We start from the raw sequence: 96,863 nt of genomic DNA on the forward strand, positions 1-96,863 counted from the left end.
ATCGTCCAGCTCAGCTTCCAATCCATTCTCCATGAATTCCGCTATGGTTTCCTTGAATAGATTTTGAATGTCTTCCATGCTGCTAACTCCACTGCTTTGCAGCAATTCACGAATTTTCTCCCTCCGTGCTCGTTCCTCGGGACTGCGTTTTCTTCTGCTGCTCATAATTAAACCTCCAATATGGTGCTTCTATTTTACACCTTATCGGAGGTTTACACAATTTTCGGGACGGCCTCGAAAATCTCAATATTTTTTCAAAATTATTTCAAAAATGATTTAAATATTTTTACACGAAATAGAATTAAAAGACTTATCTTTCTCGCGTTTATTTTGCCCGCTGAAAAGCCTGCTTTTCAGCGGGTTTTCATCTATACGTCAAACACGGCTCTGCCGTATCTCATACGCCCGAACCACCCCAAAAAATCCGCTTGCGCGTATTTTTAGGGGACCCCGGGCGCCGTGTTTGACGCATTCCGCCTTCTTTTTCGAAAGCCTACCAGCATGTCAAAAAACAAGTTTTTCAACACGCTGAAGCGTGGGATATCAAAATATGATACCCCACGCTTTGCTGTTTAAGCCTGTTTTTACGGCTTCGGCGCTTTCATTTAAAAGGCGCGCGCGTCTTTTAAAATATATCGCGCCGTATAATTCTCCCTGCTTTGAAAGAAAACGTGCAAGCTCTCTGTGCGGCTCGCTTAAATGCACGCCCTCAGCCGCGGCGCGAAGAAACCATTTTTGTGCATTCCCCGCATCGCCCTTTTCTTCATAGGCGCGCGCGATACAAAGCATTGAGGCGCAGCGCTCGCCGGGCCAAACGACGCCCGGCATTGAAAGGTGACGGATCATCGTTTTAATACACATATCCCATTTCCCGCAATACATATATTCTCGCCCGAGATAAAAAACTCCCTCGGCGTCGTGCGGGTCTTCCCTCACATAAGCCTCCAAAAGCGATACGAACTCACCGTGCGGCTTTGGCCTTTTTTCACGGCGGTAAAGCGTTACTCCGTCGGCGTAAACTCTCGTCTCGGGCGGCGCGCCTTGTGAAAGCACGAGCTTTTCATAAGCGGGACGCGCCCAAACGAAGCCCTCTCGCGCGTGTATCCTATCAAAAAAAGCCGTCTTATCTTCATTCGCCTCTTTGTCAAAGCCTATGATATATTTACATATGGCTCTCGTTGCGCCGTTTTTCCATGAAGCCTCCAGCTTTTCCCGCCAGCCTGCGTTAAATGTCTCGCAAATATCGGTGCATACGCAGATATCGGCGTCTTTCGGCACCATTTCAAGCGACATGTTCCTCGCTTCATCAAATCTCCACGGTATGACCTTTTCTGTTTTTACAACTGCTCCCGCATTTTTAAGACGCCAAGCGCTTTCGTCCTCCGACCCGACGTCAAGCACATATACGTTATCCGCCTCCGCCATCGAGCTCATCCAATTCTCTACAAAGCGGCTTTCGTTTTTGCAAATTGCATACACATATACTTTCATACGATTTCTCCCAAGATATGCGCGGGGGCGCGCTCTCACACGCCCCCGCAATATCATATGTGCCGCCGCTTTTTGTCGTTACATCAGGCTTTACTCAGATAATATCCTCCCGTCGGTCGATATCACAACTACCTGCCACGGTATGAGCTTGCCGCTCTCGCTCAACGCCTTTTCAAGCGCGTATCTTAAGCCTCCGCAGCAGGGCACCTCCATGCGCACTAGCGTCACGCTTTTTATATCGTTATTTTTAATTATCTCAAAAAGCTTATCGCTGTAATCTACGCCGTCAAGCTTCGGGCACCCTACAAGCGTTATGCGGTTTTTTATAAACTTATCGTGAAAGCCGCCATAGGCGTAAGCCGTGCAATCGGCCGCAATAAGCAGGTCTGCACCGTCAAAATAAGGCGCTTTCACCGGCGCAAGCTTTATCTGCACGGGCCACTGCGAAAGACGACTGACTGCGGGACGAAAAGCTGCCGCCTCATCTTCTTTTGCTTCGCGCGTTATTGATGCTGCGCGTAAGCCCGGACAGCCCGGCAAAGCCGCCGCAAACGGAGCGCCGTTCTTTTTTCGCTCTTTATTTTTTAAAACTGCCGCCTCGTCATATGCAGCCGCTTCCCGCTCAATAAAGCTTATCGCGTTCATCGGGCATGCAGGCAGACAGTCTCCCAGGCCGTCGCAGTAATCGTCGCGCATAAGGTGCGCCTTTCCTCCGGCCATTCCTATCGCGCCCTCATGGCAGGCGTCTGCGCATATACCGCACCCGTTGCACTTTTCTTTATCTATCGAGATTATCTTCCTTACCATATGATGTCCCTCCGTATATTGTTTTCTCTTCGGACTTATCGTATCATTATCGCGCGCTAAAGTCTGTGGTATTTACCACAAAATCAAAATCTTTTGCAAAAAAGGCCGCCCACGTGAGGACGAAAATAAGAAAGTATTCATTCGATTCTAAAAACGGTATGACCTTTCGGGGACATACCGTTTCTTGATTCATAGGATACATAGACTTGTCCAGAGGCTTCTGTCTGAAGACAACTGCAAAACCCATCTAAACTTCTAAAAAAGCACCTATTCACGGCCTTCAACCCTTCTGCTGTCGATATACATCGACAGGTTGTCCTTCTGCATTTTTCCAATCAGTCCAGCCAGTATTGGATTGGTTCATAACAACAGTACCAGCGTGAGAAGGAGAACAATCGCCTAACTCAAAATCCTCCAGCAATGTACCTTTGTTGTCTAATGATAAGGCTGCGCGCACTGCTTTTGCTTTTCGGGGAACTCCTTCATCTTCGGCAATGCCCAATACGCTTCCCTTCAAGAGTACCCAATTGCTATTATTGATGACAGCAGCAGCATGTACGACCTTATCGTCAGATTTTTTCTTTTTCTCAAAGGTGTATGTACCGTTGGGTATGAGTTTGCTTTTGCTGTTATCTGTAGCAGTATCGAAGATTTCGTCTTTGCTTTCCGTTTTCGGAAATACCACTTTCCCGTCAAAAGACGATAGAAGCTGTACAGCAATGTTAACATCCAGCGCAAAAAGCTCGGTATCGGAAACTCGACTTTTTGCAAAAATCGTATGCAGCATAATTTCTTTTTCATCGTAATCCTCTACCTCTATAGCAAATTCACGTTTAAAGCCGGTGACATTCCTATAGCCGTGATGTTCAATATAATTCATGCGCTGTTCGAAATTAGAGGATCCCGTTTTGCCAATCTTGACAAGTCCGGGAACGACGGATGTCATAAGATAGATAATGCCTTTTGCCATTTCACAAAAGCCCCCTCATATTTTATAGCTATTTGATATCTTTCACGTTTTTTACTGTCTCAATTTTATAATACCAAACCCAACAGGTCAACACACAAATCCGTAAGACGATTACATCATGTTATATAATCGTTTCTCGGATGACTTCTGAAGTTGGATTCTATTACCAAGGCGTGATAATGGCTTCTATTATTCGACTACAGTATAAAACAAAAATCGCACAGCCAGCATTTAAGCCAAAGCTGTGCGATTCTTACACTCTCTCGTATCGACAGATATCCTAAAGTGTCGTTTTTAGTAAAAGCTTTTCTTACATCGACCGTCTCCGAAGCGTCTCCCTCTACCTTGCCTGTGCGGCGCGCCTGAGCATATCGAGTGCATAATTCGCCGAAAGCAGGCGAACCATCTCGCGCACGGTGTAGGAAATATTGAGCTGCCTAGTCTTTAGCTCCTTTCCGTCGTAAAGCGCGATATATACAAGGCCTGCGGGCTTGTTTTCACTTTGGCCGGGGCCTGCCACGCCCGTAACGGCAAGGCCGAAGTCGGCGCCCGATATCTTATATATGCCCTTCGCCATAGCTGCGGCGCATTCTTCGCTTACAGCGCCGTGCTCCTTTATAATGCTCTCATCCACGCCCAAAAGCTTTATTTTAACGTCGTTCGAATACGCCACAACGCCCATCTCGAACACCTCGGACGCGCCCGCTATATCGGTTATGCGCTTTGCGATAAGACCGCCGGTGCAGCTTTCGGCAAACGCAGCTTTAAGTCCCTTCTCCTTTAAGAGCTTAACAATCGCGTTCTCTATCGTTCCTATATCCACGCCGTAAATATATTCGCCCACGCGCGCTCTCACTTTTTCTATCGCCTCGTCGATGAGCTTTTCGGCCTCCTCTTTCGTCTTGCACTTCGCCGTAACGCGTAAGATACATTCGCCTTCCTTTGCATAGGGAGCTATCGTCGGATTCGTGGACGTCGTCATCATGTCGTAAAGCTTATCTTCAAGCGTTGACTCGCCTATCCCCGCCGTATATATCGTCTTCGATGCGATAATGGAATCGCAGAACTGCGACAGATAATCGACTACCGAATTTTCAAACATCGTTTTCATCTCTCTGGGGGGGCCGGGCAGCATTATTGCGATCTTCCCGTTGTCGTCCTCCACGGCGCATCCGGGGGCCGTGCCCACTTTATTCTCAAAGATTACCGCGCTCTCGGGCATAAGCGCCTGCTTTAAATTATTAGGCGTCATTTCGCGCTTTATCTTCTTAAAAAATCCCTCTATGCGCGCGCGCGACGGCTCGTGCATAACGAGCTTCTTGCCGAAATCCCGCGCTATCGTCTCTTTTGAAAGGTCGTCGTAAGTGGGGCCCAGTCCTCCCGTCGTTATGATTATGTCGGCGCGCATTTTGCCAGCTCAAGCGCGCGCTCAAGTCTGTCGGGGTTGTCGCCCACAGTCGTCTGATAATATACGTCGATACCCATCTGCGACAGCTTTTCCGAGATATACTTCGCGTTCGTGTTAAGAATATTGCCCAAAAGCAGCTCCGTTCCTATTGAGATAAGCTCCGCGCTCTTTTTCTTGGCCTGTTCCATAACGTCCTCCTCTTTTATTCCTGTTCTTCAAAGTTTATACGTATTTTCTTTATATTATCCATAGCCTCCGCAATAAGCGGCGCAAAGTTGAACGCCGCCTCGGCCGCCTTAACTTCCTCAACGCTAGGCCGCGTCTTAGGATGCTTTGGCGTGAACACCGTGCAGCAGTCCTCGTAAGGCAGAATAGACGTTTCAAACGCGCCTATCTTTCTTGATAGCGCGACTATCTCCGTCTTGTCCATGCCTATAACGGGTCTCAGCACCGGCATCGTCGCCGCCGAATCGGTCGAAGCCAGCGCGTGCATCGTCTGGCTTGCCACCTGGCCTATGCTCTCTCCCGTCACTACGGCGAGCGCGCCCACTTGCTCGGCCTTGGCGCAGGCTATCTCCATCATTATGCGCCGCATAACTAAAGTGGTAAGCTCGTCGGGACAGTATTTCCTTATATGCTCCTGTATCTTCGTGAACGGCACGATGTAAAGGTTCATGCGCCCCGCGTAACGCGAAAGTATATATGCAAGCTCCTTTACCTTATCAAGCGCCTGCATCGACGTATACGGATAGCTGAAATAATGTATGCACGACAACTCCACGCCGCGCTTTGCGGCCATATATCCTGCGACGGGGCTGTCTATGCCGCCCGAAAGCATGAGCATGGCCTTTCCGTTCGTGCCCACGGGCATTCCTCCCGCGCCCTTTATGCGCCCCGCATGAACGTAGGCCATCTCATCGCGTATCTCTATGTTTACCACGACGTCGGGCGAATGAACGTCAACTTTAAGATGCGGGAATTTTTCAAGAAGATAACCTCCCGCCTCGGCCGCGATCTCGGGCGACTTTAGGGGGAAACTTTTATCCGAGCGCTTTGACTCCACCTTGAACGTGCGCGCGCCCATAAGCTCTTTGCTACAGTACTGTGCGGTAAACGGCAGTATCTTATCCATATCCTTTTCACATTCTCCGGCGCGCGAAAGCGTTGCTATACCGAACACGCGGCTAAGCGCATCAACTGCCTCGTCAATATCAGCGTCGCCCTCGGGATAAACATACACCGCCGACTGCGCATGAGTTATCGTAAATTTGCCGTAAGGCTTTATAGCTCGTCTTACGTTGGCTATAAGCTTGTTTTCAAAGCTTTTGCGATTTAAGCCCTTTAAGACAAGCTCGCCCATTTTAAGAAGAATTATCTCTTTCATACGTCCTCCTGTTATGCGTGTATGAGCGTACGCGCGCCCTCTGTCATGCGCGCCGCCAAAATCACGGCTTCTTCTTCGGTATTATTATCGCCTATGCTTATGCGAACGCCCGTTTTATATGTTTTCTCATCAAATCCCGCGCGTGAAAGAATGCTCTTTGATTTATGCTTGGACGAGCAGGCCGACCCGACTGAGATATATATACCGAAGCATTCGAGATAATGGAGCATCGTCTCGCTCATTACGGGCGTCGAAACGTTTAATATAAAAGGGCTCGAATTTTCGGGCGAGTTTATCTTAAAATATTCGGGGTATCTGAAAAGCTCCGAGACAATGCGTTCTTTTATCTTTCGCGCACGCGATTCGCGCGCAGAAAATTCTGCATACCCCTTTTTTGCGGCTTCGGCAAACGCGACGATGGCCGGCAGATTTTCAGTGCCGGAGCGCATTCCCGCCTCCTGACCTCCGCCTAAAATTATTGGATTTATCTTAGTCCCGCGCTTTATGTAAAGCGCGCCTGCGCCCTTCGGCGCATGTATCTTATGCGCGCTGATAGTTATTATATCGGCCAAAATACTCTTAACGGAAAAATCGATCTTTAAAAAGCCCTGCACAGCGTCGCAGTGAAGCGTCGCGCGCGGACATTTCTCGTCCATAAGCTTTCTTATCTGCGCAATGTCGTTTATCGTACCAAGCTCGTTATTAACAAGCATCACGCTCACCAATATAGTCTTGTCGTCGATCGCCCGAAAAAGCGCGTCATGATCGACCTGTCCTCTCGGCGCCGGTACGCTTATCACATCAAAGCCGCGCGCTTTAAGCTCCTTCGCGGGATTTTCCACAGACGCATGCTCAACAGACGATATCACGATGCGTTCTCCCATGCGCCTCTTAGCGTCCGCCGTGCCGAACAGAGCGATATTGTTGCCCTCAGTGCCTCCGCCGGTAAAATAAAGCTCCTCCGGCTTTGCGCCCAGTATACGCGAGATCGCGGCGCGCGCCGCCTTCATTTCGGCTCCGGCTTCCATACCGAACGAATGTATGGCGGACGGATTTGCAAAAACGTCTCGCATTATCCTGTCGGCCGCGTCTATCGCCTGCGTATACGGGCGCGTCGTCGCGGCGTTGTCAAAATATATCATAAAACGAACCCTCAAAATCCACCTTATATTATCCAAAAAAAGACTCTCATGCAGTCTTATTAAAATATTATACACATAAAAGCGCGCCGTTTCAATCGTTTTGATTTAAGAAAGGCGGCGTAATAAAAGCGCGCCGCCTTTCGCGAATCATAAAGAAACTGCCCGTCTTATTTGTCATAAGATGGGCAGAACATAAAAAAACACGCTTCACGCTTCATGCGTATATCCGCGTATGAGCTCGTCGAAAAAGTCGCATATCTCCTCGGCTGCCTCAAGCGTTTCTCCCTGCGCCCGCAGAGTAAGACGCTCCGCGTCTTCCTCGGCCCTTATTGTAATGCTCCCGCGCGGGCGAGTTATCTTAACTCCGTCGCCCAAAGAGGCGTCCTTTCCCGCATACGACACTATGCGTCCCATAAGACGCGCGCGTCCGGACGGTGCGCACGGTATACTGCGCGAAGCTGAGTGCACCTTCGGAAGCTCCCGGGCGAGCTCGTCTGCGCCGATGCCGTTATATATCGTATGACAAGCTATAAAGCAGGTCTGAGCCGCCGCATCGTATAAAAGCGCCGCCGTTTCATTTGACTGTTCGCGTTCTCCTAATGCAAATCTGCCGCCGTATTTTTTCGCTGTGTCATAAAGCGCGTCTCTTACATGAGACGGCGCCGCAAACGGTTTTTGAGAGCCCTCCTTAAAATATGCGAGCGCACAGAGCATAATAATGCGCTCGCCCGCGATAATTTCATTTTTTCGTGTTATTATCTCAAGCTTGCCGTTTGTTATGTCATATACGTCGCACGTGGGCGGGCCGTCCGGATCTACGCCTATCCTCTCAAATATACGCTTAGCCGCTTCATAGTCCGCTCCGCGTCCCGTAAGGCATATTTCTCCCGTATCAGAAAGCCTCAGCGCCCTCGCCGCCGCGTCGATATAGAGCGAAGAAGCATCGGGAAAGCTTAAACGCCGCGCCGATTTAAGACGCGAAAAATCAAAGCTTCTGCGCTGCTTTAAGGCGCGCGAAAGCGCGTCCGTCACCCTGGGCGCTACGGGCAGCCCATCTTCTCCTATAAGAAAAACTCTTATCTCTCTTTCGGCACATTCCGAAAACACGCCCCCCGAGCATCCTGCGCGCGCCGTAATATATGCGCATGCGCCGTAATTTAAGGCTCCAACGTCCAAAACGCTCGTGCCGTCGATCGCCATACCCTGTGCGATGAGAGAGCTTATCAGATCCGCTTCGCGGCGTCCGCAGCTTCCCACAGCTATAAGCTCTCCGCCGAATATGCGTGAAAGCGCCGCCCCCATACCGATCGCCGACTCCGGCGAAAAATCATCGCAAATCTTTATACGCGCTCCGTTCGTCGTTATTTTCACGCTCTCTGCGCCCGAATATATCTCTGCGCCGCATCTTATTAGCATGCTTCGCCCGATATCTGCGTTGCTTCCGACACTTGCGCCCGCGCCTAGTACGCAGCCCTCTGTTATATGCGCCCGTTCTCCTATAACGGCGCCTTCGTCTGCCACAGCCCCGCGAATAAGGGCGTCCCTGTCTATTTTTACTGCGTCAAGCACAACGCTGTCTTCGATTTTTGCGCCCGACGCGATCTCGCAGCCGCTGCCTATAACGGTGTACGGCCCTATTTGCGCGCCCGATGAAATACGCGCTGTGCGTTCTATATATACAGGCGGTATTATGCTCGCTTCGTCGTATTCCTCGTATGAGTTCACGTCCCAAACGCGGCCGAGATCACGACCCAGCAGGCTTTCGCCTATACCTTCGACATTTTCAAAAATATCGCGGTGGCATTTAAGATAAGACTGCGGATCGCCTATATCGCGCCAATATCCGCGCGCGTCAAATCCGAACAGCGCATCTCCGCGTTCAAGCGCCAGCGGAAAGAGATCCTTTGCAAAATCAAAATACGTTCCCTCCGGCACAAGCCTAAAAAGCTCGCCCTTTAAAACATATATGCCTGTATTTATCATATCGGAATAAACGCGCGCCCACGCAGGCTTCTCACAGAATTTGATTATGCGCATATCTTCATCTACAAGCGCGGTGCCGTATTGCGACGGGTCGGACACATGATAAAGCAGTATAGTAGCATCGGAATTCTTCTCCTTGTGAAAGCGCACCGCCGCGCTTATATCGAGATTGAATACCGCGTCTCCGCTTACTATTACGATATCCTCATCATCCGAAAAAAAACGCCGGGCAGCCTTTACTGACCCGGCAGTTCCAAGCGGGCTGTCTTCTTTAAAAAAGGAAAGCGAAACGTCCGCTGCGCTTTGAAGCGCCTGCGTTATTTTTTCGGGCATAACGCCCAGCGTTATACCTATATCGGTGATCCCTGCGCGCTTCAGCGCACGCAAAGCGTGCTCAATTACGGGTACCCCGAACACCTGCACAAGCGGCTTTGGACGCGCAGCCGTTAAAGGCCAAAGCCTAACGCCGCGTCCTCCCGCTAAAATTATGGCTTTCATGCGAATACACACCTCCGCATGATATTATGACCGGACCTGCCGCTTTTAATACGCGCCTTATTCCTCGCTCATCATTCTTATAACTCCCGCTATATCGTCAACAGGCAGCGATATTGCCATACCGCGTCCCTCTTTGTTCAATCCGGCGCCCGCGCTTACGGCGCGCATGATATCTCTCCTTTTCTGGCGCGGCACAAGTATCATTACTATCTCCTTTTCGGGCTGTATCGTTATGCCGAAAAACTTCTTTGTATCCTTGTTTCCGGTGCCGCGCGCCAAAAATACCGTGCCTCCGTTCGCGCCCGCGCTTCGCGCCGAGTCCATAACGTCGTCTGCAAACCCGCGATTTACGATAACTAGTATCAGCTCGTATTTTTCGTTCTTATAAAGCTCCGAACTCAACCTCTTTCGCCCCTTTCAATTATCTTCTCTCCTATCAACATGCCAAGCAGCGTCGTTCCCCCGACGCTTTGAACAGGTATCGTGAACGCCACGCCTCCGCCGGGCCTTTCAAATCCCATTTTATCGGAAAGCGCCGTCAGTATATCATGCGCCTCATTTGCATACACCGCGCATATGAATATATCCTTTTCACTTCCGCCTATACCCAGTATGTCGAGCATCTCGCTCGGCGCAGTGCCGCGTCCCAGCGCAACAATGCCGCCGTGCGCGCCCAGACGGTGCGCCTCCTTCGATACTTTAGGCCCCTGTCCGCGCGAAACTATGGCTATAAGCAACTTTATGGGCCTTACGCCTTTTTGTAATTCTTTTTGCATATGCTCCCCCTTTGCACTCATGCTTAAGCCTTATTCTCGGTCTCGGCTTCATGCCTAGCCTCGACGTCGTCCCAAGCTTCAGCCTCAGCTTCATTTTCAGACTCGGTCTCAAATTCAACGATATCTTCTTCGTCAGACGGCTCCTGTGATACATTCGCGCCGCGTTTTAACTTTATTTTATAGATAAGACCCATTATCTGTATCGTTATAAGCGGCGTCATGGCTACCATTGCCACAATGCCGAAAGCGTCTGTCATCATGTCTCCGCCCGTTCGTAGTACCGTTCCCATCGAAAGCGGCAGTAAAAACGTAGCCGTCATCGGTCCCGAAGCAACGCCGCCCGAGTCGAATGCTATCGCGGTGAACACATCGCTTGTAAAAAATGAAAGTATTATCGCAAGCGCGTATCCCGGCGCAATAAACCACCACAGGGAAAGCCCGTTAAGGCTTTTTATCATAGACAGCGCAAGAGAAACCGCCACGCCTATCGCCATGCACATAAGCATGGAATTTCTCGATATCGAGCCGCCCGACACGCTTTCCACCTGCTCGGTAAGCACATGTACGGCAGGCTCCGCCATCACGACGAAGAAGCCTATAAGCGCTCCGATGGGAATAAGTATCCAGTTGTACGAAAGCCCCGCAATGCTTTGCCCTATGTGATAACCGACGGGCATAAAGCCCACGTTTACGGCATTCAAAAATATCACAAGTCCTATATATGTATAGCCCGCGCCCACAAAGATTTTCGCAAGGCTTCTTTTTGGCAGCTTTAAAAATATAGCCTGAAAAATCAAAAAGAACACGAGTATGGGCATAAGCGCCAGCGCAACGTGCGAAAAATATTTCGGCAAGCTTAAAAACAGCGCTCTAAAAAGCTCTCCTGCGCCGTTTATTTCTGCAAGCTCGGGCAGGCTTTGCGAGCCTGACGGCGAACCGTAAAAAAGGCCCAGCGCCATTACAGCTATTATCGGCCCTACCGAGCAAAGCGCAATATATCCGAAAGAGTCGTCGCGCGAGCTTGCGCCTCCGCGCACGGCCGAAATACCTATGCCAAGCGCCATTATAAACGGCACCGTTATAGGTCCGGTAGTCACGCCGCCCGAATCGAACGCCACGCCCAAAAAACCGTCGGAAACAAAAAGCGCCATTATAAATACAGCCGCATATAAAACAAGCAGCGTTATTTTTAAATTCCACCCGAATATTACTCTGAGCGCCGCAAGCACCAAAAATATGCCTACTCCCAGCGCAACGGTAAAGATCATCGTACTGTCAGGTATCAAAGGCACCTGACCGGCCAGCACCGAAAGGTCGGGCTCTGCCACAGTTACGGCAAAGCCTAAAACAAAGCACACAACTATGAAAAGCCACAGCTTGCGCGATTTTGAAAGCTCGGAGCCTATAAGGTCTCCCATAAGCATCATTGAAACGTCGGCGCCAAGCGTAAAAAGCCCCATGCCTATGATAAGCAAGACCGCGCTTACCAAAAAAAGAGCAAGCGTTCCCCACGGCATCGAAGCTACGGTAAAATTCAGTATGATCACTATCGCAGTTATCGGAAGTATTGCAATTACCGCTTCTTTCAGTTTTTTTACCAAAGTATTGTTCAAACTTTCACCTCCGCTTTTGCGGTTTTTAAAAGATTTGTTCTGTTTTGTCCAGGTATGCAAAAATACCATAAAATAGGCGGACAAGTTTTCATAAGCCGAAAAAAAAGTCCTCTTTCATTGACTTTTCCACATTATCAACAGGGTTTTGAACAGTACAAGCCGCAATTTCACGCGGTTTTTTAAGTTTTTAAATAAATATGAACACGAAAAAAATATCGTCTTTTTAAAACCCATGTTTACATAACGCTGTTTTCTTTCATTATTGACTCGTCCTGAATATTTTTGCTCATTCAATGGATTCGGCCGATTTGCCGTTTAGAGTATAATCTGCCGTGCGCCCGTTTTTGAACTCGTAAAAGGCCTGAGATCCCACCATGGCCGCGTTATCGGTGCAAAGAGATATCGGCGGCATATAAAGGCTCAGAGAGTGCTTCTTTGCCTCGCTTGAAAGCTTTTCACGAAGCACGGAATTTGCGCATACGCCCCCTGCCATAACAACAGTGCGTATATTATAAGAAAGCGCGGCCTTTATCACGTTTTGTGTGAGGATCCCCGTTACGGCTTCCGAAAAGGAAGCTGCCACATCGGCGCGGTCGAGCTCTTCTCCTCTCTGCTTTATCGTGTGCGCGTAGTTTATGACAGAGGTCTTTACTCCGCTGAAGCTGAAATCGTAAGGCGCGTCCTTAAAGTGAACGCGGGGGAATTTTATCGCCTGCGCGTCTCCCTCCCGCGCAAGCCTGTCAATATGCACTCCGCCGGGATACGGAAGCCCCAGCACGCGCGCCGCCTTGTCAAAGGCCTCTCCCGCAGCGTCGTCGCGCGTGCGGCCGAGTATCTTATACTCCGTATAATCATTGACGATCACGATATGGCTGTGCGAGCCCGACGCGATAAGCGCGATAAACGGCGGCTTAAGATCGGGGTGAGCTATGTAATTCGCCGCAACATGCGAACGTATATGATGCACGGGTATGAGCGGCTTTTTATGCGCATACGACACGCCCTTTGCGAAATTTACGCCTACGAGCAGCGCGCCTATAAGTCCCGGCGCATACGTCACGGCGACCGCATCTATATCCTCCATCGTAAGCGACGCATCCGAAAGCGCCGCGCGCGCAACGAATGATATGTTTTCAACGTGGCGCCGCGATGCGATCTCCGGCACTACGCCGCCGTATTTCACATGCTCCGCTATCTGTGTGTTTACTATGTTTGACAAAACTTCACGCCCGTCTTTTACGACTGCCGCCGCAGTCTCGTCGCACGAGCTTTCTATCGCAAGAATTTTCAAGACCGAGTCTCTCCTTTTATCGTTTAAAAAATTTCACGCCTCATTATAAGCGCATCCTCACGCGGCTCTCTGTAATAACCGCGCCGCACCGATATCTCTTCAAATCCGGCCGATTTATAAAGCGAAACAGCTGCATCCGCGCTTCTTCTCACTTCAAGGAAGATCTCACGCGCGCCCTTTTCTTTAAGGCGCGTCTCCATTGAAAGAAGCAGTGTCCGCGCAATACCGCGCCTTCTGAACGCCGGAAGCACGGCCACATTTGTTATATCGGCAGTATCTATAGTAAGCGACGCGCCTATAAAGCCCGCCGCTTCACCGCCCGAAAAGGCAATAAAATAATGCGTATACGGCTTTTCTATATCTTCATATATCATTTCCTCGCTCCACGGATTAAGTATGCACTCGCGCTCGATAAGAGAGACCGCGTGCGCATCGTCCGTCGCGCATTCTCTTATAGTAAAGTTTATTTTAAAGCCCTCCCAATATGTTTAAAAGTCCCTCGTATATCTCATCGGCGCAGGCCTGATATTCGTAAAGATCGCCTCCGAAGGGGTCTGTTATATCGTTTGCGGCAAGCGGGCGCACTTTATGCGAAAACTGCGGGAACATGCGCTTTATCTGCATGCTCTGTGAGCGCGTCATCGTATAAACGGCGTCGGCCGCCTCAAGCATCCCGTCGGTAAGCATTCGCGAGGTGTGCGACGTCAGGTCTATATTCTTTTTCGCCATCGTCATTATTGAATTGTAGCTTGCTCCGCTCGGAAACGAGGCGGCCGTACCAGCAGAGGACACCCAAACGTCTTTTATGCCTTTTTCCTTCAAAAGCTCTATCATCATTACCTCAGCCATCGGGCTTCGGCATGTATTTCCCGTACATACGAACAGTATATTCATACTCTCCTCCTTAACATTATTCTTTTATGTGATCCCAATGCGCAAAAAAGATCTTCTGCGTCGTTTCTCGCGGTAAAGGCGAGGCGGCTTTTTGGGGCCTGTGTCCCGAAACTACTTTGCATCGTACCATGACCTTCCGTGACTTACGCTCACCTTTAAAGGCACTCCTATATCGCACACGTTCTCCATCTCGCGCACAAGTATTTCGCTTGCGCGCGAAAGCTCCTCATCCTTTGCAAGAAGCACTAGCTCGTCGTGTATCTGAAGCACGAGCTTCGTTTCAAGCCCTTCTTTTTTCAGCGCCCTGTCAACATTAACCATCGCAAGCTTGATGATATCGGCCGCCGTGCCCTGTATCGGCGTATTTAACGCCACGCGCTCGCCAAAGGCGCGCACATTCTTATTCGAGCTTTTAAGCTCGTCGATAAAGCGCACGCGTCCGAACTTTGTTTTAACGTATCCGTCCTCTTTCGCGCGCTTTACCACCTCGTCAAGATAACGGCGCACGCCGCCGAACGTCTTAAAATAGCTGTCTATATATTCCTTTGCCTGCTTCACGCTCACGCCTATATTCCCCGCGAGCGTAAAACCCGATATGCCGTATACTATTCCGAAGTTTACGGCCTTTGCGCCCGAACGCATTTCAGGCGTCACATCCTGTGGCTTTACTCCCCAGACCTGAGCTGCCGTGGCCGTATGGATATCGCCGCCCTCAGAGAATATCCGCGTCATCGTCTCATCGCCGGACATTCCCGCCAAAACCCTCAGCTCTATCTGCGAATAATCGGCCGAAAGATACTCGTATCCCTCGCGCTCACATACGAACGCCTTGCGTATCCGCCGTCCTTCGGGCAGGCGGACGGGTATGTTCTGGAGATTAGGCTCCGTTGACGAAAGCCGCCCCGTATGCGTCAGTGCCTGATTAAAGCAGGTGTGAAGATAGCCGTCCGCATCGCGCGCCTTTTTAAGACCTTCTATATAAGTGGAGCTTAGCTTAGTCTTCTGCCGATATTCAAGAATTTTATCGATTATCGGATGATACGGCGCAAGCTTTTCAAGCGTCTCCGCATCTGTAGAATATCCTGTCTTGGTTTTTTTGAGCACGGGAAGCCCGAGCCGCTCAAACAGTATAGTGCCGAGCTGCTTCGGCGAGCCTATGTTGAACTCCTCCCCCGCAATGTCGTATATCTCGCGCGTCGAGCGCTCTATCGCTTCCGAAAGCTCGCGCCCTATCTCGTCAAGCACGTCCGCGTCGATATACATACCCTCGCGCTCCATCTCGAAAAGCACGCCCGCAAGCGGCATCTCGATATCGTAAAACAAACGGTGCTGACCGTTCTTTTCTATATGATCGCACATCTTTTCATAGAGCGCCGGCATATTTACAAGCGCCTCGCAGGCGTCGTCCTCGCTTTCGTATATGTCCCCCATAGGAGATATGCCGCTTTCCAAAAAGCGTCCCGCCGCCCGAAAGAATCCGCCTGCGGGCAGCGCAGGATCGGCAACATAAGCCGCAAGCATAAAGTCGAAGTCGCCGCCCAAATAGCGAAGCTCTTCCGAGCCAAGCTTTGTCATATCGCGCTTTATGTCATATGCGCGTTTTTTTACGGTCTTATCGCAAAACAACGCGCCCAAAGCCTCATTTTTGCATTTATATACTGCTTCGCCGCACAAAACATATGTGTGTTCGCTCTGCATGATGTAGTACATAACGCCTTCATTTTGTATTCTCTTTATTATACTGTCGTCATATGGCAGAGCCTCATATTTTTCCCTTCCCGGCGCATCCGTTTCTTTTTTTTCCGGCTTTAAGCCCAGCCGCGTTATAAAAGCCTTCAGCTCAAGCTCCGACAGTATCGCGTAAAGCCTGTCGGTATCATACGGGCTTATGCGCGCATCCCCTGGCGAAAAGCTTATCGGCGCATCGGTCCTTATCGTGCCGAGCGTGCGGCTTAAATACGCCATATCGCGCCCTGCGATAAGCTTATTTTTAACGCCTGCCTTTTCTTTGTCTATCGCGCCCTCCTTATATATCTCGTCAAGCGTGCCGTATTTCTGTAAAAGGGATGCGGCCGTCTTTTCTCCTATGCCCGCAACTCCCGGAATATTGTCCGACGCATCTCCCCAAAGAGCTTTTAAGTCAATAAGCTGAGAAACCTTAAGGCCGTAGTTTTTTTCGACCTCTTCGGGATTATATCGCGTCGTAAGCGTTTGTCCTCCCTTTGTCGTAATAAGAAGCACATTGGTTTTATCGCTTACAAGCTGCAGATCGTCGCGGTCGCCCGTTACTATATCGCATGAAACGTTCTGCTTTTCACAAAGTCGCGCCACGGTGCCTATTATGTCGTCGGCCTCAAAGCCCGCGCATTCAAGACACGGTACGTTCATGGCGGAAAGTATCTCCTTTACAACGGGAAGCTGAGCGGCCAGCTCATCCGGCATACCCTTTCTTTTTATCTTATATCCCGAATACATCTCGTTTCTGAACGTACCGCCCGGCAGATCGAACGCGGCGCAGACGCAGTCGGGCTTTTCATCCTCGATGAACTTTAAAAAAATGTTTAAAAAACCGTAAACGGCATTCGTCGGCTGCCCCTTTGAATTCGTAAGCAGCCTTATCGCATAAAACGCACGGTTTATAATGCTGTTGCCGTCAAAAATCATCAGCTTCATATTATAAAAGCCTCCGTAAATGTATTTAATAAATAATTATATCATATTTTTATACGATATGTACAGCTTTATAAAGCATATTATCACCGCAAAAAAGCGGCAGCGTTTCGATCTCGCTGCCGCCCAACGGCTCTCCGTTCAAAGAAGAATACGCCTATCGTTTATACCCGTTCCCTGCTTTCGGCGTCCTTTTTTGCATCTGCCTTTTCGTGATACTTTCTCATGACAAATCTTGCAATAGGCTGCGCAATGCATGTTTCCACTCCCAGCGAAACGGCAAAGTTTCTCGGCCATTTGTAAAAGAACATCGTTATCGGCTCCATGCTTATATTGCGTTCTCCTATCCATGATCCGAGTACCGTCAGTATGACCGACATAAGAAGTACCGAAAAAAGAATATTAGCCAACACATGAGCGTTGAAGCTATCCTCTCGGCGTAGAATCATATTTGTAAGCACGCTCGCGGGCTTATACGTTATAAGCACCACGGCTATTACACACAGCCACACAAAGGGTATGACCTCCAGCGTATACCTCCATGTCGTAAGAGAAAATCCCATTTCAAAGCACGTAATTATCGGAGCTATGATGTTTACCGAGATCACCGATATCACGAGCATGAAAAGTGCAAACTCCTTTTTGCTGCGCGGCAGCTTCATATAAAAATCCATTTTCTTCTGCCCTCTTTCATAAAACCTTGCGATAAAAGAAAGCGTGAGACGAAACTTCATCTCACGCTGAACAATTATACGCGCCTTTATTCTTTTACGTTGAATATTTTACCGCTTTTTCATCCTTTTTTCAAAGGAGCTTTTTACTGAAATTCACGGAAAAAAGCGCCCTGTTTTCTTTAATTTCAGACAACAACAATGCCTCAGTCAAATATCGTAAGGTTCTCTCGCCCGAGCGCTTCAAATGAGATCGAATAATAATCTCCCCATTCGGCGTTACGCTCATATGATATCGTAAGCCCCTCCTGATAGAGATTGAACTGACCTTTTTCAATAGCCTCGAGATAATACTCGTCGTCCTTTAATTCATTGTCCCACTGGGACTGCTCTTCTTTTATCTTCTCAACAAGCAGCGCTTTATAATCCACACCGTCCTTAAACAGATCGGAAAGCTCAACTGCGCTCCCCGTCGTCTCGTCGTAAAGAGCCTGGTTGTTATGGACGTCAAATAACTCCTGGTTGCCGTTATAATCGTCGTCATACGTGTATACCTCAACGTATCTTGAGTCATTTTCCAAAAGATACTTGCCGTAGCGCGTCACAGAGTAGCTTACGTTCAACATAACGGTGCTGCCCCGATACTTTGAAAACAGCTCCTCTGCAAGCGTCCTTACCGTTTCATCCGCCGCATCGTACTTTTCGTTTATCATATCGGAAAGCGCGTCGTCAGATATGTCGCACGGTATCGAGGCGTACATATTCACGTTAGTGTACTGATAGTCTTCATCATTAAATCCCAAGTCGTTCGGCGAATAATATGCATCTGTTGACTTCACGGGATAATTTGATACGATGAACTCTTCTGCGCGCGTGTTTTCGTAAATGGAGTCCTGCGTTTCAAAGCGCGAGAATACGCCTATCGCTTCAGACACCTCCGGCTCGCTGTAAGATATGTTGAAATACGCCGGATTGAAGCTCTTATAAGCTTCATAATAATACGAGGTGTCAAATTCGGGCGTGTTGTAATCAAAAATAAGCTCTATGCCATACTCGCTCACCGAAAACTTCATATCGTCGGATATGCCCTTAAAGGGATAAACAAGCGATAGGTTCGAGTCGTATTCGTAGAACTCGCCCTCCCCGGGGCCGTCCCCCGCCGACATATTATTCTTTGCAAGATAATCGGCTATCTGTGCGTTTATTATCTCCTTATAATCCGCATCGTCGGCGAACATATCGGAAAGCGGGAACTGCTCGCCCGTTCGCAGGTCGAAATTGAGAGGGACCGCGTCTCCTATGAAAACGGAATCGTAAACGTCGTCGTCCTCGTAGCTGCCGTAAACGTTCAGCGTAACGAGCAGCGAAAGAATATTTGAGAAATTCGCGCACTCGCGCACGTACACCTCTTTTTCAAACGTATAGCGCGAAAAATCGACGGCGCGTATACCGCGATACGGCGGCAGCTTTGCATTGTAAAGCTCTAAGACCGTGTCGTATATCGTATCGTTTATCTTTGTTTCAACTTCCTTGTCAAGAAGGCCGCTGGCTATGTAATAATGTATGCGGCCTTCCGAAAAAACAAGAGCACCTGTTTCAGATGACGATCCGTCGGCTTTCTGGGCGCTTTCGTCCATTTCAACGTCGGCCTGATTCAACACAAGTCCGTTCGTATATATTATCCGCTCAGGCGTGACGGGGACTGTCACCTTGTTTGCGCCGTCTTTAAGCGAGGCGGGCGCTTTGTAGGGCGCGGCGCTTCTTATTATCGGGCTTTCTATGGAAACGTACTCTCGCTGCTCTTTGCCGTTAGACTGCGCGCAGCCGAAAAGCGCCGCTAATATCAGCGCGCCCGCAAGCGCCGCGGCAAGCGGCTTTATGCTTTTATGCAAGCGGAACATACCCTGCCTCCTTTGCGGCATTCTGTCCGTCCTCGGACAGCGTCCAGTTAAGGAGCGCTCTCGCGGGGCTGTCCTCCGGCTCGTCGGCGCGTATCACGGCATAATAAGCGGTAGTGTAGGGATAGCTTCCGTCGGCTATCGTTTCGGGCGAGGGATATACGCCTTCAACCGAGATAAGCTTAGCCGCGTCGCGCACATACATTTCGTTCACATAGAAGTAATATGAGTATCCGAGCGCCTGGTCGGAGTTGTCGTAACCCGATACAGCCTCAACAAGCTCGCCCATTCCGACTATGCGCTTCTCTGTCGGCGCGTCGGCAGGCTCAACGTCGCCCATTACAAGATCTAAAAAGCCCGTCTGCGAACCCGAGTTCACCTCGCGCTGATACGCGATTATCTCTTTATCCTCGCCGCCCACCTCGGACCAGTTCGTTATCTTATCTGTATAGATATCAACTATCTGTTGGCAGCTCAGATCGTCAACGGGGTTTTTCTCATTCACCATGAAGATAAAGCCCTCGTTTACAACAGGATGCACCTCAAGCTCAACGCCGGCTTCGGCCGCAAGGGCATATTCCTCCTCTGAAGGGCTGGTAACAAAGATGACGTCGCAGTCCTTATTGATAAGGTTCACGTATGCGTTGTGCGTCGTATTGTGCTTGATATACGTCGAAGCGTCGCCGAGAGAAACTCCCGTTGCGTCGGAGAAGAACTGCTCGGACAGCGGTATCGTTGCCGTGGAGCCGTCCACCTTAGGATAATTGTCCGGCGTGAACGGATAAGTCTTTTCCTCCGTCGTCGTCTGCGAACAGCCGAAAAGCGCCGCAAGCATACATACGAGCACGGCGGCTGCAACTAATTTTTTCATTTTTACTTCACTCCTTACTTTTTTGTAAACTGACTTGTTTTTGCTTAAAGCTTTTGTCATTTTGAAAGCTTTCCTTGCTTAAATGCAGGGAAAAACGTTCTTTATATCATTCCAAGGCGCAGACGCGCCGAAGAACCTCATATATAAGCCTTACTGAGGCAGCAAACATGATGTTAAACAGCCATTTTTAAAAAGCGTCTTCATGTCTTCATCTTTAGTATATCATTTTTTATCGGACTTTTACGCAACTTCCGCAAAAATCCCGCATATTATAACGTATATATTCAAAGCACAAAAAGGAGGTGCAGAGTTTGAATAACATGTATAACAGCGCGCCGCGCGGCTCTTCACACAGAGACGTTAAGCGTACCGATAAAGACGCCGACAACAGTGTAAAAAGGCGGGGCGACCTCGACGATTATATTTTCCGCTTCAATTTGGAAAAGCCCGTGAGCGAAAGATAACTCTTTGCCGTTTTTGTATACCTTTAGACGGCCTTTAAGAGTAAAAGGTTGCATAAAAAACAGTTTTTTTGAAAAACTAACCTCGAAAACAAAAATAACGAGGTAGGAATAATGAAAAAAGCCATGTCCAAGAACACCGCGTCCGCCCTTTTAATATCGGCTGTACTGATAGCGGCTCTTCTTCTCTTTGTTTTTTATGCTCAAAGCATAAAACCGGAAACTGCCGAAACCTTTTCGCGCTACGGCTCCAGCGGCGACGAAGTAAAGACCATACAGACAAAGCTCAAAAACTGGGGTTACTATAACGGCGCGATCGACGGAATATACGGCAGTGAAACTCAGGCGGCCGTAAAATACTTTCAACAGAAAAACGGCCTTAAGGGCGACGGCATTGCAGGCGTTCAAACGCTTAATGCCATGGGTATCACAAGCTCGGGCTCGCAGTCGTCTTATACGCAGTCGGAGCGAAGCCTTCTTACGCGCATAATAAGCGCCGAAGCTCGCGGCGAGCCTTACGAAGGACAGGTGGCCGTAGGCGCGGTGATCCTTAACCGCGTCGAACATCCGTCGTTTCCGAATACCATCGCGGGCGTCGTATATCAGCCCGGCGCGTTCTCCGCACTTGACGACGGGCAGTTCAATCAGCCCGTCGATGCGGCCTGCGCGCGCGCCGCAGACGCAGCCATGGCAGGAAGCGACCCTTCGGGCGGCGCGATATATTATTACAATCCCGCAAAATCAACGAACAAATGGATCTTGAGCCGCCCCGTTATAAAAAGGATCGGCAATCACGTCTTTGCCGCATAAAAAACGCGCCCTCTCAATTCTCGGTTGAGAAGGCGCGATTTTTTCTTATTCATTTTATGCTTTTTTGATCATCTGATCGGGGTTCATCGCATAATGGACGGCTGTGTCCTTCGTTATACGCCCCGCTTTGACTAAGGCAAGGATCGAGTTGTCCATGCTTATCATGCCCTCGCCGGAGCCCGTTTGGATAGCTGCGTCGATCTGATGGATGCGGCTGTCTCTTACAAGCGTGCGTATAGCGTTGTTTAAGTGCATTATCTCAAAAGCCGGCGTAAGCCCTCCGTCCACAGTGGGCAGAAGCTGCTGACTTACTACGGTACGCAAAACCTGAGACAGCTGTACGCGTATCTGCTGCTGCTGTCCGGGGGGGAACACGTCTATGATTCGGTCTATAGTGTTTACCGCGCCCACGGTGTGAAGCGTGGATATTACAAGATGTCCTGTTTCGGCTGCGGTCATAGCTGTCTGTATCGTGTCGAGGTCTCTCATTTCTCCGAGCAGGATAACGTCGGGAGCTTGTCTTAAGCTTGCTCTTAACGCCGTAACATAGCTTTCCGTATCGACGTTCAGCTCTCTTTGGCTTACAATGCCTTCTCTGTGAGAATGAAGATACTCTATCGGGTCTTCTATAGTTATTATGTGCGCGTTGCGCGTTTGGTTTATTCTGTCGACTACGCAGGCGAGCGTAGTCGATTTGCCGCTTCCGGCAGGGCCGGTCACCAAAACGAGACCTCTCGTGCGCTCTGATATTTTCATGACCTCATCGGGAATGCTAAGATCCTCCCAGCTCGGTATGCCGAACTTGACTACGCGCATTACGGCCGCAAGCGAGCCGCGCTGTCTGAATATATTAACGCGGAAGCGCGCAAGACCCGGCAAGGAGGTGGAAAAGTCGTCGTCCCACCCGTGCGGGCTTTCGGGCAGCGGCCTTTGTGCCAATTCATATATATCACGCACCAAAGCCTCCACGTCTTTCGGGAGAAGAAATCCGTCGCTTATCGACCTTATCTCTCCCGCGCGTTTTATAGATACCGGCTTGCCGGCTATAAGAAACAGATCGGCCGCGTTTTCATTGACCGCCGTTTCCAAATATGTCCGAATATTCTCCATTGTCAATTACCGTCCCATACTTTGATTGTATTGTCAGTCTCCCAGTCTCCCGTAAAGACAGTCTGCCAGCGAATGATCTTTATATCCCCGCTGCTGTTTTGAAGCTCCACCTGCAATGTCTGCTCTGCGCCCACCGGCAGCTCTATCAGGGCAGAACCGCCTTCAGGCATTCCCCCGCGCTTAAGCTTTGCCACCTGCTCTACGGCCTCAGAATCCGCCGCATAATACTCCTTCGCAGACTGAGCCGTCATCTCGCACATGGCGCGCTCCTTATCTGCAGCCGAGAACGTAAGCACTGCGAACACGCATAAGCATAGGGAGCAAAAAATCATAACAAGCGATACAACGCCCGAGATCTGTCCTCCCCGCTTCATGTCTCTTCCTCCAAGGCGGCTACGTTCCAGTCAATAAGCTCTTCCCCGTCAAACGTGACGTCGAGCTTGCCGGAAACAAACCCGTCTTCCTGTTTTGCGTTAAGATGTAGGACAAGTCCGTCGTCAAGCTCAATAACGAGAGCGTCGTTCTCTACATCGCCGCCCGTAAGCCGCGCCGTTTTATCAATGTCGCCGCCCGAAGCCTTAAAGCACTCCGCCGCCACGCGCGCCTCATTTACGGCTTTATTCAAAATAACGCTGTCGCGGCTTACTACCTCGGCGCGCACAAAGAGCCCGCCGCAGACAGCAACGCAAAAGGCAAAAATGCCGACGGCGATAAGCAGCTCTATAGCAAAAAGACCTGCCCGCGTAGGCCTAACACGGTTCTCCAATTCTATCCCCCGCTTCTTAAATATACATATGACGTCTCACGTCTGCCGTCAGCATCTGTATAATCTATACCGATCATTCTGCCGTCCTGAGTGACAGTCAGATCCTGCGCCTCGATTATCTGTTGTCCGTCGTCAGGCCCAAGTCCGCTGTCCTTCACACAAAACAGCTCCATAAGCCAGCCGTTATGCACATATATGATCGTCTCGCAAACCATTCCGTCAGAAAGCCTTTCCTGAAGAAACACGGCGTCCTCACCGCCAAAGCTGCCGGCCTTTACGGAGTCTGCCATGTCATAGCTGTGGATCTTCGCAGTGATATACGTTATCCCGAGCCTCTCATCGGCAGATCCATTCACCCTGTCCTGTACCTGACGGTAAACTCCCGCCCCCGTCGTAAGCGCCAAAAGCATCGCCACTCCGAACACACAGGCTACTATCAATGATGCGGCTATACCCGAGCCGCTTTTTGTCTTCATGACGGCCGCCGGACAACTGTTATCTCCGGCATTATATTAGATGCAAATATTTCATAGTACACTATATATTTCTCCTCATCAACGGCTATCCCGCTTGCGCTTTTTAAAGCATCATATGTCGCGGGATAAGCGCCTTCTACGGCATAACAGCTCACCGCAGCGCGCCTAACGGCCAACTCCGCCTGCCTAAGTCCGTCACGCTCCGACGCCTCGGCTGCCTGCTGTACGCCCGACATTGCCCAAAGCGCAACAACGACAAACAGCGCCATGCTGAGGGCAAACGGTACCCATGCCCACCGTTTTCGATACTTTCTTTTCATCGCTTATCCAACCCCCGACAGAAGTCCCATCATAGGCAGCATTACGCTTAAGAGTATCACACCGGCCAAAACGCTTGTAATAACGACGATAGCCGGTTCCACCGTGCCTACCGCACGGTCTATGCGTCTTAAGCTTTCCTCCTCCTGACGGGCAGCCAAATTCTCAAGCGTCTCAGGCAGCGAACCCGTGCGCTCGGCAAGCTTTAAAAGGCTGCAATCGCGTTTAGAGAAAAGACCGCTCTTTGCCAGCGCGTCGGCAGGGCTTTCCCCCGCCTCTATACTCTCCCTGCACAGCGCGGTCTTTGCGTCTATCTCACGCGATCCTCCGCAAAGTTTCGCCGACATATCCACCGCTTCTTCCATATTCATACCGCTGGCAGTCGCCATAGCCATAGACGACGCGAATCGGGAAGTCGCCATCTGGCCCATAATGCCGCGCCCGCCGAAACGAAGTGTAAACCATGATGAAAAACCGCTTCTCAGCTTCGGTACAAGCCTTATTACAAGCGCTATGATCACAATGACAACAAGCGCTATGGCAATGCCCGTCCCGGTTTTGGCCAATACTGCGCCCGCATTCATCATGCTCGAAGCCACGGCGCCCATTCTCACGCCGAGCTGTGCGAAAACGCGGTCAAATACCGGCAGCACCTGTGTGATCAAAAGCACGACCACCGCGATCATTACCACAAGCAGCACCACCGGTACGGTGATGGCGCTGCGGATATCCGACTTTAAGCGGATCTTTCTGACATAATGGCGTTCAAGCGCCAAAAGCGTCTCCTCAAGTCTTCCGGTGTTCTCCGCAAGCGCGATCATATCCGTCATATACTGCGGAAATACTTTGGAACTGCGCAGCGCCTCCGCCAACGTCAGACCTTCATTTATATGGTCGATAAGCACGTCAAGCCAGCGCGACACCTGCGGATCATCCTCGTCCTCACGAAGGAGAGCGATGCCGTCGGCGGGAGTTATTCCCGCACGATACAGCTGATAAAGCTCCTGACAGAATACCGGAAGGTACCTCTCCGGAACGGTTTCACTTTTACTCATCTGCTAACCCCTCACTCAGTACAGATACTTTGCCGTATAATTCTCTCCGTTGCCGATATATTCCAATACGCTTTCGCTGTTGTTGCTGCTGGAGGCAAAGGTGGGATCCATAAGCTTCCACTCGGTGCCGTTGAAGTATATCTTGCCCTCTACCCAGCCGTCGGTCTCGCTCCAAACGCTTATCCATGCGTGATATGCGCCGTCCGTATAACCTAAAACGAGCTTAACGGGCACTCCCTGCGAACGGAGCATCGCCGCCATAAGAGACGCATAATCAAAGCAAATGCCCTTTCCCGTTCTCAGCGTTTCGTCAATATCGGGCAGATAGCCGCTCTTTACGCTCTGCGCCTTCGCCTTATCATATGTAACATGTCCTACAACGAAGTTATAAACGCTCTCCACCTTTGCCAGATTGTTGCCGGCTCCGGCGCAAAGCTCTTTCGCTTTCTTTACAGCCTCGCTGTTCTCGGAGTAATATACATACTGATTAGGTCTGATAAAGGGAGCGAACTGATCCTTAAGCGTCGCAGAGAATGTTACTGAAAGTATCGTCACGTATTTCGTTCCCGAAGTGTTCTTATAAACGCCTACCGTATACGATCCGTTTCCGTCCGACAGGGGGAACGCCTCGTATGCTCCGTCGGTGCGCAGATTATACTGGTATGTAGTCCCGCTCGGGCCCGCAACGAGCACCTTTACGCCGCTCGAAGCATCGGCAAGCCATGACGCCATAATATATCCGTCGCTCGTATTTGAATAATCAATAACGGCAGATTCGTTGCTCTTCACATCCGTTCCGGGCGCAGTCGTCGTAAGCACCATGCCTAAATTGGGAGCGTCCGCAAGCGGAACAGCCTCGTCAAGAAGGGCGCCAAGCTCCACCTCCGGTCCTTCCTCGGACATTTCGTCCAAATCTGCCGCGTCGGCGCCGCTTTCGGTCTTAGTGTCGGACGCCTCATTTCCCGAAGCATCCTCTCCCGCGCCGTCAGAGGCGCATCCTGCGAACAGGGCTAAGATAAGCATTGCCGCAAGCAGCATGCAAAGTAGTTTCTTCTTCATAGTATCCCTCCGTATCTACTCTTTTTTATTTATAACTTAAGGGGGAACGTCTTAATAAATCACACTCAAAATGTTATCATCTTTCAGCGGATTTGTAAAGACGTCATATAAGCAAAAGAGTCTGATGCCGTAAACCGGTATGAGACTCAACGCGCGTTTTTTACGTTTGCGCCGATCCTGCAGGGGTCTTATTTGTTATGTCGTATTACGACTACCATTAGTTCCCTTATGCCGCCTTAAAAAGGCGAATTTTATTTATCTTCCGCTTGGCGTATTTTTAGGGACGATCTAAGATCACAAAAGCGGGCGAGGCGTCGTATCTACAGTTATGAAAGCCTTTGTTTTCAAAAAAAATATCGCTTTTAATCAAGAGATAAGGTTACCCCCGTCGGAAAGGCAGCAAAATGTCTTTACGCCTCGCTTCAAAAGTTTACATGCGCTTTTTACCAAAAAAGCGAGTCTTCGCCTACTCGCATAAACGCTCCCGCACAAAGCATACTATAACAATACAACATAAACTAAGGCGGTTTACGAAATATGACTACCCCCAAAGACGAGATATTCCCCTCTGACGTATGTCCCTCCAAAGAAAAAACTCCCCGCGTTCTGAAAAGCGGCGAGCACGATATGCATTCGCGCACGGCTGACCCCAATGATGTTAAAAAAGATTTGAAAAATTCATAAATTGTACATTGATTTTCTTATGATGCGGATGTATCATATAATCTAAAGTCAAGAACAGTCAAAGTCAAAAAAACATTGCGACCGGAGGCGAATATTTTGAAACTGTCCGATATTATCGCGGAATTTATCAGCGAAAGCCTGTCGGAAAGCGGCGAATGCGAGATCGGCCGAAACGAGCTTGCTATGAAATTCGGATGCGCGCCTTCGCAGATAACATACGTCATAACAACGCGCTTCTCGCCCAATCAGGGCTATATAGTAACGAGCAGGCGCGGCGGCGGCGGATACATCCGTATCGCCCGTATGTGCTGTGACAGGCGGCAGACTATAATGCATATAGTAAACTCCATAGAGGGCGATATGGATCAGAATACCGCAAATATTTTTTTAAAAAATATGACGGGATACGACTATATGACTAAAGAAGAGGCAAAAATGATAAGCGCGGCCATATCAGAAAGCTCGCTTAAAAACGTACCTGCCGAAACGCGCGCCTTTGTTCGCGCAGACATATTTAAAAACATGCTTATAAGCTTACTTTAAAATCACAGGAGGTTAGTGTTATGCTTTGCGAATACTGCAATTTGAAACCGGCAACGGTGATACTTAAACAGAATATTGACGGAGAGATGAAAACTGTTCACATCTGCCGCGACTGCGCGCAGGCTTTGGGCGTTACTCTCGATAAAATAAACGTCGGCGAAGTTATGAACGATATGGACAGCTTTTTTGCATCCATGTTCGGAAAAAAGAGCTCCTCGCAGTCAAAGCCGGGAACGATAGCCTGCGACTTCTGCGGAATGACGCTTACGGAACTCCAAAAAACAGGCAAGGCCGGCTGCGCAAACTGCTATAACGTCTTTGCGGACGTTATGGATAACGCGATACGCCGCATACACGCCGCCTCAACACATTGCGGCAAGGTGCCCGCAAGCGTCGACGGACAGATGAGCGTGACAAGAAAGATAGAAGAATTAAAAGCAAAGCTCAACGTAGCCGTACAGAACGAAGAATATGAGCTTGCGGCTACCATACGCGACGAAATAAAAGCGCTGCAGGCGAAAGGAGAGGAAAAAAATGAGCAGAAACTGGTATAAATCAACGGGCGATTGTTCCGATATCGTTATCTCCACGCGCGTCCGCCTTGCCAGAAACCTCTCGCACTATCCCTTCCCCGGCCGTATGGACGACGCCATGCAGGACGCCATGCTCTCCGAAATAAAGGCCGTAATGGAGAAGGAGACTGGCGTATTTGGCAGCGATTATACCTTTATAGATATGACGCAGCTTTCCGACAACGAGCGTCTTGCCATGACGGAGCAGCATCTTATAAGCACAGAATTTGAAACTTCGCCCGCAAAGCGCGCTCTCATAGTAAACGGCGACCAGACGGTAAGCATAATGATAAACGAGGAGGATCATGTGCGCATACAGTGCATAATGAGCGGCCTTGCGATAGCCGAATGCTACGATCTTGCAAGCAAAATAGACGACTGTCTCGACCGCGCGCTCGGCTTTGCCTTCTCCAATCAATACGGATATCTTACAAAATGCCCCACTAACGTGGGCACCGGCATGAGAGTGTCCGTTATGATGAACTTAACGGCCCTGTTTTTAAGCGGCAAGATGTCTTCGACGGTCCAGTCGCTTTCAAAGCTCGGCCTTACCGTACGCGGCATGTACGGCGAGGGCTCTCTCCCCTACGGAAACCTTTATCAGATATCTAATCAGGTGACCTTAGGCCTTTCTGAGCACGAGATACTTGAAAAGCTCTACACGATAGCGCGCCAGATCGTAGAAAACGAGCGCAACACCCGCCGCGAGCGCGTTGGAAGGCGCCGCGACCAGATCGAGGATTACTGCTACCGCAGTCTCGGCATGATGAAGGCGGCAAGAATAATGACCTCGATGGAAACGATAAACCTGTTGAACGGCGTGCGCTACGGCGTATCGACGGGGCTTCTGCCCGACATCGATTTCGCACTTTTGAACGAGATAATGGTGTGCACCCAAAAGGCAAATCTCATGATGCAATACGAAAATGAGAATATGAGCGAGGAGGAGCGCGACGCCGTGCGCGCAGAATATATCCGCGCAAAGCTTGCGGGCGTTGAAATATAAAACCTCGTCTCGGGAGCAACTTATATACAAAAGGAGGAATACTCATGTCCATGTTTGAAAATAAATTTACCCAGCGCGCCGAAAACGCGATAAAGCGCGCGCATGAGGCGGCGGTACGTTTGGGAAACGACTATGTGGGAAGCGAGCATCTTTTGTTGGGGCTGCTTGAGGAAAAGGGCGGCATCGCATCGAGCGTGCTTGCCGCCGAGGGCATAACCGACGCTGAGATAATAGAACTCATAGGCACGGGCACGGCCGTCTCTCAAGACGGCGGCGCCGACCAGAACTCAAGCGAATCCGCTGCGCGCGGCCTTACTCCGCGCACAAAGCGCATAATCGAAGTAAGCTTCAATGAATCGAGAAAGCTCCAGCACAATTACATCGGCACCGAGCATCTTTTAATGGCTCTCCTTCGCGAGACCGACTGCGTAGCATGCCGTCTCCTTATGGAATTCGGCGTAAATCCGCAAAAGATGTACAACGATATAAAGAATCAGATAACGAATACCGCAACGGCCGGGGTATCGGCCTCTTTAGGCGGAGAAAAGAAGGGGCATGCCCATTCTCAAACGCCCACCTTAAATCAATACGGCCGCGATCTTACAGACCTTGCGCGCGACGGCAAGATAGACCCCATCATAGGCCGTGAAACAGAGATAGAGCGCCTTATGCAGATATTGTCGCGCCGCACGAAGAACAACCCCTGCCTCATAGGCGAGCCGGGCGTCGGAAAGACAGCCATAGCCGAAGGGCTTGCGCTTAAAATATTTTCGGGCGATATACCCGAGAATTTAAAGGACAAAAGGCTCATAAGCCTTGACATATCCTCGCTCGTTGCAGGCTCGAAATACCGCGGCGAATTTGAGGAGCGCCTTAAAAACATCGTGTCGGAGATAAAGAAGGCCGGAAACGTTATCCTCTTTATCGACGAGGTGCATACGCTTATCGGCGCAGGCGCTGCCGAGGGCGCGATAGACGCGGCCAACATCTTGAAGCCCTCGCTTGCTAGGGGCGATTTCCAGCTTATAGGCGCAACGACGATAGACGAATACAGAAAGCACATAGAAAAGGACGCCGCTCTTGAGCGACGCTTCCAGCCGATAACTGTAGCGGAACCCACCGTTGACGAAACGATACTCATTTTAAAAGGAATAAGAGACAAATACGAGGCGCACCACAAGGTAACGATAACTGACGAAGCCATAGAAGCGGCGGCTACGCTTTCACACCGCTACATCGGCGACAGATTCCTGCCCGACAAGGCCATAGACCTTATCGACGAGGCGGCCTCTAAGATACGCCTAAAGACCTTCACCGCGCCGCCGGAGTTAAAGGAGCTTGAAAAGCAGATCCAAAGCATCTCGAAGGAGAAGGAATCGGCGATACGTGCGCAGGAATTTGAAAAAGCTGCTGCAATACGCGACGAAGAGGTCGCAATGAAGAAGAAGCTCGACGAAAAGCTGCGCGCATGGAGCAGCGCGTCACATTCGGCGCAGCTTGAAGTAACGCACGACCTTATCGAAGACATCGTAACGCAGTGGACGAATATCCCCGTAAAGAAGCTGGCAAGCCAGGAAGCGGAGCGCCTTTTAAATCTTGAAGAGGAACTTCACAAGCGCGTAGTAGGCCAGGACGAAGCCGTCCACGCGATAGCGAAGGCTATTCGCCGCGGCAGAGTTGGCCTTAAAGACCCCAAGCGTCCCACCGGCTCGTTTATCTTCTTAGGCCCCACGGGCGTAGGCAAGACGGAGCTTTCAAAAGCGCTCTCCGAGATACTCTTCGGCACAGAAAACGCCATGATACGCATAGATATGTCGGAATATATGGAAAAGCATACGGTATCGCGTCTCGTCGGCTCGCCTCCCGGGTACGTAGGCTACGACGAGGGCGGCCAGCTTACCGAGAAGGTGCGCCGCATGCCCTACTGCGTGCTCTTATTCGACGAGATAGAGAAGGCGCATCCCGACGTGTTCAATATCCTTTTACAGATACTTGAGGACGGTATTTTAACGGACGCGCAGGGACGAAGAGTAGACTTTAAGAACGCGATAATCATTATGACCTCTAATGTCGGCGCAAAGAGCATAACCGACAAAAGGCGCCTGGGCTTTGAGCAGAGCGACAACAACGAGGAGGCCGATTATAAGAAGATAAAGTCGGCCGTTATGACGGAATTAAAGCGCACGTTCAGACCTGAGTTCTTAAACCGCGTGGACGACATAATCGTATTCCATCAGCTCTCGCATGACGATATACGCCTCATCGCCTCGAAGATGATCGATAATCTCATATCGCGTCTGTTGACGCTCCAGATAGGGCTCAAAGTCGATGACGACGTTATCTCCTACATCAGCGAAGCGGGCTTTGATAAGGTATACGGCGCAAGGCCGCTAAGACGCGCGATCCAGAATTATATGGAGGACGCGCTGGCCGAAAACCTGCTCTCGGGCGACATTGCCGCGGGCGACAACGTGACGGCAAAGATGAAAGACGGACAGATCATTTTTGCAAAATAAAATAATTTAACGAAGACAACGGGAATGCGGCAAAACAGCCTCTTTTAAAAAACGCATAAAAGAAAGACGCTTTCACGGGAATATACATCCCTTTGAAAGCGTCTTTTCATTTGTTTTTAAGCGAAATGTTTGTGCTGTTTGCCATCGGATCTATATTTTCGCCTCATCCGTCTTTTAATTATATGCTAAGCCTAATCGCCGCGTCCCCTCGCACCCGGGCGCTGCCCCCCGGTAAAAAGGCATGGCATTTTTTATAACTGCGGCGGTGCGCTTTCGCCTTGCATCGGCGTGTTTTCGCCGATTTCTCTCATTTCGTGGCGCGCGTCGCCCTTAGGCGGCGCATTTTCGCCGGCTTCTCCCATTTCGGGGCGCGCGTCGCCCTTAGGCGGCGCGTTTTCGCCGAATTCTCCCATTTCGGGGCGCGCGTCGCCCTTAGGCGGCGCGTTTTCGCTGACTTCTCCCATTTCGGGGCGCGCTTCGCTTTGCGGCGGCGCGCTTTCGCCGCCTTCTCCCATTTCGGGGCGCGCTTCGCTTTGCGGCGGCGCGCTTTCGCCGCCTTCTCCCATTTCGGGACGCGCGTCATTCTGCGGCGGCGCGTTTTCGCCGGCTTCTCCCATTTCGGGGCGTGCGTCATTCTGCGGCGGCGCGCTTTCATAATTTATAATGTTTTCTTCAACGACCGCTTCACTGCGCGCATCTTGTCTGCCTTCCCAAACGTGCGGCTTTTGCTCATTTATGCTCGGTCTTACATTCGAGGCGCTTGCCTCCGACGTGATCTTACCGGACGAGATCTCGCCTTGCGGCGTTACCTCGGAAAATGTCGGTCCGCTTTCGTTTCCCGTCCCTGTATCCGCCAAAGGATCGGCGCCGTGCGGCAAAGCTATGCCCTCACGCTCGAATATATATCGTCCCGGGCTTTTCCTTTCTTCACGCGCAAGTCCGCGTTCTTCACGGCTCATTTCCATCGTATAAAGCGGCACGTCTTCTCTCAATGCGCCTACCGAGCTTTCGACTGCGGCGCTTATGCGCTCGCTCTGCGAAGGCGTATCTGACGCAACGCCCGCTATAATGTAGCTTTCATCCGAGTCAAGATACCCTTTCGTTTCGAGCGTCTTTATCGTTTCATCAAGCGAATCCTCCATTTTCATATTCATTATCTCGTCCGAAATTATTTTCGTAAGCTCCTCGCTGTCCTCGTTAAGAGCGGCAACCGCAATAACGCGCCCCAGCCTGTTTATAGATATTTCTACCGACGTTTCACCCACGTCGAGCGAGACGTACGCCGAGGCGGGAACTGTAAGATAGCCGTAGGAACCGCCCAATATGACTAACGCCATAAAGGCTGCCGCAACTGATTTGAACCACTTTCTCTTCCTTAGGGGCAGCTTTGTAATTTCAGCGTCAAGCTCTATCGTTTCGCCGATCTCGCCGCTTGCCGCCGCAGTCACGACAACGCCGTCCTCACGAAGCAGCGCGCAGAGACCGCCGCGCTTTTCAAGTATTATCGCTTTCATTACAGTCACCCCCTTCGTATGTAGTCGATATACGACGCAAGTATCGGAAACTCGCCGTCCAAAATCTCCGCCGAGGCTATTATGTATCGACGGTGGCGGTCAAGGATCTTTTTCACGACGCCGCTTGCCTCAAAGAGCTCCTTTATCGGAAGCATTCTTTTAAGCCTCATTTTCGCCATAAGCGCGGCGCTCGCTATAAGCGCGCGCACCGCCGTGCGGCAGCTTGCTTTCGTTTTTTGCGATTTCGGCGAGCATTCGGCCAGATCGAAAAAAGAAAAGCCGTATTCTTTAAGTATGGCCTGCATCGCGGCTATCTCTTCTCTCGCACGGCTTGCCTCGTCGTCTTGGGCTGCCGTCTCCATCGAGCTTTTCGCGATCCTTACGCCTACAACATTTTCCAAAGGCCCGCGCTCGCCGCCGTCTTCGCCGAAGGCCTCCGGTGAAACGGAAAGCTCCAAAGCGGCCTTGCCGCTTGCTCGCATTTCATCCGTAAGCCGCCGCTTTATTACGAGCGCGGCAAAAAAATCAAATGTGCCTTTTCCCTCATCATATCCTTTTACGGCCTCCGAAAACGCAAGAAGGGCCGTTGACCATTCGTCGTCGCTTTCCGTAACGTATCTTCCTGTCGTTTTGGATGCAACGGAAAGTATCCACGCCTTTTTCTCGTTTAAAAGCTCCTCAAATGCGCGTTCGTCCGTTTTTGCAGCCATGATCAGTTTATTCGGATCGTTCAAAAGATTTCACCTCTGTGCTGTGCGTTTCAAGGTCAATATGATTTTATCACGCGGCAGGCAGATACATCAATAGAGAAGCCGCAAAGTCACAAAGGACTTTGCGGCTTTTTTGGAAAAATTATGCTATTGCGTTAAATGCGCGGTAAGTTATCGCTATTGCTTCCTCATCCGTCACGGAAGTGTCGGGGTCGAATACGCCGTCCCCACGTCCGTTTATTATGTGATTATGTACGGCCCATCCGAGCTCGCCGTTTACCCAGTGACCGCCTACGTCGCCGAACTCGTGACTATAGCCCTTCGTCTCAATGCCCATTACGTTCGCGGTGCGGTTCAAGATCGCGGTTATCTCCGCGCGCTTAAGCTCGCCGTTCGGGTCGAACGTGCGGTTCCCGCGTCCGTTTATGATGCCGAGCGCATTGGCCGCCAGCACGTTTCGGTCGTTCGTGTCCGAAAATGCGCCTTCGTTTATCTTTACGCCCTTATCTTCAAGGAAGGAGTCGATATCCTCTCCGCTCGCCTTTTCGATAAGCTTTACAAACATCTGTGCTGCCTCGCCGCGCGTAAGCTTGTTCTGATAACCGCGCTGCAGGTCGTTCGGCACGAGTCCCTTTTCGATCGCAGAGTTTATTTCGGGTTTCGCCCAATCGGACGGAGCGTCCGGTTTTCCGGCGTCGGAAGAAACGCCGCTTTTTGCAGACTGACCGCCTGCGGACGAGCCGCCGCCCTGCTGAGGCTGGTTGCCCTGCTGAGGCTGGTTGCCCTGCATGGGCTGACCGCCCATACCGCCGATCGAACCGTTTCCGCTTACGGCCTCAGACGAAGCCGCTTCGCTGTCGTTTACGTAAAGCGTATAAGTTTCACCTTCCGTAAGCTCGTCGGACGCGAATACCACGCTGTTCGCGTTTTTGGGCGCCGTTGCCGTGTAGAGCGTATTGCCGGAGGCGTCCTTTATAACGAGCTTGCTGCCCGCCGTAACTGATACGGCGCTTCCCGACTGGACGTTCGCGCCGCCCGGCATAGACTGACCTTTCATGCCGCCCTGCATGGGCTGGCCGTCGCGCTGATCCATAGCGCCCATATTGCCGCGTGCAAAGAATGCGTCGTTTATTTCGATCGCTTCGCTCGTCTCGTCAATACCGAAAAGCTCGGGAGTCATGCCGCCCTGTTCGGAAGGCATACTGTTCATACCGCCCTGCATCGGCCGGCCGCTCATATCGCCCTGCATCGGCCGGCCGCTCATATCGCCCTGCATCGGCCGGCCGCTCATATCGCCCTGCATCGGCTGGCCGTTCATGCTGCCCTGCATCGGCTGGCCGCTCATACCGCCCTGCATCGGCTGGCCGCTCATATCGCCCTGCATCGGCTGGCCGCTCATATCGCCCTGCATGGGTTGGCCGCTCATATCGCCCTGCATGGGTTGGCCGCTCATATCGCCCTGCATGGGTTGGCCGCTCATATCGCCCTGCATGGGTTGGCCGCTCATATCGCCCTGCATCGGCTGGCCGCTCATATCGCCCTGTCCGGGCTGCATGCCCATGCCCGCGCCGACTGCGCCAAACGATACATAAGTGCCTTTACTTACCGTTTCCGCCATGCCGGACATTCCGACTGCCAAAAGAGTGCCGTCGTTCACTATGATGCCCGTCTGCGAATCAAGCGCGCCGTTGCCGTTGTTGGTCGAGCCGAAGACCTCGGTCGTGCCGCCGTTCACGGTTATTGTGCCGTTCGAGTCAAGGCCGTCGCCGCCTGCATCGATATACCAGTTTCCGCCGTTTATCGTAAGCGCAAAGGCGTAATTCGTAAAGTCGCCGTTCGCGGCGTTCACGCCGTCGTCGGAGGCATTGACCTTGCCTTGTCCGCCGTTTAAATTAACTGTCGCGCCTTCTATGCCCTCGTAGCATTTCTCAACGGTAACGTCGCCGCCGTCGATCGTAAGGTCGTATTCGGCCTTCAGCGCGTCGTCGCCCGCCGAAAGAGCAAGCGTTCCACCGGAAATATAAAGATTTCCGTCGGCGTGTATCGCGTCGTCCGCCGCGTCAACGTCTATCGTGCCGCCGTTTATCGAAATATCGCCCGCCGAATCTGCGTCATCGTCGTCGGGGCTTGCCTTAATGCCTTCGTTTCCTGCCGTTATATCGAGCGAGCCTCCGTTTATAATTACCTTATTGTCGCTTGCAAGGCCGTGATTTTCGGCGCTTATGTTGATATCGCCGCTTTCAACGCTTATCGTTGAAAGCGCAGCGCCCTTTATGCCGTTCTTGCAGTTTCCGTAGACATTCAGCGTACCGTTTCCGTCAAGGGTCAGCGATGCGCCCGACTTTACCTTGATAGCCGCGCCCTCGAAATCGTCGCTTTCCTCGTTTGCTATGTCCTCGCTGTTCGTAAGATTGACGGTGCCCGACGTGTAGATCGTAACGTCGTTTGATTTGCCGCATACTATCGGAGCCGTATCGTCGCTTTCAAGCGTCAGGTCCTTAAGTATGAGCGTAACGTCGCCCGTTTCCTTTTTGACGGTCACATTTCCGTCCGAACATGTGCCCGTCACGGTATATACGCCGCTTTCGTTTATAGTAAGCGACGTTCCGCTTATCTTATAGCCGCTTTGCTGTCCCGACGCCGCAACTCCGCTTTGCGAGAACGTGAACGTAACGTCGCTTGCCCCAGGCGCGCTTGCCGCCATTGCCGACAGAGGGAGCGAGCAGGCCAGCATAGCCGTAGTTACCGCCGCCGCCATTACTCTGTTTTTCATACGTTTGTTTTTCATTTGTTATACCTCCTTAGAATATACGGTCTAACCGCTTGAAAACGCGGTCTTTTTTTCCTTACGCTATATAATTCGTAAGACGCGGCGAAAATTTTGGGGTCGGACGAAAAAATTTTTAGCGTTTTTCAAAATCACACGCGGCTATTGTAAAAAATTCAAAAATATATTAAAATTTAATAAAAAAATATAACGGAGGCGTCACTATGGAATTTGTTTCTTTGAAGAACGGCGTTAAAATGCCGATTTTGGGCTTCGGCGTATATCAGGTGTCCGATCTTGACGAGTGCGAACGCTCGGTGTCGTGGGCTATCTCTGCGGGATACCGGCTCATCGATACGGCGGCTATATATAAAAACGAAGAAGCCGTGGGGCGCGCGATAAAGAAGAGCGGCGTGCCGCGCGACGAGCTTTTTATAACTACGAAGGTATGGATACAGGACGCGGGCGAAAAGGCGGCTGCGGCAGCTTACGATGCCTCCCTTAAAAAGTTGGGGCTCGATTACGTCGATCTTTATCTTATACATCAGCCGTTCGGCGATTATTACGGCTCGTGGCGCGCCATGGAAAAGCTGTACCGCGACGGCCGCGTAAAAGCGATAGGCGTAAGCAACTTCAACGACGCGCGTCTCGTCGATATCGCCATGAATGCCGACACGATCCCCCACGTAAATCAAGTCGAGACTCACCCCTTCTTCCAGCAGAATACGCTTCGCGAGGCGATGGACGAGTTCGGCGTTCGTCACGAGGCGTGGGGCCCGCTTGCGGAGGCGAAGTTCGGCATTTTTGAGAACGAAACGCTTGTGGATATCGCAAAAAAGCATAATAAAACGGTCGCACAGGTCGTGCTTCGATGGAACGTGGACAGGGGCGTCGTTGTGATACCGAAGTCGGTGCATAAGGAGCGTATCGAGGAAAACTTCAGCGTCTGGGACTTTAAGCTCGATGCGGACGATATGGCGGCCATTGCGAAGCTTGACCGGGGACGAAGCGAGCTTGTTGACCACCAGAGCGCGAAGGTCGCAAAATATCTTATAAACTGGAAAGCTCACGATTAAGAGAATAAAAAATTATTATAAAAACGGGCTTTCGCGCCCGTTTTTACTGATTGTTAAAACTATTTATATAATTTAAAGGAGACAATCCCGCATGTCACAATTTATCGGCAGCGCGAACGATGAAAAAAAGGTGGAATATATCGAGCTTATCTTCGACCTCATCTTTGTATACATAGTCGGGCGCAACAACTCTCTGCTCCACAGCGTGGAAAACGGCTTTATAAGCGCAGATATATATCTTACATATATACTTACTACGCTTATCGCGCTTCATATTTGGTATTTTACAACGATCTTCATAAACCGGCACGGGTCCGGCGGCGCAGCAGAATATATAGGCCTGTTCATAACCATGTATCTTCTCTATTATATGGCCGACGGCACGCGCGTAGACTGGCAGGACTACTATGTTCGCTACAATACGGCGTGGGCTCTTATCATGCTGAATCTTGCCGTCCAGTATATGATCAAGTTAAAAAAGAACGGCGGCCTTCGCCCATGGGAGGACGCTCAGATAAAAAAAGACATACGAAATCTGATTATCGAGGCGGCTGTCATATTTGCGTCTATACCGCTGTTTTTTGCGATCAAGATACCGCTTTCTCCCGTGGCCATGATCTTCGGCGTTGCGGCCGCCGCAATGACAAGACGCGCAAACCTGCTGCGTCCCATGGATTTTTCGCACCTTACCGAGCGCGTCATGCTTTATGTTGTATTTTCCTTCGGTGAAATGATAATCGGCATATCGGGATATTTTGAGGGCGGTATAAACTTAAACAACATATATTTTTCAACTATGAGCTTTCTCATCGTTACCGGCCTGTTTTTAAGCTACGGTTTTGTTTACGACCATCTTATTGACCGTGAAAAGAGAACGAGCGGCTCGGGATATATGATAATACATGTTTTTCTTATCACTGCGCTCAACAATCTTACTGTCGCGCTTGAATTTATGCGCGAGCCGCAGATAAGCGCGATGCCTAAGAATATTTTTCTTGTCGCATCATTCCTCGTGTATTTCATGTTTCTCTTCCTTTTGGAGAATTACTCAAAAGAAGAGCTTCGCGCCTCGGGAAAGTTCTACATTAAGCTTATCGTGTCGGCAGCCGCATTTACGGCGCTGATGGCGCTGTTTTATCAAAGCGGCAGAATAAGCATAGCCGTTACCGTGGCGTTCGTATTCTCTGTATATGTTATCTTAAGACTTTTTGAAAAAAACAAAAAAGCTGCCGTTATATAAAAAATGCGCCTAAGGCCTTAAAGCTTTAGGCGCGGCTTTCTTTAGAATATCTATCCCAAAAAACGCTTACGTATATGAATGCTCCGCATGTACTTTTGCCCGGCAGGAGGGGTCCTTTTCACTCACCGCCTCGTCTATTCTCCGTTCAAGCTCTGCGGGCGACGTTTTAAAACCGTATGGCATAACAACGTCGAACACAAGACGCGTGTACGCCGTCGTTCTAACGACACGGAAATCATGTATCGTAAGCCTTTCGTCTATCTGCGAAACTATCCTTTCCGCCTCGTCTTTTTTCTCTTTTGTAAATTTATCGTCAGTAACTATGGGGTCCATGTGTATCGTGGCCTCAAGGCCGTATTTTTCCCTGAGCCTAAGCTCCAGCGCGTCGATCGCCTCGTGAAGCTTTAAAATGTCGCCGTCACACGCCACCTCTGCGTGAAAAGATATCATCACGTTGCCCGGTCCGTAGTTGTGCACAACAAGGTCGTGTATTCCGAGTATTTCGGGAAAAGACTCTGCCTCCGCCTTTATGTCTCTTACGAAGCTTTCGTCGGGCGGCGCGCCTATTATTGAGCTTACGTTCTCGCGCGCCGTGTTGAATCCGGTAAAAAGTATGAACGCCGCAACGGCGATCCCGAGATATCCGTCTACCGGTACGCCCGCATGATATCCTATAGCAGAGCCGATAAGCACCGCAGCCGTTGCCGCGGCGTCGGAGAGAGCATCGGCCGCAGCCGTTTTCATCGCGCCCGAATTTATGCGCGCGCCGAGCTTCTTATTAAATACATACATCCAGAGCTTCAACAGAATAGAAACGGCAAGTATTACTGCAGTCGCCGTGCCAAAATGCACATTTGCGGGATGCATTATCTTTTCCCACGAAGTTTTGATAAACTCCACGCCGAGAAGCATTATCGCAAGCGAGATAATAAACCCGCTTATATATTCTATCCTTCCGTGACCGAACGGATGCGCCTTGTCTGCCGGCGCGGCCGACAGCTTAAAGCCCGCGAGCATTACAACGGACGAGCCCGCGTCGGACAGATTGTTGAAGGCGTCGGCCGTTATGGCCACAGACGCGGATAAGATACCCAAAATGAGCTTTGCCGCAAACAGCAGTACATTTAAGATTATGCCGCTGACGCCCGAGAGCGCGCCGTATTTGCCGCGCACAAAAGGATCGTTTATATCGTTGGCGTTTTTTATGAATCGTTTTATCAAAAATTCAGTCATAACCGCCTCCATATACAAAGCGACGCAGATATTCCGCGTCGCCGGTGTTTATCATATTATATTCCCGTTTTTTCTGCTTTATTCGACTTTTTTGCTTTCAGCCACACGATATGAAAGCGTCATAAGGCTGTCGCTGAGATGCACGTTTTCCACTATCATTCCGGGCACTTCGATATCCTCGTTCGAAAAATTCCAGATAGCCTTTATGCCCAGACTGTCGAGCTTGCTTATCATCGGCGCCGTAACAGATTTCGGCAGCGTAAGTATTGCAATATCGATGTTCATCGAGCTTGCAAAGTCGTCAAGGCTGTCTATGGGAAAAACCTCCACATTGCCTATGGTCTTGCCGATTATCTTTGGATTTATGTCAAAAATGCGCACGAGATTAAAGCCCATGGGCTTCATGTCCATATTCGCGCCCAGAGCGTGTCCCAGATTGCCCGCTCCTATCATGATCGCGTTTTTCTCCACATCCAGCCCCAAAATAGAGCCTATCTTATCATGGAGCAGCACAACATTATAGCCATAGCCCTGCTGACCGAAGCCGCCGAAGCAGTTGAGATCCTGGCGTATCTGAGACGCAGTCGTACCCATGCGGCGACCAAGCTCGGTTGAAGATATTTTCGTAACGCCCTTTTGCATGAGCTCCTCCAGATATCTGTAATATCTGGGAAGGCGCCTGATTACGAGCGTAGATACAGGCTTCTTTTCCATTAACATCACCTCTTTTATTTTAAAAAGGGATCATAACTTGTTTATCGTTTCCATAACGTAATCGGAGAATTCCTCACAGGTCGCGCCTGTGTCGCGTCCCGTCATAACGAGCCTCTTTTCCTCATACATGCATATGTCGAGCGCACGCTCAAGACGTGCCGCCCTGTCGTTGTATCCTATGTGATTTAATAACATCACTGCCGCGCGTAAAACGGAACAGGGGTCGGCGTATTTCTCGCGTCCTTCTTTTACCATACGCGGAGCCGAGCCGTGTATCGCCTCGAACATGGCGTATCTTTTTCCTATATTCGCGCTGCCTGCGGTGCCTACGCCGCCCTGAAATTCCGCCGCCTCGTCGGTTATGATATCGCCGTAGAGGTTAGGCAGTATGAACACCCGAAAGTCGCGGCGGCGCTTTTCGTCGACAAGCTTCGCCGTCATGATGTCTATGTACCAGTCGTCTGTTTCGATCTCGGGATAATCGAGAGCCACTTTTCGGCAAAGATCAAGAAACTTGCCGTCGGTCGTCTTTATTACATTGGCCTTTGTAACTATGGACACGCGCGATTTGTTGTTGTTCTTCGCAAACTCATATGCAAGACGCGCTATCCTCTCTGTACCCTCCGTCGTAGTGACGACAAAGTCTATCGCCAGATCGTCGTTTACATGTACGCCCTTAGAGCCTACGGCATACGCTCCCTCCGTGTTCTCTCTGAAGAACGTCCAGTCTATCCCCTTGTCGGGCACCTTAACGGGACGCACGTTAGCAAACAGGTCAAGCGCCTTCCTCATAGCTACGTTGGCGCTTTCGATATTGGGCCATTCGTCGCCCTTGCGCGGAGTAGTGGTGGGTCCTTTTAATATAACGTGGCATTTTTTAAGCTCCGAGAGCACTTCGTCCGGCAGCGCCTGATTTTTTGCCGCGCGGTTTTCGATGGTGCAGCCCTCTATATCGCGTATCTCCACCTTGCCGGCCGCGATCTCGTTCTTTAAAAGATACTCAAGCACTCTGCGCGCCTGATGCGTTATCGCGGGGCCTATGCCGTCGCCTCCCACAACGCCGATTATGAGCGTGTCCAGCGCCGAATAATCAAGAAAGTCGCCCGCTGCGTTGATCTCGTCAACGCGCTTTAACTGTTCTCTTAAAAGCGCTTCAAATTTTTCGGTGGCAGCCTTGATCTGTTGATTTGTCATTTTATCTCTCCTGATGTATAAATTGCATTTGTTTTTTACTGCTGTTTCGCATAGTTCAGCGCGCCTCCGGCCAAGATCATCGCACGCTGACGCTCCGAAAGCTCGCACTCTGCCGTGAATTCAAACGCCTGAGTCTCGTTTATAACGGTAATAGGTTCGCCGTTTTCTATCTCATAGCGCACATTAGGCATTGAAAGCGCATCGCCTTCTTCGATTTTATCATAAATATCGGGATTTGTAAATGTCAAAGGAAGTATGCCCGAATTTATAAGATTTGCACAATGGATACGCGCAAAGCTTTTTGCGATAACGGCCTTGACGCCGAGATACAGCGGAACGAGCGCCGCATGCTCGCGCGAGGAGCCCTGTCCGTAATTTGCGCCGCCTAAGATAAAGCCGCCGCCCGCCTTTTTCGCCCTTGCGGAGAAGGTGGGGTCGATCACCTCGAAGCAGAAGGTGCTCAGATACGGTATATTAGAGCGGTACGGCAGTATTTTTGCGCCGGCCGGCATGATGTGGTCCGTCGTTATGTTGTCGCCCGTTTTTAAAAGTACGGCGCCGTTGTCTATAGATTCGGGCAGCGCGGTGTTTAAGGGGAACGGCTTAATGTTGGGGCCCAATATAACCTCTACGGAATCGGCCTCTTCTTCGCTTGCGGGCGGGATTATCATATTGTCGTTCACGGCGAACTTATCGGGCATATCCACGCCGCGCACGGATATCGATTTTGAAAGCTCCCTGGGGTCGCAAAGGTAACCCATAAGTGCGGTAGCCGCCGCCGTCTCCGGGCTTACAAGATAGACCTGGGCGTCCTTCGTTCCGCTTCTTCCCTCAAAGTTACGGTTGAACGTGCGCACCGATACGCCGCCGGAATTCGGCGAAAATCCCATGCCTATGCAGGGACCGCAGGCGCATTCGAGCACGCGCGCGCCCGCGTCTATGATGTCTGAGAGCGCGCCGTTTTTTGCAAGCATATTGAGCACCTGCTTCGAGCCGGGCGAAACGGAAAGCGAAATGTTCGGCGCTATCGTGCGTCCCTTCAGCATACGCGCCACAGTCATAAGGTCTGTAAACGATGAGTTTGTACACGAGCCTATGCAAACCTGATCGACGTGTATTTTGCCGATCTCCGAAACCTGCTTAACAGCATCGGGACTGTGGGGCATTGCCGCCTGAGGCGCCAGATCGGAAAGATTTATCTCTATAACTTCGTCATACTCTGCATCGGGGTCGGCAAAGATGGGAACATAGTCCGCCTCGCGGCCCTGCGCCTTTAAGAACTGATGCGTCGATTCGTCGCTCGGGAATATCGACGTCGTAGCGCCCAGCTCCGCGCCCATATTCGTTATCGTTGCTCTCTGGGGCACGGTGAGCGTGCGCGCGCCCGGTCCGCCGTATTCTATGATCCTGCCTACGCCGCCCTTTACGGAAAGAATGCGTAAAACTTCTAAAATAACGTCCTTTGCGCTTACGAATTTTTTAAGCTCTCCCGTGAGCTTTATAAGCGTTATCTTGGGCATCGTGATGTAATATGCGCCGCCTGCCATCGCAACGGCCACGTCGAGGCCGCCCGCGCCCATTGCGAGCATACATATGCCGCCGCCGGTGGGCGTGTGCGAATCGCTGCCCAAAAGCGTTTTGCCGGGCTTTCCAAAGCGCTCAAGATGCACCTGATGGCATATGCCGTTGCCCGGACGAGAAAAGTATATGCCGTGCTTTTTTGTAACGCTCTGCATATAGCGGTGATCGTCTGCATTTTCAAAGCCCGACTGGAGCGTATTGTGGTCGATATACGCCACGGAAAGCTCTGTCTTTACACGCGGCGTATCCATCGCCTGAAACTGTAAGTACGCCATTGTGCCCGTCGCGTCCTGAGTAAGCGTCTGATCTATTCTCAAAGCTATCTGCTCTCCGGGTATCATCTCTCCCGAAACGAGGTGCGCCGAAATTATTTTTTCAGCAAGATTTTGCGGTTTGCCTCCCATATTTATACCCTCCGTTCGCACTTATTTGCAAAAGTATGTTTATGATTTCATTTATATGATTATTGTATAATTATTACTTCAATCTGTCAACGTCCGTGTCTGCGCGCTTTTGCTTCTTTTTTTCTTACACTGAAGCCGAAGCGGCCGCGCCCCCTGCCCAAATCGAAGTATTCGCCGTGAGCGTACGCCATAAGTCCCATGCTCTCCATATGAAGGCGGCCGCTTTTGTCGATGAAGCGCTCCTTTACGTTAACGGACTCTATCTCTGCGATAAACATATCGTGGCTTCCCAGTCGCTCCACTTTTTTCACACGGCATTCCAGCGCCAGCGGGCTTTCCGATATTATGGGACAATCTATCGAAAGAGCGGGCTCTGTATGGAGACCGGCTTCCTTTAATTTATCCGTATCGCGTCCGCTTTTTACTCCGCAGAGATCTACGGCGCGCGCCATAGCCGCCGTGGTAAGATTTACGGCAAATACTCCCGCCTGCATGATAAGACCGTGAGAATAGCGTTCGGGGCGCACGGATATATACGTCATTGCCGGATCGGAGCATATTATGCCCGTCCAGCCTATGGTAAGCGCGTTAGGCCTGTCAAGACTGCCGCATGATACAAGCGCGGCCGGTACGGGGGCTAAGAGAGTGCCTGCGGGCCATAATACCCTTTTGTCGTCGTTCAAAAACAACGCCCTCCTTTTTATGAGCATTTCATATTTTTTATATTATATCACATTACAATATTGCGCGCATCAAGAGAAAACGGTATATTTTTGTGTGCGTGTACGTCCTCCTCCCCCCCCCGCCTGCACCTTGGTTCTTTGAACAAAAGGAAAACGCAAAATATTTTTCCGTATTAAAGTGTAAAAATGTTTTTTTGCAAATCGCAGATAAAAAAATTGCAAAAATCACAAGAGTACGTTATAATAAAAAATATTAGTTTTTATATAAGGACATAAAATGGAAAATTTGCTTGAAATACGCGACCTTCAGGTAAGCTTCGGCGGCTCGAAAAACAAGGTCAATGTTATAAAAGGATTAAATATAGAAATAAAGCGCGGAGAAACTCTCGGCATAGTGGGCGAAAGCGGGTCCGGTAAATCGGTGACGTCGCTTGCAGTTATGGGCCTTCTGCCGCAGCATACTTCTCACGTTCGGGGCGAAATAAATTTCGAAGGCGAAAATCTGCTCGCTCTCTCTTCGCGTGCTCTCGAAAAGCTGCGCGGCAACAAGATCGCCATGATATTTCAGGAGCCGATGACCTCGTTAAACCCCATACAGACATGCGGACGCCAGATAATGGAGCCTCTCATGCTTCATATGGGCATGAAAAAGAAAGAGGCGGCGGCGCGCGCGCGCGATCTTTTAAAGCTATGCGGCATATCGGCGCCCGAGCAGCGAATGAAAGAATATCCCCATCAGATGTCGGGCGGTATGCGCCAGCGCATAATGATAGCAATTGCACTTGCCTGCAATCCGTCTCTGCTTATAGCGGACGAGCCCACCACCGCGCTCGACGTAACGATACAGGCTCAGATACTTGAGCTTATGAAGGAACTGAAAAGTAAAATAAACATGAGCATCATGATGATAACGCACGACCTCGGCATCGTTGCCGATTCGTGCGACCGCGTCGTTATAATGTACGCAGGTCAGATAGTCGAAAGCGCGCCCACGGCCGAGCTGTTTGCCGATCCGCGTCATCCCTATACAAAGGGGCTGCTTAATGCAATACCGATGCTCGACAAAAAGAAAGAGCGCCTTGAATCAATAGACGGAATGGTGCCCGACGCGGACAAAATGCCTAAGGGCTGCCGCTTTCACCCAAGATGCTCCGCTTCCATGCCAAAATGCTCAGCGGCGGCTCCCCGTCTTACAAAATGCGGCGAAAACCGCTTTGTACGCTGCTTTTTATTCTCCGATGAAACGGAGGAAAACACATGAGTGAAGTTAAAAACAAGATACTGCTCGAAACGAAAGATTTAAAGCAATATTTCACCGTAAAAGATCCGCGGGGAAAAAAACAAAGCTTAAAAGCCGTTGACGGCGTTACCATTTCCATATCCGAGGGCGAAACGTTCGGTCTCGTCGGCGAGAGCGGCTGCGGCAAATCAACTCTCGGCAAGACCATACTCAGTCTCTATCCTCCGACCTCCGGTACGATAATGTTTGACGGAGAAGACACGACCTCCTTAAAGGGGCAGCGACTTAAAGAATTCAGAAAAAAGACGCAGATGATATTTCAGGACCCCTCGTCGTGCTTAAATCCGCGTCTCAAGGTAAGCGATATCCTCTGTGAGCCGTTTGCGATACATAATATGCTCTCGGCGCCCGAGCGCCAGGCGCGGGCAGCCGAGCTTTGCGATATGGTGGGACTGTCGCGCACTTACCTTAAACGGTATCCTCACGAGATGTCCGGCGGCCAGAAGCAGCGCGTCGGCATCGCTCGCGCGCTCGCGCTCGAGCCTAAGCTTATCGTGTGCGACGAACCTGTAAGCGCGCTCGACGTGTCGATACAGGCGCAGGTCATAAATCTGCTTTCCGACCTTCAGACGCAGTTCGACTTTACTTATCTTTTCATATCGCATAATCTGAGCGTAGTAAAGCACTGCTGTCAGCGCATAGGCGTAATGTACCTTGGGAGGATAGTCGAGCTTGCTCCCTCGGATAAAATATACGACGGCGCGCTGCATCCCTACACACGCGCTCTCATTTCGGCAATACCCATACCCGACCCCGCTCTTTTGCGCGAAAGAAAGATACTTTCTGGCGATATACCCAGCCCCACTCAAAAGATAGAGGGCTGTCCGTTTAAGACGCGCTGTCCTAATGCGTCCGAAAAATGCAAAAGCGAGGCGCCGAAGCTTAAAGAATATGCGCCCGGGCACTTTGTTTCATGTCATTTATACGGCTGAGGCCGTGTGAATATAAAGTAAGCATAAAAAATTTTGGAGGGAAAAATATGAACAAAAAAAGACTTATCTGTCTCATTCTGTCATGTCTTCTCGTCGTATGCTTCTTTGCAGGCTGCAGCAATAACAGCGGCAGCAGCGACAGCAGCGACGCCGCAGACACAAGCGCGGAAGCGGCGACGGATAACACCGTAGTAATCGGTCTTGCGTCCGACTTAAAGACGCTCGACCCCGGCCACATGTACGAGATCTTCGGCAACATGATCTGCTATGCTACATACGATATGCTGTTTAGGATCTCGGGCGACAATCTTTCGGATCCCCAGCCCTCGGTAGCTACCGAAGACTGGAGCCTCGATGAAACGAGAACGGTATATACCCTGCCTTTAAGACAGGACGTATACTTCACGAGCGGCAATCAGCTCACCGCAAAGGACGTAATATTTACCATAAACAGAGTAAAGAACTTAAAGTCCAACAATACGCCCAATGCAGAGGGCGTAGTTTCCGTTGAAGCGCCCGACGACTTTACTGTTGTTATAACGCTTGACAAGCCCGACGCATCCTTCCTTACGAAGCTTGCTTCAAACGCCTTCGCAGTTCTTGACAGCGAGGTCGTAAAGGAGCACGGCGGCACCGACGCGGAAGACGCCGCTTCCACGGACAGCGCTCGCACCTGGCTCGATGCAAATTCGGCCGGCAGCGGCCCCTACATCTTAGAGAGCTGGACTCAGGGCGTTGAGATAGTATTAAAGAAAAACCCGAACTATTGGGGCGAATGCGGCAATGTAGATACCTTTATCATAAAGGAGATACCCGATTCCAACACCCAGATCCAGATGCTTGAAAGAGGCGAAATTGATATCGCCTTCACGCTTAACGCAGACAACATCGCTCAGCTCAAGAATGAGGACGGAAGCACAAAGGACGGTATAACGATAATAAACGGCCAGACCTCGCTCATAAGCTTCCTGCTTATGAACAACGACCCCACTATCGGCGGCCCCATGGCCGATCCCAGAGTACAGCAGGCAGTACGCCTTGCAATAAACTACGAGAACCTTCTTAAGCTCTGCGGAGACGGCGCGACCTTACCGCTCTCCTATATCCCGCTCAACTTCGTGGGCGGTCTTACGAGAGACGTAAGCTACACCGACGTAGACGCGGCAAAGGCTCTTATGGCCGAGGCAGGATATGAAAACGGCTTCGATGTAGTGCTCACCACGGCTGACTACGACACCGAAGGCTTAAAGTGGCCCACCATGGCTCAGAGGATCGCATCCGACCTTGCTGAGATCGGCATAAATGTAAAGATAGAGACGGGCGAAATAGGCGTTGTTATCGACGCATACAGAGACGGCACCTGCCAGTTCCTTATAATGCACTGGAGCCCCGACTATTATGACATCAACAATCAGCTCGCATTCCTTCCCGACGCGACTGTCGGCGCACGCGCCAACTGGCATGCTGAGGGTCACGAAGATATGATAGCTCTCGGCGACCTCATCACAGGCGAGGCAGACCCCGCGCAGCGTGCTGAGTATTCGAGACAGCTTCAAGAGCTTACCGCCGAGGACAGCCCGTATGCATTCCTTCTTCAGCATCCGAAGAACTTTGCTATAGGCGACAGAGTCGACAACGTAATATACAACGACCTCGTTAAGCTCCAGCTTTCCGAAATGAACGTAAAATAATATCTTTATATCCGGCTCGCATTTGTGATACGCGCCCCGGCGCGTATCACGCCCTGCGGGCGGAAGGATCCATATTTCATAACGCGCAAAGCGGGACTTTTGCGCGCTGCGAAATATGAATCAAACACGACATTTGAAAGGAGAGGCGATCCTTGCTTCGATATATAGGACGAAGACTTTTGCTGATGGTGATACTGCTCATAGGAGTATCGCTTTTGGTATTTCTTATATCACATCTCGTTCCAAGCAGCCCCGTGGCGGCGAATTTGAGCCAGACAGCGATGAACGACCCTGCGGCCGTTGCTGCATTCGAGGCAAAATGGGGGCTTGACAAGCCGCTTTACGAACAGTATTTCATATACTTAAAAAATCTTCTGCACGGTGACTTGGGCACCTCGATACGCACGGGGCAGCCCGTTTTGGATGATCTGAAACGCTACTTCCCCGCAACGCTGGAGCTTTCCATATTTGCAATGATCATAGCCATAGTGCTGGGCATCCTCTTCGGCGTAATCTCGGCGGTGTTCCGAAACAAGCCCGCAGACCAGATACTAAGGGGCGTGTCTATATCGGGCGTATCGATACCCAGCTTCTGGTTCTCGCTTCTCGTGCTCTACGTCTTTTTCTACCGTCTCGGCTGGTTCCCCGGTCCCGGACGCATAAGCGCGCGCACGAGCGTGCCGCAGGGCGGAAGCGGTCTTTACATCTGGGATGCGCTGATAACAGGCAACTGGACCGTGTTCGGAGACGCGCTTTCGCATATAATACTGCCTGCGATAGTTTTGGGCTTCTTTACTATGGGTCTTATCACGCGCCAAACGAGAAGCAATCTTTTGGAGGTCATGAGCCAGGATTACATACGCACGGCGCGGGCGAAAGGTCTTTCCGAGCGCAAAGTAGTTTGGGGACACGCTCTAGGAAACGCTCTTATCCCCGTTATAACGGTAGCGGGCATGGGGTTTTGCAACCTCCTTGGCGGCATGGTGTTCGTTGAAAAGATATTCGCATGGCCGGGCATAGGCCAGTATGCGTACCTGTCGGCCACAACGCTCGATTTCCCTGCAATATGCGGCGTTTCGCTGCTAATCGCGCTTACATACGTTATAGTCAATCTTATAATAGACATACTGTACGGCATAATCGATCCGCGTGTAAGATACAGATAAGCGAAAGCGTTCACTCGATTTTGGAAGGATAAATACATAGATGTCAGAGATCAAGGGTATATTTGCACAGAAAAACTTCACATTCAAGCTGGGCATGGCGCTCTGCCTTATTTGGATAGTCGTGGCGTTCATCGCCCCGCTTATCGCTCCGTATAATCCGCTTGTGCAGGATATGGACGCCCGTTTCATGTCGCCGTGCTCCGATCACTTTTTCGGCACCGACAGTCTCGGACGCGACATTTTGAGCCGTGTCCTCTACGGCAGCCGCATATCCATAACGGCCGGACTTATAACCGTAGTCTTTGCCTTTGCCGTAGGCATAATCTTCGGCGCCGTTGCAGGCTACGCCGGAGGCGCGGTAGACGATATAATGATGCGTATTTCCGAAATGATAATGGCCTTTCCTCCGCTGATACTCGCGATGGTACTGGCGGCTGCGATGGGACCCAGCATCATAAATTCGGTGGTGGCCATGGCAATAATCTGGTGGCCGAACTATGCGCGTCTTGCGCGAAGCGTCGTCATATCCGTCAAGGGCAACGACTACGTCACGGCAAGTACGCTTATGGGCGCGTCAAAGGGGCGCATCCTCTTTCACGAGATCCTACCCAACTGCATAGGTCCGCTTATCGTTATGGCAACGCTCGATATAGGCAATGCGATACTGATGTTCTCGGGACTGAGCTTCTTAGGCCTCGGCGTACAGCCGCCGATACCCGAATGGGGCGCAATGGTCTCCGACGGCGTTGAGACGTTCAATTACTGGTGGATATCGGCCTTTCCAGGCATCGCCATATTTACCGTGGCAATAGGCGCAAACTTCATAGGCGACGGACTCAGGGATTATATGGACCCGAAATTAAGAAAGCAGAGATGATACTTTTCCCCGCCTCACGGCGGGGTGTGTTTTTTGAACCGCGGTTCTAAAAAATACCGTTTGTTTGAAAGCAAGGATACAAAGGAGCATACTTATGGAAATCAAAAAAATATCGGAGTTTTCCTCCACGGGCGCGCCGCTTTACGATATGCGCGTTATACTCAATAAGACGGGAAAACACGAGATCGTGAAATTCTCCGTCATAACCTTCGAGCCGCATGTCCGCGTGCCCGAAACGGGCGAGAGCGTCCACGAAGAGGACGAATACTCGTTTTTCATAGACGGCGCGCTCTATACGCAAAGCGGCGCGACGCAAGCAGACGTTTCCGCCGGCGACGTTACGCTTATACCGGCGGGCGAGCGCCACTTCTGCGAGAACCGCTCCGATGAAAAATGTACATTAGTTTGTGTGATGGTGAAATAATATGTATAAGCAAAGAATAAAAAAAGTTACCGAAAATATGCGCGCCATGGGACTTTCTCAAATAATAGTCACCGCGAGCGCGCCCGTGTATTACCTTACCGGCCAATGGGTCGATCCGCTCGAGAGAATGCTTGCGCTTTATCTTGATGATACAGGGCGCGGCGTACTCTTCGGAAATATGCTCTTTAAATTAGATCAGAGCGTTTTTCCGCAGGAAATACATACCGACAACGATGACCCCACAGCGGGCATTGCAAAAGTTCTAAAGTCCGGTACAGTCGGGATAGACAAGTTCTGGAGCGCAAAATTTTTGATATCGCTTATGGAGAAGCGTCCCGACGTGCGTCCCGTCGTTGGCAGCGCGCCCGTTGACGCGGCGCGTCTCATAAAGGACGAACGCGAGATAGAAGCGCTCGTACACGCCTCGAAAATGAATGACGAGGTGATATCGTTCGCTATAAACTCGCTTAAAGAAGGCGTGACCGAGGCTGAGCTTATGATGGATATAAACCGCGAATTTTCCGCGCGCGGCGCAGACGCGCCCACCGCTCAGATAGTCGCGTTCGGCGCGCACTGCGCCGAGGAGCATCACGAAAGCGACGCGACCGTAATAAAATCGGGCGACAGCGTGATATTCGACCTGTTTACGCCTATCTCGCGCTATTGGTGCGACATGACTCGCACAGTTTTCTTCGGCGAGCCTTCGAATAAGCAAAAGGAAGTCTACGATATAGTGAAAAGGGCTAATGCGGCGGGCATTGCCGCCGTGCGCCCCGGCGTGCCGCTTTGCGAGATAGACCGCGCGGCAAGAAAGATAATAGAAGACGCAGGCTACGGTCGGTATTTTACGCACCGTCTCGGCCACGGACTCGGACTTGACTGCCACGAGCCGCCGGATGTAAGTGAAACAAGCGCCGCCATCGCAAAAGAAGGCATGGTCTTTTCGATAGAACCGGGTATTTATCTCCCCGGCGAATTCGGCGTGCGCATTGAAGACCTCGTACTTGTTACGAAAGACGGATGCCGCGTGCTGACGGAAGCGAAGAAGTAAAACGGGGCAAATTGCATCGCCTTTAATATAAATTAAAACACAGGAGGGATACATTATGCTTGAAGCCGGAACGAAAGCGCCCGCATTCACTTTGAACGACAAGGACGGACGCGCCGTGTCGCTTGCGGATTTTGCGGGCAGAAAAGTTGTGCTGTATTTTTATCCAAAGGACAACACCTCGGGATGTACGCGCCAGGCGTGTGCGTTCGGGAGAACATATGACGAATATGAGCGCCTCGGAGCAGCCGTTATAGGCGTCAGCCGCGACAGCGAGGCCTCTCACCGAAAATTTGCCGAAAAAAACGATCTTCCCTTTATACTGCTTGCCGATCCGGAGCTTGCGGCAATAAAGGCTTACGACGTGTGGCAGGAGAAAAAGCTCTACGGCAAGGTTTCAATGGGCGTTGTTCGCACGACTTATCTTATTGACGAGTCGGGCGTCATAGAAAAAGTATGGAAAAGAGCCAAGCCCGACACGAACGCCGACGAAATACTTGCATATCTAAAAAAAGCGTAATAGGCAAATATATATCCCCGCCGATATGAACCGGCGGGGATTCTTTCTTGCTTTGAAAGCAAGAGAAGATAACTTGAAAAGGCGTTTTTAGAACGCAGTTCTAAAATACGCGCCGCGTCTTGCGGGGGAGGCGCGCATCCCCCCTGCTTGACCTGCGCGCTCACTTCATGCTAAAATAAAATACTACAGATGAACAGCTCACTGGAGGTGTCCGAATGGCATATAAAATACTCATTGTCGAGGACGAATCATATATTGTCGATATACTTGACTTCAATCTGAAAAAAGAAGGCTTTGAAACGGACGCGGCATACAACGGCCCCGATGGCCTTAAAAAAGCCTTGGGCGGCGGTTTCGATCTGATACTTTTAGACGTTATGCTTCCCGGCATGGACGGCTTTGAAGTATGCCGCCGCTTAAGAGAACAAAGCGCGACTCCCGTTATAATGCTTACTGCGCGCGAGGAAGAGTCCGACAAGGTGACGGGGCTTGAACTCGGCGCCGACGACTATATAACAAAACCCTTTTCTATAAAGGAGCTTATCGCGCGAGTAAAGGCCAATCTGCGCCGCCAGAGCCTTTCGGACAAGACGTCGCTTCAGAGCCGCACCGTTTTCGGAGATCTTATTATCGACCGCGACAATTTTGAAGTAAAAAAGCGCGGCGAGGTAGTAAACCTCACCTTGCGCGAATTTGAGCTTTTAAAGTTCCTCTCGTCTCAGCCTAAAAAGGTCTACTCCCGCGAGGAGCTTTTAAAGGAGGTCTGGGGCTACGAATACGCCGCCTCTGCCGACGACGGACGAACAGTTGACGTAATGATACGCCGTCTCAGAGAAAAAATTGAAGACAACGACAAACAGCCGCGCTATATTATTACAAAGCGCGGCGCGGGATACTATTTTGATTTTTAATAAGACTTTTATTATTTAGGAAGATCAGTATGTTCAAAAGCCTTCAGATGCGTATGACCTTTGTGCTCATACTTCTCATCGTCTGCATAATGATGGTCGTGGGCACCTTCATACTTCATGGCACTACTTCGTTTTATATACGCGACTTTACTACAAAAATGAACGTCGTATTCACCGATGAAACGAGGGAGACGCTGTCGCGCCAGGCGCAGGGCGAAAATGCCTACGTCGCGCTCAACAATCTGCTTTCGGCATATTCCGCTCAGATAGGCGTCACAGCCTACCGCAATTATTATATCCTCGACGGTCAGAACGCCGAGTTCCTTGAGGGCACCAACCCTGACGAGGGCATGCAGCTTTCGCGTACTCCCAATATAATAACGGCGCTGTCGGGCGACGTCGGTCAAAGCGTTTCTACCGTATCCGAATATATGGACTATGCCGTACCCATTTTTTCAGACGACGGCGCTGTCAAATATATCATATATGTAAAGGACACAAAGCAACAGGTACAGGAAGTCATGTGGATGATCTTCGCCGTTATCGTGCAGGCAATGATGCTCGGCCTTATTATCGCCGTGGGACTTAGCTTCCCGCTGGCGCGCACGATAGCCGCACCGATAGGCAATATAACGCGCGGTGCAAAGAAGCTCTCCGACGGCGATTTCGGCTACCGCCTGAACGTGACCTCGACGGACGAGATAGGCGTACTTACCGAGGCCTTCAACTCGATGGCAGGCGTTATAAACGACACAATGGAAGAGATAAATCAGGAGAAGAACAAGCTCGAGACCCTCTTTTTATATATGACCGACGGCATAGTGGCCTTTGATCCCGACGGCGGTCTTTTGCATATAAACAAGGTCTGCCGCGATATGTTCAAAGTGGACGACGGTGAAGAAGTTACTTTTGAGACGCTTTTCTCAAAAACAGACACTGGCGTTACTTTCGACGAGGTGCTCGCGCTTGAGCGAGGAAAAACGCTTATATACGACTTTGAATTAAATGAAAAATTCCTTGAGATAATCTTCGCCCGCTTCGACCCGGACAACCAGTACGGCGGCATACTCGCAATAATCCACGACGTGACCCAGCAGCAAAAGCTCGATACCTCGCGGCGCGAGTTTATCGCCAACGTCTCTCATGAGCTTCGCACGCCGCTTACGAATATAAAAAGCTACACGGAAACAGTACTTGAAAGCGACGACATACCGCCGGAGCTTCGTCATAAGTTTTTGGGCATCGTAGTAAACGAGGCCGACAGGATGACGCGCATCGTAAAAGACCTTTTGGTAGTATCGCGCCTTGACAACAACAGAATGGACTGGAAGTTCTCTCGTTTTTATCCCGAGCTTACGCTTCGCGGAACATATGAAGCCGTACTCATGGACGCAAAGAGGCATTCGCATGAAGTCACGCTTAATATAGAGAATGAACTCGGCACCATGACGGGCGATAAAGAGCGCATAGAGCAGGTAATAGTAAACATCTTATCAAACGCTATGAAATACACGCCCGACGGCGGACATATCGAAATAGTTGCCTCGCGCAATGACGACGTACTTAAAATAACCGTGGAGGACAACGGTATAGGCATACCCCAAAAGGACCTTCCTCGTCTTTTTGAGCGCTTTTACCGCGTAGATAAGGCGCGCTCGCGCGAACGCGGCGGCACAGGTCTCGGTCTTGCCATCGCGCGCGAGATAGTCTTGGCTCACGGCGGCACGATAAACATAGAAAGCGAACTTGACCGCGGCACAAAGGTCACGCTCACTCTCCCGTGCAAACTCAGCGCGCCCGTAATACACTGAGCGCCTATTGCGCAAAGAGCGTATATAATATAACTTTATAAAAGGAAGAACACGTGAAAAAGACAGATATCTTTTTAAACGTATTGCTTGTAATACTTATAATAAGCGCAGCTGTACTGACCATAAGAGTGTGGGCCTTCGACACGGGTATGCTCTCGAAGGAGGCGGCGCTTCCTCGCTTTATAACGCGTCTGGAAAACGGCCTTAAATACGGTGTTTTTCTCGACGCGCGCGAAAGCGTGCCCGAAAACACGATGATAGAGAGCTCTCTTATCTATCCTCAGGATATTGTGTTCTGCACAGACGCCGGCTCACGCATCATGCCGCCGTTCGACTCGGGACTCCGCCAGAGCATAAACGGCACGGCGTCAAGTCTTATAGGCGTAGTCATGTCGTCCGACGACTGCGTGGTAAATTTCGTATATGAAAACGAAATACGCGAGGCGCTCTCATTTAACTGTGTCTGCTTCTCATATGGATATAAGCTTGACTTTTCTCTTTACTCCAAGTATCTCGGCCTCATTTCGGACCGCTTTTTAAACTATGACAGCTTCGACTGCGCCGTCATCGCACAGAGAGGCGACCGCATCTTCGTATACTTCTTCTTAAAGGACACAAATGAAGGCATAGGCGCGTCAATGCCCGCCGACGGGCGCGTATCGGCGATGTATGCCGCGCTGCAAAGCGACAAAAGCTCCTTTGTGCCCTGCTCGTTCGGCTACGAGTTAAGCGACGAGCTTTCGTTTGAGCTGCCGCCCTACTGCGTTTTGTCCAATGAAGTCGTAAACGCCCCCAAGCTCTCCTCATATCCTTACATTTCGCCGGTCGAAGAGGGACAGGAGAAAATAAGAAAGGCGGAAAAGCTGTTAAAGCCTTTCGGCTTCAACAGCTCGTCAGGACGCTGGTATGAAAATGCCGACGAGCTTTCATATATTTCCGACTATGCGACGCTGAGTTTTACATACGACGGCTTTTTTGAATACAAGGCCCTTAGCGCCGATCGCGGCTTTACTCCCGCGGGTGCGTCCGAAGCGGCCGTTTTGGACCAAAGCCAGATAATAAGTACGGCGGCGGCGCTGATCTCATCAATATATTCATCGGCGCTTTCCGACAACGTATCCTCGGCCACATATGCCGGAATGGAAAAAAATATGCAGACAAACACTGTCCGCATCTACTTTGATTACTTTTTCGGCGGAGTCGCGCTTTATAAAAACGGCGCTCCAAAAGGCTACGGCGCTGTGATAGATATAAACGACCGCGGCGAGATAGTATATGCAAAGCTCATATCCGATGTGATACGCGAAGAAACGGTGCGCGCCGAAGCGATACCGCGCGATCTTCTGTTCTATACGATAGAGCTTCACGGTTATGAGAACATTTCATCTATAAAGTTCCTTTATTCGCAGTCGAATGACAAAACGGAATATATAGCCGGATACAGTGTACAGACGGGAGGCGGAGCATGAGCGGACGCGCTTTAAAATCGATATTCGTCGTGCTTTTTCTTGTCACGAATATTATTCTCTTGCTTTACACATCATATACATATTACATGAAGGTTCACATTGCTCCCGAGCTTATTACTAAGACCATAGCAGTTATGGAGCGCGGCGGCGTGGACGTTTCGCGCTCGCTTGTGCCGTCTTATAAAGAAAAGACGACGCCGCTTCTTCTTGTAAACGTGCCCGATACGGAAAAGCGCCTGACGGAGACGATTTTGGGGCAGAGCCTGTCCGAGCTTAAATATCAAAGCGGTATGTACGTAAACGACGACGGCGCGTACGTTATACTTTCGGGCGGAATGTCGGTGACGTGCGGCAATATCGCCGCCGCAGATACAGACGCGCTTTCGGCGGCGGAGGCTTTTGTTACGATGCTTGACGGCAAGCTGTCGTCGCACGAGCTTATCTCACAAGACGATGAGCACGGCGAATACGTATTCGGCCAATATATTGACAAACGCGCAGTAGAAGGCGCGCAGCTTCGCGTAAAAGTAAGCTCAAATATCCTTTCGGCCGAGGGAACGTATATATATGCACCTGTTTTGCCGGCCGCCGAAAACGGATACAGCGAGCCGCTCGACGTAATGCTCAAATTCCTTGCACAGGACACGAAAAGCAAAGAGATACGATCGCTTTTGCTTTGCTACATCGCCGAAAAAAAGATAAGCGCTTCGGGTCTCAGACCTGCATATTGTATAACAGACGAAAACGGATACAACTACTACTTTGACGCCGAAACAGGAGAGCGAATAAAGTGATATCCGAAAAAGTTTACAATTCGTACACATTCTTTTTGTAAAGAAAGCCGGATATTCATTTACAACTGCAAAAAATATGGTATAATATACTTAGTTATGTCTACATAAAAGGATGGTGAGGGATGTGGACAAGCTCGTAATTAAGGGGGGCAACCCGTTAAAGGGTGAGGTGACCATAAGCGGAGCAAAAAATGCTGCCGTTGCAATTATTCCCGCGACTATCGTAGTTGCCGGAGTTTGTCGTATAGAAAACATTCCCAATATCAGCGACGTTGATATAATATTGAAAATTCTTGCGCAGATGGGCGCAGGCGTTAAGCTGATAAATAAGAATTGTGTTGAAATAGATACCTCTCGTATTGAGCCTTCGGTCGTTGATTACGATCTCGTTAAAAAAATGCGCGGCTCGTATTACCTTATGGGCGCGCTGCTTTCGCGCTTTTCCGAGGCAAGCGTATCTATGCCCGGCGGATGCGATTTGGGGCCGCGTCCGATAGACCAGCATCTCAAGGGCTTTGAGGCTCTGGGCGCAAAAATCGATGTAAAATACGGCATAATGTGTGCAAAGGCACAGCATTTAAAGGGCGCTTCCGTTTATCTCGATGTGGTTTCCGTCGGCGCAACTATAAATATAATGCTTGCTGCGACGCGCGCAGACGGCGTTACTATAATAGAGAACGCCGCAAAAGAACCGCATATCGTAGATTTGGCAAATTTCTTGAACTCTATGGGCGCGCAGATATCCGGCGCGGGCACCGACAGTATAAAAATAAGAGGCGTAAAGACGATGCACGGCGGCGACTATACGATAATACCCGACCAGATCGAGGCGGGTACGTTCATGGTGGCGGCCGCGGCAACGAAGGGCAGCGTTCTTATTAAAAATGTTATCCCCAAGCATCTTGAGTCTATCACGGCGAAGCTTATGGAGATGGGCGTTGAGGTGGAGGAATACGACGAGGCCGTTTTCGTTACGCGCACTAAGCCCATATCCAAGGTAAATATAAAAACGCTGCCGTATCCGGGCTTTCCCACCGATATGAATCCGCAGGCAGCCGTGCTGCTATGTCTTGCAGATGAAGGCTCGAGCGTTATCAGCGAAAGCGTATGGGACAACAGATTCCGCTATACGGACGAGCTTAAGCGCATGGGTGCGCGCATCAAAGTCGACGGCCGAGTTGCCGTTATAGACGGCGTGGGCAGGTTTATGGGCGCAAAGGTTAAAGCGTGCGATCTGCGCGCGGGCGCGGCTATGATCATAGCGGGACTCTGCGCTACCGGCACCACGGAGATAGAGGATATTTCTCACATTGAGCGTGGATATGAAGACGTTGTGGCAAAATTCCGTTCGCTTGGCGCAGATATTAAAAAGATAATAGTGCCCACGGCGCCGCCTTATGAAAAGGCTCTTTAAGAATAGAGCTTTAAATAAAACGCTTTCAGAGCAATGTAGTTAAGATAAGACGGCAGGAAGAATACCTCATACAAAAAGCGATATATACCCCCAAGCAGGACAATAAATAAAAAACTGCCCGGGGGTATTTCTATCTAAAGAAAAGGCAAGTTAAGTATTCTTTATATAACAAAAAGGAAGCCTTCGGGCTTCCTTTTTTGTTATTCTGTTTTTAAGAGCTTAGATGCCCTGCGCCTTCATTGCTTCGGCTACCTTTAAGAAGCCGGCGATATTTGCGCCTGCAACAAGATTGCCTTCCATGCCGTATTCCTTAGCGGCAGCGGCAGCATTCTTGTATATATTTACCATAATACCGTGGAGTCTCTCGTCTACCTCTTCAAATGTCCAGCTGAGTCTCAGCGAGTTCTGGCTCATCTCAAGGCCGCTAGTTGCAACGCCGCCTGCGTTTGCAGCCTTTGCGGGACCGAAGAGTATACCGTTCTTCTGGAAGCACTCAACAGCCTCGGGAGTGGACGGCATATTAGCGCCCTCTGCTACGGCGTATACGCCGTTAGCAACGAGTGCCTTTGCGCCTTCCTCGTCAAGCTCGTTCTGCGTTGCGCAGGGGAGAGCTATATCGCACTTAACAGTCCAGATACCCTTGCAGCCTTCAACGTATTTGGCGTTCTTTTTAACTGCAGCATATTCCTTTATTCTCTTTCTCTCAACTTCCTTGATCTGCTTTATAAGATCAAGATCTATGCCGTCCTCGTCAACTATGTAGCCGTTCGAGTCGCTCATTGCGATGACCTTTGCGCCGAGCTGAGTTGCCTTTTCAACTGCGTAGATAGCAACGTTGCCGGAGCCCGATACTACTACGGTCGCGCCCTTGAAGGACTTGCCTGCAGCCTTTAACATCTCGTCGGTGAAATAGCAAAGGCCATAGCCCGTTGCCTGCGTTCTTGCAAGCGAGCCGCCGAAGGAGAGGCCCTTACCGGTAAGCACGCCTACGAACTCATCGCGAAGCTTCTTATACTGGCCGAACATATAACCTATCTCTCTTGCGCCTACGCCGATATCGCCCGCGGGAACGTCTGTGTCAGCGCCGATGTATTTCTGAAGCTCGGTCATGAACGCCTGGCAGAAGCGCATTACCTCGGCGTCGCTCTTGCCCTTGGGGTCGAAGTCGCTGCCGCCCTTGCCGCCGCCCATCGGAAGCGAGGTCAGGCTGTTCTTAAATATCTGCTCAAAGCCCAAAAACTTTATAACGCCTTCGTTTACGGAAGGATGAAGTCTGAGGCCGCCCTTGTAGGGACCTATCGCACTGTTGAACTGAACTCTGTAACCCTTGTTTACATGGATCTTGCCTGCATCGTCCATCCAGGTCACACGGAAGGAAATTGTGCGCTCAGGCTCAACTATCTGCTCAAGTATGCCTGCCTTTACGAAATCAGGACGCTTTTCGATAACGGGCTCTAAGGATTCAAGCACCTCTCTTACGGCCTGAAGATATTCTTTCTGATGCGCATTCTTTGCGGCTACGTTCTCGTAAACCGATTTTACATATTCATTTTTAAAGCTCATATGTATTGTTTCCTCCTAATATTTAATTTTAAAAAAATACCACAAATTATTATATTCCATTTTATTGCTTAACGCAACATTTTTTTTAAAAATTTCGTATTATTTTATTTTTAACGTGCAAATGACTGTTTTCTACCTAAATATTGCAAGTTTTTCAAATGATTCATTCATTTTTGGGCAGCGGCACGCTCAAAACATACTGCCAGGTGTCGACGCCGTTCGGTCTTGCCATAACATAGCATATAAGCTCGCATGAACCGTCTTCGTTTACAAAAAGGCCCTGCGCTTCAACGGAGTCGACAAACTCTGCGCCGTATGTCTCGGCGGCCAATATATTCGCAGCGTCCATAGCGCCCCAATACGTATATCCGAACATCGTAAACATTTGGTCAAGCTCAATGCGCGAGTCGGTTGCCGTATCGTAGTTTACGATATATACCGAGCCGTCAGTGCCGTACATCGGAACGAACGATTCATCTATGCGTATCGACACAATGGTATCATAAAGCGCCGTTTTCGGCGTTATGTATATCTCTATGCCCGAAAAGCCGCCGTTTATCGCCGTTTGTATATCGTCGCCGTAGAAAAGCATATTGATCTCGTCATTTATGCTCTTAGCCGCCTCTGTATCGGGGAGGAGGTTGGGTATTTCTATGTTGAGCGTTAAGTCATCGGAGTCAACGTGCTCCGACACAGCCATTGCAACATATTGCTCGACGCCGCCTTTTTTTGTATCTGTATCGCCGTTATCTGTTTTGCGGCAGGCAGTAAACACGCACAAGAATAAGGTCAGCGCAAGAATGATCGCCAATGTCTTTTTCATCATATCTCCTCCTTTTTAAAATGAACATTACTTTGCTTTATGATCTGTTAAAGCATTTTTGCACGCAGAGTTTCACCGTCGAGCGGGGAAATAAGAGCCGGCGGGATATCAAGTACGCTCTTTGCGCCGAAGTCTCCCTTCTTAGCAAGTCTGTAAGCCGCGCGCGCATATGCTACAAGTACGCTCGATGTAAATTCGGGGTTTGAGTCGAGCTTTAAGGAATATTCGATTATATGCTTTGTTTGTAAGTTTTCGCCTGTGCGTCCGCTGCGTATTACGAAACCGCCGTGGGGCATTGCGCTGTGGTCGCGCTTCAACTCCTCCAGCGAGATAAAATGCACCGTAGTGTCGTAATCGGAGAAATAGTTCGGCATATTCTTTATTTCGGCTTCAACGCGCGCCGCGTCGGCGCCTTCCTTTAATACGACGAAGCATTCGCGCAAATGTTTCTGGCGTGTTGTTAGCTCGGGATTTTCGCCGCTCTTTACGGCTTCAAGCGCAGACTCTACAGGTATAGTATACTGCTTTGCGTCGAGTACGCCTTCAACGCGGCGTATCGCGTCGGAATGGCCCTGGCTTATGCCCTTGCCCCAGAACGTGTAGTCCTTGCCTTCGGGCAGCACGGCCTGAGCATATACTCGGTTTAATGAGAAAAGCCCCGGATCCCATCCTACGCTGATTATCGAGGTGTGTCCCGTTTCCTTGGCAGCTGCGTCTACAGAGGCAAAATATTCGGGTATTCTTGCATGAGTGTCAAAACTGTCTATCGTGTTGAAAAGACGCGCGTAAACGGGACCCTGCTTCGGAAGATCGGTCGCCGATCCGCCGCAGAGTATGAGTACGTCCACTTTATCTTTATATGATGCAGCATCATCCGTCGATGCGACCGGCACGCCTTCTGTGAGAAGCGAGAGCGTCTTCGGATCGCGTCTTGTAAATACAACGGAAAGCTCCGTGTCCTTGTGCTGCCTTACGGCGAGTTCAACTCCGCGGCCGATGTTGCCGTAGCCTAAAATGCCTATTCTTATTTTTTCCATAGAAAACCTCCTGATTGTTTGACGTCCTTTTCGGAGCATACTTTTGTATATTTTTATTATTGTTTATATTATATAGTAAGCTTAACGCTTACGGCAATACTTTTTAAGGCTGAACATATTAAGAAAACATATAGGGGCGTTTGGAGCTTGAGCTCCTTATCATTTGCCTCTCCGAGCTTTCAAGACAGAGACGAAAAAAGCGGTCGTTTTATTGCTTCTTTCTATCGCCGCGCAGGCAAACGGAAAACCCAAAGACGCCTTTTTACTGCGGCGCTTTAATTCAAACGCTCCTATTTATGATAGCTTTCATGCGCGTTTATTTTAAACGCGCGGTATATCTGCTCAAGCAGTACAACACGGCAGAGCTGATGAGGCAGCGTCATTTTCGATACGGAGAGGCGAAGATCGCTTCTTTTTTTTATGTCTTCATAAAGCCCGTGCGACGAGCCTATAATAAAATTTATGCGCGAGGAGCCGCCTGTCATAAGCACGGCTATTCTTTCGGCAAAGACTTCGCTGGTAAGCTCGCCGCCTTCAATGCACATTGCAACGTTATATCCTTTTGATATATGCTTCTCTATCTGCTTTGCCTCCGAAAGAAGAGCGGCTCGAATTGCAGCCTGCGAGCTTTCGTCTGACACGCGCGCTTCCGGAAGCTCCACTATATTTATTTTGCAATAAGCCGAGAGACGTTTTTCATATTCCCGCATCGCATCGGAGTAGAATTTTTCACTCATTCTTCCCAATGCAATAATATTTATGTGCATCAAACCGTTATCGCCTCGCTTATAAATGCGGCGGGCGAAACGAAAAGACGCACGTCCTCGCCGTCATTTATACCGTTTTCTTTTAACGCTGTCTTTCCTGTGCCGTATGCCAGCGACGGCATGTTGTTTTCACGCGAAAGATGGCCTAGCATGGCCCATGTCGTACCCATCCGGACACTGTGCGCCAAAAAGGCGGCGCAGTCGTCGTTTGAAAGATGACCGCGTTTACCCGCCACCCTGCGTTTAAGACTTTCGGGATAATGTCCCGAAAAGAGCATGTCTATGTCATGGTTGGATTCTATGTAGAGTGCATCGCATCCCGAAAGCGCATTTGATACAGTGCGGCTTATATGTCCGAGGTCTGAGGCATAGCCAAGCTTTTTAAGCGTTTTTTCGTCGCGAAACACAAACCCAAGCGGATCGGCCGCATCGTGAGGAGTGCGAAAGGGCGTAATTTCAATATCGCCCAACGTAAAGGCAGTATTTTCGGCTATGATGTGCGCGCCGCCCGATACTCTGTCCGATATGGGCATTGAATACAGCGTGCTTTCGTTTACAAAAAGCGGTATATTATATTTTCGGCACAAAACGTCTACGCCCTTTATATGATCGTTGTGCTCATGCGTAATAAGAAGCGCGTCTATATCGGCGGGGTCCTCTCCCAGCGAGCGAAGCGCCTCTGTTATTCGCTTGCAGCTTACGCCCGCATCTACAAGTATACGCGTGCGTCCGTCTGTTATGAATGAAGAGTTTCCCGTACTTCCGGAAAAAAGAGTTTGAAAGGTCAGCATTATATTCTCCTATGGCAAAGAGTATTCGGAAATTTTTGCCGCTGCTTTTTATATTATAATAAAAAGATATCCTTTTGTCATGCCCTTTAAAAAATAAGTTGCATATTTATAAAGGCAATACGAGATCTTATGCACATGCCTTGCGTTAAAACTGTACGTAAGATCCTTCGGCGCGTTTGCGCCTATCAGATGAAAAGAACCCTCAAAGCGAAACCGCAAAAACAAAAAAACACAGGCGAAGCAGTCGCGCTTCGCCTGTCTACATAATCCCTAATATCCAAACTTCTCGTTTAAGGAGTCGTCGTTCTTTATCCAATCGGACACGTTTATCTCCTCGTATTCGTTTTCACCGCGTCTGAATACTATCGTTTCTATGCCCGCGTTTATTATCATGCGCTTGCACATCTGGCAGGAGTTCGCGTCGCTTACAAGCTCGCCCGTCTGCGCGTAAAACCCCACTACGTACATCGTCGCGCCTATCATGAGATCGCGCGCGGCGGCGATTATCGCGTTCGCCTCGGCGTGTACGCTGCGGCACATCTCGTATCGTTCGCCGCGCGGTATGTTCATCTTCTCGCGGAGGCAGAAGCCGAGATCGCAGCAGTTTTCGCGTCCTCTCGGCGCGCCGGTGTAGCCCGTCGAGATTATCTGGTCGTGCTTAACTATTATCGCGCCGTAGTTGCGTCTGAGGCACGTGCCGCGCGAAGCTACGGTCTGCGCGATATCGAGATAATAATTCGTTTTGTCGCGTCTGTTCATAACGGCGATACCTCCCTTCGGCGCCTTTCAAAATAGCTTTTACGCCATCAGCTTAACCATAACGGCCTTCTGGGCATGGAGACGATTCTCCGCTTCGTCGAATATCTCGCCCGCGTGCGCCTCGATTACTTCGTCGGTTATCTCCTGGCCGCGCTTTGCGGGCAGGCAGTGCTGCACCATAGCGTCGGGCTTCGCATACTTCATGACCTCGGCGTTTATCTGGAACACCTTAAACGCGCGGTTGCGCTCCTCGACCTCGGCCTCCATGCCCATGCTCGCCCATACGTCGGTGTATAATACGTCGGCGTCCTTCGCCGCCTTCGCGATATCGCTCGTCACAAGAAGCTTGTTTCCATAGCTCTTTGCAAAATCAAGCACGCTCTTGTCGGGCTGATACGCGTCGGGAGTTGCAATGGCAACGTCCATGCCCGCCTTGAGGCAGCCCACGATAAGCGAATTCGCCATGTTGTTCGCGCCGTCGCCGATGAACGTAAGCTTGCGTCCGTCAAAACCGCCCTTATGCTCGCGTATCGTCTGAAGGTCGGCCAATACCTGGCACGGATGAGCAAAGTCGGTAAGTCCGTTGATTATCGGGATAGAGCCGTACTTCGCAAGATTTTCCACCTCGTCCTGGCCGTAAGTGCGTATCATAATGCCGTCCAAAAATCTCGAAAGCGTGCGCGCCGTGTCCTGCACGGGCTCGCCGCGTCCTATCTGAAGGTCGTTCTTTGACAGAAAGAGCGCCTGGCCGCCCAACTGATACATACCCACCTCAAACGAGACTCTCGTGCGCGTAGAGGACTTCTGAAATATCATGCCGAGGCTCTTGCCTTTAAGATAATGATGCTCCACGCCCGCTTTCTGCTTCTTTTTAAGCTCGTCGGCAAGCTCGAGTATCTCGAATATCTCATCCTTTGACAGGTCTAAAAGCTTTAATAAATGTTTCATCGTGCGTTCCTCCCGTTATTTTATCTGCGAAAGTACCTTCTTTATTATTTCAAATCCCGCGTCGATATCCTCGTAGGATATCGTAAGCGGCGGCAGAAGTCTTAACGTATCGCTTCCCGCGGTGAGTGCAAGCAGCCCCGCGTCGATAAGCTTCGCGCAGAGCTCCTTATGCGCCATGCCCTCCACCTTTACGCCTATCATAAGGCCGAGGCCGCGCGTTTCGGTGAGATGAGCGTCGCCCAAATCCGCTATCTTCTCTCTTATATAATCGCCCTTTTTCAATACTTCGCTTAAGAATTCCGGCTTAGACACGCGCGAAAGCACGACGAGCGCGCCCGCGCTGACTATCGGATTTCCGCCGAACGTGGTAGCGTGAGTGCCGGGGCCCAAAACGTCCTTAAGATGCTCGCCGCAGAGCATTGCGCCTATCGGAAGACCGCCGCCGAGACCCTTTGCAAGCGTTACGACGTCGGGCTTTTCGGGCAGATATTCGCTTGCGAGAAGCTTGCCCGTGCGCGCGACACCTGTCTGCACCTCGTCGGCTATGACGAGAATATCGTTCTTACGCGCGATCTTGAATACTTCGCTTACGAATTCGGGCTTCAGCGGATTTACTCCGCCCTCGCCCTGAACTACCTCTATCATTATCGCGCATACCGTCTTGTCAACGGCAGCGCGAAGCGCCTCTATGTCGTTCGCGGGCGTATATTTAAAGCCCTCGGTGAACGGGAAGAAGAAGTTGTGGAAAACGTCCTGTCCCGTTGCGGCAAGCGTTGTCACGGTGCGTCCGTGGAACGAATTCTTTAGCGTGATTATCGTATGTCTGCCTGCTCCGTACTTGTCGAAGCTGTATTTTCTCGCAAGCTTTATTGCGCCCTCGTTAGTCTCGCCGCCGCCGTTCGCAAAGAACACGCGCGAAAAGCCCGTAAGTCGCGTAAGCGTTTCGGCAAGCTCTACGTTTACATCGCTGTAATAAAGGTTCGACACGTGGTTGAGCCTGTGCGCCTGCGCTGACACGGCGTCGGCCCATTCGTCGTCGCAAAATCCCAAAGAATTTACGCCGATGCCGCTCGCAAAGTCGATATATTCGCGCCCGTCGGTGTCGAAAAGGCGCGCGCCCTTACCCGACGCCGCGCATAAGGGAAAGCGGCCGTAAGTATTCATAAGGGAATTGTCTGCAATTTTTTTAATATCGTTAAAGCTCATTTCAACTCACATCCTGTTTTTTATCCTATTCGTTTATGAACATCGTTCCGATGCCCTCGTCGGACAAAAGCTCCACAAGTATGGAATGGCGCTCGCGTCCGTCTATGATATGCGTGCGATTTACGCCGCCCTTCATGGCGTTCACGCAGCAGTCTATCTTCGGTATCATTCCGCCGGAGATTATGCCCTCGGCCTTCAGCGCGTCTACCTCGTGTGCGCGCACTACGGGAATAAGCGTGCTTTCGTCGTCCTTGTCGCGCAAAAGTCCCTTTATATCGGTAAGAAGTATCAGCTTTTCCGCGCCCAGCGCAATGGCTATCTCCGCCGCCGCCGTGTCCGCGTTTATGTTGTAGGCGCTGCCGTCGTCCACGCCCGCCGCTATCGTGGCGATTATCGGAACGTAGCCGCCGTCGCGCGCCGTGATTATAACGTCGGGGTCGACCTTTGTAATATCGCCCACGAAGCCGTAGTCAACGCCGTCCTTCGAGAGCCGCTTTGCCCTGAGCATATTGCCGTCAAGTCCCGAAAGGCCCATTGCCTTGCCGCCGCGCTGCTCTATTAAACTTACGAGCTCCTTGTTGACCTTGCCGCAGAGCACCATCTTCACTATATCCATAGTCTCCGCGTCCGTATAGCGAAGACCGTTTATGAACTTGCTCTCCTTGCCCACGCGGCTGAGCATCTGATTTATCTCGGGGCCGCCGCCGTGCACGAGCACGATATGAATGCCTACTAGCGACAGAAGCACGATATCGCTTATAACGTCGTATTTGAGCTGTTCGCTCACCATTGCGTTGCCGCCGTATTTGACTACGATGGTCTTGCCCCTAAACTGCTGTATATAAGGTATCGCCTGAACGAGCGTGTTGGAACGCTCCAAAGACATATCCGACATAATTATTACCTCCAAATCAACAAATCACGTTCTGTAATCGCCGTTTATCCTGACGTACTCGTAGCTTAAGTCGCAGCCGAAAGCCGAGCCCTTCGCCTCTCCGTCCGAAAGGTCCACGAGCACCTTTATCTCGTTCTCTAAAAGTATTTCCTTAGCCTTTTCCTCGGAAAAATCGACGCCCTGTCCGTTCTCGCATACGAGAATGGTCCCCTTCGGGGACGAAAGCTCGATCTTTACGCGCTCCACCTTAAGCGGCGCATCGGCGTAGCCCAGCGCGCAGAGTATTCTGCCCCAGTTCGCGTCCGCTCCGAAAAAGGCTGTCTTTACGAGCGACGAATTGATGACCGATTTTGCAAGCGCGCGCGCCGTAAGCTCGTCGGGAGCGTTTGAAATTTCGCATTCTATGAGCTTAGTCGCGCCCTCGCCGTCCTTCGCCATGTTTTTGCAAAGTACGGTGCAGACTGACAAAAGCGCCTCTTTGAACGCGTCGAAATCGGCGCCCGGCGCCGTGATCTTTGCGTTTTCGGCCATGCCGCTCGCCATTATCGCCACGGTATCGTTAGTGCTCGTGTCGCCGTCGACACTAACGCAGTTGAACGTGCGGTCGGTCACGCCGCGAAGCGCCGCTTCGAGCATCTCGGACGATATGGCTGCGTCCGTCGTTAAAAAGCAGAGCATCGTCGCCATTTTGGGGCTTATCATTCCGGAGCCCTTCGCCATGCCGCCTATGCGCGCCGTCTTGCCCGAAAGCTCGAATTCAACGGCCGCTTCCTTTTTGAACGTGTCCGTCGTCATTATCGCGGCGGCCGCGTCCGACGCGCCCTTTTCGTCGGCCGTAAGGCGCGACGCGAGCACGGGCATTCCCGATTCGACGAACTCGACCTTCAAGGGCTGTCCGATAACGCCCGTCGAAGCAACGATAACGTCGGAGGCGCTTATCCCCAGCGCCTTTGCGGCAGCGGCGCACATGCGGCGCGCCGCGTCCTCTCCGCCCGTCACGCAGGCGTTCGCGTTGCCCGAATTTGCGACGACGGCTCTGGCCTTTCCGTCGGAAAGATTGTCCTTCGTCACATATATGGGCGCGCTTTTGACTTTGTTCGTAGTATAGAGCGCCGCCGCCGTACATTCTCTGTCGGCCGCGATGAGCGCAAGGTCAAAGCGCGACTTGTCTTTTCTTATTCCGCAGTGCATCCCCGCGGCACGAAATCCCTTTGCGGCGCAGACGCCGCCCGTTATTGTCTTCATGAGGACTCCCCCTTTTTCGGCTTTTTTCGTAACCCGGCCGTCAGTAAAACCATTTGTCCGCGCTTTTTATTAAAACGCGGGCGGTATCATGCCTAGGCCCGCCGCCTCGTCGAAGCCGCAGATTATGTTCATGTTCTGTATCGCCTGGCCGGCAGCGCCCTTTACCATATTGTCTATAGCGGAAACGACGATGAGCTTGCCCGCCTCTTTGTCGCAGAAGAGCGAGATGTCGCAGTAGTTCGACATGCGCACTTCCTTCAAGTTCGTTATCTTGCCGAGCGGCAACACGCGCACGAAGCGCTCGTCTTTATAAAAGTCGGCGTAATACTTATATATCTCGTCGAGGCTGCCCTTCTTTATATCGGCGTAAACGGTCGATACGATGCCGCGGTTTATCGGCAGAAGGTGCGGCACGAAGGTGATCTTTACGCTTTCGCCCGCTATCTTCGAGAGCGTCTGCTCTATTTCGGGCGTGTGGCGGTGATTAGCAACCTTGTAGGGAGCGAAGCTTTCGTTGCAGTCCGCGTAGTGGAGATTCTGCGAAAGGCCGCGGCCCGCGCCGGTCGTGCCGGACTTCGAATCGACGATTATGCCCTTCGTCTCGATAAAGCCGCCCTTTAACGCGGGAGCAAGCGCGAGCGCCGCGCTCGTCGGATAGCAGCCGGGGTTGCCCACGAGCTTATGCTTCTTTATCTCGTCGCGGAATATCTCACAAAGGCCGTAAACGGCTTCCTTATGTATGTCGGGCACGTTGTATTCCTTGCCGTACCACTTCGTATATTCGTCGGCGCTGTCAAGTCTGAAATCGGCGCCCAGATCGATGAACACCTTGCCTGCGTCGAAGCACTTTCTGCCCATCTCCTCGGAAAGACCGTGCGGGAGCGAAGCGAACACGACGTCGCACTTCTTTATAACGTCCTCCTGATTTCCTAGCGTCATGTCGTCTATCTCATAAAGCGAGGGATATATATCCGATATGGGCTTTCCCTCGAAGCTTACCGAGCTTATTGCCGCCACTTCCACGTCGGGATGGCACAAAAGGAGCCGAAGAAGCTCCACGCCCGCGTAACCCGTTGCGCCTATTATACCTGCTTTTATCATTTTACGTCACCTCTCGTTTGTTTTTCCAAAAATGCCGAAATTATATCTATCTGCCTCTGAACCGACTCCGGCGCGGGGCCGCCCATGACCTTGCGCTCGTTTACGCAGGCTTCGAGCGATATAGCGCCGTAAACGTCGTCGGAAAACAGCGGGCTGTACTGCTTTAATTCATCTAAGCTGAGCTCCGAAAGGCCTATGCCGCGCTCGATGCAGACGTGGACGAGCTGCCCCACCACCTTATACGCGTCGCGGAAGGGAAGCCCCTTCTTAGCAAGATAGTCGGCGCAGTCGGTAGCGTTAGTAAAGCCGCCCGACGCCGCGCGGCGCATATTGTCTTGCTTTACGCGCATCGTTTCAAGCATCGGCGTGAATACGCGAAGGCACATCTTCACGGTGTCGACCGCGTCGAAGAACGCCTCCTTGTCCTCCTGCATATCCTTGTTGTACGCAAGCGGCAGTCCTTTCATCATCGTCAGCAGCGTGATAAGCGAACCGTAAACGCGTCCCGTCTTGCCGCGCACGAGCTCCGCTATATCGGGATTTTTCTTCTGCGGCATTATCGACGAGCCCGTAGAATAAGCGTCGTCAAGCTCGATGAACGAGAACTCCGACGAGCACCAAAGTATTATCTCCTCGGAAAAGCGCGACAGATGCATCATTACGATGGACAGAGCCGACGTAAGCTCCAAAAGATAATCGCGGTCACTTACGCCGTCGAGCGAATTTTTCGTTATGTCGGAAAAGCCGAGCTTTTCTGCAACGCTTTCGCGGTCTATGGGGAATGTCGAGGTCGCAAGCGCGCCGCTTCCCAGAGGCATTTCGTCCATACGGGCGTACGCGTCGTTGAGCCTCGTTATGTCGCGAGAGAACATCTGCGCGTAAGCCATAAGGTGGTGCGCGAACGTTATCGGCTGCGCGCGCTGAAGGTGCGTATATCCCGGCATGACGGTCAGGGTATGCTCACGCGAAAGCTTTACAAGCGTTGAAAGCAGCGACAGAAGCTGCGCGCGTATACTTTCACATTCCTCGCGCGCGTACATACGCACGTCGAGCGCCACCTGATCGTTTCGGCTCCGCGCCGTATGGAGCTTTTTGCCCGCGGGCCCTATTTTTGCCGTAAGCAGGGCCTCCACATTCATGTGGATATCCTCTGCGTCGGCGGAAAGTATGGAGTCGTCGGCCTCTATTTCGGCCATTATCTCTTTAAGCCCCGCGCTTATCGCTTCGGCGTCTTCCTTCGTGATTATGCCCTGACGCGCGAGCATTGCCGCGTGCGCCAAAGAGCCCGTTATATCCTGTTTATACAGACGCTTGTCGAAGGATATCGACGAATTGAAGTCGTTTACGTCGCTGTCGATCTCCTTTTGAAAGCGTCCCGCCCACATTTTCATAAGCTTTCTCCTATATTTTTAAGTTTTCTTCTATATAGGATAAGAGGCGAACGCGCCGCCTCTTACTTATATTCGAGTTTTTTTCCAAAACAGATCTTACTGACCGCGCTTCTGATCGAGCATGGCCTTTATCTTTATCGGAAGACCGAACAGGTTGATAAAGCCTGCGCTGTCGGCCTGGTTGTAGATGTCGTCTGCGCCGAAGGTAGCCACTTCCTCATCATAGAGCGAGGTGGGCGAGGTAACGCCGGCGGGGATCACGTTGCCCTTGTAAAGCTTCATCTTTACGGTGCCGTTCACGTTCTTCTGCGTTTCTGTAACAAACGCGCTCAAAGCCTCGCGAAGCGGAGTGAACCACTTGCCGTCGTAAACGAGCTCTGCAAACTTCTGCGCGAGCATCTGCTTCGTGTGCATCGTGTCCTTGTCTATGCATATCATTTCAAGCTGCTCGTGAGCGCGGTAAAGTATCGTTCCGCCGGGGGTCTCGTAAACGCCGCGCGACTTCATGCCGACGAGGCGGTTCTCAACGATATCGATTATGCCGATGCCGTTCGCGCCGCCGAGCTTGTTGAGCTTTCTTATTATCTCGGACGCCTTCATCTTCTCGCCGTCAATGGCAACGGGCACGCCCTTTTCAAAGTCTATCGTAACGTAGGTCGGCGTGTCGGGAGCCTTTTCAGGGGTAACGGAAAGTTCGAGTATCTTGTCGTAGTTCGGCTCGTTTGCGGGATCCTCAAGGTCTAAGCCCTCGTGCGAGAGATGCCAGAGGTTCATATCCTTCGAGTAGTTCGTCTCACGCGTCAAGGTTATCGGCACGTTCTTTGCGATGGCGTAGTCTATCTCTTCGTCGCGGCTCTTTAGATCCCATATGCGCCAGGGAGCGATTATCGGCATTTCGGGAGCGAAAGCCTTTATCGTAAGCTCAAAGCGCACCTGATCGTTGCCCTTGCCGGTGCAGCCGTGGCATATCGCGTCGGCGCCTTCTTTCTTTGCTATTTCAACTATGCGCTTTGCGATGGGCGGACGCGCGAACGAGGTGCCCAGAAGGTAGGTGTTCTCGTATATTGCGCCGGCCTGCATCGTGGGGATTATGTATTCGTCAACGAATTCGTCGGTCAGATCTTCTATATATATTTTCGACGCGCCCGTCTTTAAGGCACGCTCCTTGAGACCGGAAAGCTCCTTGTCCTGGCCTACGTTGCCGGCAACGGCTATAACTTCGCAGCCGTAGTTCTCTTTAAGCCACGGAATAATTATTGAAGTGTCAAGACCGCCCGAATAAGCAAGTACTACTTTTTTGAATTTCTGTTCGCTCATTTTGTCCTCCGTGGCCGCCCCGCCGCGCGGCCCTGCAAAAACCCCTTCCAAGGCGGAAAATTTTTGGTCGGGAGTAAGTTTGTATTTGATATTTAATATTATAGACCTTGATGTATAAATATTCAAGCAGTTTTTTGTAAAATTTTTTATCTTGTAACTTTTGAGTAAAAGAACGATTTTCGGCTGCGGGCGTTTGTGCGAAATGCATCGTCTATGCGCAGCATCCGCATATTTATGCGCTGTATGCGTATATTATGCATGCGCGCGGCGAATCCGCGAGGAGTACGAAGTCGCCACGCCTGCAAGGCGACTTACCCCTTATTTACAAAATCACAATACGGCGCGAGCGCGCATATATCGCATTTCGGCCGCCTTGCAACACAAACGGCACGTCCGTGCAGCACGAAACGATGGCACAGGTCGGACTGCTCCGACGGCTCTACCGACTCTTTAAGCTGCATCTCCACCTTTACGGGATCCTTTGAGGTACAAAGCCCCAAAAGATTCGATATGCGTATCGCATGAGTGTCCGCAACTATTGCGGGCTTTTTATATACGTCGCCCAAGATGAGATTGGCCGTCTTTCTGCCAACGCCCGGCAGCTTTAAAAGGTCGTCCATATTATCGGGTACGCGCCCGCCGAAATCATTGATGAGCATACGGCACATATCGCGTATGTTCTGCGCCTTTACCTTATAAAATCCGCAGGGACGCACTATACCCTCAAGCTCCGAAAGGTCGGCTTCGGCATAATCCTTCAAAGTCCTGTAGCGTGCAAAAAGCTCACGCGTCACAATATTTACCCGCGCGTCCGTACATTGCGCCGAAAGGCGCGTGGCGATAAGCAGCTCGACGGGGTTCGTCGATTCGAGCGAACAGAGCGCATCGGGATATTCGCGCTTAAGTTCTTCTACGACATGTTTTGCTTTATCCTTTAACTTATCTGTCATTTTTACCACTCTTTTATTATCTTTTTACAAAAATCTTTTAAAGGCGCCGTTTACGGTTGAATTTTGAGAGGCGCTTATATATAATAAAAAAAGACTATAATTATCTTTAATAATATATCATTAGCCGAAGAATTGCAAATAAAGTGAAAACCGGAGGAAAACATGAAAGAAAACATCGATTTTGTTAAAAACTGCGACCCCGCACTTGGCGCCGCGATGGAAGCTGAACTTATGCGTCAAAGACGCAATATAGAGCTTATCGCCTCTGAAAATTTTGTTTCGAAAGCCGTTATGGCGGCTATGGGCACCGTGCTTACGAACAAATATGCCGAGGGTTATCCCGGCAAACGCTACTACGGGGGATGCGAATGCGTTGACGTTGTGGAGCAGCTCGCGATAGACCGCGCAAAGGAGCTTTTCGGCGCAGAGCATGCAAACGTACAGCCCCACTCCGGAGCAAATGCAAATATGGCGGCATATTTTGCCCTTGTTAAGCCCGGCGACACCGTGCTCGGTATGAACCTTTCCGAGGGCGGACACCTTACGCACGGCAGCCCGGTAAACATGTCGGGGTCTTATTTCAATATCGTAGCCTACGGCGTTGATCCCGTTACCCACAGAATAGATTACGACAAGCTTGCCGATATAGCCGAAGAGAACAAGCCCAAAATGATAATCGCCGGCGCAAGCGCATATCCGCGCGCGATAGATTTCAAGCGCATGAGTGAAATAGCAAAATCGGTAGGCGCATATCTTGTTGTAGATATGGCCCACATCGCCGGTCTTGTTGCGGCAGGTCTTCATGAAAGCCCGATACCCTACGCCGACATCGTAACGACTACTACGCATAAAACGCTGCGCGGTCCCAGAGGCGGACTTATCCTTTGCCGCGAAGAATATAAAAAGGCAGTGGACAAGGCTATATTCCCCGGCACGCAGGGCGGTCCGCTCATGCACGTTATCGCTGCAAAGGCCGCTGCTTTCGGCGAAGCGTTAAAGCCCGAATTCAAGGAATATCAGAAGCGCATAGTAGAAAACGCAAAAACGCTTGCCGATGCGCTTATGGCAGAAGGCTTCGACCTCGTTTCGGGCGGCACCGACAATCACCTTATGCTTCTTGACCTCCGAAAAGTAGGCGTTACGGGCAAGGACCTTGAAAAGCGCCTTGACGAAGTTTATATCACCGTAAACAAGAATACGATCCCCGGCGAGCCTTTAAGCCCGTTCGTAACGAGCGGCATCCGCATAGGAACGCCTGCGGCCACCTCGCGCGGCCTCGGCCCCGACGATATGAAGGTGATCGCAAAGTGCATATGGCTTGCGGCCACCGACTTCGACGCAAAGAAAGACTACATACGCGGGGAGATCACAAAGCTCTGTGAGAAATACCCGCTTTACGAATGATCGGCTTTATATACGCCGTAACGGCGCAGCCCGCTTTTAACAAGACGCGGCTGCGCCTTTTTTATTTTTCGCCGGCCGCTTAAAGGTCGTTTTCGTTGAAAGCGAGCCCGAATTATGATAAACTCATAATATACGTAATATTCCATTCAATACGGGGGACGCCATGCTTAAAGGTCATGAAAAAAATCATTACGAAAACAGGCGCAGGCAGGTGCTTATAGTTGACGACGAGGAAAGCAACCGCCTGATACTTGAAGCAATGCTTGAAGATCATTATGAGCTTTTACATGCCGCAAACGGCAAGGAAGCTGTTGAAATAATACGCGAAACGGGCGAAACCCTTTCCCTTATGCTCCTTGATATAAGAATGCCCGTTATGTCGGGAACCGAAGTGCTCGAAGCCATGCGAAGCGCCCCCGAATCGGAACGGCTGCCCGTTATCGTGCTTACCTCGGATAAGGAGTCGGAGGTGGAGAGCCTAAATCTGGGCGCAAGCGATTTTATACCCAAGCCGTATCCCGATCCCGACGTTATACTTGCCCGCGTAAGAAGAACGATAGAGCTTTTTGAGGACCGTCAGATAATAAGCGCGACGGAGCGCGACGCGCTTACCGGCCTTTATAACAAGGAATTTTTCTACCGCTACGCCGAAAATTACGACCGCCATCACAAGGGCGCCGATATGGACGCCATAGTTATAGACGTAAACCGCTTCCACATGATAAACGAGCGCTTCGGGGCGGCCTACGGCGACAGTGTGCTCAAAAGCATAGGCGCAAGCCTGCTTGAAACGGCACGCTCTACTGAGGGCATCGTTTGCCGCAAAGAGGCCGATACCTTTATGATATACTGCCCCCACGGAAAAACAAGTTACCGCGCGATGCTTGAAAACGCAATGAATGCGCTTTCTTCAAACGAAGCGGGCAGCCGTATCCGCCTGCGCATGGGCGTATACGAAAATGTTGAAAAATCGCTCGATATAGAAAGACGCTTTGACCGGGCAAAGATGGCCTCCGATACGGTGAGAAACAGCTTTACAAGGACCATAGGCATATACGACGGCGCGCTTCACGAAAAGCAGCTTTATGAGGAGCAGCTTATTGAAGAATTTGACGGCGCCATATCGGGGCGCCAGTTCAAGGTATATTATCAGCCCAAATTTGACGTTCGCCCCGATATACCGGTGCTTGCAAGCGCAGAGGCGCTCGTTCGCTGGCAGCATCCAAAGCTCGGCATGATCTCTCCCGGCATTTTCATTCCGCTTTTTGAAAATAACGGCCTTATTCAGAGGCTTGACGGCTATGTTTGGCGTGAAGCGGCGGCGCAGATAAGAGACTGGAAGGACCGCTTCGGATTCAGCGTGCCTGTATCGGTCAACGTATCGCGCATAGATATGTACGATCCGCACCTTATCGACACGCTTTTGGGCATACTTTCGGATCACGGGCTCGACCCCGCAGAGCTCACGCTCGAAATAACCGAATCGGCCTATACGCAGGACTCCGAGCAGATAATAAGCACGGTAAATCAGCTCAGAGAGCTCGGCTTTAAGATAGAAATGGATGATTTCGGCACAGGATACTCCTCCCTGAATATGATATCAACTCTGCCGATAGATGCGCTGAAGCTCGACATGCAGTTCATACGCAGCGCATTTGATCGCCGCAGAGACACGAAGATGCTTGAAATAATAATAGATATCGCAAATTACCTCTCCGTGCCCGTTATAGCCGAGGGCGTTGAGACAAAGGAACAGCTTGAGGCGCTCAAGGCCATGGGCTGCGATCTTGTGCAGGGCTATTATTTTTCGCGCCCCGTGCCTCCCGATGAATACGAAAGCTTTGTGCGCGAGCGAAAGGATATAGATGCGGACTTTGACAAAAATGCGCGCACGCTGCCGAAAAAAAGCGACATCGACATTTCCTTTGGAGAAATAGCTCATGCGCTCTCCGACGGCTTTGAAAGTATTTATTATGTCGACACAAAAAGCAACCATTATATCGAGTTTGGCTCCGAGGGCAGATACGAGGACCTTCAGATAGAGAGAAGCGGCTCGGACTTCTTTTCTGACGCCGAAAAAAATATAGACCGCGTCGTTTATCCGCCGGACGCCGAGAGAGTAAGGCTGTGTATAAACAAAGAGGCTCTTATTAACAATATAAACTCCGCAAAGACCTTTTCCATAACGTATCGCCTGATCATCGGCGGCGAACCGATGTATTACTCGATGAAAGCCGTGAAGGCAGACGCCGGCGACAATCATCATATAGTGATAGGCGTAAGCTGCGTAGATGCGCAGATAAAAGAGGCGCAGAGCGCGGCAAAAGAGGAGCGGATTTCCGATAAGCTCGATTTCGGCACGCTTGCACAGGCTCTGGCAAGCGATGTTGAAAGCATTTATTATGTTGACATAAAAAGCGATACATATCGCGCATTCAAAGCAGTAGGAGAATATGAAAAGCTTGAGCTTTGGCAAAGCGGCAAAAGCTTTTTCGAGGAATGCAAAAGGAATATCGAAACGGCCGTATATCCTATGGACCGAGATCGCCTTAAAGAGGTCATGGATAAAGAAAGGCTTATGTCCGCACTTATGAAGTACCGCGCATTTTCTACAAGCTATCGTCTTATGATAGACGGCAAGCCTATGTTTTATCGTCTAAAGGCCGTAATGAGCACGCGGGGAGACGAAGAACATATGATCATTGGCGTAAGCAATATAGACAATCAGATAACGGACGAGGAGCGCGCGGGAGTGCAATACCGAAACGGCGTCACGTTTGAAAAAATAGCGCAGGCGCTCTCTTCGGACTATTTCAGCATATATTATGTAAACACAGAGACCGACTACTTTATCGAATACAGCGCATATGAAGCATATCAGACTCTTGGCATTGAAAAGCAGGGACATGACTTTTTCGAGCTCAGCCGCAAAAACGTGCAGCGCGTCTTGTATCCGGAGGATCTTAATATGTTCCTTATGACGTTCACAAAGGAAAACATATTAAAGGAGATAAAAGAAAAACACACGTTCACGCTCACTTACCGCCTTATGATGGCCGGCTCGCCGACGTATGTTCATTTGAAGGCGACGCGCATGGCCGACAAAAACGACAAACACATCGTAATAGGTATAAGCAACGTAGACGACCAGATACGCCGCGAGCAGGAATATGCAAAGGCGATACGCATGGCTAATCGTGACGCGCTTACCGGCGTTAAGAGTAAAAACGCCTACGTTGAGGCCGAGAAAGATATCGACCTTGCCATCGCGCGCGGCGAGGCAGGAGATTTTGCCATTGTAATATGCGATCTTAACGACTTAAAGCTTATAAACGATTCCCTGGGCCATATGGCGGGAGATACATATATAAAAGACGCCTGCAAACTTATCTGCAACGTATTTAAGCACAGTCCCGTTTATCGTGTCGGCGGCGATGAATTCGCGGCTATTTTACGCGGCGGCGACTACGATACAAGAGAGTATCTTATAAGGAAAATGGAAGAGATAAACGAAAAAAACAGCGCTTTGGGCAAGGTGACGGTTGCCTGCGGCGCGGCCGCGTTCGATCCAAAGCGCGACCGGCTGGCGTCCGACGTATTTGCCCGCGCCGACGCCGCAATGTATGAGGACAAAAAACGCTTAAAGAAAGCGTGATCAAAAAACGAAGTCTTTAAATTTTGATCGCCGTCAGGCTGAGTTTGAAAACCATAGTTATGATAAAAGAAGCTCACCGAAAGAAGAGGTGGGCTTCCTTTTGTTTTGCATATTTTGTCGCCCGTGCGTTAGGGTCACCCGAAGGCTTTGACGCGGCGGATAAAATCTTTCGGCAGGCGAGACGCCTGCCGAAAGAAAACTTATACTCTAATTTAAGTCAAATTCCATACATTCGCTCTTTGCCGTAAGGTCCGCGGCGTTTACCCAGATGAGCTTCACTTTTGCGCCGGAGCTTACGTCCGCCGAATCGGGCGTGTTCATTATTTCACATGAGATCATCTTTCCGTTTTCGTCGTAGATCGCCGCATATACGGGGGACGACGCCGAAACGTCGCCGGATACCGCGAGGGTATTATCAATAACGCTTCCGAAAACGGTCTCTCCGGTTGCGATGTCGATGGAGGATTCGGGATAGTTATTGAAAATCACCCGGGCTCCGGTGCCGGATATTGCATCATCTCCGCCTAGGCTCTCCCACTGTTCCTTCGTGCCGCCGAAATATACCACGCTTAAGCCGGTGCAGCCCGAAAACGCGTCCTCGCATATGTACGAAACTCCCGACGGGATCGTTACGTACGTAAGGCCGGTGCAGCCGCGGAAAGCCTCTTCGCCTATGCTCGTCACGTTTTTGGGGATAATTGCCGATTCAAGACTGCTGCAGCCATAAAACGCCCTTTCGCCTATGGAAGTCACGCTGTCGGGGATTATTACCGCTTTAAGGCCGCTGCAGTCAAAGAACATCCAGTCGCCCGCGGACGATACGCCCTCGGGGATTACCATTGACGTAAGTCCGCTGCAGCCGTAGAAAGCAAAACCATTTATGACGGTCACGCTCTTTGGGATCTCAAGCGACGTAAGGCCCGTGCAGTTGCCGAACGCCAGGCCGCCTATGCTCCTCACGCCTTCGGGGACAACCACCGACGTAAGGCCGCTGCACTTGGAGAACGCGGCCATTTCTATTCTCGTCACGCCTTCGGGGATAACCACCGACGTAAGGTCGGTGCAGCCTCGAAACGCGCGTTCGCCTATGCTCGTCACGGCAGCTCCGTCTATCTTCGCGGGGATATTCGCCGAAGTTATGCCGTCATCCGCGCCGGTTATCGTTCCCGTGGCACTGTCAAAATAAATTTTGCCGCCCTCAACGGCGTAAGCCGTGCCGCTTGTATCTCCCGCCGCAAGGCCCGTCATGGGCAGCATCGCGCGGCAATGCACAGCACCAATAAGAAGCATATTATTTTCTTTTTTATCTTTTCCTCTCCTTTTTATCGTTTTCTTTAATATAAAGGCAATATACTCACCGGATTTTCGCTCATATTTACCGAAAAAACTGACGTTCGGGGGGCGATAAAAGTATACTTTGATCTCCTCTTGAATACTACTATATTTTGATAAAAAATCATAACTCACCGCAAGTATTTGTGCAAGAAAGAAGCGGGAAAAAGTATACTTTTTCCCCCATAAATCATATCTTTGTTTTAACATATATTCGGGACCCATGTCCTTTGGCTCTCTCGCCCCCAAAAATGCGCGCCTTCGTCATATATCCGCGTTTTTTTTCATATTATTGGACAAAGACGTATGAAAAGAGGCGAGCTGTCAATGGAAGTCGACGGAAACGATATACTTGCATTTTTATTCGGTATCATACTGCTCATAATAATAGGGCGCGTGTTTCTTAAACCGATAAAGTTTATTTTGAAAATACTGTTAAACAGCGCTGCGGGACTTTTAATACTTTTCATTATAAACTTTTTCGGCGCGAATGCCGGCATGACCATAGGCATAAATTGGCTTACGGGCCTTATCTGCGGCGTGCTCGGCGTTCCGGGAGTAATACTTGTGCTGCTTTTAAAATGGCTTGGCTTCGGATAATGTGCTTTGCAGCCCATAAACGTTTTGTTTTTCTTTAATATATGCATATAAAGCGCTTCACTTTAGCATAATAATCGCGAGGTGATTATTATGACGCTTACGCAAAAGGAAAGTATGTTCTTAAATGACTTAAAGAGCCAGGAACAGCTTTGTATCGACAAGTATACTAAATATTCGTCCGAAGCGCACGACGGGCAGCTTCGCAATCTTTTTTCCGAGATCGCAAGCGTGGAGCGAGAGCATCTTGATACGTTGAATCAGATGCTTTCGGGCGTTGTTCCTTCGATGAAACAGGGCGAAAGCAAGAGCGCTGCGCCGCAGTTTAGAAGCTCTTACCGCGAGGGCAGCCGCGACGCCGATATGAAGGACGACTGCTATCTATGTTCAGACGCTCTGGCAAACGAAAAGCATGTTTCCTCGGTCTATGACATGTCCGTTTTTGAGTTTAAAGATCCTAAGATGAGAGATGCATTGAACCACATCCAAAAAGAGGAGCAGCAGCACGGCAAAATGATCTACGACTATATGGCCGCAAACGGCATGTATTCGTAAACGTCCGAAGGCGATGGGCGGAAGCAGTAACGCTTCCGTCTTTTTCTTTGTATAAAGTGTACATCGAATAAAAAAATTCAACTCTTTTTTTGTAAGCACTTGCCAAGCGTTAGGAAATAGATTACAATTAAAAAAGAATACGTAGAATGAAGGATGACAGTATATAATGAAAACAAAAGAGCTTGACTCTTTTATGAAAGAGAAGGTAAGCGCGCTTTTAGAGGCGCCCAACTGCTATAAGGATCTTCGTGTCGCTGCAGAGGTTTGGCAAAAAGCCGCAGGCACCGAAAAAGAGGCCGAGGCGACAGCCGCTCTTATTTGCGAGCTGGAGGCCGATGTGTTGACCATAGACCAGATGATCGAAATCGTAGGCAGCGATTTCGGCAAAAAGAAATTCGGCAAGGAGAAAGCCGCAAAATATGTGGCTCACGCAAGGGACTTAAAGGCCAAGGGCGAGAAATACTGCTTCTGCAAGGCGTGCCAGACAGGCCATCAGATCCTTGAAAGAAAGGCCGAGCTTATTTAAGATAAAACATTTTTTATAAACAATTATTATTTAGGAGGAAACAACAATGAAAAATCCCGAACTCAACGCTTTTTTGGACGAACAGGTAAAGGTGCTTTTAGAATCTACCCATACATGCAAAGAGCTTATTGCGGCCTGCAAAACATGGCAGGAAGCGAAAGGCACCGATAATGAGGCTGCGGCGCTGAAGGCTCTCGTTGAAGAGGCCGCAGTTGACGTTATGGACCTTGACCACGTTATTCAGATAGTTACATCCGAGGGCGGCAAGCGCCACTTCGGCGAGGCCGTTGCAAAGGCGTATCACGAGGAAGCTGTAAGACGCCAGAACAACGGCGAAAAGTGGTGCTTCTGCGACGCATGCGTTGCCGCAAAGAAGATAGCAGACAAAAAAGCCGAACTGTTGGCATAAAATCAAATATTATTATTTTCAGGGAGGAAAAAATCATGAAAAATCCGGCAGCAGAACAATTCTTCAAGGAAAAAGTAAACGAGATCATGAACGCTTCGCACGCTAACATCCACTTAAAGCGCGCATGCAAGCTGTGGCTCGACGCAGTAGGCACCGATAAGGAAGAGGAAATGTCTAAAAAGCTTATCACAAAGCTTGAAAGCGACGTGCTCCCGATGGACGAGCTCGTATGGCTCTTGAATCTTCCGGGCGCAAAGGCTCATTTCGGCGAAGAGACCGTAAAAGCGTACTTAAAGGAAGCCGAAGAGCGCATCGCAAAGGGCGAGCAGTGGTGCTTCTGCGACGCCTGCACCCCCGGCAGACAGATACTCGACAGAAAAGACGAGCTCGTATAATTACAGTATAAGATAAAAGGGAGTCTTTTAAAAAGGCTCCCTTTTTGACGCCGGCATAAAAAGCCTTCTCCTTCAAAAGCTTCCTCCCTCTGCCGAGGGAGGCGGCTATGAAGCGATCGGAGGGCGATGTGCCGACTTTAAACGCAAGGCACGGCGTTTTTTGAGCTTTTTTCCAAAAAGAGCATTTGTTCGATCGTGACGCATTTGATCGAACCAAAAAAAACATGAAACGACTTTCTATTCTTTAATAAGAATACCGCTTATTTAAGAAAAGTACACGCATAAAAAACGAAAGGGGAAAAGGCATGGACTTTACGAACGTTAAAGAACTGATGAATCGGCTGACAAAAACAGGTCCCGCCGGTAACGCCATAATGGTGACCGTTGACGGGAAGAAGGTCTTTGAGCATTATGAGGGAATGGCCGACGTTGAAGCGGGGCGTCCCATAGGACCGGATACCGTCTACAGAATGTTCTCCGATTCAAAGGTGATGACCGCTGTGGCGGCACTCATATTATATGAGCGGGGCGTTTATCTTCTGGACGATCCGGTAGCTTGGTATTTGCCGGAGTTTTCCGATCTCAAGGTGGCCGTATACGAAGACAACGGTATTATAGAAACGCTGCGCCCTGCGAAGAATATTCTTAAGGTGCGCGACTGCTTCTGCCATACCACCGGACTTACTTACGCGGGAAAGCTCAATATGACCCAGCAGAAGCTTCTGGAGGTGCAGGGCGGCCTGATGGCCAAGGGGCCTTATACGCTCGAGCAGTTTATGAAGGCCATCGCGCAGGAAGTTCCGCTTTTATACGAACCGGGAACGCGCTTCCATTACGGACTTAGCATAGATCTTTTGGGCAGACTCGTCGAAGTGTGGTCGGGAAAGTCGCTTGGGCAGTTCATAAAAGACGAGATAACAGGGCCGCTCGGCATGGAGGAGACCTCGTTTTCATTTAAAGGCGATCAGAATGACAGGCTCGCTGCTATCTACAACAGGGAGAACGGGGAGCTTAAAAGATACCAAAGCCGCGCCGACGCTTTCTATGATCCGCGTTTCATATGCGATATGGGCGGTCAGGGCCTTATCTCCACGGTAGGGGACTACTCAAAGCTCATAAGCATGCTTGCAAACGGCGGCGCCCTGGACGGCGTAAGGATACTCGGCAGAAATACAATAGACCTGATGAGACAGAACCATCTTACGCCCCAGCAGACTCAGGGACTTCATAATACGCTGTTTCGCTGGTCACAGCTTAAGGGACACGGCTTCGGACTTGGCGTGAGCATGATAGTCGATCCTGCCGCCGCGGGCGTATACGCACCGAACGCCTTTGGGTGGTCCGGCATGGCGGGAACGAAGACTCTGGCGGATCCTGCAAATAAGCTTGCGATAGTTTATGCGCATCAATGTCTGCCTAATGATAAGAATCTGGACTGGTACGTCCATCCGCGCATTGTGAACGCAGTATACGCGGCGCTTGATTAAAAAATAAAGACAGACCGTCCGCGATTTTTTTCGGGCGATCTGTCTTTTTTTCATTTTCGTGTCTTATTTTGCCGTATTTATCCTGTTATAGTACTCGCGCAGCTTATCAAAGGTCTCCTGACTGATCTTATGCTCGACCTTGCAGGCGTCCTCAAAAGCCGTATTCTCTTCAACGCCTATACGCATAAGCAGCTCGGCTATAATGCAGTGACGTTCATAAATGGCATTTGCAACGGCGGCGCCGCTTTCGGTAAGCGATATAAAGCCGCTACCGTCTACTGTAATATGCCCGCTTTCGCGCAGACGCTTCATTGCCACGGAAACGCTCGGCTTTGAAAAGTTCAGCTCATTTGCCACATCTATGGAGCGCACCGCACCGCGCTTCTGTTTGATCATCAATATTGTTTCAAGATAATTTTCGGCAGATTCTTGTATTTTCATAAGAAGACTCCGTTTACATAACGTATAATAAAAGTTTCGGGCAAAAACATTATTCGCGCCGTATTTTTTACAGATTATCACTTTTAACTATATAAATCAAGCGTTTTTCGATATTTCTTATCATGCGCCTTCGATATTGCGGAAAGCGCCCGGTTTTAAGCGGGCGCGGTCATTGTTTTTGCACTTAGGATAGAATCGATTATAGAGCACAGCTCGTCAAGCGTGCAGTCTATTTTCCCTTCGAACCAGCTTATATAAATCGACACGAAACCGCCCACCATGAACTGCGACGCCACCTCAAGGCTTTTACCGCTCAGATCCGTGTAAAATACCAGCTCGCCGTTATGCAATTTTTCCAGCAGAAATTCTCGGAATTTGACGGAAAACCGCTCTCCTCCGCATGTTACGACAAGACGGTAGAACTCCAAATCCGACTTCAAAAGCTCCGTGAATCTTGTAAGATAAAAGTGTATCGTGCGTTCTTTATTGTTTTCGGGCGACTCAAGCACATCTTCGACAGCCATGATAAGATCGTTTTCTATCTGTTCAACAACGGCCGCAACTCCGGTATAATGCGAATAAAACGTGCCGCGGTTAAGGCCGCAGCGATTAACTATATCCGTTACGGTTATCTTTTGTACGGGCTTTTCATGAACAAGCTCCAAAAAAGCCGTTTTTATCATGCGGCGAGAACGCAGCGCACTGCGATACTCCGCTTTTTTTCCGCTCTTCGCAGCCATATGGGATCCCTTCTTTTTAATGATATTATCTATATTTTACCACGGAGGCGCCTAAAAATCAACATGTATATGCTTTTGTTTTTGTTTTTCACTCATACAAATTTCCCCATTAAAGCAGGCGCGGCATCTTGACATTTTAAGCGGTTTGGTGTAAGATTTTAGTAAGTATACTTTCGTATTTATAAAATGTTTTCACCTTTTCGGCGTACACGCCGAAAACTCGCCAACCGGCTGCGAGCTTATAAAAATCAAAACAAAGAAACATTTGCCGGAGAATGGAGCTTAGAAAATGAAGAATATCGGTATCATCGCAAACCCCTTTTCAGGAAGAGATATCAGACGTTTTACCTCTTTTGCTTTTTCGGTAACCAACCCCGAAAAGGAGAACATGGTAACGCGAATGATCCTGAGCCTTCAGGCATTCGATGTTGACAACATTTATCTTATGCCTGACAGCTATCGTCTTAACTCCAATATCGTAGCTAAGGTTTTAAGCACGCACGGAGCAAAGAACAATATTCATATCATCGACACTGTCTTCCCCATTGACAAGCCTCAGGACACTATCGACTCCATCATAGAAATGGAGAAGCTCGGTGTTCAGGTACTCATAGTTATGGGCGGCGATGGCACGAACCGTCTTGCCGCAAAGGCAACTAAGAACATTCCGATAATCGCCGTATCTACCGGTACGAACAACGTATACCCCACTTTCTCTGAGGGTACCTCCGTAGGCACCGCAGCCGCTTTTATCGCTACTTATGGTTATGACATTCCCGGCATAATCCGCGACAAGCAGCTTGAGGTTTACATAAACGGCGAATTCAAGGATATTGCTACCGTTGACGTTCTCATCTGCAAGAACCCCTTCACGGGCTCCAAGGCAGTTTGGAAGATAGATGAAATAGAAGATATCATGGTATGCCGCACAAGAAGCGTAGCTATCGGCTTCTCGTCGATAATCGGCTGCCAGGTATTCTGCGGTGACTCCGATGACTTTGGCTGGCGCACTATAGTAGGCCAGGGCGACGTTAGGATCCGTCCTCAGTTCGAGCCCGGTAAGATAGTTCCGATGCAGGTTGAAAAGCCGCAGAAGCTCGAGCTTGACAAGCCCTACGTATTCAAGAAGGACTACAACGGCACTATCGCGCTTGACGGCGAGCGCACCGTTTCCTTCAAGGCAGGCGATGAGATAGCAATTAAGGTATCGAGAGACGGCCCGCTCAGAGCTGAGCTTGCTACCGTTATGGATGAAGCTGTAAGACGCGGCTTCTTCAAACTGTAAGCTTTTATAAGACTGTATTTATGTGCCGCCTTTACGGCGGCACATTTTACATTTTTGTTTTGATTTTTTGAGGTTTTAACTGATGGAAGATAAAGTTACAGTTACATCCGTTGCAAATGCGGGTGTTATGATAACGTATCGCGGACGAAAGTTCCTTTTCGACGCCATACAGACGGGCAACCCGTATTTTTCCGGCCCGCCCGACGATGTTTTAAGCGACCTTATAAATTCGCGGGGCATATTCGCGGACGCGGAGCTTTTGGCTTATTCGCATTACCACAACGACCATATAGATTTTGAAAAAAATCTTGAATACCTGTCGCACCACCGCCCCGCGCATTTAGTGCTGCCGCACGACCCCTTCAAGCGCACGACGGCGTTCAAGCTGAATCTGAGCGCGCTTGAGATCCCGTTTTTGGAGCCTAACGTACCGCTCGATAAAAAGGTCGTTCTAAAGCTTGCCGACGACGTTTCGCTCACATGCTATCACAGTCGCCACGACGGCGGTGAAAAATTCGATAAAGTATATCATTATACTTTTCTTCTCTCAGTCGGCGATAAAAACATCCTTCTCGCGGCAGATTCTCCAATAATGGACTGCCGTCTCTACGACGACCTTAAGAACGAAAAGATCGATCTTGCGCTTTTTAATTTGCTCTTTATGAATAATAAGAAAGGGCGGCAAATAATCAATTCGATCAGGCCTGCAAAGCTGGTCATATATCATGTCCCGCTTGAAGGTCATCCAAGCGTTATGTTCAGAAAGATAGCGCTGCGCGACGCCGAACGTTTCAAGGATGAGATGCCCGAGACTATAGTTTTTTCAAACAGTCTCGACAGTGTGGAAGTTTAGAGCGGATATCGCGCTATGAATATGAAAAGCTGCCCGACAGGGCGGCTTTTTTCACCTTTAAAAACCTATACCTCCTTGCCGCGAAAGCCTTTTTCTTTAAAGACTGTCTTTATGGATTTTATCGCCTGCCTTCCCACTGTATTTTTAACGGTAAAGTATATTCTGAACGCTTAATTTTTTACGGTTTTTGTATGTCTGCAAATGTATGTTATCTTTAAAAAGTTTTCCCTTGCCAAAAAAGCAAGGGAAGCTATTTCCTCTTTTTTCTATGCGCCTGCGAGCAGCAAAAATGCGAGAGCGAGTATCAGCTCTGTGTCGGCTTCCTCAATTATTAAGAGGATCAGCACTCCCATTATCAGGAGTTCTTCTTTTTCTATCCCTTGAAAAAGTCTCAAGCCTCCGGCCTTCGCCGTCCTGCTTTCGCGTTCGTCTTCGCCTGCGTCCGCCTTAATGTCTACCGGCATAAGAAGCTCATGCATCATATCGCCTTCCTTTCGGTCTGTTTATAAAGCGCGACAGCTTTGATATCTGCATTAGCCGCATGGCCTCGTCTATGCGGCGCGCTCGTTTTTCGCTCATGAACGGCCGAAGCGATGAAAGCAGCGCCATACGGCTGTCACGCGTATCATTCATTGCAGACATGATCTCGCTCATTTTAGCCATGAGTTCGGCGTTTGATGCGCCGCCTTCCGCTTGCCCTGCGGACGGAGCAATTCCTTCGCATTTGCCCCTATCGGACGTATCGCCCGAAAACGAGCCAATGATCTCCTTGATCTGCTTCGTTCCCTCCGGTGTTGACAAAAGCTTTGAAAGCTTATTTATAGAGTCCTCCATATTGCCGCCCCCTTTATTTAAGCCTGCTTTTCAGCTTTTCGAGCGCCTTCGGATCGTTCAGCGCGGCCCTGAGCTTTTCTGAATCGGCAAGAAGACGCGAAAGCTCCTCCGCAGGCGCTGAATTTATCAATCTGTTTATCTCTTCTTTTGTCATACGCCCTATGGCTTCCGATGCCTTTCTGCCGTCCGGCGTTTTAAGAAATGCCCGTATCAGCTCCTCACTTTTTTGCTTCTCATCATGCGAAAGCTTATCTGATATGTCGCTCATGATATGATCCTCCGTATTATTCGTTTTTCGCTATATTATATTTGAGAAATGCAAAAAAGTTGACAAAATCCTAAAAAAACGGTCTCTGGTCGTTCTATCGGCGACGATCGCTTCCGGATATTCCCCGCAGATCTTATCGTGCTCGCTTTCACTTATAAACTTATAGTAAATAGTTGTCGCTGCGGTTCAAAACTCCGTGCCATGAAAAACACTGTCTTTTCCCGTTCACAATTCTGTACCCGCAGCCGGATCTCGCTTGATTTGAAATTACTCGAAAAAAGTGACCCTTTTTATTATCTGTGAGCCCCATTCCGCAAGTTTAAATTTGTCGGGATAATCGTACCATCCCTATTCGGCATCGCCGATTATCTTACGTTTACTCAAAAGGCAAGGAGGCGCCTCTTTGCGAAGCGCCTCCTTTGGGCATCTCTTTTAATATCTCCAAGCCGCTTACTTTATCACTGTCACGCCGCCCATATACGGCACAAGCGCTTCGGGAACGGTCACACTGCCGTCGGCGTTCTGATAATTCTCCAAAATTGCGGCCACGGTGCGTCCCACTGCAAGGCCCGAGCCATTAAGCGTATGCACGAGCTTCGCCTTATCCTTCGGCGAATCCTTGTAGCGTATAGCCGCACGGCGCGCCTGGAAGTCCTCGAAGTTCGAGCAGCTCGAGATCTCAACGTAATTCTTATACGACGGCATGAATACCTCGATATCATACGTCATTGCCGACGAGAATCCGAGATCGCCCGCGCAGAGGCGCACTACTCTGTAAGGCAGCTTCAATATATCGAGCATCTCGGCGGCGTCGTTAGTAAGCTGCTCGAGCGCCTCATAAGACGTCTCCGGCTTAACGAAGTGTACGAGCTCAACTTTATTGAACTGGTGCTGGCGGATAAGGCCGCGCGTGTCGCGTCCGGCGCTGCCTGCCTCAGCTCTGAAACAAGCGGAATACGCGCAGTAGCGTATCGGCAGGTCGGCGCCGCTTAGGATCTCGCTCCTGTGCAGATTCGTCACCGGCACCTCCGCCGTCGGAATGAGGTAGTAATTCAGGTTCTCAAGCTTGAACATATCCTCTGCGAACTTCGGAAGCTGTCCCGTGCCCAGCATCGAGTCGCCGTTTACAATAAACGGCGGGAATATCTCCTTATAACCCTGCTTCATCGCGTGAGTGTCCATAAAAAAGTTGATCACGGCTCTCTCGAGACGTGCGCCAAGCCCGCTGTATACGGTAAAGCGGGCGCCGGATATCTTTGCGGCCACTTCGGCGTCGAAGAGGCCCAGATCTGTGCCGATGTCCCAGTGCGCCTTAGGCTCAAAATCAAATACTCTTACCGGTACATCTGATTTCCTTATCTCCAAATTTTCCGACGAATCTCGTCCGGGCGGCACGAGCGGCGAGGGAATGTTGGGTATCTCGTAAAGCGCCTCCTGAAGCTTTGCCTCGCAGTCTCGTATTTCATCATCCAGCTTCTTAATTTCATCGGAGAGCTCCTTCATTTCGGCAAAAATGGGAGCCGTGTCGCGTCCTTCCTTCTTATATTTCGGTATTTCCTTCGATACTTTGTTCTGCCTCTGCTTCATTTCGTCGGCGCGCGCGATAAGATCGCGGCGGCGCGAATCAAGATCAGTGATTATGCTTACGTCAAATTCCTTGCCGCGCACTTTGAGCGCAGCCTTCACTCTGTCGATATCCTCACGAAAAACTTTTATGTCCAGCATTTCAGACACTCCCTTATTTTATATTAAAGATTTTTATTTAAAAAATACGATATAAGTCCTTCAAGATCTTCGTTATCGTAATATTCCAGCGTTATATGACCACGCTTGCCCTTATGCGTTATCTTAACGCGCCTCCCCAGCGTCTGTGAGATCTCACGTTCCGTCTGTTCAAGATACAGCCTAACGTCCGATTTATGCTCCGGCTCCTTTTTCGGCTCCTGCATCGCGCGTACAAGCTTTTCTGTCTGTCTTACGCTCAATTCTTCTTTTATTATCCGCTTTGCCGCTGCGCTTGCGCCGTCTCCGAGCGCCGCGATCGCCTTTGCGTGTCCCGCCGTAAGCTGACCCTCTCGCACCGCCTCAACGACGTCATCGGGCATCGACAGAAGCCTCAGCGCGTTTGCAACTGCGGGACGCGATTTCCCCACGGCCCGCGCAGTTTCCTCCTGCGTAAGCCCGTATTCGCGCGACAGCGTGAGGTATCCTTCAGCCTCTTCTATGGGATTTAAGTCCTCGCGCTGCAGATTTTCTATGAGCGACAGCTCGGCCGCCTTTGCATCGTCAACGTCGAGCACTATAACGGGCACCTCGCCGACGCCTGCCATGCGCGCCGCGCGCCATCTACGTTCGCCTGCAATGATCATATAAGAATCTCCCGAAGGACGTACGATGAGCGGCGTGATCACCCCGTGCTGCGCTATCGAAGAAGCAAGCTCCTCTAAGCTTTCCCTCTCAAACGTCTTGCGCGCCTGCTTGGGATTCGGCTCGATCTGTGAAAGCGGCAGCTTTTTCGGCGTGTCGGCGCGGCTTTTTTCGTTTACCATGCTCTCTATGAATTCAGCCTGTACCGAATCGCCGAACAACGAGTCAAATCCGCCTAAACCGCTTTTTTTCCTACTCATTTCATGTCACCGCCTTCATTTTTCCTTATTACCTCACGCGCAAGCTCTGCGTATGCATATGCGCCTTTCGAAGTCCTGTCGTATTGAAATATCGACATGCCGTGACTCGGCGCTTCGCTCAGCCGCACATTGCGCGGTATCACAGTTTTATATACCTTCGTCTTGAAAAGGCGCTTTACCTCGTCGGTGACCTGTATTGTAAGGTTAGTGCGGCCGTCATACATGGTCAGCAGTATCCCTTCAAGCGCAAGCTCTGGGTTCAGCGCCCGCTTTACGCGTGCTATCGTATTTGTAAGATGCGCCAATCCCTCAAGTGCATAGAATTCGCACTGTATCGGTATGAGCACGCTGTCGCTGGCAATAAGACAATTCAAGGTAAGCAGCCCTAGCGAAGGCGGGCAGTCTATTATAATATAGTCATAATCGCCGCGCACTTCCGAAAGTGAATCTTTTAAGATAAATTCGCGCTTCTCACGACTCACAAGCTCTATCTCGGCTCCGGCCAGATCCATCGTCGCCCCGGCGGCAAACAAATCGCTCGACGCTGTTTTGCATATTACTTCACTTATCGGTATGCCGTCCGCAACAACATCGTACATCGATCGCTCCAGCGTACGCTTGTCCACTCCGACGCCGCGCGTGGCGTTGCCCTGCGGGTCCATATCTATGAGCAGCGTTTTCTTTTTTTGTCCGGCAAGTCCCGCTGCAAGGTTTACAGCCGTCGTCGTCTTGCCTACGCCGCCCTTCTGATTGGCAATGGCTATGATCCTGCTCATTTTCGCCCCCCTCTTTACGCGGATATTATACCTCAAGCAAAAGCGCTTGCTTGCAAGGGTATTTTTGCGCCGTGATTCAATAAAGCGTGCCATGCGTGAGTATGGCCGGCGCGTGCGCGCCGAAAGGCTGCCTTGTGCAGACTTTACGCGAATATTATACCTCAAGCAAAAACGCTTGCTTGCAAGGGCATTTTTGCGCCGTGATTCAATAATGCGTGCCATGCGTGAGTATGGCCGGCGCGTACGCGCCGAAAGGCTGCCTTGTGCAGACTTTACGCGAATATTATACCTCAAGCAAAAACGCTTGCTTGCAAGGGCATTTTTGCGCCGTGATTCAATAATGCGTGCCATGCGCGAGTATGGCCGGCGCGTGCGCGCCGAAAGGCTGCCTTGTGCAGACTTTACGCGAATATTATAGCACATTTGCCCCATTATTCAAGCTTTTTGCCTAAAGTCGTATGTTTCACGTGAAACGCCCGGCGCGCACTCGCACCGGGCGGATAAATGGTAAAGTATGTTGCATGAGAGATGTTTCACGTGAAACATCAGCGCAGACGTTTCTTCATGCGAATGACATATTCTATCATATCGTCATCTTCGCTTTTTTCGGAAGAGATAAGCATCCCGGAGCGTTCGATCGCGTCAAGTGCTCCGTTTATCGTATTCACAAAAATGCGCGCGTCACGGTAGAGTCCTACAGGCTTTTTAGACGGCTGCTTCTCTTTGTGCAATGAAACGCTGAGGCGCTGATTTATAAGTGCCTCAGTCTGAGCCGCCGAAAGGCTGCGCTCAATAACCGCAGCCAAAACGGTAAGCCTAGCAGCCTCATCCGGAAGTCTTAAAAGTGCCCGCGCATGACGCTCGCTTAGGCCGTGCTCCGCAATTCTATCTTTTATCTCCGGCGAAAGACGAAGCAGGCGCAGCTTGTTTGCAACTGTCGATTGTTTTCGTCCTATTCTGGCCGCCGCCTGCTCCTGTGTAAGGCGGTAGCGTTTCATAAGCTTGTCTATCGCCTGCGCCTCTTCAAAAAATGAGAGATCCTGACGCTGTATGTTTTCAACGAGCGAGATTATCGCGCTTTCCTCGCTGTCGATCTCCTTTACGATGCAGGGAACGCGCTCAAGCTGGGCAAGACGCGCTGCCTGAAGCCTGCGCTCGCCGGCGATGAGCTCATACTTAACAGGCGAAACGCGGCGTACACAGAGCGGCTGTATAACGCCGTGCATACGTATGCTGTGCGCAAGCTCGATGAGAGATTTTCTGTCAAAATTGCGGCGCGGCTGATCCGGATTAGGGTGTATCATATTCACATCGATCTCACATATGCGCTTTTTCTTCTCTTTTTGCACAGCTTTTGAAAATTTGAGCATATCTTTTCCTCCGAAAACGAGCATATTTGCCTTACAATTATATTGTTCCATATAATTCCATATTTTGCAAGCTCTTTTCGCCGCAAATTTCGACATGCGATATAGTGCGGCAAAATGCAGATAAGTTGCTGACCCTGAAAAAATTTGCTTTTGAGAATTTACCTTGGGTTTTAATGAAGTAAAACGGGCGCCGCGCTAAGAACGATCCTCTGTTCAAAACAGTTATTTACGCGTATTATTCTGAATCTTTAAAGCATTTAAGCTTAGTTCGTCAACCTTCTTAAGATTGCTGCAATAACTGCGGTATCAAAATATAATAAAAGAGTCTGACGCCTGCCAAGCACAAGCGCCAGACTCTTTCGGTCTGTCTGATTTAAAACTATATCTGACTTTTACGGCACACTTAAATTGGGCCGTGTTTAATGTATTTATTAAATTATCTTTCTCTCGGATTCGGACGCATAGCGTCATTGGCGTCCATAGCCGCATATTCCTCAAGAGTCTTCTGCCAAAGTCTGTCCGCAACGGGAGCCCACAGCTCTGCAGGCTTCTTGCACTTTGCACACAGGTCGGATACGTCCTCCGGATGCAGAGCCTCGGTCGAATGCGCGCCGGAAGCCTTTACCATACGCTCGAGCTCGGTCGGATTGTCAAACATCGGGCAGGGACGGTGATGGTTCTCGTTGAACGGCTGTCCCTGACGATACTGCATAAAGAGCGGGTTCTTATAAGCCTCGAGCAGCGTGTGCTCGTGTATATTAGTGTCGGAGTAGTGAATGAACGCGCAGGGCTCGATATCGCCGTTCGCATTAATATGCAGATAGTAACGTCCGCCTGCGATGCAGCCCTTGATGTACTGACCGTCGTTCCAGAAGTCGAGTGTGAAGAGCTTCTTCGTGTTTCTGAACTCGCGTACGCGGTGGAACATATACTCACGCTGCTCGGGAGTTGCTATAAGGTCAATGCTTGCATCTGCGCCTACGGGCATATAAGTGAAGAACCAGCAGAACATAGCGCCCTTGTCTATCATCCAGTCGTAATATTCCTCAGAACCGATAACGTCGGTGTTGTATCTCGTGTAGCAGCACGATACGCCGAAGGGAAGCTGCTTTTCCTTTAAGAGATCCATTGCGCGCGATACGGCCTGGAACGTGCCCTTGCCGCGGCGGCTGTCGGTAGCTTCCTCAAAGCCCTCGACGCTTATAGCGGGGATAAAGTTCTTGACTCTCAGCATCTCGTTGCAGAAATCCTCGTCGATGAGCGTGCCGTTGGTGAACGAAAGGAACATGCACTCGTTATGCTTCTCGCAAAGACGGAGTATATCCTTCTTTCTCGTGAGCGGCTCGCCGCCGGAGAAGATGTACATGAAGGTGCCAAGCTCCTTGCCCTGCTCAACTATGCTGTCGAGCGTCTCGTAGCTCATGGACATGGTGTGTCCGTATTCGGCAGCCCAGCAGCCGGTGCACTTTAAGTTGCACGCGGAGGTGGGGTCCATAAGAATTGCCCACGGGATATTGCAGTCGTGCTCGGCCATAGCCTTCTTCTGACGCTGCGTACCTATCGCGGTCGCGTGGATAATGAAGTTTTCAAAGAACTTGCGTCTTACTTCGGGATGTATTCTGTCGCTCCAGAAGTCCAAAATAAGCTGATACCAGTTGGAGCTGGGATCGTTTACGATCTTTTTGAACATTTTGAGCTGCTTTTCGATATCGCCGCCCTTACCTACGACTTCTACCCATTTCAATATCTTGTGCATGTTTTCTTCGGGATTGGAATCAAAGTAATCCAACACTCTGTTGATACCAAAAGCCTGAAGCGACTCAAAGAAATTCCTGTTTGCCATAATATGTTGTCCTCCGTTAAATTAAGCATACTTATGCTATTCTATTTTTTATATTTGTCTTAAATATATCAAACCCATTTAAAAAAGTAATTAGACAAGAAAGACTTTTGTCTAAAAACTATACAAATCCGCGTTTTGTCAAAAAAATGACACGCCGATTTATGTTGACACAACATATGATTTTTAATATTATAAACTATATATCCTTAAAGGAGGATGCTTTTCATGGATCTGCAGCATAAGATGCTCCGCTCCACGATAGACGTGCTCATAAACAAAACTATCGTCGATATACAGAGCGACACGCACCGCAGCATACGAAATTTCATAGATCTGGGCGTTTATTTTGCCAAGGGCAAGAATCAAAAGCGCTTTTTTTTAAGAATGCAGTCCACGATACAGGACCCGCAGAATCCCTTCTATAAGCTCGTAAGCGATATGCTCGACAATATCGACACTGATATCATAAAGTCGCTCGGGACAAATCTCGGCTGCTCGAGCTTCACATACGGTGTAAATACCATAAGAAAGAACGAGCCGCTGCTCGGCGTTCACATCCCGCCGCTCGTTTTCCATATGCCGGGCGACGGTCCCGGGAAAGCCGGCGCGCTCAAACGAACAGGCGGCGTTATCGCCCAGGGAATGGAGCTCGGCGTATATACTCATGCGTTTTATGTAAACTCGGATATGCAGCGTGCCCGCGACGTTTTCACGCTGGCCGGAGAATACGCGATATGCAGCTTTTTCATGCTGATCGAGCCGCAGCTCGTAACGGACGATTTTCTTTTGATGGCGCAGGGCGTGAACAATGTGATAATCTCAGTAAAAGCCGCGAAGGGCTGCGAAGACGAAGCCTGCGCCGCGTTTCGAAAGCTGCATGAGGCGCGTCTTATGTTCGGCTTTCACGCCGATTACGACGAGGACACGATGGACTACCTTTCCTCCGACGCTTTTCTCGACCCGTTCATCGAAACGGGCTGTTTCTTCGGCGGTTATATATACCGCGGTGAGAATAAGGCGGCGATCCCCGAAAAGATGCGCGACTTCGTGCGCCTTATGCGCACGGGCGAGGGAAAGCCGATACTCCTTTTCGACTGGTTCGACGATCTGAATTATATTATAAAAGTAGTTTCGCCCGGCGGAGACCTTCTTATGATAGACGACGGCGCAGATACGGCCCGTGCGCGCACCGCGCCCGACGAAAAGGCCGTGAAGATGGGCGAAAGGCCGCTTGAAGACGTATTGAAAGAGGTCATGCCCGAGCTTTGATAAGCCTTCGCAGGCAGGTTACGACAAGAAAGAGAGGTTTTTATGAAAGGCGGATTATCATATCAAGTGCAACAGTGAAAAAAAAGACAACTCATGAGAAATCCGATATAATGGTGAGTGACCAAACAAACCAAAAGGAGGATAACCCATGAGCTGCTACCATCATTTTAACATAGAAGAAAGAGAAT

89 protein-coding genes and 1 pseudogene are annotated in these 96,863 nt (G+C 50.3%); 33 read left to right on the forward strand and 57 right to left on the reverse strand.

Features of this window, described 5'->3' with window-relative positions:
* Positions 1-543 precede the first annotated feature (543 nt).
* From IJG50_03490 to IJG50_03570, 17 genes and pseudogenes are all read right to left on the reverse strand, one after another.
* Positions 544-1,491, reverse strand: a complete 948-nt coding sequence (locus tag IJG50_03490; GenBank protein ID MBQ3378911.1) for a glycosyl transferase family 2 — start codon at positions 1,489-1,491, stop codon at positions 544-546.
* A 90-nt stretch (positions 1,492-1,581) separates the two neighbouring features.
* Positions 1,582-2,298, reverse strand: coding sequence for a 4Fe-4S binding protein (locus IJG50_03495; protein ID MBQ3378912.1), 717 nt, complete (start codon positions 2,296-2,298; stop codon positions 1,582-1,584).
* Positions 2,299-2,578: 280 nt separating this feature from the next.
* Positions 2,579-3,268, reverse strand: a complete 690-nt coding sequence (locus tag IJG50_03500) for a hypothetical protein (protein MBQ3378913.1) — start codon at positions 3,266-3,268, stop codon at positions 2,579-2,581.
* Between the two features lie 340 nt (positions 3,269-3,608).
* Positions 3,609-4,864, reverse strand: a pseudogene (locus tag IJG50_03505) (competence/damage-inducible protein A).
* A 14-nt stretch (positions 4,865-4,878) separates the two neighbouring features.
* Positions 4,879-6,060 carry a tRNA 4-thiouridine(8) synthase ThiI gene (gene thiI, locus IJG50_03510; protein ID MBQ3378914.1) on the reverse strand — a complete coding sequence of 394 codons (1,182 nt, stop codon included), beginning with the start codon at positions 6,058-6,060 and terminating at the stop codon, positions 4,879-4,881.
* A gap of 11 nt (positions 6,061-6,071) precedes the next feature.
* Positions 6,072-7,202 carry a cysteine desulfurase gene (locus IJG50_03515; protein MBQ3378915.1) on the reverse strand — a complete coding sequence of 377 codons (1,131 nt, stop codon included), beginning with the start codon at positions 7,200-7,202 and terminating at the stop codon, positions 6,072-6,074.
* 207 nt (positions 7,203-7,409) lie between these two features.
* Complete coding sequence (locus tag IJG50_03520) at positions 7,410-9,683, reverse strand: NTP transferase domain-containing protein (GenBank protein ID MBQ3378916.1); 2,274 nt, start codon at positions 9,681-9,683, stop codon at positions 7,410-7,412.
* A 57-nt stretch (positions 9,684-9,740) separates the two neighbouring features.
* Complete coding sequence (locus tag IJG50_03525) at positions 9,741-10,085, reverse strand: P-II family nitrogen regulator (protein ID MBQ3378917.1); 345 nt, start codon at positions 10,083-10,085, stop codon at positions 9,741-9,743.
* Positions 10,082-10,459, reverse strand: coding sequence for a hypothetical protein (locus IJG50_03530; GenBank protein ID MBQ3378918.1), 378 nt, complete (start codon positions 10,457-10,459; stop codon positions 10,082-10,084). Before IJG50_03530 ends, IJG50_03525 begins: the two co-directional genes overlap by 4 nt.
* A gap of 23 nt (positions 10,460-10,482) precedes the next feature.
* Entirely contained in the window at positions 10,483-12,141 is a 1,659-nt protein-coding gene (locus tag IJG50_03535) for a DUF1538 domain-containing protein (protein ID MBQ3378919.1), read from the reverse strand.
* 217 nt (positions 12,142-12,358) lie between these two features.
* Positions 12,359-13,363, reverse strand: coding sequence for a tRNA (adenosine(37)-N6)-threonylcarbamoyltransferase complex transferase subunit TsaD (tsaD, locus tag IJG50_03540; protein MBQ3378920.1), 1,005 nt, complete (start codon positions 13,361-13,363; stop codon positions 12,359-12,361).
* Positions 13,364-13,386: 23 nt separating this feature from the next.
* Positions 13,387-13,830 carry a ribosomal protein S18-alanine N-acetyltransferase gene (gene rimI, locus IJG50_03545; protein MBQ3378921.1) on the reverse strand — a complete coding sequence of 148 codons (444 nt, stop codon included), beginning with the start codon at positions 13,828-13,830 and terminating at the stop codon, positions 13,387-13,389.
* Between the two features lies 1 nt (position 13,831).
* On the reverse strand, positions 13,832-14,257 hold the full coding sequence (locus IJG50_03550; GenBank protein ID MBQ3378922.1) for a low molecular weight protein arginine phosphatase: 426 nt from the start codon (positions 14,255-14,257) through the stop codon (positions 13,832-13,834).
* A 111-nt stretch (positions 14,258-14,368) separates the two neighbouring features.
* Complete coding sequence (gene polA, locus IJG50_03555; protein ID MBQ3378923.1) at positions 14,369-16,930, reverse strand: DNA polymerase I; 2,562 nt, start codon at positions 16,928-16,930, stop codon at positions 14,369-14,371.
* A 161-nt stretch (positions 16,931-17,091) separates the two neighbouring features.
* Positions 17,092-17,601, reverse strand: coding sequence for a hypothetical protein (locus tag IJG50_03560; GenBank protein ID MBQ3378924.1), 510 nt, complete (start codon positions 17,599-17,601; stop codon positions 17,092-17,094).
* 203 nt (positions 17,602-17,804) lie between these two features.
* Entirely contained in the window at positions 17,805-19,499 is a 1,695-nt protein-coding gene (locus IJG50_03565) for a hypothetical protein (protein ID MBQ3378925.1), read from the reverse strand.
* A complete protein-coding gene (locus IJG50_03570; protein MBQ3378926.1) occupies positions 19,483-20,367 on the reverse strand; it encodes a substrate-binding domain-containing protein in 885 nt (294 codons plus the stop codon). Before IJG50_03570 ends, IJG50_03565 begins: the two co-directional genes overlap by 17 nt.
* 311 nt (positions 20,368-20,678) lie before the next feature.
* Between IJG50_03570 and IJG50_03575 the strand changes: the two genes are divergently transcribed.
* Together IJG50_03575 and sleB are read left to right on the forward strand one after the other, a co-directional pair.
* Positions 20,679-20,831: a hypothetical protein gene (locus tag IJG50_03575; protein MBQ3378927.1), complete on the forward strand. Its 153-nt coding sequence runs from the start codon at positions 20,679-20,681 to the stop codon at positions 20,829-20,831.
* A gap of 123 nt (positions 20,832-20,954) precedes the next feature.
* On the forward strand, positions 20,955-21,638 hold the full coding sequence (sleB, locus tag IJG50_03580; GenBank protein MBQ3378928.1) for a spore cortex-lytic enzyme: 684 nt from the start codon (positions 20,955-20,957) through the stop codon (positions 21,636-21,638).
* Between the two features lie 54 nt (positions 21,639-21,692).
* Here the strand turns inward: sleB and IJG50_03585 are convergent, their stop codons facing one another.
* From IJG50_03585 to IJG50_03615, 7 genes are read right to left on the reverse strand one after another with little or no spacing between them, the layout of a single operon-like run.
* The gene (locus IJG50_03585) at positions 21,693-22,748 is read right to left on the reverse strand and encodes a PilT/PilU family type 4a pilus ATPase (GenBank protein ID MBQ3378929.1); all 1,056 of its coding nucleotides are present in this window, start codon (positions 22,746-22,748) and stop codon (positions 21,693-21,695) included.
* A gap of 2 nt (positions 22,749-22,750) precedes the next feature.
* Positions 22,751-23,122 (reverse strand): hypothetical protein, encoded by a 372-nt coding sequence (locus IJG50_03590; GenBank protein ID MBQ3378930.1) that lies wholly within the window; start codon positions 23,120-23,122, stop codon positions 22,751-22,753.
* Positions 23,119-23,514: a hypothetical protein gene (locus IJG50_03595; GenBank protein MBQ3378931.1), complete on the reverse strand. Its 396-nt coding sequence runs from the start codon at positions 23,512-23,514 to the stop codon at positions 23,119-23,121. The genes IJG50_03590 and IJG50_03595 overlap by 4 nt, the downstream gene beginning before the upstream one ends.
* A 2-nt stretch (positions 23,515-23,516) precedes the next feature.
* Complete coding sequence (locus IJG50_03600; GenBank protein ID MBQ3378932.1) at positions 23,517-23,990, reverse strand: DUF4860 domain-containing protein; 474 nt, start codon at positions 23,988-23,990, stop codon at positions 23,517-23,519.
* Positions 23,987-24,310 carry a hypothetical protein gene (locus IJG50_03605; protein MBQ3378933.1) on the reverse strand — a complete coding sequence of 108 codons (324 nt, stop codon included), beginning with the start codon at positions 24,308-24,310 and terminating at the stop codon, positions 23,987-23,989. Before IJG50_03605 ends, IJG50_03600 begins: the two co-directional genes overlap by 4 nt.
* 3 nt (positions 24,311-24,313) lie before the next feature.
* Positions 24,314-25,363: a type II secretion system F family protein gene (locus IJG50_03610; protein MBQ3378934.1), complete on the reverse strand. Its 1,050-nt coding sequence runs from the start codon at positions 25,361-25,363 to the stop codon at positions 24,314-24,316.
* A 15-nt stretch (positions 25,364-25,378) separates the two neighbouring features.
* On the reverse strand, positions 25,379-26,422 hold the full coding sequence (locus IJG50_03615) for a transglutaminase domain-containing protein (GenBank protein ID MBQ3378935.1): 1,044 nt from the start codon (positions 26,420-26,422) through the stop codon (positions 25,379-25,381).
* 537 nt (positions 26,423-26,959) lie between these two features.
* On the opposite strand from IJG50_03615, the gene IJG50_03620 reads away from it, so the two are divergent.
* From IJG50_03620 to IJG50_03640, 5 genes are all read left to right on the forward strand, one after another.
* Entirely contained in the window at positions 26,960-27,106 is a 147-nt protein-coding gene (locus IJG50_03620) for a hypothetical protein (protein MBQ3378936.1), read from the forward strand.
* Positions 27,107-27,202: 96 nt separating this feature from the next.
* On the forward strand, positions 27,203-27,649 hold the full coding sequence (locus tag IJG50_03625; GenBank protein ID MBQ3378937.1) for a CtsR family transcriptional regulator: 447 nt from the start codon (positions 27,203-27,205) through the stop codon (positions 27,647-27,649).
* A 20-nt stretch (positions 27,650-27,669) separates the two neighbouring features.
* Positions 27,670-28,203, forward strand: coding sequence for a UvrB/UvrC motif-containing protein (locus IJG50_03630; GenBank protein ID MBQ3378938.1), 534 nt, complete (start codon positions 27,670-27,672; stop codon positions 28,201-28,203).
* Positions 28,184-29,227 carry a protein arginine kinase gene (locus IJG50_03635; GenBank protein MBQ3378939.1) on the forward strand — a complete coding sequence of 348 codons (1,044 nt, stop codon included), beginning with the start codon at positions 28,184-28,186 and terminating at the stop codon, positions 29,225-29,227. Before IJG50_03630 ends, IJG50_03635 begins: the two co-directional genes overlap by 20 nt.
* Positions 29,228-29,277: 50 nt before the next feature.
* Positions 29,278-31,743 (forward strand): ATP-dependent Clp protease ATP-binding subunit, encoded by a 2,466-nt coding sequence (locus tag IJG50_03640; protein MBQ3378940.1) that lies wholly within the window; start codon positions 29,278-29,280, stop codon positions 31,741-31,743.
* Between the two features lie 251 nt (positions 31,744-31,994).
* Here IJG50_03640 and IJG50_03645 read toward each other — a convergent pair whose 3' ends face one another.
* The 3 genes from IJG50_03645 to IJG50_03655 all read right to left on the reverse strand — a co-directional run bounded on the left by IJG50_03645 (position 31,995) and on the right by IJG50_03655 (position 36,755).
* The gene (locus IJG50_03645) at positions 31,995-33,257 is read right to left on the reverse strand and encodes a hypothetical protein (GenBank protein MBQ3378941.1); all 1,263 of its coding nucleotides are present in this window, start codon (positions 33,255-33,257) and stop codon (positions 31,995-31,997) included.
* 5 nt (positions 33,258-33,262) lie between these two features.
* The gene (locus IJG50_03650) at positions 33,263-33,991 is read right to left on the reverse strand and encodes an RNA polymerase subunit sigma (GenBank protein MBQ3378942.1); all 729 of its coding nucleotides are present in this window, start codon (positions 33,989-33,991) and stop codon (positions 33,263-33,265) included.
* A gap of 118 nt (positions 33,992-34,109) precedes the next feature.
* Entirely contained in the window at positions 34,110-36,755 is a 2,646-nt protein-coding gene (locus IJG50_03655) for a carbohydrate-binding domain-containing protein (GenBank protein ID MBQ3378943.1), read from the reverse strand.
* Between the two features lie 203 nt (positions 36,756-36,958).
* Here IJG50_03655 and IJG50_03660 point away from each other — a divergent pair, with 203 nt between their 5' ends.
* A complete protein-coding gene (locus IJG50_03660; protein MBQ3378944.1) occupies positions 36,959-37,810 on the forward strand; it encodes an aldo/keto reductase in 852 nt (283 codons plus the stop codon).
* A gap of 91 nt (positions 37,811-37,901) precedes the next feature.
* Entirely contained in the window at positions 37,902-39,050 is a 1,149-nt protein-coding gene (locus IJG50_03665) for a low temperature requirement protein A (protein ID MBQ3378945.1), read from the forward strand.
* 66 nt (positions 39,051-39,116) lie between these two features.
* Here IJG50_03665 and IJG50_03670 read toward each other — a convergent pair whose 3' ends face one another.
* The 5 genes from IJG50_03670 to IJG50_03690 all read right to left on the reverse strand — a co-directional run bounded on the left by IJG50_03670 (position 39,117) and on the right by IJG50_03690 (position 44,886).
* Positions 39,117-40,283: a cation transporter gene (locus tag IJG50_03670; GenBank protein ID MBQ3378946.1), complete on the reverse strand. Its 1,167-nt coding sequence runs from the start codon at positions 40,281-40,283 to the stop codon at positions 39,117-39,119.
* A 78-nt stretch (positions 40,284-40,361) separates the two neighbouring features.
* A complete protein-coding gene (locus IJG50_03675) occupies positions 40,362-41,003 on the reverse strand; it encodes a redox-sensing transcriptional repressor Rex (protein MBQ3378947.1) in 642 nt (213 codons plus the stop codon).
* 24 nt (positions 41,004-41,027) lie between these two features.
* Complete coding sequence (locus IJG50_03680) at positions 41,028-42,191, reverse strand: isocitrate/isopropylmalate dehydrogenase family protein (GenBank protein MBQ3378948.1); 1,164 nt, start codon at positions 42,189-42,191, stop codon at positions 41,028-41,030.
* A 35-nt stretch (positions 42,192-42,226) separates the two neighbouring features.
* Positions 42,227-44,176 carry an aconitate hydratase gene (locus tag IJG50_03685; GenBank protein MBQ3378949.1) on the reverse strand — a complete coding sequence of 650 codons (1,950 nt, stop codon included), beginning with the start codon at positions 44,174-44,176 and terminating at the stop codon, positions 42,227-42,229.
* An 86-nt stretch (positions 44,177-44,262) separates the two neighbouring features.
* Positions 44,263-44,886: a flavin reductase family protein gene (locus tag IJG50_03690; protein MBQ3378950.1), complete on the reverse strand. Its 624-nt coding sequence runs from the start codon at positions 44,884-44,886 to the stop codon at positions 44,263-44,265.
* A gap of 250 nt (positions 44,887-45,136) precedes the next feature.
* Between IJG50_03690 and IJG50_03695 the strand changes: the two genes are divergently transcribed.
* The 13 genes from IJG50_03695 to IJG50_03755 all read left to right on the forward strand — a co-directional run bounded on the left by IJG50_03695 (position 45,137) and on the right by IJG50_03755 (position 59,216).
* Positions 45,137-46,120: an ABC transporter ATP-binding protein gene (locus tag IJG50_03695; GenBank protein ID MBQ3378951.1), complete on the forward strand. Its 984-nt coding sequence runs from the start codon at positions 45,137-45,139 to the stop codon at positions 46,118-46,120.
* Positions 46,117-47,091, forward strand: coding sequence for an ATP-binding cassette domain-containing protein (locus IJG50_03700; protein ID MBQ3378952.1), 975 nt, complete (start codon positions 46,117-46,119; stop codon positions 47,089-47,091). The genes IJG50_03695 and IJG50_03700 overlap by 4 nt, the downstream gene beginning before the upstream one ends.
* Positions 47,092-47,138: 47 nt before the next feature.
* Complete coding sequence (locus tag IJG50_03705) at positions 47,139-48,782, forward strand: ABC transporter substrate-binding protein (GenBank protein ID MBQ3378953.1); 1,644 nt, start codon at positions 47,139-47,141, stop codon at positions 48,780-48,782.
* A 185-nt stretch (positions 48,783-48,967) separates the two neighbouring features.
* The gene (locus tag IJG50_03710) at positions 48,968-49,948 is read left to right on the forward strand and encodes an ABC transporter permease (GenBank protein MBQ3378954.1); all 981 of its coding nucleotides are present in this window, start codon (positions 48,968-48,970) and stop codon (positions 49,946-49,948) included.
* Positions 49,949-49,988: 40 nt separating this feature from the next.
* The gene (locus tag IJG50_03715; protein ID MBQ3378955.1) at positions 49,989-50,825 is read left to right on the forward strand and encodes an ABC transporter permease; all 837 of its coding nucleotides are present in this window, start codon (positions 49,989-49,991) and stop codon (positions 50,823-50,825) included.
* Positions 50,826-50,919: 94 nt separating this feature from the next.
* Positions 50,920-51,249, forward strand: coding sequence for a cupin domain-containing protein (locus IJG50_03720; GenBank protein MBQ3378956.1), 330 nt, complete (start codon positions 50,920-50,922; stop codon positions 51,247-51,249).
* 1 nt (position 51,250) lies between these two features.
* The gene (locus IJG50_03725) at positions 51,251-52,300 is read left to right on the forward strand and encodes an aminopeptidase P family protein (protein ID MBQ3378957.1); all 1,050 of its coding nucleotides are present in this window, start codon (positions 51,251-51,253) and stop codon (positions 52,298-52,300) included.
* A gap of 55 nt (positions 52,301-52,355) precedes the next feature.
* The gene (gene bcp / locus IJG50_03730) at positions 52,356-52,817 is read left to right on the forward strand and encodes a thioredoxin-dependent thiol peroxidase (GenBank protein ID MBQ3378958.1); all 462 of its coding nucleotides are present in this window, start codon (positions 52,356-52,358) and stop codon (positions 52,815-52,817) included.
* A gap of 215 nt (positions 52,818-53,032) precedes the next feature.
* Positions 53,033-53,728, forward strand: coding sequence for a response regulator transcription factor (locus tag IJG50_03735; GenBank protein MBQ3378959.1), 696 nt, complete (start codon positions 53,033-53,035; stop codon positions 53,726-53,728).
* Positions 53,729-53,757: 29 nt separating this feature from the next.
* Complete coding sequence (locus IJG50_03740) at positions 53,758-55,539, forward strand: HAMP domain-containing protein (protein ID MBQ3378960.1); 1,782 nt, start codon at positions 53,758-53,760, stop codon at positions 55,537-55,539.
* A gap of 53 nt (positions 55,540-55,592) precedes the next feature.
* The gene (locus IJG50_03745) at positions 55,593-57,008 is read left to right on the forward strand and encodes a hypothetical protein (protein MBQ3378961.1); all 1,416 of its coding nucleotides are present in this window, start codon (positions 55,593-55,595) and stop codon (positions 57,006-57,008) included.
* Positions 57,005-57,802, forward strand: a complete 798-nt coding sequence (locus IJG50_03750) for a hypothetical protein (protein ID MBQ3378962.1) — start codon at positions 57,005-57,007, stop codon at positions 57,800-57,802. The genes IJG50_03745 and IJG50_03750 overlap by 4 nt, the downstream gene beginning before the upstream one ends.
* A gap of 124 nt (positions 57,803-57,926) precedes the next feature.
* Positions 57,927-59,216 (forward strand): UDP-N-acetylglucosamine 1-carboxyvinyltransferase, encoded by a 1,290-nt coding sequence (locus IJG50_03755; GenBank protein ID MBQ3378963.1) that lies wholly within the window; start codon positions 57,927-57,929, stop codon positions 59,214-59,216.
* A 219-nt stretch (positions 59,217-59,435) separates the two neighbouring features.
* Here IJG50_03755 and gdhA read toward each other — a convergent pair whose 3' ends face one another.
* From gdhA to nth, 14 genes are all read right to left on the reverse strand, one after another.
* Entirely contained in the window at positions 59,436-60,779 is a 1,344-nt protein-coding gene (gdhA, locus tag IJG50_03760) for an NADP-specific glutamate dehydrogenase (protein ID MBQ3378964.1), read from the reverse strand.
* A 163-nt stretch (positions 60,780-60,942) separates the two neighbouring features.
* On the reverse strand, positions 60,943-61,602 hold the full coding sequence (locus tag IJG50_03765) for a hypothetical protein (GenBank protein ID MBQ3378965.1): 660 nt from the start codon (positions 61,600-61,602) through the stop codon (positions 60,943-60,945).
* A 47-nt stretch (positions 61,603-61,649) separates the two neighbouring features.
* Positions 61,650-62,639: a diaminopimelate dehydrogenase gene (locus IJG50_03770; GenBank protein MBQ3378966.1), complete on the reverse strand. Its 990-nt coding sequence runs from the start codon at positions 62,637-62,639 to the stop codon at positions 61,650-61,652.
* A 290-nt stretch (positions 62,640-62,929) separates the two neighbouring features.
* Positions 62,930-63,409 (reverse strand): 23S rRNA (pseudouridine(1915)-N(3))-methyltransferase RlmH, encoded by a 480-nt coding sequence (rlmH, locus tag IJG50_03775; protein ID MBQ3378967.1) that lies wholly within the window; start codon positions 63,407-63,409, stop codon positions 62,930-62,932.
* Positions 63,406-64,197: an MBL fold metallo-hydrolase gene (locus IJG50_03780; GenBank protein ID MBQ3378968.1), complete on the reverse strand. Its 792-nt coding sequence runs from the start codon at positions 64,195-64,197 to the stop codon at positions 63,406-63,408. Before IJG50_03780 ends, rlmH begins: the two co-directional genes overlap by 4 nt.
* A gap of 270 nt (positions 64,198-64,467) precedes the next feature.
* On the reverse strand, positions 64,468-64,956 hold the full coding sequence (locus IJG50_03785; protein ID MBQ3378969.1) for a cytidine deaminase: 489 nt from the start codon (positions 64,954-64,956) through the stop codon (positions 64,468-64,470).
* 39 nt (positions 64,957-64,995) lie between these two features.
* Entirely contained in the window at positions 64,996-65,904 is a 909-nt protein-coding gene (argF, locus tag IJG50_03790; protein ID MBQ3378970.1) for an ornithine carbamoyltransferase, read from the reverse strand.
* A 15-nt stretch (positions 65,905-65,919) separates the two neighbouring features.
* On the reverse strand, positions 65,920-67,110 hold the full coding sequence (locus IJG50_03795) for an aspartate aminotransferase family protein (GenBank protein MBQ3378971.1): 1,191 nt from the start codon (positions 67,108-67,110) through the stop codon (positions 65,920-65,922).
* A 25-nt stretch (positions 67,111-67,135) separates the two neighbouring features.
* Positions 67,136-68,005 carry an acetylglutamate kinase gene (gene argB / locus IJG50_03800; GenBank protein ID MBQ3378972.1) on the reverse strand — a complete coding sequence of 290 codons (870 nt, stop codon included), beginning with the start codon at positions 68,003-68,005 and terminating at the stop codon, positions 67,136-67,138.
* A 24-nt stretch (positions 68,006-68,029) separates the two neighbouring features.
* On the reverse strand, positions 68,030-69,250 hold the full coding sequence (gene argJ / locus IJG50_03805; GenBank protein ID MBQ3378973.1) for a bifunctional ornithine acetyltransferase/N-acetylglutamate synthase: 1,221 nt from the start codon (positions 69,248-69,250) through the stop codon (positions 68,030-68,032).
* A 69-nt stretch (positions 69,251-69,319) separates the two neighbouring features.
* Positions 69,320-70,351, reverse strand: a complete 1,032-nt coding sequence (locus IJG50_03810) for an N-acetyl-gamma-glutamyl-phosphate reductase (GenBank protein MBQ3378974.1) — start codon at positions 70,349-70,351, stop codon at positions 69,320-69,322.
* Positions 70,348-71,742, reverse strand: coding sequence for an argininosuccinate lyase (gene argH, locus IJG50_03815; protein ID MBQ3378975.1), 1,395 nt, complete (start codon positions 71,740-71,742; stop codon positions 70,348-70,350). Before argH ends, IJG50_03810 begins: the two co-directional genes overlap by 4 nt.
* A gap of 96 nt (positions 71,743-71,838) precedes the next feature.
* The gene (locus tag IJG50_03820; GenBank protein MBQ3378976.1) at positions 71,839-73,059 is read right to left on the reverse strand and encodes an argininosuccinate synthase; all 1,221 of its coding nucleotides are present in this window, start codon (positions 73,057-73,059) and stop codon (positions 71,839-71,841) included.
* A gap of 311 nt (positions 73,060-73,370) precedes the next feature.
* Positions 73,371-74,009: an endonuclease III gene (nth, locus tag IJG50_03825; protein MBQ3378977.1), complete on the reverse strand. Its 639-nt coding sequence runs from the start codon at positions 74,007-74,009 to the stop codon at positions 73,371-73,373.
* Between the two features lie 162 nt (positions 74,010-74,171).
* Here nth and IJG50_03830 point away from each other — a divergent pair, with 162 nt between their 5' ends.
* Together IJG50_03830 and IJG50_03835 are read left to right on the forward strand one after the other, a co-directional pair.
* The gene (locus IJG50_03830) at positions 74,172-75,413 is read left to right on the forward strand and encodes a serine hydroxymethyltransferase (protein MBQ3378978.1); all 1,242 of its coding nucleotides are present in this window, start codon (positions 74,172-74,174) and stop codon (positions 75,411-75,413) included.
* Between the two features lie 163 nt (positions 75,414-75,576).
* Entirely contained in the window at positions 75,577-79,068 is a 3,492-nt protein-coding gene (locus IJG50_03835; GenBank protein MBQ3378979.1) for an EAL domain-containing protein, read from the forward strand.
* A 207-nt stretch (positions 79,069-79,275) separates the two neighbouring features.
* Here the strand turns inward: IJG50_03835 and IJG50_03840 are convergent, their stop codons facing one another.
* Positions 79,276-80,358 carry a leucine-rich repeat domain-containing protein gene (locus tag IJG50_03840; GenBank protein ID MBQ3378980.1) on the reverse strand — a complete coding sequence of 361 codons (1,083 nt, stop codon included), beginning with the start codon at positions 80,356-80,358 and terminating at the stop codon, positions 79,276-79,278.
* 369 nt (positions 80,359-80,727) lie between these two features.
* On the opposite strand from IJG50_03840, the gene IJG50_03845 reads away from it, so the two are divergent.
* From IJG50_03845 to IJG50_03870, 6 genes are all read left to right on the forward strand, one after another.
* Positions 80,728-81,000 carry a pro-sigmaK processing inhibitor BofA family protein gene (locus tag IJG50_03845; GenBank protein MBQ3378981.1) on the forward strand — a complete coding sequence of 91 codons (273 nt, stop codon included), beginning with the start codon at positions 80,728-80,730 and terminating at the stop codon, positions 80,998-81,000.
* Positions 81,001-81,087: 87 nt separating this feature from the next.
* The gene (locus tag IJG50_03850; protein MBQ3378982.1) at positions 81,088-81,552 is read left to right on the forward strand and encodes a ferritin-like domain-containing protein; all 465 of its coding nucleotides are present in this window, start codon (positions 81,088-81,090) and stop codon (positions 81,550-81,552) included.
* Between the two features lie 166 nt (positions 81,553-81,718).
* Positions 81,719-82,078, forward strand: a complete 360-nt coding sequence (locus IJG50_03855) for a heat-shock protein Hsp90 (GenBank protein MBQ3378983.1) — start codon at positions 81,719-81,721, stop codon at positions 82,076-82,078.
* A gap of 46 nt (positions 82,079-82,124) precedes the next feature.
* Complete coding sequence (locus IJG50_03860; protein MBQ3378984.1) at positions 82,125-82,487, forward strand: molecular chaperone Hsp90; 363 nt, start codon at positions 82,125-82,127, stop codon at positions 82,485-82,487.
* A 35-nt stretch (positions 82,488-82,522) separates the two neighbouring features.
* Positions 82,523-82,882, forward strand: coding sequence for a heat-shock protein Hsp90 (locus IJG50_03865; protein MBQ3378985.1), 360 nt, complete (start codon positions 82,523-82,525; stop codon positions 82,880-82,882).
* A 305-nt stretch (positions 82,883-83,187) separates the two neighbouring features.
* Positions 83,188-84,369, forward strand: coding sequence for a beta-lactamase family protein (locus IJG50_03870; GenBank protein ID MBQ3378986.1), 1,182 nt, complete (start codon positions 83,188-83,190; stop codon positions 84,367-84,369).
* A 63-nt stretch (positions 84,370-84,432) separates the two neighbouring features.
* Here IJG50_03870 and IJG50_03875 read toward each other — a convergent pair whose 3' ends face one another.
* Entirely contained in the window at positions 84,433-84,810 is a 378-nt protein-coding gene (locus IJG50_03875) for a metal-dependent transcriptional regulator (protein ID MBQ3378987.1), read from the reverse strand.
* A 155-nt stretch (positions 84,811-84,965) separates the two neighbouring features.
* The gene (locus IJG50_03880; protein ID MBQ3378988.1) at positions 84,966-85,550 is read right to left on the reverse strand and encodes a TetR/AcrR family transcriptional regulator; all 585 of its coding nucleotides are present in this window, start codon (positions 85,548-85,550) and stop codon (positions 84,966-84,968) included.
* A 289-nt stretch (positions 85,551-85,839) separates the two neighbouring features.
* On the opposite strand from IJG50_03880, the gene IJG50_03885 reads away from it, so the two are divergent.
* Positions 85,840-86,835 carry an NAD(+)/NADH kinase gene (locus IJG50_03885; GenBank protein MBQ3378989.1) on the forward strand — a complete coding sequence of 332 codons (996 nt, stop codon included), beginning with the start codon at positions 85,840-85,842 and terminating at the stop codon, positions 86,833-86,835.
* 82 nt (positions 86,836-86,917) lie between these two features.
* The gene (locus tag IJG50_03890; GenBank protein ID MBQ3378990.1) at positions 86,918-87,688 is read left to right on the forward strand and encodes an MBL fold metallo-hydrolase; all 771 of its coding nucleotides are present in this window, start codon (positions 86,918-86,920) and stop codon (positions 87,686-87,688) included.
* 266 nt (positions 87,689-87,954) lie between these two features.
* Here IJG50_03890 and IJG50_03895 read toward each other — a convergent pair whose 3' ends face one another.
* The 8 genes from IJG50_03895 to IJG50_03930 form a co-directional block, all read right to left on the reverse strand.
* Positions 87,955-88,170: a hypothetical protein gene (locus IJG50_03895; GenBank protein ID MBQ3378991.1), complete on the reverse strand. Its 216-nt coding sequence runs from the start codon at positions 88,168-88,170 to the stop codon at positions 87,955-87,957.
* The gene (locus IJG50_03900) at positions 88,160-88,522 is read right to left on the reverse strand and encodes a hypothetical protein (protein MBQ3378992.1); all 363 of its coding nucleotides are present in this window, start codon (positions 88,520-88,522) and stop codon (positions 88,160-88,162) included. Before IJG50_03900 ends, IJG50_03895 begins: the two co-directional genes overlap by 11 nt.
* A 13-nt stretch (positions 88,523-88,535) precedes the next feature.
* Positions 88,536-88,790, reverse strand: a complete 255-nt coding sequence (locus IJG50_03905; GenBank protein MBQ3378993.1) for a hypothetical protein — start codon at positions 88,788-88,790, stop codon at positions 88,536-88,538.
* A gap of 450 nt (positions 88,791-89,240) precedes the next feature.
* Positions 89,241-90,515 carry a serine--tRNA ligase gene (gene serS, locus IJG50_03910; GenBank protein MBQ3378994.1) on the reverse strand — a complete coding sequence of 425 codons (1,275 nt, stop codon included), beginning with the start codon at positions 90,513-90,515 and terminating at the stop codon, positions 89,241-89,243.
* 23 nt (positions 90,516-90,538) lie between these two features.
* Complete coding sequence (locus IJG50_03915) at positions 90,539-91,417, reverse strand: ParB/RepB/Spo0J family partition protein (protein ID MBQ3378995.1); 879 nt, start codon at positions 91,415-91,417, stop codon at positions 90,539-90,541.
* Positions 91,414-92,193, reverse strand: coding sequence for a ParA family protein (locus IJG50_03920; protein ID MBQ3378996.1), 780 nt, complete (start codon positions 92,191-92,193; stop codon positions 91,414-91,416). Before IJG50_03920 ends, IJG50_03915 begins: the two co-directional genes overlap by 4 nt.
* 545 nt (positions 92,194-92,738) lie before the next feature.
* Complete coding sequence (locus IJG50_03925; GenBank protein MBQ3378997.1) at positions 92,739-93,563, reverse strand: ParB/RepB/Spo0J family partition protein; 825 nt, start codon at positions 93,561-93,563, stop codon at positions 92,739-92,741.
* Between the two features lie 436 nt (positions 93,564-93,999).
* Positions 94,000-95,406, reverse strand: a complete 1,407-nt coding sequence (locus tag IJG50_03930) for a radical SAM protein (protein ID MBQ3378998.1) — start codon at positions 95,404-95,406, stop codon at positions 94,000-94,002.
* 225 nt (positions 95,407-95,631) lie between these two features.
* On the opposite strand from IJG50_03930, the gene IJG50_03935 reads away from it, so the two are divergent.
* On the forward strand, positions 95,632-96,675 hold the full coding sequence (locus IJG50_03935) for a hypothetical protein (GenBank protein MBQ3378999.1): 1,044 nt from the start codon (positions 95,632-95,634) through the stop codon (positions 96,673-96,675).
* The last annotated feature ends 188 nt before the right edge of the window (positions 96,676-96,863 follow it).

The organism is Clostridia bacterium, from assembly GCA_017405765.1.
GTDB lineage: Bacteria > Bacillota > Clostridia > Oscillospirales > RGIG577 > RGIG577.

Coding starts and splice junctions, on each gene's coding strand:
- IJG50_03530 (MBQ3378918.1), bottom strand. CDS start 10,459: ATGCAAAAAGAATTACAAAAAGGCGTAAGGCCCATAAAGTTGCTTATA.
- serS (MBQ3378994.1), bottom strand. CDS start 90,515: ATGCTGGACATAAAAGTTTTTCGTGAGGATATCGACAGAGTGAAGGCT.
- IJG50_03925 (MBQ3378997.1), bottom strand. CDS start 93,563: ATGCTCAAATTTTCAAAAGCTGTGCAAAAAGAGAAGAAAAAGCGCATA.
- IJG50_03635 (MBQ3378939.1), top strand. CDS start 28,184: ATGAGCAGAAACTGGTATAAATCAACGGGCGATTGTTCCGATATCGTT.
- argB (MBQ3378972.1), bottom strand. CDS start 68,005: ATGTCGGATATGTCTTTGGAGCGTTCCAACACGCTCGTTCAGGCGATA.
- IJG50_03890 (MBQ3378990.1), top strand. CDS start 86,918: ATGGAAGATAAAGTTACAGTTACATCCGTTGCAAATGCGGGTGTTATG.
- argH (MBQ3378975.1), bottom strand. CDS start 71,742: ATGAAAATGTGGGCGGGACGCTTTCAAAAGGAGATCGACAGCGACGTA.
- IJG50_03830 (MBQ3378978.1), top strand. CDS start 74,172: ATGAAAGAAAACATCGATTTTGTTAAAAACTGCGACCCCGCACTTGGC.
- IJG50_03820 (MBQ3378976.1), bottom strand. CDS start 73,059: ATGAGCGAACAGAAATTCAAAAAAGTAGTACTTGCTTATTCGGGCGGT.
- IJG50_03885 (MBQ3378989.1), top strand. CDS start 85,840: ATGAAGAATATCGGTATCATCGCAAACCCCTTTTCAGGAAGAGATATC.
- IJG50_03520 (MBQ3378916.1), bottom strand. CDS start 9,683: ATGAAAGCCATAATTTTAGCGGGAGGACGCGGCGTTAGGCTTTGGCCT.
- IJG50_03895 (MBQ3378991.1), bottom strand. CDS start 88,170: ATGATGCATGAGCTTCTTATGCCGGTAGACATTAAGGCGGACGCAGGC.
- IJG50_03915 (MBQ3378995.1), bottom strand. CDS start 91,417: ATGAGTAGGAAAAAAAGCGGTTTAGGCGGATTTGACTCGTTGTTCGGC.
- IJG50_03690 (MBQ3378950.1), bottom strand. CDS start 44,886: ATGCTCATAAAAAGGAGGGCGTTGTTTTTGAACGACGACAAAAGGGTA.
- IJG50_03675 (MBQ3378947.1), bottom strand. CDS start 41,003: ATGTTAATGGAAAAGAAGCCTGTATCTACGCTCGTAATCAGGCGCCTT.
- IJG50_03715 (MBQ3378955.1), top strand. CDS start 49,989: ATGTCAGAGATCAAGGGTATATTTGCACAGAAAAACTTCACATTCAAG.
- IJG50_03685 (MBQ3378949.1), bottom strand. CDS start 44,176: ATGGGAGGCAAACCGCAAAATCTTGCTGAAAAAATAATTTCGGCGCAC.
- IJG50_03795 (MBQ3378971.1), bottom strand. CDS start 67,110: ATGAGCTTTAACGATATTAAAAAAATTGCAGACAATTCCCTTATGAAT.
- IJG50_03700 (MBQ3378952.1), top strand. CDS start 46,117: ATGAGTGAAGTTAAAAACAAGATACTGCTCGAAACGAAAGATTTAAAG.
- IJG50_03670 (MBQ3378946.1), bottom strand. CDS start 40,283: ATGACTGAATTTTTGATAAAACGATTCATAAAAAACGCCAACGATATA.
- IJG50_03590 (MBQ3378930.1), bottom strand. CDS start 23,122: ATGAAGCGGGGAGGACAGATCTCGGGCGTTGTATCGCTTGTTATGATT.
- IJG50_03725 (MBQ3378957.1), top strand. CDS start 51,251: ATGTATAAGCAAAGAATAAAAAAAGTTACCGAAAATATGCGCGCCATG.
- IJG50_03645 (MBQ3378941.1), bottom strand. CDS start 33,257: ATGAAAGCGATAATACTTGAAAAGCGCGGCGGTCTCTGCGCGCTGCTT.
- IJG50_03860 (MBQ3378984.1), top strand. CDS start 82,125: ATGAAAAATCCCGAACTCAACGCTTTTTTGGACGAACAGGTAAAGGTG.
- IJG50_03905 (MBQ3378993.1), bottom strand. CDS start 88,790: ATGAGCGACATATCAGATAAGCTTTCGCATGATGAGAAGCAAAAAAGT.
- IJG50_03495 (MBQ3378912.1), bottom strand. CDS start 2,298: ATGGTAAGGAAGATAATCTCGATAGATAAAGAAAAGTGCAACGGGTGC.
- IJG50_03610 (MBQ3378934.1), bottom strand. CDS start 25,363: ATGAGTAAAAGTGAAACCGTTCCGGAGAGGTACCTTCCGGTATTCTGT.
- IJG50_03500 (MBQ3378913.1), bottom strand. CDS start 3,268: ATGGCAAAAGGCATTATCTATCTTATGACATCCGTCGTTCCCGGACTT.
- IJG50_03620 (MBQ3378936.1), top strand. CDS start 26,960: ATGACTACCCCCAAAGACGAGATATTCCCCTCTGACGTATGTCCCTCC.
- IJG50_03660 (MBQ3378944.1), top strand. CDS start 36,959: ATGGAATTTGTTTCTTTGAAGAACGGCGTTAAAATGCCGATTTTGGGC.
- IJG50_03655 (MBQ3378943.1), bottom strand. CDS start 36,755: ATGAAAAACAAACGTATGAAAAACAGAGTAATGGCGGCGGCGGTAACT.
- IJG50_03735 (MBQ3378959.1), top strand. CDS start 53,033: ATGGCATATAAAATACTCATTGTCGAGGACGAATCATATATTGTCGAT.
- IJG50_03865 (MBQ3378985.1), top strand. CDS start 82,523: ATGAAAAATCCGGCAGCAGAACAATTCTTCAAGGAAAAAGTAAACGAG.
- IJG50_03570 (MBQ3378926.1), bottom strand. CDS start 20,367: ATGAAAAAATTAGTTGCAGCCGCCGTGCTCGTATGTATGCTTGCGGCG.
- IJG50_03750 (MBQ3378962.1), top strand. CDS start 57,005: ATGAGCGGACGCGCTTTAAAATCGATATTCGTCGTGCTTTTTCTTGTC.
- IJG50_03680 (MBQ3378948.1), bottom strand. CDS start 42,191: ATGACAAATCAACAGATCAAGGCTGCCACCGAAAAATTTGAAGCGCTT.
- IJG50_03770 (MBQ3378966.1), bottom strand. CDS start 62,639: ATGGAAAAAATAAGAATAGGCATTTTAGGCTACGGCAACATCGGCCGC.
- IJG50_03765 (MBQ3378965.1), bottom strand. CDS start 61,602: ATGAAAAAGACATTGGCGATCATTCTTGCGCTGACCTTATTCTTGTGC.
- IJG50_03585 (MBQ3378929.1), bottom strand. CDS start 22,748: ATGGAGAATATTCGGACATATTTGGAAACGGCGGTCAATGAAAACGCG.
- thiI (MBQ3378914.1), bottom strand. CDS start 6,060: ATGAAAGAGATAATTCTTCTTAAAATGGGCGAGCTTGTCTTAAAGGGC.
- IJG50_03870 (MBQ3378986.1), top strand. CDS start 83,188: ATGGACTTTACGAACGTTAAAGAACTGATGAATCGGCTGACAAAAACA.
- IJG50_03630 (MBQ3378938.1), top strand. CDS start 27,670: ATGCTTTGCGAATACTGCAATTTGAAACCGGCAACGGTGATACTTAAA.
- IJG50_03810 (MBQ3378974.1), bottom strand. CDS start 70,351: ATGATAAAAGCAGGTATAATAGGCGCAACGGGTTACGCGGGCGTGGAG.
- polA (MBQ3378923.1), bottom strand. CDS start 16,930: ATGAAGCTGATGATTTTTGACGGCAACAGCATTATAAACCGTGCGTTT.
- IJG50_03695 (MBQ3378951.1), top strand. CDS start 45,137: ATGGAAAATTTGCTTGAAATACGCGACCTTCAGGTAAGCTTCGGCGGC.
- bcp (MBQ3378958.1), top strand. CDS start 52,356: ATGCTTGAAGCCGGAACGAAAGCGCCCGCATTCACTTTGAACGACAAG.
- IJG50_03855 (MBQ3378983.1), top strand. CDS start 81,719: ATGAAAACAAAAGAGCTTGACTCTTTTATGAAAGAGAAGGTAAGCGCG.
- IJG50_03880 (MBQ3378988.1), bottom strand. CDS start 85,550: ATGGCTGCGAAGAGCGGAAAAAAAGCGGAGTATCGCAGTGCGCTGCGT.
- gdhA (MBQ3378964.1), bottom strand. CDS start 60,779: ATGAGCTTTAAAAATGAATATGTAAAATCGGTTTACGAGAACGTAGCC.
- IJG50_03720 (MBQ3378956.1), top strand. CDS start 50,920: ATGGAAATCAAAAAAATATCGGAGTTTTCCTCCACGGGCGCGCCGCTT.
- IJG50_03615 (MBQ3378935.1), bottom strand. CDS start 26,422: ATGAAGAAGAAACTACTTTGCATGCTGCTTGCGGCAATGCTTATCTTA.
- IJG50_03640 (MBQ3378940.1), top strand. CDS start 29,278: ATGTTTGAAAATAAATTTACCCAGCGCGCCGAAAACGCGATAAAGCGC.
- IJG50_03835 (MBQ3378979.1), top strand. CDS start 75,577: ATGCTTAAAGGTCATGAAAAAAATCATTACGAAAACAGGCGCAGGCAG.
- IJG50_03900 (MBQ3378992.1), bottom strand. CDS start 88,522: ATGGAGGACTCTATAAATAAGCTTTCAAAGCTTTTGTCAACACCGGAG.
- IJG50_03605 (MBQ3378933.1), bottom strand. CDS start 24,310: ATGAAAAGAAAGTATCGAAAACGGTGGGCATGGGTACCGTTTGCCCTC.
- IJG50_03535 (MBQ3378919.1), bottom strand. CDS start 12,141: ATGGTATTTTTGCATACCTGGACAAAACAGAACAAATCTTTTAAAAAC.
- IJG50_03920 (MBQ3378996.1), bottom strand. CDS start 92,193: ATGAGCAGGATCATAGCCATTGCCAATCAGAAGGGCGGCGTAGGCAAG.
- IJG50_03515 (MBQ3378915.1), bottom strand. CDS start 7,202: ATGATATATTTTGACAACGCCGCGACGACGCGCCCGTATACGCAGGCG.
- IJG50_03490 (MBQ3378911.1), bottom strand. CDS start 1,491: ATGAAAGTATATGTGTATGCAATTTGCAAAAACGAAAGCCGCTTTGTA.
- sleB (MBQ3378928.1), top strand. CDS start 20,955: ATGTCCAAGAACACCGCGTCCGCCCTTTTAATATCGGCTGTACTGATA.
- IJG50_03780 (MBQ3378968.1), bottom strand. CDS start 64,197: ATGCTGACCTTTCAAACTCTTTTTTCCGGAAGTACGGGAAACTCTTCA.
- IJG50_03665 (MBQ3378945.1), top strand. CDS start 37,902: ATGTCACAATTTATCGGCAGCGCGAACGATGAAAAAAAGGTGGAATAT.
- IJG50_03935 (MBQ3378999.1), top strand. CDS start 95,632: ATGGATCTGCAGCATAAGATGCTCCGCTCCACGATAGACGTGCTCATA.
- IJG50_03565 (MBQ3378925.1), bottom strand. CDS start 19,499: ATGTTCCGCTTGCATAAAAGCATAAAGCCGCTTGCCGCGGCGCTTGCG.
- IJG50_03930 (MBQ3378998.1), bottom strand. CDS start 95,406: ATGGCAAACAGGAATTTCTTTGAGTCGCTTCAGGCTTTTGGTATCAAC.
- IJG50_03560 (MBQ3378924.1), bottom strand. CDS start 17,601: ATGGATTTTTATATGAAGCTGCCGCGCAGCAAAAAGGAGTTTGCACTT.
- IJG50_03740 (MBQ3378960.1), top strand. CDS start 53,758: ATGTTCAAAAGCCTTCAGATGCGTATGACCTTTGTGCTCATACTTCTC.
- IJG50_03710 (MBQ3378954.1), top strand. CDS start 48,968: ATGGTGATACTGCTCATAGGAGTATCGCTTTTGGTATTTCTTATATCA.
- IJG50_03785 (MBQ3378969.1), bottom strand. CDS start 64,956: ATGAACAGACGCGACAAAACGAATTATTATCTCGATATCGCGCAGACC.
- nth (MBQ3378977.1), bottom strand. CDS start 74,009: ATGACAGATAAGTTAAAGGATAAAGCAAAACATGTCGTAGAAGAACTT.
- IJG50_03600 (MBQ3378932.1), bottom strand. CDS start 23,990: ATGAAGACAAAAAGCGGCTCGGGTATAGCCGCATCATTGATAGTAGCC.
- argF (MBQ3378970.1), bottom strand. CDS start 65,904: ATGAAACATTTATTAAAGCTTTTAGACCTGTCAAAGGATGAGATATTC.
- argJ (MBQ3378973.1), bottom strand. CDS start 69,250: ATGAAGACAATAACGGGCGGCGTCTGCGCCGCAAAGGGATTTCGTGCC.
- IJG50_03875 (MBQ3378987.1), bottom strand. CDS start 84,810: ATGAAAATACAAGAATCTGCCGAAAATTATCTTGAAACAATATTGATG.
- IJG50_03845 (MBQ3378981.1), top strand. CDS start 80,728: ATGGAAGTCGACGGAAACGATATACTTGCATTTTTATTCGGTATCATA.
- IJG50_03705 (MBQ3378953.1), top strand. CDS start 47,139: ATGAACAAAAAAAGACTTATCTGTCTCATTCTGTCATGTCTTCTCGTC.
- IJG50_03840 (MBQ3378980.1), bottom strand. CDS start 80,358: ATGCTTCTTATTGGTGCTGTGCATTGCCGCGCGATGCTGCCCATGACG.
- IJG50_03550 (MBQ3378922.1), bottom strand. CDS start 14,257: ATGAATATACTGTTCGTATGTACGGGAAATACATGCCGAAGCCCGATG.